This is a genomic window from Arthrobacter sp. H35-D1 (genome assembly GCF_030063185.1).
Taxonomy (GTDB): domain Bacteria; phylum Actinomycetota; class Actinomycetes; order Actinomycetales; family Micrococcaceae; genus Specibacter.
Map to the genome: position 1 here is coordinate 1 of NZ_JASISP010000015.1, position 91,908 is coordinate 91,908.

Annotated in this window: 58 protein-coding genes and 1 pseudogene; 37 read left to right on the forward strand and 22 right to left on the reverse strand. The window is 64.0% G+C overall.

Going from position 1 to position 91,908, the window contains the following annotated elements; all coding sequences use genetic code 11:
• Positions 1–580 precede the first annotated feature (580 nt).
• Positions 581–877 (reverse strand): helicase associated domain-containing protein, encoded by a 297-nt coding sequence (locus tag QMG25_RS20590; protein ID WP_502866413.1) that lies wholly within the window; start codon positions 875–877, stop codon positions 581–583.
• Between the two features lie 554 nt (positions 878–1,431).
• On the opposite strand from QMG25_RS20590, the gene QMG25_RS14100 reads away from it, so the two are divergent.
• Positions 1,432–2,373, forward strand: a complete 942-nt coding sequence (locus QMG25_RS14100; RefSeq protein ID WP_283461276.1) for a phosphodiesterase — start codon at positions 1,432–1,434, stop codon at positions 2,371–2,373.
• A gap of 36 nt (positions 2,374–2,409) precedes the next feature.
• On the opposite strand, the gene QMG25_RS14105 is transcribed toward QMG25_RS14100, so the two are convergent.
• Complete coding sequence (locus QMG25_RS14105; protein WP_502866416.1) at positions 2,410–3,936, reverse strand: stealth family protein; 1,527 nt, start codon at positions 3,934–3,936, stop codon at positions 2,410–2,412.
• A gap of 546 nt (positions 3,937–4,482) precedes the next feature.
• Entirely contained in the window at positions 4,483–4,854 is a 372-nt protein-coding gene (locus QMG25_RS14110) for a Helicase associated domain protein (protein ID WP_283461277.1), read from the reverse strand.
• 662 nt (positions 4,855–5,516) lie between these two features.
• Here QMG25_RS14110 and QMG25_RS14115 point away from each other — a divergent pair.
• From QMG25_RS14115 to QMG25_RS14125, 3 genes are read left to right on the forward strand one after another with little or no spacing between them, the layout of a single operon-like run.
• The gene (locus QMG25_RS14115; RefSeq protein ID WP_283461278.1) at positions 5,517–6,503 is read left to right on the forward strand and encodes a biotin--[acetyl-CoA-carboxylase] ligase; all 987 of its coding nucleotides are present in this window, start codon (positions 5,517–5,519) and stop codon (positions 6,501–6,503) included.
• Positions 6,496–7,095 carry a PH domain-containing protein gene (locus QMG25_RS14120; protein WP_283461279.1) on the forward strand — a complete coding sequence of 200 codons (600 nt, stop codon included), beginning with the start codon at positions 6,496–6,498 and terminating at the stop codon, positions 7,093–7,095. Before QMG25_RS14115 ends, QMG25_RS14120 begins: the two co-directional genes overlap by 8 nt.
• A gap of 13 nt (positions 7,096–7,108) precedes the next feature.
• Positions 7,109–8,158, forward strand: a complete 1,050-nt coding sequence (locus QMG25_RS14125; protein ID WP_283461363.1) for an adenylate/guanylate cyclase domain-containing protein — start codon at positions 7,109–7,111, stop codon at positions 8,156–8,158.
• 85 nt (positions 8,159–8,243) lie between these two features.
• Here the strand turns inward: QMG25_RS14125 and QMG25_RS14130 are convergent, their stop codons facing one another.
• Together QMG25_RS14130 and QMG25_RS14135 are read right to left on the reverse strand one after the other, a co-directional pair.
• Entirely contained in the window at positions 8,244–9,488 is a 1,245-nt protein-coding gene (locus tag QMG25_RS14130; RefSeq protein ID WP_283461280.1) for a response regulator transcription factor, read from the reverse strand.
• Positions 9,443–11,095, reverse strand: coding sequence for an ATP-binding protein (locus QMG25_RS14135; protein WP_283461281.1), 1,653 nt, complete (start codon positions 11,093–11,095; stop codon positions 9,443–9,445). The genes QMG25_RS14130 and QMG25_RS14135 overlap by 46 nt, the downstream gene beginning before the upstream one ends.
• Positions 11,096–11,616: 521 nt before the next feature.
• Between QMG25_RS14135 and QMG25_RS14140 the strand changes: the two genes are divergently transcribed.
• The 14 genes from QMG25_RS14140 to QMG25_RS14205 all read left to right on the forward strand — a co-directional run bounded on the left by QMG25_RS14140 (position 11,617) and on the right by QMG25_RS14205 (position 45,503).
• Positions 11,617–17,814: an Ig-like domain-containing protein gene (locus QMG25_RS14140; protein WP_283461282.1), complete on the forward strand. Its 6,198-nt coding sequence runs from the start codon at positions 11,617–11,619 to the stop codon at positions 17,812–17,814.
• A 212-nt stretch (positions 17,815–18,026) separates the two neighbouring features.
• Positions 18,027–24,146, forward strand: coding sequence for an Ig-like domain-containing protein (locus QMG25_RS14145; RefSeq protein WP_283461283.1), 6,120 nt, complete (start codon positions 18,027–18,029; stop codon positions 24,144–24,146).
• A gap of 241 nt (positions 24,147–24,387) precedes the next feature.
• A complete protein-coding gene (locus QMG25_RS14150) occupies positions 24,388–25,359 on the forward strand; it encodes an AAA family ATPase (RefSeq protein ID WP_283461284.1) in 972 nt (323 codons plus the stop codon).
• A 108-nt stretch (positions 25,360–25,467) separates the two neighbouring features.
• Positions 25,468–26,799, forward strand: coding sequence for a DUF58 domain-containing protein (locus QMG25_RS14155; protein ID WP_283461285.1), 1,332 nt, complete (start codon positions 25,468–25,470; stop codon positions 26,797–26,799).
• Entirely contained in the window at positions 26,796–29,324 is a 2,529-nt protein-coding gene (locus QMG25_RS14160) for a transglutaminaseTgpA domain-containing protein (RefSeq protein ID WP_283461286.1), read from the forward strand. The genes QMG25_RS14155 and QMG25_RS14160 overlap by 4 nt, the downstream gene beginning before the upstream one ends.
• 253 nt (positions 29,325–29,577) lie before the next feature.
• Positions 29,578–31,236: an RDD family protein gene (locus tag QMG25_RS14165; protein ID WP_283461287.1), complete on the forward strand. Its 1,659-nt coding sequence runs from the start codon at positions 29,578–29,580 to the stop codon at positions 31,234–31,236.
• Positions 31,233–32,333: a PP2C family protein-serine/threonine phosphatase gene (locus QMG25_RS14170; RefSeq protein ID WP_502866414.1), complete on the forward strand. Its 1,101-nt coding sequence runs from the start codon at positions 31,233–31,235 to the stop codon at positions 32,331–32,333. Before QMG25_RS14165 ends, QMG25_RS14170 begins: the two co-directional genes overlap by 4 nt.
• Positions 32,326–34,554, forward strand: a complete 2,229-nt coding sequence (locus QMG25_RS14175; protein ID WP_283461288.1) for an FHA domain-containing protein — start codon at positions 32,326–32,328, stop codon at positions 34,552–34,554. The genes QMG25_RS14170 and QMG25_RS14175 overlap by 8 nt, the downstream gene beginning before the upstream one ends.
• Positions 34,551–36,452, forward strand: a complete 1,902-nt coding sequence (locus QMG25_RS14180; RefSeq protein WP_283461289.1) for a serine/threonine protein kinase — start codon at positions 34,551–34,553, stop codon at positions 36,450–36,452. The genes QMG25_RS14175 and QMG25_RS14180 overlap by 4 nt, the downstream gene beginning before the upstream one ends.
• 49 nt (positions 36,453–36,501) lie before the next feature.
• Entirely contained in the window at positions 36,502–37,206 is a 705-nt protein-coding gene (locus tag QMG25_RS14185) for an FHA domain-containing protein (protein WP_283461290.1), read from the forward strand.
• Complete coding sequence (locus QMG25_RS14190; protein WP_283461291.1) at positions 37,203–41,639, forward strand: type VII secretion EssC family protein; 4,437 nt, start codon at positions 37,203–37,205, stop codon at positions 41,637–41,639. The genes QMG25_RS14185 and QMG25_RS14190 overlap by 4 nt, the downstream gene beginning before the upstream one ends.
• 201 nt (positions 41,640–41,840) lie before the next feature.
• Positions 41,841–42,107: a hypothetical protein gene (locus tag QMG25_RS14195; RefSeq protein WP_283457075.1), complete on the forward strand. Its 267-nt coding sequence runs from the start codon at positions 41,841–41,843 to the stop codon at positions 42,105–42,107.
• A gap of 115 nt (positions 42,108–42,222) precedes the next feature.
• Complete coding sequence (ligA, locus tag QMG25_RS14200; RefSeq protein WP_502866415.1) at positions 42,223–44,640, forward strand: NAD-dependent DNA ligase LigA; 2,418 nt, start codon at positions 42,223–42,225, stop codon at positions 44,638–44,640.
• Between the two features lie 20 nt (positions 44,641–44,660).
• Positions 44,661–45,503: an inositol monophosphatase family protein gene (locus QMG25_RS14205; RefSeq protein WP_283461292.1), complete on the forward strand. Its 843-nt coding sequence runs from the start codon at positions 44,661–44,663 to the stop codon at positions 45,501–45,503.
• 414 nt (positions 45,504–45,917) lie between these two features.
• Here QMG25_RS14205 and QMG25_RS14210 read toward each other — a convergent pair whose 3' ends face one another.
• Positions 45,918–46,736 carry a putative endonuclease domain-containing protein gene (locus tag QMG25_RS14210; protein WP_283461293.1) on the reverse strand — a complete coding sequence of 273 codons (819 nt, stop codon included), beginning with the start codon at positions 46,734–46,736 and terminating at the stop codon, positions 45,918–45,920.
• A 990-nt stretch (positions 46,737–47,726) separates the two neighbouring features.
• Between QMG25_RS14210 and QMG25_RS14215 the strand changes: the two genes are divergently transcribed.
• Positions 47,727–47,981, forward strand: a complete 255-nt coding sequence (locus QMG25_RS14215; protein WP_283461294.1) for a hypothetical protein — start codon at positions 47,727–47,729, stop codon at positions 47,979–47,981.
• Between the two features lie 141 nt (positions 47,982–48,122).
• Here the strand turns inward: QMG25_RS14215 and QMG25_RS14220 are convergent, their stop codons facing one another.
• From QMG25_RS14220 to QMG25_RS14250, 7 genes are all read right to left on the reverse strand, one after another.
• On the reverse strand, positions 48,123–48,851 hold the full coding sequence (locus QMG25_RS14220) for a 4'-phosphopantetheinyl transferase family protein (RefSeq protein ID WP_283461295.1): 729 nt from the start codon (positions 48,849–48,851) through the stop codon (positions 48,123–48,125).
• A 23-nt stretch (positions 48,852–48,874) separates the two neighbouring features.
• Positions 48,875–49,675 (reverse strand): ABC transporter permease, encoded by an 801-nt coding sequence (locus QMG25_RS14225; RefSeq protein ID WP_283461297.1) that lies wholly within the window; start codon positions 49,673–49,675, stop codon positions 48,875–48,877.
• Positions 49,672–50,676 carry an ATP-binding cassette domain-containing protein gene (locus QMG25_RS14230; protein WP_283461299.1) on the reverse strand — a complete coding sequence of 335 codons (1,005 nt, stop codon included), beginning with the start codon at positions 50,674–50,676 and terminating at the stop codon, positions 49,672–49,674. The genes QMG25_RS14225 and QMG25_RS14230 overlap by 4 nt, the downstream gene beginning before the upstream one ends.
• The gene (locus QMG25_RS14235; protein WP_283461301.1) at positions 50,676–50,885 is read right to left on the reverse strand and encodes an MbtH family protein; all 210 of its coding nucleotides are present in this window, start codon (positions 50,883–50,885) and stop codon (positions 50,676–50,678) included. Before QMG25_RS14235 ends, QMG25_RS14230 begins: the two co-directional genes overlap by 1 nt.
• Before the next feature lie 94 nt (positions 50,886–50,979).
• Positions 50,980–61,554, reverse strand: coding sequence for a non-ribosomal peptide synthetase (locus tag QMG25_RS14240; protein ID WP_283461304.1), 10,575 nt, complete (start codon positions 61,552–61,554; stop codon positions 50,980–50,982).
• A gap of 168 nt (positions 61,555–61,722) precedes the next feature.
• Positions 61,723–61,992 carry a hypothetical protein gene (locus tag QMG25_RS14245; protein ID WP_283461306.1) on the reverse strand — a complete coding sequence of 90 codons (270 nt, stop codon included), beginning with the start codon at positions 61,990–61,992 and terminating at the stop codon, positions 61,723–61,725.
• 218 nt (positions 61,993–62,210) lie between these two features.
• The gene (locus tag QMG25_RS14250) at positions 62,211–62,462 is read right to left on the reverse strand and encodes a VOC family protein (protein ID WP_283461308.1); all 252 of its coding nucleotides are present in this window, start codon (positions 62,460–62,462) and stop codon (positions 62,211–62,213) included.
• Between the two features lie 1,076 nt (positions 62,463–63,538).
• Here QMG25_RS14250 and QMG25_RS14255 point away from each other — a divergent pair.
• The 6 genes from QMG25_RS14255 (at position 63,539) to gatB (ending at position 70,585) form a co-directional block, all read left to right on the forward strand.
• Positions 63,539–64,924, forward strand: coding sequence for a CoA transferase (locus QMG25_RS14255; protein WP_283461309.1), 1,386 nt, complete (start codon positions 63,539–63,541; stop codon positions 64,922–64,924).
• Between the two features lie 187 nt (positions 64,925–65,111).
• Positions 65,112–65,609 (forward strand): GNAT family N-acetyltransferase, encoded by a 498-nt coding sequence (locus QMG25_RS14260; protein WP_283461312.1) that lies wholly within the window; start codon positions 65,112–65,114, stop codon positions 65,607–65,609.
• 149 nt (positions 65,610–65,758) lie between these two features.
• Positions 65,759–67,174, forward strand: coding sequence for an LssY C-terminal domain-containing protein (locus tag QMG25_RS14265; protein ID WP_283461314.1), 1,416 nt, complete (start codon positions 65,759–65,761; stop codon positions 67,172–67,174).
• Between the two features lie 43 nt (positions 67,175–67,217).
• Positions 67,218–67,514, forward strand: a complete 297-nt coding sequence (gatC, locus tag QMG25_RS14270; protein ID WP_283461316.1) for an Asp-tRNA(Asn)/Glu-tRNA(Gln) amidotransferase subunit GatC — start codon at positions 67,218–67,220, stop codon at positions 67,512–67,514.
• Positions 67,515–67,517: 3 nt separating this feature from the next.
• Entirely contained in the window at positions 67,518–69,077 is a 1,560-nt protein-coding gene (gatA, locus tag QMG25_RS14275) for an Asp-tRNA(Asn)/Glu-tRNA(Gln) amidotransferase subunit GatA (RefSeq protein WP_283461318.1), read from the forward strand.
• Positions 69,077–70,585 carry an Asp-tRNA(Asn)/Glu-tRNA(Gln) amidotransferase subunit GatB gene (gene gatB / locus QMG25_RS14280; RefSeq protein WP_283461320.1) on the forward strand — a complete coding sequence of 503 codons (1,509 nt, stop codon included), beginning with the start codon at positions 69,077–69,079 and terminating at the stop codon, positions 70,583–70,585. The genes gatA and gatB overlap by 1 nt, the downstream gene beginning before the upstream one ends.
• Positions 70,586–70,898: 313 nt before the next feature.
• Here the strand turns inward: gatB and QMG25_RS14285 are convergent, their stop codons facing one another.
• The gene (locus tag QMG25_RS14285; RefSeq protein WP_283461322.1) at positions 70,899–71,357 is read right to left on the reverse strand and encodes a DUF2975 domain-containing protein; all 459 of its coding nucleotides are present in this window, start codon (positions 71,355–71,357) and stop codon (positions 70,899–70,901) included.
• A gap of 99 nt (positions 71,358–71,456) precedes the next feature.
• Between QMG25_RS14285 and QMG25_RS14290 the strand changes: the two genes are divergently transcribed.
• Positions 71,457–71,846, forward strand: a complete 390-nt coding sequence (locus QMG25_RS14290; protein ID WP_283461324.1) for a VOC family protein — start codon at positions 71,457–71,459, stop codon at positions 71,844–71,846.
• Positions 71,847–71,899: 53 nt separating this feature from the next.
• Here the strand turns inward: QMG25_RS14290 and QMG25_RS14295 are convergent, their stop codons facing one another.
• Complete coding sequence (locus QMG25_RS14295; protein WP_349307144.1) at positions 71,900–72,355, reverse strand: GNAT family N-acetyltransferase; 456 nt, start codon at positions 72,353–72,355, stop codon at positions 71,900–71,902.
• A gap of 545 nt (positions 72,356–72,900) precedes the next feature.
• On the opposite strand from QMG25_RS14295, the gene QMG25_RS14300 reads away from it, so the two are divergent.
• The 5 genes from QMG25_RS14300 (at position 72,901) to QMG25_RS14320 (ending at position 79,044) form a co-directional block, all read left to right on the forward strand.
• The gene (locus tag QMG25_RS14300; protein ID WP_283461326.1) at positions 72,901–73,959 is read left to right on the forward strand and encodes an ABC transporter permease; all 1,059 of its coding nucleotides are present in this window, start codon (positions 72,901–72,903) and stop codon (positions 73,957–73,959) included.
• A 42-nt stretch (positions 73,960–74,001) separates the two neighbouring features.
• Positions 74,002–74,940: a carbohydrate ABC transporter permease gene (locus QMG25_RS14305; protein ID WP_283461328.1), complete on the forward strand. Its 939-nt coding sequence runs from the start codon at positions 74,002–74,004 to the stop codon at positions 74,938–74,940.
• Positions 74,941–75,007: 67 nt separating this feature from the next.
• On the forward strand, positions 75,008–76,690 hold the full coding sequence (locus QMG25_RS14310) for a type 2 periplasmic-binding domain-containing protein (RefSeq protein ID WP_283461330.1): 1,683 nt from the start codon (positions 75,008–75,010) through the stop codon (positions 76,688–76,690).
• A 96-nt stretch (positions 76,691–76,786) separates the two neighbouring features.
• Positions 76,787–77,791 carry a LacI family DNA-binding transcriptional regulator gene (locus QMG25_RS14315; protein WP_283461332.1) on the forward strand — a complete coding sequence of 335 codons (1,005 nt, stop codon included), beginning with the start codon at positions 76,787–76,789 and terminating at the stop codon, positions 77,789–77,791.
• Between the two features lie 35 nt (positions 77,792–77,826).
• Entirely contained in the window at positions 77,827–79,044 is a 1,218-nt protein-coding gene (locus tag QMG25_RS14320; RefSeq protein WP_283461334.1) for a Gfo/Idh/MocA family protein, read from the forward strand.
• Positions 79,045–79,142: 98 nt separating this feature from the next.
• Here QMG25_RS14320 and QMG25_RS14325 read toward each other — a convergent pair whose 3' ends face one another.
• Positions 79,143–80,150, reverse strand: a complete 1,008-nt coding sequence (locus QMG25_RS14325; protein ID WP_283461336.1) for a LysR family transcriptional regulator — start codon at positions 80,148–80,150, stop codon at positions 79,143–79,145.
• 117 nt (positions 80,151–80,267) lie between these two features.
• Between QMG25_RS14325 and tdh the strand changes: the two genes are divergently transcribed.
• The 4 genes from tdh to QMG25_RS14345 all read left to right on the forward strand — a co-directional run bounded on the left by tdh (position 80,268) and on the right by QMG25_RS14345 (position 84,495).
• Positions 80,268–81,317, forward strand: a complete 1,050-nt coding sequence (gene tdh / locus QMG25_RS14330; protein ID WP_283461338.1) for an L-threonine 3-dehydrogenase — start codon at positions 80,268–80,270, stop codon at positions 81,315–81,317.
• A 66-nt stretch (positions 81,318–81,383) separates the two neighbouring features.
• A complete protein-coding gene (locus QMG25_RS14335; protein WP_283461340.1) occupies positions 81,384–82,586 on the forward strand; it encodes a glycine C-acetyltransferase in 1,203 nt (400 codons plus the stop codon).
• A gap of 185 nt (positions 82,587–82,771) precedes the next feature.
• Entirely contained in the window at positions 82,772–83,578 is an 807-nt protein-coding gene (locus QMG25_RS14340; protein ID WP_283461343.1) for a hypothetical protein, read from the forward strand.
• Positions 83,575–84,495 carry a phosphotransferase family protein gene (locus QMG25_RS14345; protein WP_283461345.1) on the forward strand — a complete coding sequence of 307 codons (921 nt, stop codon included), beginning with the start codon at positions 83,575–83,577 and terminating at the stop codon, positions 84,493–84,495. Before QMG25_RS14340 ends, QMG25_RS14345 begins: the two co-directional genes overlap by 4 nt.
• Here QMG25_RS14345 and QMG25_RS14350 read toward each other — a convergent pair.
• Complete coding sequence (locus tag QMG25_RS14350; protein ID WP_283461347.1) at positions 84,464–85,501, reverse strand: formylglycine-generating enzyme family protein; 1,038 nt, start codon at positions 85,499–85,501, stop codon at positions 84,464–84,466. The genes QMG25_RS14345 and QMG25_RS14350 overlap by 32 nt on opposite strands.
• A gap of 125 nt (positions 85,502–85,626) precedes the next feature.
• On the opposite strand from QMG25_RS14350, the gene QMG25_RS14355 reads away from it, so the two are divergent.
• Positions 85,627–86,721 (forward strand): NAD(P)/FAD-dependent oxidoreductase, encoded by a 1,095-nt coding sequence (locus QMG25_RS14355; protein WP_283461350.1) that lies wholly within the window; start codon positions 85,627–85,629, stop codon positions 86,719–86,721.
• A 337-nt stretch (positions 86,722–87,058) separates the two neighbouring features.
• On the opposite strand, the gene QMG25_RS14360 is transcribed toward QMG25_RS14355, so the two are convergent.
• From QMG25_RS14360 to QMG25_RS14375, 4 genes are all read right to left on the reverse strand, one after another.
• Complete coding sequence (locus QMG25_RS14360) at positions 87,059–87,277, reverse strand: hypothetical protein (protein WP_283461352.1); 219 nt, start codon at positions 87,275–87,277, stop codon at positions 87,059–87,061.
• A gap of 907 nt (positions 87,278–88,184) precedes the next feature.
• Positions 88,185–88,580 (reverse strand): ACT domain-containing protein, encoded by a 396-nt coding sequence (locus tag QMG25_RS14365; RefSeq protein ID WP_283461354.1) that lies wholly within the window; start codon positions 88,578–88,580, stop codon positions 88,185–88,187.
• A gap of 36 nt (positions 88,581–88,616) precedes the next feature.
• Positions 88,617–89,240, reverse strand: coding sequence for a maleylpyruvate isomerase N-terminal domain-containing protein (locus QMG25_RS14370; RefSeq protein ID WP_283461355.1), 624 nt, complete (start codon positions 89,238–89,240; stop codon positions 88,617–88,619).
• A gap of 80 nt (positions 89,241–89,320) precedes the next feature.
• Positions 89,321–89,974 carry a LysE family translocator gene (locus tag QMG25_RS14375; RefSeq protein ID WP_283461357.1) on the reverse strand — a complete coding sequence of 218 codons (654 nt, stop codon included), beginning with the start codon at positions 89,972–89,974 and terminating at the stop codon, positions 89,321–89,323.
• A gap of 125 nt (positions 89,975–90,099) precedes the next feature.
• Here QMG25_RS14375 and hutI point away from each other — a divergent pair, with 125 nt between their 5' ends.
• Positions 90,100–91,323 carry an imidazolonepropionase gene (hutI, locus tag QMG25_RS14380; RefSeq protein ID WP_283461359.1) on the forward strand — a complete coding sequence of 408 codons (1,224 nt, stop codon included), beginning with the start codon at positions 90,100–90,102 and terminating at the stop codon, positions 91,321–91,323.
• A gap of 55 nt (positions 91,324–91,378) precedes the next feature.
• Here hutI and QMG25_RS20595 read toward each other — a convergent pair.
• A pseudogene (locus tag QMG25_RS20595) lies at positions 91,379–91,546 on the reverse strand (IS982 family transposase); the annotation flags it as partial.
• Between the last annotated feature and the right edge of the window lie 362 nt (positions 91,547–91,908).

Consider the following 91,908-nt stretch of genomic DNA (forward strand, 5'->3'; position numbering starts at 1 on the left):
CATAGTGGCTCCCGTTGGAGTAGATCAGTCTTGGTGGACCGAACTACTCAAACAGGAGCCACACCTCATTCCGCACTAGACACGCCGACTTGACATCAAACACCACGGCCTAACCGAACGGCATTGCTGTTAGGGGGCGGTCACGGCTCCGCAAGCTCCGCCGCGCCCACCCCTGTTTTCTACGCTGCGCATTTTTTGGTTGCTGTCCTTCGGATTTTACGTGTCCGCTCCACCCTGTCTAGCCCCTCCTTCGTCGGGGCCTGCACCAGGAAAAGCATGTTCCGGCGCTCGTTCCTCGCTTATTTCCACCACACGCTTTTTCCTGTCTTGCCGTAAAGGCCCAGTGCTCCTGTAACTGCCGTGGGGGCAATGAAGTGAGAACTTCCCCTGGTTTTAGGGGATTTCTCTGGCCTGGCGTTGTGTCAAGTTGGGTTCTTAGGCTCATGGGCTTCGGTGTCCAGAAAACGAGATATGGAGTCTAATCTGACAGATTCTGGTCCCATATTGGACGTCTGACTCGGCTACACCCCAACCAGACGCGCGATTGCCCCTGACGACGCGCTCAGGAGTACTGGGCCTTTTACGTGCGGCTGTGCCAGTCGGGAAAGGCTGCATCTAGAGCTTGGAGTCTCCATGGTAGGAGTGTGTTCTCGGCTCTTTTTTGGTGTTGGACGTGGAGCCAGACACAGAGAGTGTGTTCGTGCTCGGTTTCGTAATTTTTGTATCTGGGTAGCTGACCATGGGCTGCCAGGTAGTCCTTGAATTGGGTGAGCCGGATGAGCCATTGGTGGTCGAGTTCCGGCTGCCGGTTGGAGGTGTCCCAGCCGGGGAGGCCGCCTAGGAGCACGATTTTGGGTGTTGACAGAGTGAGACACATTTTTGAGACTTTCCAGAGTTGACCCAAGTTGCGTAGATTCGGCGATTTAGGTCGTGAGCTGTAGGTATGGGGGAAGGGTGGGTGGTTGTCTTATCAATGGAACCATTATTGAGGTTGAGCTGTCTCGCACTCGTCATCGGTGGTTGCCGGCGCGGCGTCTTGAGACGCATGCGATGGAAGACAACTCGGAGCGCTGAACTCCACAGATCGTGTTATCAAGCGATGACAGAATGTCACTGTGCACTGCCAGACTCTGTGATTGTGGGATCGTCTGCTGTTATTTTCTGCCATGGTCCGTTTCTATAGGGCCACTGCTGCGTCTTGCGTCGGTGCGAGGGATTCATAGTACCCATTCGGTGGCGGTGGCGGTGCCGGTGCCGGTGGCGGCTCGGGTGCGGTGGGTCGGCTAGATGCAGGGCCTGGTGGGGAAGCGCAAACGTTATTTCAAATTGTGGGCGGTGTTGGGTTGTAGTTCACTGAGGCGGTGGTTGGATGGGGGTAGATGAGAGGGATGGGGCAGCCGCCGCATCCTGCACCCGACTATTAAGGCAGTTATGGATTTTTTCGAGGCGGAGCATCCCCGGCCGCGCCACTTCCTGCTTCATCTGAGCGACACCCACCTGCTGGGTGGGCTGGGTCCCCTTTATGGGGCTGTGGACAGTGAGGAGCGGTTGCGTCAAGTCTTTGCTGAGATCGCGATGTCGGGCGCCCGGCCGGAGGCGGTGATCTTTACCGGCGATCTCACCGACAAGGGCGAGCCCGAGGCGTACGCGAAGTTGCGCCGGATCGTGGAGCCGGTCTGCAAGGACATGGGTGCCGAGGTGATCTGGGCCATGGGGAACCATGACCATCGCGGGAACTTTCGTGCTGGTCTGCTGGGGGAGCCAGCGAACAATGCGCCGGTAGACCATAGCCATTTCCTGAACGGGCTGCGGGTTATCACCTTGGACACTTCGGTGCCGGGTTTCCACCACGGTGAGCTCGGTGCGGACCAGCTGGAGTGGCTGGCTGGTGAACTCGCCACACCTGCCCCTGACGGCACCATCTTGGCACTCCACCATCCACCGGTGCCCAGCGTGCTGGATCTGTCCGTGCTCGTCGAGTTGCGCCAGCAGTCCGAGCTGGCTGCTGTGGTGCGCGGCTCCGACGTACGCACCATCCTGGCCGGGCACTTGCATTACTCGAGCACCGCCATGTTTGCCGGGATACCGGTGTCTGTCGCCTCCGCCACGTGTTACACCCAGGATCTGAACGTGCCGGTGGGCGGGACCCGCGGCCGCGACGGCGGGCAGGCCTTCAACTTGGTCCATGTGTACGAGCACACCATTGTCCACTCAACCGTTCCGCTGGGCACTGGCCTGTCCGTTGGGGAGCAGGTCAGTGCCGAGCAGACGCAGGATCGTCTGGCTGCTGCTGGGGTGCGCATCCCGGATCACGCGCTGCGCACCACGGGCCTTCCTAGCCAGGCGCGACGGCGCGAGCTGCCTCCGCGCTAAAGGTCGGGACCTTTGTGGGTCGGCGGAGTGGGCGGGCTACTGTTCCCAAGGGGCCGTGATCGGGAAATACTTTTGCAGGAATCCGGTCACCAATTCGGCACGTTCAGCGGCGGGGACCTCCGGGAAGCTGCCGTCGTTAAGGCAGAAGAAGTCCATGTTGCGCTTGGTTAGCAGTTTCGGCAGGTACTTCAAACCCGCTCGTGCCGTTGTGTCGACATACCCTACCTTGGCGTCAGTCTGGACTGCGGCCTTGCCTGTGAGCAGCCCGTAGTAGTGATACAGCGAGTTGGTGACGGAAATATTCTCCGCCGATCGAAAGGTGCTGGCCGCGGTGGCCTTGAATTCCGCTGGGAATTCCCGCTCCATTTCCGCCATGACACTGCGGCGCAGGGGAACGGGGGCATGTTCGAGATGTCGGGTGGTGATGCGTCCGAACCGGTCCCACAGTAGCTTCCGGTTCACCCGGGCCGCGTTCTCAAAGCCGCTGCGCTCGATGTCGCTTTCACCCAGACCTATCCTGGTCTCCGCTTCGATGAACTTCGTGATTCCCCCGGGTGTGAAGAACATGTCCGGGCTCACGGGACGGCCGAAGAACATGTCGTCATTGGAGTACAGAAAATGTTCTGACAAGTCGTCAATGTGGTGCAGTTGGCACTCCACGGCCTGTGAATTGTGAGTGGGCAGCACCGATGGGTCGGCGAAGAATTCCTCACTGCGCACCACCGTCACCGATGGGTGATCGGCGAGCCAGGACGGAGCGGGGGAGTCTGTGGCGATAAAGATACGTCGAATCCATGGCGCAAACGTGTAGACGGAGCGCAGCGCATACTTGAGCTCGTCGATCTGCCGGAACCGAGCCTCATGATCGTCACCCTCGCCCACTACGACACCCTTCATCCGGGCGCGCCTGGCGGCAATATATTCCGGTGAGCTGCCGTCAACCCAGGAAAAGACCAGGTCAATGTCGAAGCCGATGTCGGAGGCGTGGTCGGCGAACATGTTCTCAATGGTCGGCCAGATGTGCCCATACCTTTCCACCGTTCCACGCACGGCGTCCTGTGCCAACAGTGTGCGCCGGGTCAGTGAATTCTCGACGGGCAGCACCAGCTGCTCGCCCTCAAAGCTCCACAGCTCAATCTGCACCCCCAACGACGCCCCGTAGCTCAGCCCGCCGCCGGGCTCCCACCGTGGACGGTACAGGCGCAGAATCCGGGACCTGCTGTTCCTGGTCAGTGCACCGTCGGCTACCAGCAACGCAGACTTCGTGCGGGTATCCACCGTCAAGGCATAAAACGGTTCGTTGGCACATGCTTCAACAAGTGCCTTGCACAGCATCGCCCGGTTCTTCCAGTCGACAGAGATCACCGGCCGTTCGTCGTTGCCACGCACCAGTAGGTACTCCAGCCGGGCCGCTTCCAAGGCACCGCGGATGAACAACAGGTCATCGACCATGGCCTCATTCGGTGTGCGGTCCCGGTTGACCAAGACGTACCTGCCGCCGTGACGGACGACGTCCGGCCTGTCCTTGAAGCGGATGGCAGCGGACGGCGGGGTCAGCTCAATAAGCTCAAGGTCCTCGTCGGTTGCAGGATTGCCATAGTAGACATCATGCGCGGCGGTTACATCTGTAATGGGGGCTCCAATGCTGTGTCAAATAATGCTGGAGGGGAGAGAGTAGGTTGTCTTTCTTGAATAATAGTCCGTAGACGGTATACCGCGGACCAAAACAGCAGGATAATACCGGGCAGGCCACTCAGGTCGTAGAAACACACCCAAAAACGGGCATTTTGTGGTTAAACCACCGCTCACACAAGAACTTTCATCGATGAACGAGGTAAACACGCAGCAACTATTTTCCTTCAGACGTACAAGATGAGCCAAACAGCGATCTGTGTAGGGGATTGGCCGGGAATCATCTTGTCAATGGTTCCATTATTGAGACTGAACGGTCTGGCACGGGCGCTGGTTTTCTGGCCGTGTTGAATGTCCGACACTGTCCGCAGACTCTGCCTAATCGACCGTCGTTGGAAGGCCCGAGCACCACGAGGTTACAAGCCCCGATAGAATCTTGCCGACAGTATCGAGCAGTGCGATGTTGACGCATCATTTTTATGTTCGGCTGTGCCAGCCGGGATGGGTGGAGTTCAGTGCTTCCAGCCTCCATGGGTGGAGTGTTTTTTCTGCCCTTTTTTGGTGTTGGACGTGGAGCCAAACACCCAGAGTGTGCTCGTGCTCCGTTTCATAGTTCTTGTAACTGGGTAGGTGGTTGGTGGCTGCGATGTAGTCCTTGAACTGGCTGAGCCGGGTGAGCCATTGTTCATCGAGTTCGAATTGCCGGCTGGATGTTTCCCAGCCGGGAAGGCTGCCCAAGAGGACGATTTTCGGTCTTGAGAGTGTTCCTCGGTTTTGGGCGCGTCGTTGGGCAATGATCCAGGTGTGGAGGGGTGCCTCGACCGGCAGGTCAGAAAATGAGCGAGTCACACCCGGCCGGAGTAGCACCAGTCTGCCAGCCAGCCCCGGGCCAGCCAATATCCATTAGAGAAAATGACAGCGACCCGTGCCATTGTCAGGAAATCCATTGCCATGCAAGCGATCGCACCACACCCCAAAAGGGGCCTTTGTGCTAACTGCTGTTCAGTTCCTACTCCACCCCCAGGAGGACAACACCATGAACCACCTGAGTGGTTACCCTCAGTGTTGCCGCTAGCGAGGAGCTCACGCGCTTCCTCGGGGGTGGGCTTGGTCCAAGATTCTCCTGTTTCCATGTAGGCAACACCAGCACGTGTTGCCTACGTGGAAACATCCCTCTTCCAGTACGTTGAGAACGAATTCCCGGAAATTGCGGCAAGTGTCCCGCATACCGGTCCATCACTAGCGCAAGCGACCCCCAATATCCGCAAGACCACTCTCATCGCGTTTCCACCACCGGCCGATTCCCTTATGCCCCGCCCGCAAAGAAGCCCTGGGCGCTATGCGGGACAAGGCATGGAGCAGCCCAGACGTGATCGAGTCGCGTTCCCATGGTCCAGGTGTAGTGAGATGGGTCCACTTTGGATGAGACAGGACGGCCGTTCCAGCCGCGTGGCGGATAGCCCGGCTGCGGACGACGGGAACGCGGTGCCACGGCCGATAAGCTTGTGTCCATGACCGTTGTCCCGCCTTCGCCCGAGCCGCCCGCACTGAAGACTTCCCTCCTGCGGACTGCCTTGATGCAACCCCAAGGCTGCTTTGGGCGGGTGGAGGTGGTGGGCGCAACCGGCTCAACCAATGCGGATTTGGCCGCCAACGCCGCCGCACCGGGGGAGCACTGGCCCGACTTGAGCGTGCTGATTGCAGATGCCCAGGAAGCCGGGCAGGGCAGGATGGGCCGGTCCTGGGAGGTCCCTGCAGGGGCTGCCATGATTTCCAGCGTGTTCCTGCGCCCCGGGGAACAGTCCCTGCAGTCCGGCGGGAGCCCGGACTTTGCTGCACCGGCCACTGCTGCACCGGCCATTGCCGCACCAGCCTTTGCCGCTACTGGCTATGGATGGCTGTCCGTGCTGGCAGGGTTGGCACTGTGCGGTGCCGTACGCACCTGCACAGGTGTTCCGGCCGAACTGAAATGGCCCAACGACGTGGTGGTGCGCGGGCGCAAGCTCGCAGGGATACTCGCCCAGGTGGTCCCGGCCCGCAGCGTGCAGGGAGGCTCCAGCGCTGCGCCGGGGCCCGGCGTCGTGGTGGGGGTGGGCGTCAATGTCTCTGCCCGAGCCCATGAGCTCCCCGGAGACAAGGCGACGTCGTTGCTGTTGGAAGACGCAGCGGAATTGGACAGGAATGTGCTGCTGCCGGCGTATCTGTTGAAGTTTGCGGACCTTTACCGGGAGTTCGTCGCGGTGGGCGGGGATGCCATCCGGCCGCTCACCGGCGGGTCCAGTGTGCTGGAACTGGCGCAGGCGTCGATGGGCACCTTGGGCCAGAAGGTGCGGGCCGAACTGCCCGGCGGGGCCATGCTGTACGGCACGGCCACGGCCCTGGCCAACGACGGGTCGCTGTTGCTGCGCGATGCCGCTGGAGCGGTTCATGCTGTCAATGCCGGGGATGTGATCCATTTGCGCAGGACAGGAACCGACGGTTCGGTGAACTATGCGTAGCTGGCTGCAAGAGGGGGAACAGGTTGAAATTCGTTGCCGGCAACATGCGCGCATCCTGATCTGGCCTGTCACGGTGGCCTTGGTGCTGGTCTTTGCCGCTGCCGCAGGGCTGGCCAAGCTGCAGCCGGTGCCCTTTTCCCAATGGGCGTACGGCGCCGGGGAGTGGCGGGAGCCGGCCGTGGTGGTGCTGTTCGCCGTCGGCGTTTTCCTGCTGCTGGCCTATCCTGTCCGGCGCGTGCTGCGCTGGGTCAATACCCGCTACGTGTTGACGAACCAGCGGCTGCTGGTGCGGCGCGGGCTGTTTGGCCGGATCACCGAGGTCCATGTGCTGGAACAGGTTCGCCAAGTGCTCCCCCACCAGAAGTGGCGGCAGAAAATGGCCGGCTCCGGGGACATCCAGCTGCACATGCTGGCCGGATACGTGCGCACGGTGGTCGAGGTGCCCGAGCTGAAACGCTTCAATGAAGAAATTCAAAAAGCATGGACCGCGGCTTTCCGTGCGGCCATTCAGCAAACACCCCCTGAAGGGGACTACGCTAGTGAAGTTGGAATGAACGAGAAGGAGCTGCGCAAGCTTGGAAGAGACCAATGATCCACCCGAGCCGATGCTGCCTCCTGCAACACGAAATCAAACACGGGACTTGGAAACGCAACTTTTAGGCGGCGAGCGGACGCTCAAACGCCGCGACGTGGCCGCCGGGGCCGGTGTCTCGCTGCTTTCCGCACGCAAAATTTGGCGCGCCATGGGCTTCCCCAACTTGGGCGACGACGACGTAGCCTTCACCGAACGCGACCAGGACGCACTGAAAACCGTTGTCACCATGGTCAGGGAAGGGCTCCTGACGGAGGAAACAGCAATCTCCGTGACCCGATCCATCGGCCAAATGACCGACAGGATGGCTGTCTGGCAGATCGAGGCCCTGGTGGAGGACCTCGTGGCGGAGCACGGAATCAGCGACGCCGAAGCGCGCCGTGCCGTGGTGTCCGAGCTGCCCAACTTGATTGCCCCGCTGGAAGAACTCTTGGTCTATTCCTACCGGCGCCAGCTCAATGCCGGAATCCAGCGTCTTGCCGTGCGGGCCGAGGAAGGCCTGGCCTCCAGTGAACTGGGACGCGGCGGCGACGAGGACGACGCACCTCTGCCCCTCGCCCGGGCCGTGGGCTTTGCCGACCTTGTCAGCTACACCTCCCTGTCCCGGCGCATGAATGAAAAAACGCTGGCCCGCCTGGTGCAGCGCTTTGAAAATGTTTGTTCGGACATCATCAGTGTTGGCGGCGGTCGGCTGGTGAAGACCATTGGCGATGAAGTCCTCTTCAACTGTGAAACGCCCGTGGCGGGAGCCCAGATTTCGCTGGCCCTGGCGGAAGCGATGGCGGCGGACGACTTCCTGCCCGAAGCCCGGGTGGCCATGGTGTGGGGCCGGGTCCTCTCGCGCTTGGGCGACATTTACGGCCCCACGGTGAACCTCGCTGCCCGGCTGACCTCGCTGGCGCAACCGGGCACCGTGCTGGTTGACTCCGTGACGGCCTCGGCGTTAACCAACGACGACAGGTTCGTGCTGACACAGCTGCCGGTTGAAAACGTGCGCGGATTTGGCGAGATTGCCCCCGTGCTGCTGGGACGCGGCACGGGCAAGGGCATCGTCGTCGACTGACCCCTTTGGGTACTGCGCCAGGTCAACGTTGGGGCCGGGTCGCGTGCCGGGAAAGATCTAGGCGGTTGGCGGCACCGCTCTTGCGCTAAAGGTGTGAGATGTGAGTGCTGACTGTTTTCTCGCTGATCACCAACGACGCGGCGATTTCAGCGTAAGTGCGTCCTGCAACAACAAATTCGAGAATTTCCCGCTCACGGGGAGTGAGCCCGGTCAGCTCCACTTGGTTCGGTTCCGGACTGGGGGCTGCTGGCTTGTCAACGGTGATTCGGGCACCCATGGAGAGTTTGCGCAAACATTCCTGGAGGGGACCGGCGTGGAGTTCTTCGGCGAGAGCGACTCCCCGACGCAGCACGGTGGATGCCAACGCCCGCTGCGAGTGGCCATGCAGCAGCAGTGATTCCGCGGCCCGCCAACAGGAGTAAGCCTCCTCCCAGGGCAAGGTCGCCGCCTGACAGGCATCGGCTGCCTGAATCCACTGGTGTGCGTTCCCTGCACTCTGGAAGGCCCGGCCCACCTCGGCACCGTAGAGCCTGGTGAACGCTTCAACGTGCCGGTCATAGTGTTCGGTGTGAGTACCAGGTTCGCGCAGCACGGAGGGAAAGTTGGCTACCAACGACTCGGTACGCGCGAGCAGATCTGTGCTGGGACACTTCTGATCCCGCGAGATCTGGAGCAGGTCTGCCAAGGCGCGTGCGGCCAGCGGGGCCAGCCATTCGCACATGGTGGGTGGCTGCCCGTCGGCGCTGAGCCCGGTCATGGCAGCACCATAGGCGGCTTCCGCATTGCCAGCGGCCAGCTTCACTTCGGCGCGGACGGCGTCGAAATCGAGGTTGTGGAAATCTGAGGCCTTGGTGAAAAGTTCCTCGGCGCGGGCGAGGTGAGCCTCCGCCTCCGACTGCCTGCCCTGCCACGACGCCAACCTGGCTGCCGTCAGTCTTGCCGCCACGTCGCCAATAGCTCCGGGGTCGGATCCCAGTGCCACGCGAAGCGCCTGCTGGCACTGTTGCCAGCGGCCCACGGCCAAATAGCCACTGGCTTCGTCGGCAGCCGCCTTGGCAAGGTAGGTATGCGGGGATCCAAGCCTGGCCAACCGTTCCCTTCCGACACGCTTCAGATCGGCGAAGGCTAAACTACTCCACGTCTCCGTCGCGTTGGCCTGCCAACTGGTTGCGTGCAGTAGCGCCCAAGGATCCCGGGCCTGTTCAGCCGCGCTTGCCGCGTGGCTCGCCAAGACCCTGGCTTGGGCAGGCTGTCCAGCAAAGAGTGCCGCCATGGAGTTGGCCGTCAGGGCATAGGAGAGAGCCTTGGGGTTGCCTGCTTTCCTTGCCACTGCGAGGGCCTGCGCAGCCCGACCCGGAGACTTGGGGTCGTTTTCCCATAGCCCGATGTGGCCAAGTTGGCCAACGAGTAGGCGTACTGCCAGCTGTGCGGGACTGCACTGGCGAGCTGGACTGCGCGCCGCAACTGACTAGGGGAGAAGAACTCCCGGCCCGTGACAAAACGCAGCATGGTGCGGCGCACCAGCAGCTCGGCAACGTCCAGCGGCCGTTCCCTGCTGTCCGTCCCCGCCAGCAACGCTTCGACCGCTTCCAACTCACCTTCCTGGGCGCCCGTCTGCTCTGCAGCGCTCCGCAGCTTGGACCACAACTCGTTCAGGCTCTCCTCCGCGTGGGGAAGCCCGCTGTGCAACGCCAATGCGCGCCGCAGCAAGCGGAGTATCTCGGCCGCACCGCCTGCACGACCGGCAGCAGCTGCTGCACGCAAGGCCCAGCGATAGGCCTCGGCCGTGTGACCGGCATGAAAATGGTGGTCCGCCAGTGACACCAGGGAACCAAAATCGGGGTCGTCCTGGACTCCCAACAGCTCTTCCCCATGGGCTGCAAAGCGGGCGTGCAAATACTTCCGCTCATCAGCATCCAACCTCTGTTGCAGGACCTCGGCGATCAGTGGATGGCGGAACCACCAGCGGGTTCCGTCCGTACTGCGCTCGAGAATGCCAGCATCGGCAGCTTCATGCAGCAGCACCAAGATGCTGTCGGTGCTGCTGGGGCCGTGGTCCAGCCGTGCCACGGCGTCCAGATTAACGGGTTGCAGGGGCTGGCCGCCCACAGCCATGAGCGTGGCCAGCCGCCGTGCCTCGTCGGACAGACCGCGCCATGAACGCAGCACCGTCCCCTTCAAATCGGCTGGCAGCTCATCCGGCAGATGCCGCGACTGCGGATCCAACCCTGCAACGACCAACCGGTTGAGATAGGCATTTCCAGCGGTTTGGGCAAAGACTTCCTGCAGTAGCGACTGGTGCGGGGGAGCGCCCAACAACTGCGTCAATTGAGCATCCGTGGCCAGTCGGTCCAGGGGCCCAAGTTCCATCCAGTCGATCCGCGGCATGCGGCGGATATCGGCCAGCCAGCGCTGCAGTGGATGGTCCTCGCTAACTTCACCATTGCGCAGCGTGGCAATGATGGCCAGCCGCCTGTCGGCCGGGCCGGCAATCAAGTACATCAACACATCCAAGGTGCTTTGATCCGCCCACTGCAGGTCGTCAATGACCAGGACCACCGGCCGGCGCTTGCAGAGCTGGTCAAGCCAGGCATCAATCGCCAACGGCACATCGTAGGCCAGTGCCCCCGCCGCCGGCAGTGTGGGGCGCGCATCGCCGTCGAACGTGGGAGCGGCACGGAATGCTGAACGCAGCGCCAGGAACGGGATCGTGGTGGTTGTCATCGGCAGGGCGGCGCCGCTGAAGATCCAGCCGGTGAATTCCGCAGTTGCGCAGGAATGCTGAACCAACGCAGTTTTCCCCACCCCCGCGTCGCCGGCGACCACCAGCGTGCCGGACATGCCCGCAGTGGCACCGGCCAAGAACGCGCCTAGGAACTGCAGTTCCGTTGCCCGTCCCACGATGTCGGCGCCATGGACGCCCGCATGCTCGACCACCCTTCAAGTTTCCCACCACGACGGCCAGAAGGGCAGCGTGAAAAATATCAGGGTCTTGCCCGACTTTCTCAGGTGCCGCTCCCGATGTTTGGCACGGCGCCAGGGAGGAGCGTGGAGGTTCAGAAGCGCAGTCGAAGAAAGGCAAGAAAGTGTTGACATCACGTTTTACATCACGGAGAGCATCACGGTGGACGTGCTCGGCAGCAGCCGTACTGTTTTTGGCTGTTTTCATCCCGTCACCGGCCGTCGCGTACCAGGATCCCGGCACGTTGGAGGGAATGGTGGACAGCCCCGCCAGCCAACACTGTCCGCTGAGAAGAATCGGCGCGCAATTTGTTCGCTGCGACGCACTCACAGGAGCCGGGGCAGCTGCACCATGCTGGGTGCTGGAGGACTGAGGGGAGTGCGGATTAATCCATTCGACGTATAATGGCGTGGGGCGCCATGCATATTGGCCGCGCCACAACAGGGGGAGCAACAGGAATACTTCCCCTGCGGAGACAGGTATTGGGAGTTAGTACATGGCATTGCAGGCGCTCACAGGAAGATCCTTGCGCAAAAAAGACATTTTCGGGATCTCCGGAACGTTTCTTGTTGCAGCTTCGCTGGTGACCGGCGCCGTGGTGTATCCCGGCTTTGCCACGGCAGACGTGGACCTCAACGACGGCAGCGTCTGGGTGACAAACCGCGCCGACGGCCTGGTGGGCCACCTGAACGACCAATCAAAAGTGCTTGACGGCGGATTCAGCGCCACCACCACCGGCTTTGACGTGGTGCAAAACGGCGGCGACGTGTTCATGAGCGGAGACGGCGGCAATCTCCTGAACCCCGTCAACGTCCCCATGATGTCCATGGCCTCGGAAACGGATCTTGGCGGCGGCAAGGCCACGTCCCAGGGCAGCAACTTTGTGGCACTGACGGATGCAGGCATGGGCAAGGTGTGGGCCATGCCGAGCGCCGAGGTGCCCGGATTCAACGACAAAACCTCCGTCCCGATCCTCAGCGGCCTCGACAACCCCGTCTCCGCCACGGCCCCCGACGACACCATTTTCACGGTGGCAACCAAATCCTCCGAACTCATCACCACGCTCATGAACGACGCCGGCAAGGTCGCCTCCCAGGAGCGGACCAAGGTTGAGGGGCTGGCCGGGTTGAACGACGTCCAGCTCACAGTGGCCGGCGGCAAGCCCGTCGCGTTTTCACCCGAGGCGGGAAAGCTGTTCCTGCCGGACGGGAAGAGCGTCACTGTCCCCGATGCCCAAGGCGCGCTTTTGGCCCAGCCCACCGCCGAAGGCAACTTCGTGGCAGTGGAGACGGCCACGGCGCTCGTCACCCAACCCCTCGACGGATCCGCGGCGAAGGTCCTGCAATTGGGCAGCACCGGCAAGGCTGTGGCCCCGGTGGTGCAAAACGGCTGCGTCCACGCGGCCTGGTCCGGCGCCAACAAGTACGCCCTTTCCTGCGAGGGTGGCGGCGAACTCGTGGACATCCCCAAGGCCGGGGGCAACTCGGAGTTTGTGTTCCGCAAGAACCGAGAGGTGGTGGTGCTCAACGACATCAACTCCGGCAACGTGTGGCTTGTCAACCAAAACATGCTGCTCGTGAACAACTGGGACGACCTCAAAACTGATTTGAAAAAAGCCGACAACGCCGACAAGGATTCCGCGGACCCCAATGTGGTCAGCACCCTGCCGGACAGGACAAAGCCCAACCGCCAGCCGGAAGCCCTTCCGGACGAATTCGGCGTCCGGGCAGGGAAAACAACCATCCTGCCGGTGCTGTTCAACGACTCCGATCCGGACGGCGACGTGCTCACGGTGGAGCCTCCCGCCGTCGAACCTGCCCTGGGTGCGGTGCAATCCATCTACGGTGGCACCGGGTTGCAGATCAACGTCCCCGAAGGCACCAAGGGTGCCGCGCAATTTGGCTACGTCGCCAATGACGGCCGTAGCGGCACGGACGGTGCCACAGTGGATGTGCGGGTGGTGCCGGAAAGCGAAAACTCCCCTCCGCGGGCACTGCGCGACGCCACCCTGGTGGTGGAGCAGGGCCAAACCATGGTGCAAAACATGCTGGCGGACTGGATCGACCCCGAGGGCGACGACATCTTTTTGACGGATGCCGTCTCCGATGATGAAACCGCCGTCATTAAAACCAGCCCCGACGGCGAATTGAAGTACACCGACGACGGTGAAGAAGCCGGCATGAAGTCCATGACCATCACCGTTTCCGACGGCGTGGACAGCACCGAACGCAAGATCAAGGTCAACGTCAAGCCCGGCGGCACCGTGCCTCCCGTGGCCAATGCCGACTTCTTCCGGGCCGTGGTGGGCCAGCCGATAGCGCTGTCGCCGCTGAAAAATGATCAGGATCCCTCCGGCGGAAAACTGCGCCTGGCCAGCGTCTCCAAGCCGCCCAATGCCACAGTCTCCAAAATTGCGGACAACGGCACCGTCACGTTTACCGCCAGCAGCCCCGGCCCCGTGTACCTGGAATACCAGGTGACCAACGGACCCATGAGCGCCACCGGCCTGATCCGCGTGGACGTGGTGGCCGCGGACACCAAGGGGCTGCCGGTCGCCGTGAAGGACCTGGCCATGCTGCCCTCCGGCGGCTCCGTCCTGGTGGACGTGCTGGGCAATGACATGGACCCGGCCGGCGGCGTGCTCGTGATCCAGTCGGTGGACGTGCCCGGCGGCTCGCCCGTCACCGCCACCATCCTTGAACGCAACGTGCTCAAGCTCACCGACGTGCGCGGCCTCACCGGCAACATGAGCATCAAATACACCATTTCCAACGGCGAAGGCAGCGCCGTGGGCGAGATTTCCATCATCCGGATTCCGGCCCCCGACAAGCTGCTGCCACCGCGCGTTGAGCCCGACACTGCCGTGGTTCGAGTGGGAGATATTGTCACCATTCCGGTCCTGGCGAACGACGTCGACCCCAACGGGGAGGTGCTGAAGGCACCTGTGGTGGTGGAGACGGGGGACCCGGAGGCAGGCAAGCTCTTTGCCGACCAAAACCAGCTGCGCTACATCGCCGGCCAGACAGCGAAGAAGGTCACGGGCGTCTACAAGGTGGCCAACAGTTCGGGGCAGTTCGCCTCGGCCAAGGTGGACATCACCATCATTGCCGCCGACCCCGAACACAACCTGCCGCCGGCGCCCAAGAACCTGACCGGACGCGTCATTGCCGGGGATCAGCTGAGGATCCCCGTGCCGCTGAACGGCATCGATCCCGAGGGCGACTCCGTGGAGCTCGTGGGCATTGACAAGGCACCTTCGCTGGGTACAGCCGAAACCGGCAACGGCTATATTTTCTACACCGCCGGCGGCAGCTCCGCAGGCACCGATACCTTCAGTTACCGGGTGCGGGACCGCCTCGGCGCCGAGGCCATTGCCCGCGTGGACGTGGGCGTTGCCCCTCCGCTGAACATGAACCACCCGCCTGTCACCGAGGACGACTTCATCACCATCCGGCCGGACCGCAAGGTGGCGCTGGATGTGTTGCTCAATGACTCTGATCCCGACGGTGGCCAGCTGGGCCTCGTCAAGGACGGCTTCAAGGGTCCCGAGACCATGGCACCCTCGGTCACCGACAAGGGGAAAGTGGTGGTGACCTCGCCGCTGGAGCCGGGCATCGCCACCATGTTGTACACGGTGGTGGACAAGTTCGGCGCCCGCGCCACCGGCAATATCCGCATGACTGTCACCCCGGACGCACCGCTGAAGGCACCCATCGCCCGCGACGACCGTGTCACCGTGAAGCAAATGCTGGGCAAGAACACCGTCGACGTTCCGGTGCTGGAAAATGACGCCGATCCCGACGGCGTGACGGAAGCCTTGAAGGTGGCCGTCCAGTCGGCGCCGGGCAAGCCGGCAACAAGCGCCTCGGTGCTTTCCTCCGGCGCCGTGCGCGTGGTGCTCGAAGCCGGGGAGCAGATGGTTCCCTACACCATTAGGGACCAGGACGGATTGAGCGCAACGGCCGTGATTTGGGTCCCGGGCCTGGACAAGCAATACCCCGTGCTCAAAAGCAACAAGGTGATCCGGTTGACGGCGGGGGAGTCGGCCACCATGAACCTTGCCGACTATGTGCAGGTGCGCGAAGGGCGCAAACCTCGCCTGACCGAGGCGGCCAAGATTTCCCTGTTGGGCGCCTCCAACGAGGACGTCATTGTCGGAGACGGTGCTGGGATCAAGTACAACGCGGACATCAAGTTCTACGGCCCCGGCTCCATCACTTTTGAAGTCACCGACGGTTCCGGCCCCGATGATCCGGACGGCTTGAAGTCGACCCTGACAGTCATGACACTCGTGGACCCGGCCCCCGTCGAGGAAAAGGCGAAGGACCCGGAAAAGAAGGAAAAGAAGAAGGAAGAAAAGAAGAACACCCCTCCCACGTTCACCGGTTCCACCCTTGATGTCCCACAGCAGGAAACCGTCACCTTGGATGTTGGCCCGCTGGCCTTTGACATCGATCCGGGCGACAAAGAGAAGTTCACGTTCTCCCTGGCCGGTGGCGCACCGGACGGTTTCACCGTTGATTTCAAGGGCACTGTGCTGACCGTTTCGCTCAAGGACGGCGCCACAGTGGGCACCGCAGGCACCCTCCAGGTGCAGGTCGACGACGGCAGCAACGATCCCGTGGTGGCCAGCGTCGCCCTAAAGGCCATCTCCTCCTCGGAGCCGCTGGCCGTGGCGAACGAGGACATTGTCAAGGATGGCCATGCCGGACGTGCGGAGGTGGTCAAGGTGCTGGGCAATGACGTGAACCCGTTCCCGGACACCCCCTTGAAGGTGGTGGACACCGACGTCGAAACCGGCAACGAGGGCATCATTGTCACGCATGTGAACGACGCCGTCACCGTCAACACCGATCCCGACTACAAGGGCACCGTGGTGGTCCGCTACACCGTGGAGGACAAGACCAAGGACAAGGACAGGTACGCCAACGGCCGTATCCGCATCACTGTCAAGGGCAAGCCGGAGGCCCCGGCCAAACCGCAGATCGACGAGGAAAAAGACAAGGCGGTCCTGCTCACCTGGGCTCCGCCGGCTGACAACGGTTCTCCCATCAAGAAGTACACGGTGGAGTGGGCGGGCGGCTCGCAGGATTGTGGCACCAACACCTGCACCATCACCGGGTTGAAGAATGCCAAACCGTACAAGTTCAAGGTCACTGCCACGAACGACGTCGGCACTTCCGCTGCGTCGTCGTCGTCTGTCACTGCCACGCCGGACCGCGTCCCGGACGCACCGGCCGCCCCGAAGGTCACCTTTGGCGACAAGAAGGTGGAGCTGAAATGGGTCACCCCGGTGGGCGAATTCTCCGCCGTCAAAAAATTCAACGTGGAGATTTCCCCGGCTCCGCCAGGACAAAATGGCCAAAAACCCAATATCACCGGGAACACCCTGAGCTGGCCGGGGCTGGTCAACGGCACCGATTACCAGTTCCGGGTTCAGGCCGTCAACAACGCGCCCAACCCGTCCGATTGGGGCGCCTATTCCGAGACGGTGACCCCGGCTGGCCCGCCGTCGGCTCCCGCCGCACCCACCGTGAGCACGGCGCCGGCTGTGGGCTCCAACAGCCAGGTCAATGTCAGCTGGGCAGTGCCGTTCATCAACGGCGCGCCCGTCACGAAGTATGAGGTGGAGCGCAGCGGCGGCGGCAAGGCAGCCATCTCCCAAGTGAAGAGTGGGACCAGCGCCACGTTCTCGGTGGGGACTTCCACCGTGGGCTACCAGTACCGGGTCAAGGCCACCAACAAGGCCGGGACAAGCGCCTACGGACCCAAGTCCGCACCACAGCGTGCCGTGGGCAAGGTGGCGCCGATGGCGGCACCTGTCATCAAGCTGGTGGGCACCACTGGTGCCGGCGGGGCGGTCAAGGTGACGTACACGCCGCTGAGCGCCGCACAGCGCAACGGCTATTCCGCCGGTGAAGTGCAGTACTGCGTCAAGCTGTCCACTGCCGCGGAAAAGTGCGGCGTGGCCTCCGGCGCCCAATACAGCTCGCCGAACGGGAGCAACGTGTTTGCCACCGTGCGGGCCAGGGCCGCTACCGGATCCTCGTCCTCCGTGGGGGACGCCTCCGGCGCCTCGGCTACTGTGAGGCCCTATGGCACGCCCGGCAAGCCATCGATCAGCGGCACCAACGGCGCACAAGACTCAACCCGCATTTCCTATAGCTGGAGCGTCCCCGGCGGTGCAGTGGATGTGGCCAAAATGCAAATCAAGCTGCCCGGAGGCTCCTGGTCCACGCGAGCCGCCAGCGGCACGGCCACCTACAACACAGGCGGCTACAGCAAGTCAGTCACCATTAAAGCCAGGACGCTGAACTCGGTGGGCGCCCCCGGAGATGTCGCTGAAGTCACCAAAAGCAGTGGTGCCAAGACCCCGCCGCCTCCGCCGCCGAAGGTTACTGAAGTCATTGTTGAATCCGGCACCTGGCACTCGTGCACGCAGGGGCCAGGGGAGGGAGACAACTTCACCAGCTCGCCTGCAACCTGCGATGGCAACGTTTCACCCGGCGGAGATGTGAACCTGGGTGGAAAGTGGCTTGACCGGGCCGATGGCTGGGTCAAGGTTTCCAAATGTGGTGCCGGCTATTACAGCGATTGGTACGTCATATCCAGTGGACAGCAGGCCGGCCGTTGGGTCCGTGGCGACACAGTGGACGTGCGGGACCGCGACGGCGGCAATATCCGCTGCAGGTAATGGGCGCCATTTGATCCGGACCGACGCCGCCGCAATGGGGAGTTGTCCCGCAGGGCACAACTCCCCATTGCGGTGTTTGGCGGCATCGGGAAAACTGGCAGTGGCCCGAGGGTCGAATGCTGCGCCGCCGGCACCACAACTTAGACAGCACAACAGTTTTACAAGTTTCATCCAGCCGCTTCCAACCAACCGGCTGAGCTAAGGGTTTTTTCATGGCTTTAAACGTTTTCGCCCACCAGAACACGCGCAAACGGCTCTTTTCCGTTTCCGCCGCGGCGTTGATGGGCGCAGCCGTCGTCGCCGGCGCGCTGGTTTACCCTGGCTTCAGCACCGCCGATGTGGACCTGAACGACGGCAGCGTGTGGGTGACGAACCGCAACATCAACATGGTGGGCCACCTCAACGTCCCCTCCAAGGTCCTCGACGGCGGGTTCACCGCTACCACCGGCGGCTTCGACGTGCTCCAGGACGCCGGCACGGTGTTCATGGACAACGACTCCGGCACCCTGCTGAACCAGGTGGACGTGCCGGCCATGACGCTGACCCAGGACACAGCCTTGGGCGGGGCAAAGGCACTCTCCCTCGGCAGCGCCATCACCGTGGTCACCGACCCGGCCGCCGGCAAGGTCTGGGCCGTTCCCACCTCCGAGGCCGGCTCGTTCGATGAGAAAACCAGCAAACCCATCCTGGCGAAAATCAGCAACGCACGGGCCGCCGTCGCACTTTCAACGCACGACGGCGCCAGTCAAGTCTTCGTGCTCAACCCCCGCACCGCCGTGCTCACGCAGTCGACGGTGGGCGGCGACGGCAAGGTGGTCGAGGCCAAGGAAGACGCGGTGGACGGCTTGCCCGATTCCGGCAAGCTCGCCATGACGGTGGTGGGGGAGGAAGCCGTGGTGCTGGATCCCGACACCGGCACGCTGTTCCTGCCCGGCAACAAGCGCGTTGAAATCCCGGCCGCCAAGGGAGCGAAGCTGCAGCAACGCAGCGAAAAGAGCGACTTCGTGGCGCTGGAAACCGGCAACGCACTGGTGCTGCAGCCACTGGACGGCGGGCAGGCAACCACCCTGGACATCGGTTCGCTGGGCCAGCCCATTGCCCCGGTGCAGCAGGACGGCTGCGTCCACGGCGCCTGGAACGGCTCCAACCAATACCTCTTCCACTGCCCGGGCGGCGACTCCAAGCCCGTCGGCATTCCCAAGGCCACGGCGGCGTCGGAGCTTGTGTTCCGCAAGAACCGCGACGTGGTGGTGCTCAACGACATGGCCGGCGGCGACGTGTGGCTGGTCAACCAAAACTTGATGCTGGTGAACAATTGGGATGATCTCACAGTTGATGAGAAGAACGCCGACAACGCCGACAAGGACTCCTCCGACCCCAACGTGGTGAACACGCTGCCGGACCGGACCAAGCCCAACCGGCCGCCGCTGGCCGAACCGGACCGGTTTGGGGTCCGGGCCGGCAGCACCACCTTGCTGCCGGTGCTCTACAACGACTCCGACCCTGACGGCGACGTGCTGACAGTGCGGGACAGCGCCAGCGAGATCAAGGCCGGCGCCCTGCAAACCGTGTACGGCGGGACGGGACTGCAACTGGTGGTGCCCGCCGACGCTGCTGCCGGCACGGAAACGTTCAGCTACACCAACGACGACGGCCGCGGCGGCACCGCCACAGGCAACGTCAGCGTGCGCGTGGTGCCTGAGGCGGAAAACTCGGAGCCCGTTTCCATGCGCGCCACCACCATGGTGGTGGCGCAGGGTCAAACCATCAGCCAAAACGTGTTGGCCGACATGATCGACCCCGACGGCGACAGCATCTTCCTGGTCGGTGCCAGCACGGCGGAAGAAACCGGACAGGTGAAATTCACCCCCGACGGCGAGCTGAGCTACACCGACGACGGCTCCTCCAACGGCCTGCGCACCGTGACCATCAAGGTCTCGGACACCCGCTCCATCGTGGAAAAGAAGATCAAGATCAACGTCTTGCCTGCCGGCGGAGTGCCGCCGGTGGCCAACGCCGACTATGTGCGCGTGGTGGTGGGCCAAAGCGCCATCGTGGAGCCGCTGAAGAACGACCAGGATCCGCTCGGCGGGGAACTGCGCTTGGCCAGCGTGGACAAGCCGGACACCGGAACAGCATCCCCCATTGCCGACAACGGCACGTTCACCTTCACCTCGGACACGCTCGGCGCCAGCTACCTGAGCTACCAGGTCACCAACGGGCCGCAAAGCGCCACCGGCCTCATCCGCGTCGACGTGGTCCCGTCACAGGAAGACCTTGCCCCCATCGCCGTGAAAGACATGGCGCTGCTGCCGGTGGGTGGCACCGTCGTGGTGGATGTGCTGGGCAACGACACCGACCCAGCCGGCGGCGTGCTCGTGGCGCGTGGAGTGGACGTTCCTGAAAATGCCGGTGTCTCGGTGACGGTGCTTGAACACAACGTGGTGAAGATTACCGACATCCGCGACCCCGGCCTGCCTGTCACCGTCGGCTACACAGTCTCCAACGGCCAAGGTACCTCCACCGGTGCCATCTCCGTGGTTCGCATTCCCTCCGCGTCCACCCTGCAACCGCCCGTGGCGCGCCCCGACGTGGTCGATGTCCGTGCCGGGGACGTGGTGCGCATCCCCGTGCTTGACAACGATTTCGACCCCAACGGTGAAAAGCTCAAACGCCCCGAGATAGTTGATGCGCCCACTGCCGAGACCGGCAAGCTGTGGGTGGACCAGAACTCGCTGCGCTTTCTGGCCGGCGACACCGCCGGATCGGCAACGGCCATTTACCAGGTCACCAATGACTCGGGACAATCCGATTCGGCCTCCGTGACCATTAACATCGTTGCCGCAGACCCCGAGCGGAATCTGCCGCCGGCCCCGAAGAACGTTGAAGGCCGGGCGATCGCGGGCGGCCGGGCCAAGATCCAGATCCCGTTGGACGGCATTGACCCAGACGGCGATTCGGTCCAGCTTGCCGGGATCGACATTGCCCCCACACTCGGCACGGCCGTGGCAGGCAAGGGCTTTATTGTGTACACGGCGGCGGGGAACTCCGCCGGCACCGACAAATTCACCTACAAGGTCAGGGACCGCTTGGGCGCCGAAGCCATTGGCACGGTGGAGGTGGGCATTGCCCCGGAAGACTCCAGCAACCGCCCGCCCGCGGCCGACGACGACTTTATTTCCATGCGCCCCGGCCGCCAGGTGGCCCTTGACGTGGTGCTCAATGACTCCGATCCCGACGGCGACGCGCTGTTCGTGGTCAAGGACGGCTTCACCGGGCCCGAGGAGATGGCGCCTTCAGTAACGGAGCTGGGCCGGGTGCTGCTGACAAGTCCTGCCGCTCCCGGGATTGCCACCATGGGCTACACCGCGGGCGATCCAACGGGAGCCACTGCCACGGCGAACATCCGCATGACGGTCACCCCCGACGCGCCGCTGCGTGCTCCCATCGCCCGCGACGACGAAGTGACCATCTCGGAAGCGTTGGGGAAGAACACCGTGGACGTGCCGGTGTTGAAGAACGACGAGGACCCCGACGGCGTTGCCGAACAGCTCAAGGTGACGCTGGGGCTGCCCAACCCGAACGCGTCGGTGAATTCCGACGGGACGCTGCGCATCGCGCTGACGGCGGAATCCCAGATGGTGCCGTACACGGTCACCGACCAAGACGATCTCGCCTCCACCGCCATCGTCTGGGTGCCCGGTTTGGACGCCCAATACCCGGTGTTGGCCAGCAACGAGGTCATCAAGGTCCAGGCGGGGGAATCCGCCGTCGCCAAACTTTCCAAGTACGTCAAGGTGCGTGCCGGCCGGACGCCGCGGATCACCCAGGCGGACAAGGTGAAAATGATTGGTGCCGACGCCGCCAAGGCCGTCACGGCCGACGGCGCCGGGCTGAAATATGCTGCCAAGCTCGACTTTTATGGCCCCGGATCCATCACCTTCGAGGTCACCGACGGCACCGGCCCGGACGATCCCGACGGGCTCAAGTCCACGCTGACCATCATGACCGAGGTTGCTCCTGCCCCGGCGAAGAACCTGCCGCCGAAGCTGCAGGGCACTTCCCTTGCCGTGGCGCAGCTGGAATCCGGCACCGTGAACCTTGGGCTGCTGGCCAGCGACCCCGAGAAGGACGCGCTGAAATTTGCCCTGACCGGCGCCACGCCTGCGGGCCTTTCCGCCAAGCTCGACGGCGAAACCCTCACCGTGGAAGCGGGCAAGGATGCGGCGTTCGGCTCGGTGTCCACCGTGGGGATTTCGGTGGAGGACGGGCACAACCCGCCCGTGGAGGCGGCGGTGGGCGTGAACGTCACGTCGTCCACCAAGCCCAAGGCCGTGGCGAATGACGACTCGGTCCCGGACGCCCACGCCGGTCGGCTGGAAACAGTGCCGGTGCTGGTCAATGACGTCAACCCCTTCCCGGACACGCCCTTGAAGATTGTCAATGCCAAACTGACCACAGGCGCGCCCGGCACCCAAGTGGCCGTCGTGGGGGACCAAGTCAGCGTCCAAGCGCCGGAGGACTTTACCGGCAACGTGGTGGTGGGTTACACCGTGGAGGACAAGACGGGGGACCACGACCGCTGGGTTGAGGGCCGGGTCACCATGAAGGTGAAGGGCAAGCCGGCGGTTCCTTCGGTGGCGCTGGTGCAGGAGGTCAAGAATAAATCAGTGCTGTTGAAGTGGAACACGCCCGTTGACAACGGCTCGCCGCTGACCGGCTACACGGTCAAGCGCAGCGACGGAGTCACCCAGGAATGTGCCACCAACACCTGCCTGATTACCGGCTTGAAGAACGCCAAGCCGTACACCTTCAGCGTGAATGCGAAGAATGCGGTGGGGGAGTCCGCCTTCTCCAAGCCGTCCGCTTCGGCCACCCCGGACCAGCAGCCGGACAAGCCAGCGGCGCCCACCATTGCGCGCGGCGACACGCAGCTTGATGTCAGCTGGAGCACTCCCGTCGGGGAATACTCCCCGGTGAAGAAATTCAACGTTCAGATCTCCCCGGTGCCCGCCGGGCAGAACCCGCAGCGGACGGTTGGCCAGGTCAGCAAGCTCACCTGGAAGGGACTGACAAACGGCACCGAATACACCTTCCGTGTGCAGGCGGTGAACAACGCGCCCAAACCGTCGGCATGGAGCGAATACGCAGCCAGGCCCGGCAAGCCCGCCGGGAAGCCCTTTGCTCCGGCAGCACCCACCACCACCTTGCTTGACACAGTGGGAAACCAGAACCAGGTGCGGGTTAACTGGACCCAACCCAAGCTCAACGGCGGAGAGTTGAAGAAGTACACGTTGACCACCTACCTGGACGGTGCGGCGCAAAAGTCCACTACAACCACCACACGCAGCGCCACGGTCAGTTTGCCCAACGGCACCGGAAGCTACAGTTTCCGTGTGGCTGTTGCCACTGAAGTGGCGGCCTCGGACCGCAGCGCCCCGTCGGCCGGGCGGCGGTCGGTGAGCAAACCGGGAACGGTGGGCAGGGCGACCATCGCGCCGGCCAACACGGGAGCGGCCGGTGGCAGAATCACCGTCAACTTCACCCGGCTCAGCGGGCCCGGCTTGGGCGGATCCACGGCGGGGGAGATGAGCTATTACGCCAATGTGACCCCGGGCGGGAACAACATTCCCATTACGCCAGGGGGAAGCGTGTCTGCCAGCAACGGCAAGAACACCACGGTGACCGTCTACGCGAAGTCATCGGCTTTTGCTTCGGCAGGGAATGCCTCCACGCCCTCCAATGCAGTGAAGCCCTACGGGACGGCCGGTGCGGCGGGGCTCAGCGGAACGGACGGAAAAAAGGACAGCAAGAACGTCAGCTACGCATGGAGCATTCCCGGCGGCGCCGTGGACTCGGTGCGGGTCGAGGTTCGCATCAACCGCGGTGCCTGGTCCGCCAAGACCAGCAACGGCAGCGCCACCTTCAACACTGGAGGGTACGGCAAGACGGCCACGATTGAGGCACGGTCGGTGAACTCCATTGGCAAGTTCGGCCCCGTGAAAACGGTGAAGCCAAAGAGCGGAGCCAAAACTCCGCCACCGCCACCGAAGCCCACGTCCTGGACAGTGGAGGCGACGCCAAACCGAAGCTGCTTGGAGAAGGCATCCGGCAGCGGAGACCATTACACACCCGGCAGCCCCGCCAACTGCTCATCGCAGTGGCTGGAGGCCAAAACGCCGGTGCAGGTGAATTGCTACAAATATTGGGGCAGTGCAACCCAAGATCACAAGTGGTACCACATCACCACACCCGGTTACAGCGACTGGGGGTTTGTGAAGGCCCTGTCCACCAACCTGACAGCCGTGCCAGGCATGCCGGAGTGCAAGTGATGCCGGAGAGCCGCGGCCCGCAACTTTGGTCGCCGAGAACGGTGTGTTGTGACGCCGTTCTCGGCGGACGCAAGGCCTCGACAACGGGTTGTTCGTGCAGCGGGCGGATGAGATGGCCTGTGGCATCGTCGGCTGGCAGCGTTCGCGCCCCCTAATGGCAAGTAACACCAACTACTGGATAAACTAATGCAGGTTTGCCGTGTGCGGTGCACACGGCAACACGACTGAAAGAGGATGAACTATGTCCATGACGCCGGAACAGGCCACGTGGTTTGCAGGAACGTTTGAAAAACTGGTGGCCAACGTGGGCCAGGCGATCTTGGGCAAATCCCACGTCATCAGCCTGACGCTGTCCGCCATGCTTGCCGAAGGCCATGTCCTGTTTGAGGATGCTCCCGGCACGGGCAAGACCATGCTGGCCAGGGCGATTTCGGCGACGGTCAAGGGCACCAACTCGCGCATCCAGTTCACCCCCGACCTGTTGCCCTCCGACGTCACCGGCGTCATGATCTACGACCAGAAATCCCAGGAATTCGAATTCCACAAGGGACCCATCTTCGCAACCATCGTGTTGGCGGATGAGATCAACCGGGCCTCGCCCAAGACCCAGTCCGCACTGCTGGAAGTCATGGAAGAATCCCGGGTGACCATGGACGGCACCACGTATGAGACGGGCCGCCCGTTCATGGTGCTGGCCACCCAGAACCCCATTGAACAGGCCGGCACCTACCGCCTCCCGGAAGCCCAGCTGGACCGCTTCCTTGTCAAGACCTCCATTGGCTACCCGGACCACGCCTCCACCGTGCAGCTGCTCTCCGGTGCCAGCCAGCGTGACAGGACCTCGACGCTGCAGGCGATCATCACACCCCAGGCAGTCTCCGAGATGGCCGACCTTGCCGCCACCACGCACACCGATGCGGCCGTGCTGGAGTACATTTCCCGCCTGTGCGAAGAAACCCGCAGCGCTTCGGAAACCCGCTTGGGCGTTTCCGTCCGCGGTGCCATCGCCATGGTGCGCCTCGCCAAGGTCTGGGCCGCATCGAAGGGACGCAACTACGTCCTGCCCGACGACGTGAAAGAGCTCGCGCCCTACGTGTGGACGCACCGTTTCGTCATGGATCCGGAAGCTGAATTCGCCGGCGCCACCCCCGAGGTGGTCCTGGCACGCGTCTTGGCCGAAGTGGCAGCACCCCAGCAGCGGGCCTCTGTTTAGGCGTCACTGCAAGGTCTAGGCGTCACCGCACGGTGGTTTAGGCACGGCAGCACGGCAGCACGGCAAAAACGCCAGTTCGGCAACAGCACATTCAGGCAAAGGTTTAGCATGAGCATCAAATCCAGCGCGGAAAAGGTCGGGAACGTCCTCTCCCGGCCCTTCCACCGCGAAGGAACACCCACACGCCTGCACCCCGCGTCCTTGTGGCGTGAAGCGGGTGCGGTCGCCAAAATTTATGTGGGGCCCGTGTGGTCCAAAGTCACGGCTTGGTGCCGCCGCTACATTGCGCCCGGCCTGGCAACCATCAGCACCCTGGGCTTCGTGGTCCTTGGCGCGGCGCTGGTGCTGTGGATCCTGGGTGTCGCCTTTGGCTGGCAGGAAGCCAAGGTGGCAGGCCTGCTGGCCGTGGTGCTGTTGCTGATTGCCATCGCCTTCATCCTGGGCAAGTCCATGTATGCGGTGAAGCTGGATCTTGCCCGCACCCGCGTCGCCGTGGGCGACAACGCCGTGGGCAGCATCGCCGTCGCCAACACCTCCGCACGCACCGTGCTGCCGGCCGCCGTCGAACTTCCCGTGGGCCAGGCCACTGCGCTGTTTCACCTGCCGCGCATGAAGACCGGCGAAATTCACGAGGATCTTTTCACCATCCCCACCACCCGCCGCGCCGTCATCACCGTGGGCCCCGTGCGTTCCGTGCGCGCGGACCCCCTGCACTTGCTGCGCCGCCAGCTGTTGTGGACCGATCCCACCGATCTTTATGTGCACCCCCGCACCACCTCCCTTGACGGGCCCGCCGCAGGATTCCTGAAGGACCTCGAGGGCCTGACCACCCGTGACCTGTCCAGCTCGGACATCGCCTTCCATGCCTTGCGCGACTATGTTCCGGGCGACGACCGCCGCCACATCCACTGGAAAACCACCGCACGCACCGGCAAGCTCATGGTGCGCCAATTCGACGAGACGCGCCGCTCCCACATGGCTGTCGCCCTGTCGATCAACACCGATGAATACGAGCACGACGACGATTTCGAGTTGGCGATTTCGGCCGCGGCCTCGCTGGGCCGCCAGGCCATCAAGGAAAACCGCGAGCTGAGCGTCCTGACCCAGCGCGGGCCCATGCACTGTGAAACAGGCAAGAACCTCCTCGACGACATGACCCGAGTGCAGGGCTTCAACCGCCGCGGCACCACCGTTGACTTGGCCCGCACCCTCTCCGACGCCGTCCCCAACGCCTCGGTGGTGTTCCTTGTGGTCGGTTCGAAGGTGACACCGGCCCAGCTGCGCAGTGCGGCCGCCGCGGTGCCGCCTGGCGTCCGCGCCTTTGCCGTGCGTTGCTACACGGGGGCGCACGCGGGACGTGCCAACATTGCCGATCTGACCGTCCTGACGCTGGGCGACCTTGATGATCTGGCCCTCGTACTGAGAAAGGCTGTCGCATGAGCGCCCGCAGGAGCGCGGCAGCACAGCCGCAGGAAAAGTCCGCCGCAGCACCGCGCGGCCCTTCCGCCTTCAGCGGCGGACGCCTCTGGTGGCACTTCTTGATTGACGCCGGTGTGCTGGCCGTCCTGCTCGGCATCGGCGTCCTGGGGTTTGGCCCCACTTTCGGCCACGACCCCCTCTACCTGGTGGCCGGCTTTGGCGGCATTGTGCTGGGCCTTGGCGTGGCGGCCTTGGGTGCGCACTGGCGGCTGGGCCTCATCACCATGGTGGGGCTGGCCTTCATGGTGTACATGCTCTTTGGCAGCGCCTTGGCCGCAAGCCACGAGGCCATCCTTGGGTTTATCCCCGGCCTGTCCTCCCTGCGCGGCTTGCTGCTGGGCATCATGCTGTCCTGGAAGCAGATATTGACCCTTGCCGCACCGGTGGGGACAAGTGTTGATGTCCTTGTGGTTCCGTATCTTGCCGCCTTCCTGGCGGCCGTGGGTGCCGGTACCTTGGCATGGCGGCTGCGCAGCGCGTATTGGGCAGTGCTTCCGGTGGTGGCCTTCTTCGCCACGGCCATCCTTTTTGGCACGGCCGAGCTCTTCCTGCCCGTCCTGCGCGGATCGCTGCTGGCAATTGTCGCCATCGCGTGGCTGGCCTACCGGCATGAACTGCTGCGCCGGGAAATGGCAGGCGCCATTTCCGCCAATCAGCAGGTTCAGGACAAGGACAGTGCACGGACAGCTTTTCTGCGCCGGATCGGGATGGCCGCCGGGGTCATTCTGGTGGCCGGCGCCGTCACCATGGCGGCCGCGCCCGTCTTGACCTCAAGTGCGAGTCGCGAGGTGCTGCGCGACACCGTGATTCCGCCCCCGGATTTGCATGAACTCCCGTCGCCGCTGACCAAGTTCCGGGATTACGTCAAGAATGAAAAGGACACCGTCCTCTTCGACGTTTCGGGCCTGCCCAAGAACGGCCGCGTGCGCGTGGCGGCCATGGACAACTACGACGGCGTCGTGTTCAACGTGGACCCCAACAGCTCGGCCTCCTTCGCACCGATCGGCGATCCCAAGTCGCTGAACCAGGGCGGGGAGGGCGCCGGGTCCGACGTCGGGCTGGTCATCGACGGCTACACGGGCGTCTGGATTCCCAGCCTCTCCGTGGCGCACAGCCTTAGCTATGAAAGCGCCCAGGGGGAGACCCCGACGCTGTACCTGAACACGGAATCCGGCACGGCGCTGAATCTTGAAAGCGTGGCCAAGGGCGATTCGTACTCCATGGACGTGCAGTTCCCCACCGTTGAGGCAAACAAGTTGGCCGGCTCCGACTTTGGCTCCGTGCGCCTGCCCAAGCTGGATAATGTGCCGCAGGTTGTTGCCACCAAGGCCAACGAGATTGTGGGCGAGGCGGACACCCCGCTGAAGAAGGTCCAGGCGTTGGAGGGGGCACTGCAGCGCGAAGGCAAGTTCAGCAACGGTCTTGACGGGCAGACGCCCTCCAACTCGGGCCACAGTGCCGCGCGCATCACCAAGCTGCTCAGCGGCAAGGAGATGGTGGGCGACGACGAGCAGTACGCCACCGCCATGGTGCTGATGGCCCGCCACCTGGGTATTCCCGCACGCGTGGTCATGGGCTTCTACCTTGATGAGAAGGACCCTGCCAATGGTGCGCAGGACGTGAAAATCAAGGGAGCGGACGTCCATGCCTGGGTTGAAGTGAACTTCGCCGGACAGGGTTGGGTTCCGTTCTTCCCGACGCCGGACAAGGACCATGTGCCGAACCCGCCTGAGCCGCAAAATGCGTCAAAGCCGAAACCGCAGGTCCTCCAGCCTCCGCCCCCGCCGCAGGAACCGGCCGAACTGCCCCCGGACAGTGCACCCGACGCCCTCGACACTGACGGCAAAAAGGACGAGCAGGCCGGCATCTTTGGCACCATCTTGATGATCGTGGGAGTGGCAGCCATTCCGATCCTTATTATCGCCCTGCCGTTGATCCTCGTGGTGGTGCTGAAAACACGTCGGCGGAAGAGGCGCCTTACCACGGGTATGCCCAGCGACCGGGTGGGCGGCGGTTGGTCCGAGGTGCTTAGCCTGGCCACGGACCTCGGCGCCGGCGTCGACGGCAAGGGGACCCGGAGGGAGAGTGCCGTTTCGCTCACCAGCGCCTTCCCCGCCAGCCAAAGCACGACGGTGTTGCTCGCCGAGCGCGCCGACGCCGCCATCTTCGGCCCCGGCCAACCCAGCGAAGAGGACGTTGCCAGTTATTGGGAAAACGTGGACCAATCCGTCAAGGGCATGGGCGATTCGGTAGGATTCTGGAAGCGGCAGCGGGCAAAGTTCTCCCCGAGGTCGCTGCTGGCAGACATGAAGGCGCGGGCCCGGACCAAGGCTCGCGACCGCAATTTGCGGGCCGGCGACCAAGCGAACAGCAGTGCAGGAAATACCGGTGCAGGAAATACTGGTGCAGGCAACGCCGGTGCCGGCAATGAACCGGGCGGAATGGCGATACGCGCCAAACTGACCCGGATGATGAAGAAGTCCTAAGAAGGGTACTAAGCAAATGGCGCAAAAAGTGGCGGATCCCTGCCGGAACTGCGGGGCGGCACTGGCACAGGGTGCTGCCTTCTGCACTTTGTGCGGGACCACGGTGACAAACCGCGCGGCGTCCCCGGCGGCTGCTTCGGTGCCTTTGGGAAACTCTGCACCTTCGGGGAGCCATGCGGTTTCCGGGAGCTCCGCGGGCACTTCTTCCGGTCGCCCGGGTGGAGGCCACGGATCCCTTCCAGGCATCGTTTCCGTGGGCACCTCGTCTACCCAACCATTGGTGGCGCCGCGCCAAATGGGTGTTGACCCGAGGATCGCCGCCGCAACGGCCTTGGCCCCTGGAGGGGCCGGTCGCCGGCTTGCCGCCAAGATCATCGACGGCGTTCTGCCCGCTATTTTGTATGGTGTGGCCGCTGGAATCGGTGCGAGCCTCATCAGGGTCACCCAGGTGGGGGAGTTTGCCCAAGTGGACTTTTCCTGGCTGCTGATCCTGTTGGGCATTGCCAGCGTCTTGTCCCTCGGTTACGCCATTTGGCTGTGGCTGTGGGAGGCAAAGTCGGGGAAAACTCCCGGCAATCTCATGGTTGGGCTGCGCACCACCAACATGGAGGGGCATCCGGCCGGTGTGGTGGCCATCTTCCTGCGTCAGTTGATTATTGTTGTCAGCTCCATTGTTCCCATCATCGGCCCCGTGCTGGTGACCATTTCCAACACCTGGGATGCGAATGAGAAGAAGCAGGGCTGGCACGACAAAGTCGCCAACACGCTCGTCTTTAACATAAAAGCCGGCCGCAATCCCTTGGAAACCGGCGGCATCGCCGAGCGGGCCGACTTCGTTCCGGCAGCGGTGCCCACCATTTCAGAGGTGCGCTCGCCACTCGCCCGTCCAGCACAGGGAAGTCAAACTCAGGGCGGTCAGTGGCAGGGGGGTCAAACTCAGGGCGGTCAGTGGCAGGGGGGTCAAACTCAGGGCGGTCAGTGGCAGGGAGGTCAAACACAGGGCGGTCAAAATCCGGGAGAAGCAGCCCCGGCAGCCCCGCCTGCTCGCGGCGGACGACGGAAGCGAAAGGCTGCCGCGGATCCCTTTGCGCCAGCGGTGGTGCAGTTCCACGGCCAGCAGGGACAGCCCGGCCAGCCGACGCCCTGCCAGCAGGAGCAAACCGGCCGGACAGCTCCCGCCCAAACGTTCCCGACCCAACCGATGCCCGACGAGCAAGGCCAGCAAGGCCAGCATGGCCGGCCGGGCCCTGCCCAGCCGATGCAACAGGGCAATCCTTTCGCGCCGCCGTCGTCGCCCCAGGCAGGGAACCCCCAGGCAGGGAACCCACAGCCGCTGAGCCCGGTGGATCAGGGCCCCATTACCGCGGTGCCGGGCTTTTCCCGCGCTGCCCAGCCTGCTCCTGCCCAACCCGCTCATCCCCAGCCTCAGCCCCACAGCCAGCAGTTCCGGCAGGACCAGCCGCCTGCCGGACAGCCGCCTGCCGGACAGACTTACAGTCAGCAACAGGCACCGCCGATACCCCAAGCAGCCCATGACGACGACGCCGCAGGGGAGACCCGGATACGTCCTGTGGGCGTGCAGTCGGTCCTGCGCCTGAACTTTGACGACGGCCACTTCGAGGACGTCGGCACGGTGGCACTGATCGGACGCAACCCTGCCGGATACGATGGTGAGATGATTTCCCGTCTTATCTCCGTTCAGGACTCCAGCCGATCCGTGTCCAAGACACATTTGCATGTGCGCATCGGCGCTGAAGGCTTGTGGGTGACTGACCGGAATTCCACCAACGGCAGTTCCCTCAGCGATGCCAATGGCATGGAAACTGCGCTGGTTGGCGGTACGCCCGCCCTCGCCGAAATCGGCTCCCGCGTCCACTTCGGGGACCGCTCGTTTGTGGTGGGCCACCCGTGACCCCGGTAGAAAGCGGCCCGGTAGAAAGCGGACCGGGTGAAAGCGGGCCGGGTGAAAACGGCCCGGTAGAAAACGGCCCGGGTGAAACTGCTTCCGGCGAACGGCACTCGGGTGTCACGCTCAGTATCGGCTTTGGCACCGACCGGGGCCTGCGCCGGGAACTCAACGAGGATTCCTTCATTGCCGCCGACCCGCTCTTCAGCGTCGCCGACGGCATGGGCGGCCACGAGGCAGGCGAGGTTGCCAGCCGCGAGTGCATCAGTGTCTTGAGCACCCAGAGCTTTCTGAGCGCAGGCTCCCGGGAGGCAACGGCGTCGGACTTGCAACAGGCCCTGCGCCAAGCCGATGCCCGAATCCGTGAAATCTCCAACGCCCGCGCCGGCACCACAGTCACCGGAGTGGTCTTGGTGGAGGAACGCGGCGTGCCGTACTGGCTCGTTTTCAACGTGGGCGACTCGCGCACCTACCGGCTGAGCCAAGGCAAGCTTTCCCAGGTCAGCGTGGACCATTCCGAAGTGCAGGAGATGGTGGACAACGGTCTCATCAGCGCCGAGGAAGCGTTGACCCATCCGCGGCGCCATGTGGTGACGCGCGCACTGGGTGCAGGCTCGGACACGGAACCGGACTTTTGGCTGGTACCGGTGGAAGAGGGCGACAGGATGCTTGTGTGCTCCGACGGTCTCTCCGGCGAGCTGGGCGACAGCGCGATCCACCGGGTATTGGGCACCCTGCGGCACCCCCAGGATGCGGTGGATGCGCTCATTCAGGCGGCCTTGCGCTCCGGCGGGCGGGACAACATCACGGTGTTGGTGGTCGATGCCAACAATGTCAGCGGCGGGGTGGGGGAGGATACCCTCAGCAACGAAGAGTCGGCCCCGTCCGCCGAAGAGAACACGCTGCCGCGCATGCTGGCGGCGGAGGAAACCCCCAGCCGGCAGCCGCTGGAACCGGCCCGGGAAGATGTTCTTGAAGGCATCCCCGAAGCTGTCCGGAACCCTGCAACCAGCAGCCCCGAAGCATCCACGCCCCCGTCCGCTCCATCTGCTGCCGAGCACCACACACCCGCAGACCCCTTGCACCAGGAGAATCATGGTTAGCACCACGTACAGAACAGGTTCCTGGCTGGGAATCGTACGCAACGGATCCGTCATTGTCCTGGAAGGGCAGACCGACCCGGCCATTGTCCACCACCTGTGGGATTTCCTTGGCCGGCAGCCCACCATCCACGGCGTCCTGAACGAGGTCACGGAGAAATTCGGCACCGGGCTCACCGGCCTGCCCGACTTTGCCATTGTGGTCCAAAGCGACCGCCTGCACGCGATTTTGCGCGGCGACATCACACTGCTGGCCCGCACTGGGGACGCTGAGGACATGGTCTCCGGACGCGATGTCACCACCTGGAGCGAGCGCTCGCTGTCGCTGCCCGAGACGTTCGTGCTGACCCTGGCCGAGCCCGAGGCCGGCGAGTCCCTCCTGCTGCCAGTCGGCGAGGCGGTAGTGCCGTTGCAGTTGTTGAGCATGGACATCGAGGTTCCTGCCGGACCTTCCACGCACGACGGCGGGCAGCTTGCGTCCGCTACCATCGCGCCGGCCGCCGCGCCAACAGCAGGCAACGGCGATTTTGCCCACGACGGCATTTCCCTGCACCAGGGCGAGGGGCGGGAGACTGCCATCTTCGCGCCGGCCGACAGCCGGCTTGACGGGGATCAAACTGCAGGGGTTCAGGTCGGCGCGGACCGGGCCGATGCGAAAGAGCCTGCCGGCCAGGATTTGACTGGGCAGGATTTTGCCGAGCAAGATTTGGCTGGGCAGGATTTGGCCGAGCAAGATTTGGCCGAGCAAGATTTGGCCGATGCGAAAGAGCCTGCCGGCCAGAATTTGGCTGGGCAGGATTTTGCGGGGCAGCAGCCTGGCGAGGAGGCGGACGATGAAGAGTACGCCGGTTTCGCCATGGCTGCGGCGGCTGCCGATGCCGAATGGAACGCCCAGCTGGCCCCCGTGGGTGTTTCCGCCGGAGCTGAAACCGACCTGAACCTGACCATCCGCCCCGAGAACGCAGACGACGAACAGGCAGACGACGAGGAACAGCCCGTCGCAGCGGACCCCGTGGATCTGGATCCTGACAACCCGGAATCAGCAGAGGCGGCCCCTGAAGGCCTGGCTGTTGATGGCGTGGCTGCTGAAGACTTGGAACGGGACGAAGCGGAACTGCACGCGCGGGAACAGGACGAGCAGGGACAGGCAGAACAGCCAGCCCATCCGGCCCCGCATGTGTCCGAAGCAGCGCTGGAAACTGCCGAAGAAGGGTTCACCACCAACTACGACTATCTTTTCGGTGCCACCATCGCCAAGAGTGTTGAAGACGCGGCCGTGCGCCTTGACGAAGACGGCCAGCCCGTCCAGCCGAGTGCCGACCCCGTCATGCCACCGCTGCCGCCCCTGCCGCCGGTTGCCGGCAACAGCGCAGGGCATCCCCAGGATTCCGGTGCACCTGCCGCACAGGATACGGCGCAGCACCCGGAACAACCCGTCGGGGAGCAAGCAGTCGCAGCCCATGGGGATGGCTGGGAGCCTGCGGGCCTGCTGATCGACTCCGTCCCGTGGGGGAAAACCGCAGCAGCCGCAGTGCCGGCCCCGGCGTCTGCCGACGCGTTGGAATCACCGGCCAGCGTGTCCGCGCCGCCGGCCAATGGGTCCTTCGCACCAACGAATGAGCGTTCATCGGAGTCCAACGACCCCGACCATTTCGAGCCGGCCCATTTCGATCCCGACCATGACGGCAACACGCTCATGCGCAGCGATGTCACTGACCCGCAGTCCCAAGCTGCCGAGGAGCCATTGGAATCGCGTCCTCCCACCGGTCCCATGGTTTTGGCACGCATGTGCCCCCACGGACATGCCAACCCGCCCAGCCGTTCGCAATGCTCGGACTGCGGTGCCTCCATCAACTCCGAACCGCGTGAAGTGGGCCGCCCGCGGCTGGGCAGCATGCATATTTCAAGCGGTGAAGTGGTTGAACTCGACCACTCGCTCGTCATTGGCCGCCAGCCTTCCGTGTCCCGCGTCATGGGTGGTGCCATGCCCCGGCTGGTCCAGGTCAAGAGCGGAAACGACGATATTTCACGCTCGCACGTGGAAGTTCGCCTCGACGGCTGGGATGTGCTGTTGGTGGATCTCAAGGCCACCAACGGCACAGTGCTGGTCCGCGAGGGCCAGGCACCGCGACGCTTGAGCCAGGGAGAGGAAGCGATTTTGCTCAACGGGGACATTGCCGAACTGGGCGACGGTGTGTCGCTGCTCTTCGACGGTCTGCTGTGAGTGCCAGGCGTGCGCCGGCAGCACCCCCTCCGCTGCCGGGCTACAGGTTTGTCTCAGTGCTGGGTTCGGGCGGTTTTTCCGATGTCTACCTGTACGAACAGGACAGGCCGCGGCGCAAGGTAGCGGTCAAGGTGCTCACGGCAGACCTCAAGACCGAGGGCGCACGGGCCAGCTTCGAGTCCGAGGCCAACCTCATGGCACAGTTGTCGGCCCACCCCTACATCGTCACCATTTTCGAAGCCGAAATCACCGACTCGGGGCACTCCTACCTGGCCATGGAATACTGCTCCCGGCCAAGCCTTGACATGCAGTACCGGCAGGGCAGGTTCAGTGCCGACAAAGCCTTGGAGATTGGTATTCAGGTGGCCTCCGCCGTGGAAACGGCGCATCGGGCCGGCATTGCACACCGGGACATCAAGCCTGCCAACGTGCTTGTCACCGACTACAACCGTCCGGCCCTGACCGACTTTGGCATCTCCGGCACCGTGGACTCCGCACAAAACGACGGCGGTGGAATGTCCATTCCGTGGTCGCCGCCGGAATCATTTGCAGCTGGTGCCACCGACGGCGTCAAGGTCGATATTTGGGCCTTGGGCGCCACCATCTACACCCTGCTGGCCGGACATTCGCCGTTTGTCATTCCCGGTGCCGACAACTCGCAGCGCCAGTTGACGGACAGGATCGGCTCTGCGGCGCTGCCGCGGTTGGGCCGGGCCGATGTTCCGGAGGCGCTGGAACTTGTTTTGGCCACGGCCATGGCCAAATCGCCCAATTCCCGCTATCGCACGGCCAAGGACTTTGCCCGTGCGTTGATGCGCGTGCAGGCCGACTTGAACTTGTCCGTCACGCCCTTTGAGGTGCAGGAAGAAGTGGTTGCCCACGCACCGCGGACCGGAGACACCAGCACCGAAGACACCAGTGAAGCCACCCGGGTGCGCAGCATTGTCTCCATTGATCCCGAAGCCGGCAACTCAAACGCGAGCTTTCCGACCCACTCCGGAACCGGGAAAACAAGCTCGGGACAGCCAAGTCCAAGAAAGCCCGGTACGGGGGCGCCCGCTGCCGGCAGTGCAAACACTGGGACCGGCAACGGGGGTGCACCCTTCTCCGGCCCGCCGCAGGTCAACACGGTTCCCGGCGTTGCAGGGTCCACCACGAGTCTTACCCGGAACGGTCAAACGGTGCCGTCTGCATCGCCCGGCACACCGAATCCGGCCGCTGGCAATGGCCCCGGCTCCTCCGCCAACGGCTTCACGGAGAACGATTCCACCGGCAACGGTTCCACCGATACGGCGGGCGGGCCCACCGTTGGCAAAAGCCATTCACAGGTAGCTTCGCCCACCGAATGGAACGACTCCGCTGCCCGCCGACCGGAGACCCGTTCCCACGACTTTGTGTTGGACTCCACTGTCCAACGCGGGGAACTGCTTCAGCCGGTGCCGGCCGGACGGGAATCGGCAGGGCCCGATCAAGGTGCGCCTGCGGGGAAGAAACGCTTGTGGCTGGGACTGGGCTCGGGGCTGGTGCTCGCGGCCGCCGTCGTGGTTGGCCTTGTGGTGTTCATCAATGTCGGTGCCCCGGACAAGGCGGAAACCGTGGCGGAACAGACAGCAACGCCACCGCCGGCGCTTGTCATCGGCGCGGAGGTGCCGCCGGTCACCGAGCTGACGGCGGCGCCGAAGAACGGCGGTTCCGAATGGTCCTGGACCAACCCGGACCCGGAAGCCGGCGACAAATACCTCTGGGCCTCCGTCAGCGCCGTTGATTCGGGCGTGCCGAAACCGACCACCGACACCAGGGTTTTTGTTGTCAACGGGCCCAACGAACAGTCCTGCATCTCAGTGAAACTAGTGCGCAAGAACGGCCAGACTTCGCCGGAGCTGAAGAAGTGCTCGTAAGGACCACCGAAACCACCGGAAACAGCATGCAAACAAGGGGGCTGCCGCCATGGCTGAACTGACCATTGATTTTTGTGGCGAATGGTACGAACCGTCGCCGGAGGCCATCTTTAGCATTGGCCGCGAAGGCGACATAGAGGTTGACGACAACCCCTATCTGCACAGGAAATTCCTTGAAGTGAGCAAGTACGACGGTATTTGGTGGTTGACGAATGCCGGCACCATGCTCTCTGCCACCATCGCCGACGCTGCCGGGGGCATGCAGGCGTGGATGGCGCCCGGTGCCCGCATTCCGTTGGTGTTCAGCCAGACAAACGTGATTTTCACGGCCGGTCCCACCACGTACGAATTCTCGGTCCACGTGGCCGCGCCGTCGTTCATGTCCCAAAGCAGGGAAGACGACTCCGCCGGCTCAACCACCATTGGGCCAGTGGTTTTCACCCCGTCGCAGAAGGCGCTCATTGTGGCCCTGTCGGAGCCCATGCTGCGCCGCGGCGGGACTGGATTTAGTTCCATTCCGTCCTCTGCGCAGGCAGCCAAGCGCCTTGGCTGGGCGCTCACGCGTTTCAACCGCAAGCTCGACAACGTGTGCGACAAACTCGACCGGGTGGGCGTGGTTGGCCTGCGCGGCGGCGGTGGCAAGCTCGCCACGAACCGGCGTGCCCGCCTCGTGGAGCACTCCGTCACCTCCCACCTTGTCACCCCCGACGACCTGCCCCTGCTGGACTCGCAACGCGGAACGGACCATGAATGAGGATCAGGCTGACGCTCAGGCGTGAACCGCAGGAGGACAAGGACCTGGCCGTCACAGTGGACGGACTGGCCTCGGTGGGGGACATCGCCACGGAGCTGTACCTTGCCGATCCCTCCCGCAAGGGGGCCCAAGCACCCGCGAACCTCTCGCTGCTGGTGGAGGAATCCATGGTGGGTGGCGTGCGCGGACGCACCCTCCCGCCGGAGGGCAACCTGCTGGAATCGGGGCTGCGTCCCGGGGCCACCGTCTCGTTGACCCAGGTCAGCGACTCCTTCGCCGTGCCGCACCAGGACCGCGGGCCGGCTGCCGCGACAGTGCGCGTCGTTGCCGGCCCGGACACGGGCCAGGAATTCGCGCTGCCACAGGGCACCAGCTATGTGGGCCGCGACTTTGACGTGGACGTGCGCCTCAGCGACCCCATGACCTCCAAGCGCCATGCCCGCATCACCGTCGGGGACACCATCGAAATCGCGGACACTGGTTCCGCCAACGGCCTCATGATGGAGGGCACCCAAATCTCCCGCGCCGTCCTGGGCTCCTACGACGAGGTGACCCTGGGCGAAACCACGCTTTCCATTGTGAGCCTGGGCCGCGGGGCGCAGTCCGGACCCAGCAGCCCGCTGGTGGAATTCAACCGTTCCCCACGTGTGGTGCCGCATTTCAAGGTGGAGGAACAAACCCTTCCCTCCGGCCCGCAGCGACCGCGGCGCGAACGCTTCCCGTTGCTGATGCTGGTTGCCCCGATCCTCATGGGCGCCGTCATGTTCGCCGTCACCAAGAGTCTTTTCAGCGTCGTCTTCATGGCCATGATGCCGTTGATGATGATCGGCAGCTACATGGACCAAAAAGCCAATATCAAGCGCGACACCAGGGACGCCATTGTCCAGTTCCGCGGTGCGATGGTGGAATTCCGTCGCCAAATGACGGCCCGCCAGCAGGTGGAACGGGCCGTGCGGCTGGCCGAGAGCCCGTCCACGGCCGAAACAGTGGACGCCATCTACAAGCTCGGCCCGCTGATGTGGACGCACCGGCCCGAACACAAGTCATTTTTGTCCCTGCGGCTGGGCGTGGGCCGCCAACCCTCGCGCACCCCCGTCAAGGCGCCCAATGACAACAACACGCTGCCCGAGTACATGGCCGAGATCCAGGACATCAAGGCCGAATTCGCCGACATTGACGCCGTGCCCGTTGTGGCGCAGTTCCGCACCAGCGGTGCCCTCGGCGTGGCCGGTCCGCGCGGGGTGGTCGACGACGTGGCACGCGCCCTGGTGCTGCAGGCGGCGGGGCTGCATTCCCCTGCCGAGTTGGCCGTCGCCGCCATCACCTCCGCCGAGTCCAAGGAACGCTGGGAGTGGCTGCAATGGCTTCCGCACGTGGGCTCGGTGCACTCCCCGCTGCCCGGTGACCATCTGGCTTCCGGCCACGGGGCAGGAGGCGTGCTGCTGGCGGCGTTGGAGGAATTGCTGCTGTCCCGCGGCGCCACCATGGTGGCCCATGGAGCAGCCCATCGCGGCGCACTCGACCCGGACAAGCACGACATCCCGCAACCGGCCACGCCCGCCCTGCTCGTCATCATTGAAGACGACGTCAAAGTTGACCGGGCCAGGCTGACCCGGCTGGTTGAACACGGGGCCGACGTGGGCGTGCACATCCTGTGGGTGGCCGGCTCCATTGAGGCACTGCCGGCCCCTTGCCGCGACTTTGTCCACGTGGCTGAAACCGCCACCACCGGCCAGGTCCGGCTGGGCCAGCTGACCTACCCCGTCAGCTGCGAGAGCGTCAGCGCCGAACTGGCCGCCCAACTTGCCCGCATGCTGGCCCCCGTGGTGGACGCCGGCAAGCCGGTGGACGACGACTCCGACCTTCCTCGCAGCGTCTCCTATGTGGCCCTGGCCGGGCACGACCTGGTGGAGAGCACCACCGGCATCGCGGACCGCTGGCTTGAAAACAACTCCGTCTCCTCCCGCGCCGTGAAGAATCGCAAGCACCAAGGATCCCTGCGCGCCCTTGTCGGTTCCAAGGGCGTAGAGCCCATGTACCTCGACTTGAAAACCGAAGGCCCGCACGCCCTGGTCGGTGGCACCACCGGTGCCGGCAAGTCCGAGTTCCTGCAAGCCTGGGTGCTGGGCATGGCCGCCGCCTACAGCCCGGACAGGCTCTCCTTCCTGTTCGTGGACTACAAGGGCGGCGCCGCCTTTGCCGACTGCGTCCAGCTCCCGCACACCGTGGGACTGGTGACGGACCTGTCCCCGCATCTCGTGCGCCGGGCACTGACGTCGCTGCGTGCGGAACTGCACCACCGCGAGCACCTGCTCAACCGCAAAAAAGCCAAGGACCTGCTCGCCATGGAGCGGGAAGCGGATCCCGAGGCCCCGCCGTCGTTGATCATTGTGGTGGACGAGTTTGCCGCCCTCGCCAAGGAAGTGCCGGAGTTTGTGGACGGCGTGGTGGACATTGCCGCCCGCGGCCGCTCCCTGGGACTGCATTTGATCCTTGCCACCCAGCGTCCCTCGGGCGTCATCAAGGACAGCCTGCGCGCCAACACCAACATGCGCATCGCCTTGCGCATGGCCGACGTCGACGACTCCCGGGACATTCTCGGCGAAGACACCGCGGCGTACTTCAGCCCCTCCATTCCCGGACGCGGGGCGGCCAAAACCGGCCCAGGGCGCATCCAGGGCTTCCAGACCGGCTACGCCGGCGGCTGGACCAGCCGCACGCCGCAGCGCCCCCGCATCGACATCGTGGAAATGGACTTTGGCTCCGGGACACCGTGGGAGCAGGAACTGACGGCGGCACCGGTGGAGGATTCGGCCGGCCCCAACGACATCTCCCGGGTGGTGGGCAACATTTCCCTGGCTGCCGTGGAACTGGGCGTCAAACCGCCCCGCAAGCCGTGGCTGAGCGAGCTGTCCGAGATCTACGATTTCTCCAAGCTGCCCGGACAACGCACGGACGAGCAACTGCTGCTGGGCGTCATGGACGACCCCGAGCACCAGGCCCAGCCCACCGTGTTCTTCGAGCCGGACAAGGACGGCAACATGGCCATCCTGGGCGCCAGCGGTTCGGGCAAGTCCGCGGCGCTGCGCACCATCGCCATCGCCGCGGCCATCACCCCGCGCGGCGGGCCCGTGCAGGTGTACGGCATCGACGCTGCCTCCAACGGGCTACAGATGCTCGAGGCGCTGCCGCACGTTGGCGGCATCATCAACGCCGAAGACAGCGAACGCGTGGGCCGGCTGCTGCGCTACGTCCGCGGGATCATTGAAGAACGGGCCGAGAGTTTTGCCCAGGTCAAGGCCGGCACCATTGCCGAATATCGTCGCCTGGCCGACAAGCCCTACGAGCCGCGCATCATCGTCATGGTGGACGGGCTGGCCACATTCCGCGAACTGTACGAATTCCGCACCGGCATGAACCAGTTCGAAACACTGCAGCAGATCGCCACCGACGGCCGTCCCATGGGCGTGCACATTGTCATTGCCGGCGACAGCCCGAAGTCGCTTCCGGCGTCGTTGGCGTCCTCGGTGCAGCGCCTGCTCGTGTTCCGGCTGGCCACCTCCGACGACTACTCCAACCTGGGACTGCCCCGCGACGTGCTGACCCCGGCATCCCCGCCCGGCCGCGGCATGATCGACGGCGGCGAAGTCCAGATCGCCGTTTTTGGCGGCACCTCGAACCTGGCGTTGCAGGCCCGGCAGGTGGAAAGCCTGGCCGAGTCGCTGCGGCGCCAAGGCATCAAGGCGGCCCCGCAGATTGAATCGCTGCCTGAAAACCTGGACCTGAACGTGCTGCCCGCGGCCTCCAGCGGCAACGTGGTCATCGGCGTGGACGACTTCAACCTGGAACCGGCAGGGCTGAACGCCACGGGCGCGCTCATGCTCACCGGGCCGCCGTCGTCCGGACGCACCACCGCCCTGGTCACGCTGGCCGAAGCACTGAAACGCTCGACGCCGGGCACCCGGCGCGTATACTTCGGCTCGCGCCGCTCGGCCATCGCGAACCTGAACGTGTGGGATGAATCCATTGTGACGGCCGGAGCGCTGGAGCCTGAACTGCAGCGCTTCATCGAGCTGGTGGAGAGCGAGAGCCAGCCCGTTGCCTTCTTCATCGAGGGAGTCACCGAGTTCGCCGACTCGGAGGCGGAAATGGATCTGGTTGAGCTGATCAAGGCGGCCGTCAAGGCCAACTTGTTCGTGGTGGGCGAGGGCGAAACCTCCACCTGGTCCGGGGCATGGAGCATCGCCGGGCTGTTCAAGGCAGGCCGCCGCGGCCTGCTCATGAACCCGGGCGACATTGAGGGCGACACCTTGATGAACACGTCGCTGGGCCGGGTGAGCAACAACAAGTTCATCCCGGGCAGGGGCTACGTGGTGGGTCGGGGCAAGGCGTTCAAGCTGCAAGTGGCAAGCACCATGGACCACGAACGGTAGGCGAGCCGGCTCTACGGAGTCGACGCACCAAATCGACCGCGTCACAATTCGATGGGGGAGTTGTCCCCATCGACGGTGGTGGCGGGGTCGGGATAGATTCATATCAATCGCTTGGCCGGAACCCTCCGGACACGGTGAAACAAAAAAGCGGGATGGCCCGCAAATTTTGAACAAGCAAATTTCTAGCAAAGGATGTGCATCATGGCCGGTATGCTCGGTAACGATCCCCAGGACATGGCCGATTTGGCCTCCAAGCTTGGCAACGCGATTGACCAGATCACCCAGGTCATGGGGACCTTGGACGGCAAGGCCCAGTCGGTTCGCTGGGAAGGCCCCGACGCGACCCGCTTCAAGGGTACGCAGTGGCCCACCTCCAAGAAGTCGCTGTCCCGCGTCATCGCCGACCTGGGCGATGTGAAGACCATTGTGAACAAGCAGAAGCAGCAGCAGATGGACGCTTCCAAGTAGTTCACCACCAAATGCCGGTTTCCGCCCGAGGGCGGAAACCGGCATTTTTTGTTTGTGGCCCGAAGCAGTCCACGGCATTCATCGGACAAGGGCATTCATGGGGCAAGATAGAAGCGTGAGCAGCGAGCCAGCAGAAACCCAGCCAGCAACCCCCGAGACGATTTCCGCCGGGGGTGTTCCCGACGACGCAGTATCTGTCGAAGCGACACGGAATGACTCAGTTCCCGCAAATGCAGTACAGGGCGACGCTGTGCAGAGTGGCACAGTGCCCGCCGACGCCGTGCGGGAGCGCTACGGAGTCTTGGTGGACCTGATCCAAAAGTACCGGGCGGCGTACTACAAGGATGATGATCCCCTTGTCTCCGATGCCGAGTTCGACGTGCTCTACAGCGAGCTGGAAACACTCGAAGCGCTGCAACCGGAACTTATCAGCGGCGATTCCCCCACCCAGCAGGTCGGAGGGGAAGTCTCCGCGGCGTTTGCCGCCGTCGAACATCTTGCCCGGATGTATTCGCTGGAGGACGTTTTCTCCCTCGAAGAGCTGGAAGCCTGGCTGCGCAAGGCCGCAGCATCGGTGGAAAATCGGGGCGGAAAGGCGCCGCAATGGTTGACGGAACTTAAGATCGACGGCCTGGCCGTGAACCTGCTGTACCGCGACGGGGTGCTGGTGCGGGCCGCCACGCGCGGGGACGGCACCACGGGCGAGGACATCACGCACAATGTGGCCACCATCAAGGACATTCCGCAGCGCCTGCACGGGAGCAACTTTCCCGCCGAAGTGGAGATCCGCGGCGAAGTGTTCATCGCCTCGAAGGACTTCGCGGTCCTGAACGAGGAAATGGTCGCCGCCGGCAAGGCACCCTTTGCCAACCCGCGGAACTCTGCAGCCGGATCCCTGCGACAAAAAGATCCTGCCGTGACGGCCAAGCGGCCGCTGAGCATGGTTGTGCACGGCATTGGTGCGCGCGAGGGGCTTTCCACGGGGACGCAGTCCGAAAGCTACGAGCTGCTGAAGTCCTGGGGCATGCCCATCAGCCCTTACTACAAGGTGCTTGACACCCTGCCCGAGGTCTTGGAATTCATTGCCTACTTCGGCGAACATCGCCATGACGTGGTCCATGAAATTGACGGCATTGTGGTCAAGGTGGATGACTTGGCCACCCAGCGCGAACTAGGCCACACCTCGCGAGTGCCGCGCTGGTCGGTGGCGTACAAGTATCCGCCCGAGGAAGTGAACACCAAGCTTCTGGACATTCAAGTACAGGTGGGCCGCACAGGTCGCGTGACGCCCTTTGGCATCATGGAACCGGTCAAGGTGGCAGGTTCCACGGTGGAACGGGCCACGTTGCACAACCAAGATGTGGTCAAGGCCAAGGGTGTGATGATTGGCGACATTGTGGTGCTGCGCAAGGCGGGGGATGTGATCCCTGAAATCGTGGGTCCGGTCATGGCCTTGCGGGAGAAGCAGATCCCCAAAGTGCGTGAGTTCATCATGCCGACGCACTGCCCGTCCTGCGGCACCGAACTGGCGCCGGCGAAGGACGGCGACATCGACATCCGCTGCCCCAACACGAAATCGTGCCCCATCCAGCTCACCGAACGGGTGGCGCACTTGGCCGGCCGCGGCGGCTTTGACATTGAATCGCTCGGCTACGAGGCCGCCATGGCGTTGACGTCCGGTCCCGGCCCCGACCCTGCCGGGAACGGCGGCATCAGTGCTCCTGCCGGTCCCGGGCCTTTGACGAGTGAAGCGGAAGTCTTCAACATCGCCCAACTGGACCTGTCCGGCGTCGTAGTTTGGCGGGAGAAGCGGGCCAAGAATAAGGAAACCGGCAAGTTTGAGGGGACAGGCGAGTTTGAGCTGGCGCCCTACTTCTACAGCAAACCCACCGCCAAGAAGCCCTCGACGCCCAAGAAGACGACCACAGATCTGTACGACGAGCTGGAAAAGGCGAAGTCGGCGCCGCTGTGGCGGGTGCTCGTGGCGCTGTCGATCAGGCATGTTGGGCCCACGGCTTCGCGTGCCCTGGCCACGCGGTACTCCAACATGGCCGCCATTCAGGAAGCACTGAAGGCGCCCGACGCCCGCGAACGGCTCGCCGACGTGGACGGCGTCGGGACGATCATTGCCGAGGCGCTGATTGAATGGTTTGGCGTCGAGTGGCACCAGGACATCGTGGCTGCTTGGGCGAAATCCAGGGTGCTCATGGCCGACGCCGTGGATGAATCCGCCCCGCGCACCCTTGAGGGGCTGACCATTGTGGTGACGGGAACGCTGCCCACCCTCAGCCGAGACGAAGCCAAGGAAGCCATCATCACCCGCGGCGGCAAGGCAGCAGGCTCAGTCTCCAAAAACACGTCCTACGTGGTGGCCGGAGAGGCTGCCGGAACGAAACTGGACAAGGCCGAAGCGTTGGGCATTCCCGTGCTGGACGAAGAAGCCTTCCAGCTGTTGCTCGCCTCCGGGCCCGCCGCCTTCGCGGCACCGGAAACCGATCTGCCCGAATCCGACGTGTCGGAAATCGACGCGTAATCCCCAAGCAAAGGAACACTATGACCCCCGCTGTTGCCACCGTCAATGAACTGCTCGAAGTCGCCCTGCGGGCTGCTGCCGCAGGGGCCGCCGTGCTGGCTTCCCGGGACCCGGGCCAGTTTGGTGCCACGGAGAAATCCTCGGACGCCGATTGGGTCACGGAGTTTGACGTGGCTGCCGAGAACGCCGTCCGTGCCGTGATTGGCGAGGCCCGCCCCCACGATGTGATCACGGGGGAGGAGCTTGCCCCTGCGCTGCCCGCGGAGCCTTCGGGGTACCGGTGGAGCATCGACCCGCTCGACGGCACCATGAACTTCATCCGCAACATCGCCTACTACGGCACGTCGGTTGCCGTGTGCGGACCTGACGGCCAATGGCTGGCCGGTGTGGTCAACGCACCGGCGCTGCGGAGAGTCTACTTCGCCTCCCACGGTGCCGGCGCCTGGTTGGATGAAATCCGTGCCGACGGAGTCCAATCCATGCGCGCACTGCACGGGCCCACCGAAGCCCGGGGCGGGACGCTGCTGTCCACGGCGTTGACGTACGACGCACCGGTCCGGCGTCGTCTGGTGTCCGAACTGAACGGACGCATGGACAACTTTGGCGACTTCCGGCGCCTGGGGTCGGCTGCGCTAGAACTGTGCGCCGTGGCCGAAGGCTCCGTGGATGCGTACCTGGAATACGGTTTGTTCGAGCACGACTTTGCCGCCGGCGGGTTGATTGCCGCGGAAGCCGGTGCCTGGGTGCACAGGCCCGAACTCAGCCCGGCCGTGAACGGACTGCCGACTCGGGAAGAGGTACTTTCAGTCTGGACGGCCGCCTGCGTTCCCGGGCTGGAAGGCAGCTTCGCTCCGGCTGAATAGGGCCGGGTTCGCAGCCGCGTAGGCCCGGATTCGCAGCCGGCGGATTGGCGGCGGGCTCGGCAGGGGCCCGGCGACTGTGCGGTTCCGTGCGAATGTAGGGTTCGGTGCTGTGCGACTGCTCGGTTCGGTGCGGGGTGACCGCTCGGTTCGGTGCGACTGTGGGGTTTGGTGCTGTGCGACTGTGGGGTTTGGTGCTGTGCGACCGTTTAGTTCTCTGCCAGGCTGCTCATCCCACAGCTCCTGTGGGTTGTCCGCCGCACCGGACCTTCATACTGCAGCTCCGGCGGGTGTTTGGCGCCCTGACCCGCAGGAGCTGCTGTATGAATGCGGCGGCGACACCCTGACCCGCAGGAGCTGCTGTATGAATGGTGCTGCTGTGCCGTGAACCCGCAGGAGCTGCTGATCATTTGCCGGTCAATTGTCCAGTTCTTGCTTCGGCCGCCATCCTTGTTGCCGAAGGGCCGTCTCAAACATGGCCACGATGTGGGTGTGCCCGCGTTTCATGTCGGCGTGGTAGACCTTGACCCGCACCCAACCACGGGTGCGGGTTCGCTCGTCCCGAGTGCGGTCGTGGAGCTGTTTCTCGGTGTTTTGGTGGATTTCACCTTCGTATTCGCTGCACACCTTGTATTCCTTGCAGGCCAGGTCGGGGCCGACGTCGAATTCCCCCGGCCCTCCGGAGATCTTGCAGTTCGGCACAAACTCCGGCAGTCCTGCACGCTGGAGAATCAATCGGAGCCGCGTTTCAGGAGGTGAGTCCACCCCAACCCGCATGAGGTCCAGCGCCTTTTTGGCCTTTGCCAGTCCGGGCACATGGTGGAAGCCGGCAATGTAGGCCCGCAGCTGCTCCTCGTGAATGATGGCACGTTTGGGAGGCTCAAAGTGCCGGTCATGCTCGCAAATCAAGTAGTCCGCCACTGCGACCAAGTCGTCGAGGCTCAGCACGCTCGCCAAATCCAGGAATGTTCGTGCCGGTGTTGTCACGGGCACTCCCTGGATCCTCAAGATGTCGGTGCTTGTCAGATTGATGCAATGGCCCGCCACACCGCGGCGCCGGGGTTGGGCACTGCCGGGCGTGCGGGACAAGTGGAGGATCCTGATGTCCTCGTCAAACCACGGCAGCGGCATTCCATGGATTTGCGCGGCAGTCACATGGGAGACGCAATTCTCCACGCCAAGGCTGGTATACGGCCGCACCCGCTCAAGCAGGGGTTGGTGGTTTCTCTGGGGCACCCGTATCTCCCTGCTTGGAGCCGTCAGGTCGCTTGCCCGCATTCGGCTCACCGAGGCGCCCGCCAAGAGCCCCTCACGATAGGTGAAGGATAGCTGTGATAGTTTCCCCGGAAGCCTTGATCGAGCCGTCATGAAAGAAGTCTGGTGCAGAAATCAGAATCCTGCCTGGAGATATCCACAGCAAGGAGTTGTCCACAGGTTTGTGCTGCTTCATACTGCAGCTCCTGCGGGTTCCGTGCCCGCCGGGAACGTTCATACTGCAGCTGATGCGGGTCTGCTGCCAAGCAAATATTTCATTCTGCAGCTCCTGTGGGTGTTGTCGCGCAACACTCACAGGAGCTGCAGTATGAGCAGGCAGCAGCCGCGGACACCCGCAGGAGCTGCAGTATGAGCAGGCAGCAGCTGGGAACACCCGCAGGAGCGGCAGTATGAGCGGGCAGCAGCTGGGAACACCCGCAGGAGCTGCAGAATGAGCGGGCAGCAGCCGCGGGCACCCGCAGGAGCTGCAGCATGGACCGCAGAGAGTACCGAGGGGCCGGAAATCTCCATGGATGCAAGAAGTTTGGCGGCGAATAACCATTCCCGCTTCTTGTCCGGGCCCTTGACCAGTCCACCGGCTATCCGTGTGCGGCGGCGGCCGCCGTCGATGCGTGGCGGGAACGCCTTGGCGGCACGGTCCGCAACGCCCGGTTTTCGTTGCCGCGGACGGCTTCGAAATTGATGAAAAGGCTACCCCGGATTCCGTGGCGTCGAAGCCGCTGGCCACTTCCGTCCACTGGCTGGCGGAAGAGACGGCGTGGGGGGCCGGGCGGAGGCTGTCGTCCGCCGTCGAGGTTGGTGGCTTTGACCCAGCCACCGGCACCGGGCCAGTGGGTTCGGCTCGGCACCGGCGCGTTGGCAATGAGTGCCGAGGCAGTGCGGGTCCCCACGTGCGGCGCCACCGATGCTGAATGAGCGCCTTTTGAGCATGTCCGCTACATCGGCATCACTGTGCCGCAGGTCCGCCCTGCACACGTTGACCTGCAGCCAGCCGCGCGCAGCCGTCCGCTCACGGCGAGTGCGGTCCCGGGGCTGCTGGTGATCGATGCCGAAGCGTTTGGCCATGGGATGCAAGGACTTGCGCTGCCCCTCCAGCATCAACCCCTGCGGGTGCAAATTCGATTTGTCCCGCCGCTCCCGGCTCGCCGGCACGGCGAAGATCTCGTCGACGCAGCCGTCAATCCCACCTCGCAAGGCGTGCTCTGATCTTCCTTCAGCACACAAAATTAACAGAGCCCGCACAAGACTAAAAGATCCACCATCAAACCCCAACAAAGTAACAACTTCGGCTCTGCGCCCATTCAATCTCTTGCCGCCGCTGCCCGCCGACCGTTTTCCTCCAACGCTTCAACTGCCTTGGAATACTTCCCGGATGTCCATTTCCCTGATGGCAGGTTGGCCTGACGTCGCAAGTGCTGCGGCGTGGTTGTCACCCGCCGGCACCCAGGCGATCTCCATTCCGTGGGTTTCCCCAAGAAGCGGTGAGTCGACGACGGCGGCCCAGCAGCTCGCTGTTGTTCCGTGAGGTGCGGGGGGCGGCAGCCCACCAAGGCACAGCGCGTCCGGCTCGACAGCCAAGCCGTGTCCTGTCGCCTTGAGCGCGGCCTCCTTGGCCACCCATAGCCGTATGCGGGACTCGACATCGGTGTGTGACAGTGCCTCCCGTTCCACGGGGGACAGCGCGAAAGCGTCGAAACCGGAATGCAGCTGTCGCGGAAAGGCTTCCAGATCTGCCCCGAGGGGCTGGCCGGTGGCGGCGGAGGCAACCAGCACCATGTCCCTGACACGGGACAGGCTCAGGTTGGAGCCTTCGATCACGGGCTTGCCGTGTGGTCCTCCGCAGCTGCGGCACAGCCTGTGGGCGGCCAAGCCGCGTACATTCCGCAGGTTGCCGCCCAACGCCCGTGCGGCCATGACGCGGAAAACGATGTGGGCTGCGGCGTACCCCAGGCCGTCCGCCGGGTTTCTGAAACGTTCCGAAGCGGCCATTTCCGGCTGGCTCAGCAGTTCCCGTGGCCCTCCAAAGCGGGCTGCCTGGGCGAGAACCTTCTGCGCACTTGTGATGACGTATTCCACTGGACCCGCCGTGTTGGCCGGGATCACCGCTTGCTGATCCGCACGTACTGTGAAATAGCCAGCGGGGCAAAAACCGCTATGATGGCCGCGCAGCACAGTGCCGCGTAGAGCAGGGCATTGTCTGCCGGCCAGCCGCTGGGAGCTGCAAAGCCTTGGGGTGCTGCGTTGCCGAACAGCTCTCGCACAGCCGTGGCGACAGCTGTCACGGGGTTCCACTCGGCGAAAGCCCGCAGCGGACCGGGCATGGACTGCACCGAGACGAAGGCACCGGAAATGAAAGTTACCGGGAAAAGCCAGATCAAGCCCAGGCTTTGGGCCACTTCAACGCTGCGCGCCGTCAAGGCGATCACGGCGCCCACCCAGGACACTGCAAACGTGAACAGCAGCAGCAGTCCCAAGGCCAGCAAGGCCGGACCCAAGCCGTTGTTGATTCGCCAGCCGATGGCAAGGCCGCACATGAGGGTGACGGCAATGGACAGCAGACTGGTGACCAAATCCGCCGTTGATCGGCCCAAGATGACTGCCCCGCGGGACATGGGCAGGGACCGGAACCTGTCAATGAGCCCCAGTTGCAGGTCCTTGGCGAGGTAGACGGCAGTAAAGGAGGCATTAAACGTCAGGGTCTGGGCCAGGATGCCGCCAATGAGGAACGTGCGGTACTGGTCCCCGCCCAGGGTGCCGCCAAAGACGAAGGCGAGCAACAGGACGAACATGACGGGCTGAGCCACGCTGGTCACCATGGCGCCGGGGGTGCGGATGACATTGCGCAAGTTGCGCTCGGCAATCACCGAGCTGTCACGGATGGCGGCGTTGAGACTGCTCATGCTTTTAGTACCTCGTGGTCCTGGCTTGTTCCGGTTGCTGTTGCATTGCTGGGGGCGGGCGCGGCCTGCTCCTGCGCCCGTTGTCCTGTCAGCTGCAGGAAGACATCGTCCAAGGTGGGGCGGCGCAGAGTCGCCTCGACCACTTGGACGCCTTCGTGTTCGAGCTCGCCCAGGGCCCGCACCAGCATGTGATGCCCGTCGGGGGCGGCGACACTGACTTTGCGTGCCGACCGGTCAATCTCGGGTGCGCCGGAGGCGATCCGGGCCAAGATCGCCGCGGCACGGTCCACGCCTTCCGACTGGGCTGCGACGACGTCTATCCGTTCGGAGCCGACCCGGGACTTGAGCTCATCGGCGGTGCCCTCCGCTATGACGCGTCCGGAGTCGATCACCGCGATGTTGTCTGCCAGCTGGTCCGCCTCCTCGAGGTATTGGGTGGTCAGCAGCACGGTGGTTCCGGCGCCGACCAGTGAGGAGATCACGGCCCAAGTGTCCAGCCGTCCCCGCGGATCCAGCCCCGTAGTAGGTTCATCGAGCACCACCACCTCAGGCCGCGCGACGATGGCACCGGCAAGGTCCAGCCGGCGCCGCATCCCGCCCGAATAGGCCCCTGCGCGTTTGCCCGCAACGTCGGAGAGCCGGAATTCGTCCAAGAGCTCAACAGCACGAGCCGCCGATGACTTCCGGTTCATCCCGTAAAGCCGACCCACCATGACCAGATTCTCGTAGCCCGTCAGCTTTTCGTCAACGGCCGCGTACTGCCCGGACAAGCCAATGGAGAGGCGCACGCTTTCTGGATCCGTGCGGACACTGTGGCCGGCCACGGTGACCTCGCCGGCGTCCGGTGCCAGCAGCGTGGTGAGCACCCTTACGGTAGTGGTCTTTCCGGCGCCATTGGGGCCCAGAAGCCCCAACACTTGCCCGGGCTCCACATCCAGATTCAAGTCGTCAAGTGCGCGGAAACCGCCGAAATTCTTGCACAGTCCCCGTACCCGGATCATTAGGAAGCCGCTAGTGCGGCCACGGTGCGCGGCGTCATGTCCGTCCAGCTCCGGGATACGAAGTCCAGGCATTCCTGCCGACCCCCTGGGCCGTACATCACCATCCAGCCGTTGGGAACATCGGCAAAGGTGGGCCACAGTGAGTGTTGCTGCAGATCGTTCACCAATACTCGGAAGGTTGCGTTCGTGTCATCAAATGGGTTCGTCACGTAATTTTCCTCAGTTTCCTCGGTGGATTCTTCTGACAAGCGAAAGGCCGGAAACGGTGCCGAAACAACCGTGCAGCGACACCGCCGTCGTCAGCTATTCGGTGCCCTGGCCCAGCTGGATTGCCAGCATCGGCAGGATGTGATCGAGGGCACTTTCACTGAGCATCGCCGAGTGCCGTGCCGGAACGGTTGTCTCGGAAATGGGGCCGTTCACGAACGGCTCCCAGGAGGACGACGTCGGCGCGCCGGCTGGGACGTCCTCGGTGGCACGGAAGACGTGCATCCCGCCGTCGAACACGCCGACAGCGTTCTCGCGGATCATGCCGGCCAGCACCGAGAAGTTCGCCACCATGGCGTTCAGGGACTCGAGCGGGATACTGCCCAATGGATTGTGGTTTTCCTGCAGGACCTCCAGCACGCGTGCGCCGTCCAGGCTTGCCGCCTCGTGGGCCGGAACGGGAAAGCCGGCCGCATGAAGGTAGTTCGCCCACAGGGCAGGGCCCGTGCCGATGTCGGCATTGGAGTCCTGCCTCGTGGGGAACGCATCCAAGATCCCCAGGAAGGCCACTTGGTGCCCCAATTCCTGGAGCCGGGTGGCCAGCCGGTGTGCAAGGTTGCCGCCGAAGGACCAGCCAAGCAGGTGGTAGGGGCCCTCGGGCTGCACCTCTTGGAGCTGGCCAATGTAGTCGTCGGCCAGCTCAGTCAGTGTTTGTGCCCGGAGCCCTTGATCGCGACCTGGAAGCATGCCTGGCATCTGCAGCCCGATCAGCGGCCGTGCCTTGTCCAGCCGGCGCAGCATCGCCGCGTAGCCCCAGCTCACGCCGGTGGCCGGGTGCACGGCAAAGAGGGGCGCCTTGCTTCCGGTGGTGCGCAACGGCAGCAGCTGCCGCAGGCTGTCCGCAACGTTCTCCTGCTTGCCCTTGGAAGCCTCGGCCAGCAGCTGTTCCACACTGGGGGAGCGGAACAGGGCCTGCACGGGAAGGTCGGTGCCCAGGGCGTCATTGACTTTGGAGATGAGCGGTTGCGCCAGAAAGGAATGCCCGCCCAGTTCAAAGAACGACTCGTCGATCCCAACCCTCGGGAGGGAAAGAACGTCCTCGAAGATCTGCGCCACGGCCTTCTCCCTGGGGGTCCGGGGGGCCAGCCCGGCACTGCGGTCCTGGCCGGCAGGATCGGGCAGCGCCGCGGCGTCCACCTTTCCATTGAGCGTTAGTGGTATGCGTTCAACAACCACCACGGCGGCGGGAACCATGTAGCCCGGCAGCATCGAACGCAGCTGCGAACGGGCCTGCCCTGCAAGTTCCTGGACCGCCAGTGGGGCCGCATCTGCGGAGTCCGCCCGGTGGCCCGGTTCCGGCACCACATAGGCCACCAGCCTTGCAGTGTCCGGAAGGCCGGTTCCCCCGCCGGCGTCGCCGCCCCGCACCAAGGCCGCGGCGGCGGCGACCCCTGGCACGGCACGCAGCGCCTGCTCCACTTCGCCAAGCTCCACCCTGAAGCCGCGGATCTTGACCTGGTGGTCGTTGCGTCCCTGAAAGACGAGCTCGCCACCGGCACTTCTGGTCACCAGGTCGCCGGTGCGATACATCCGGTCCCCGGCTGCAGCGAAGGGGTCCGCGACAAACCGTTCGGAAGTGAGGTCCGGCCTGCCCCTGTAACCGCGGGCCAGTTGCGGCCCGGACAAGTAAAGTTCGCCGCCAACGCCTGCGGGCACGTGCTGCAAATAGCCATCCAAGATGTAGGCGCGGGAATTCCGGGTGGGGATGCCGAGCACGGGTTGTCCGGTGCTCGGAGCTGTTCGGGAATCTGCGGCACGCGGCACGCTGGCGACCAGCGAGTCAACTGTCGACTCGGTGGGTCCGTAGAGGTTCCAGGCGCGCAACGAACTGCGGGAGGCAAGCTCGTCCCACAGGGCGGTGTCAAAAGCTTCCCCGCCCAAGGCCAGCCGAAGCGGGGGACGGCCGTTGGCGGCGCGTTCGTCCAACATCGTGGAAAAGGCCGGTTCTGCGAGCAGTTGGCGAACATAGCCCGGGGTGGTTTCCCACGCCCCGATGCCGTGCTCGGCAAAGTATCCGGCGAGCCGTTGGGGATCCAGCCGCACCTCGTCGGTGACCAGGTGCAGTTCATGCCCGTCTACCATCCACAACATCGGATCCCAGGAGGCGTCAAAACCGACACCGGTGGTGTGTGCCACCCGCACCGGACCTTGGACAGTGCGTTCCACGGCAGGGGGGAACAGTGTTCCTCGGTGTGATGCCAGCAAGTTGGCGAGGGCGCCGAGACTGATCTCCACGCCCTTGGGCCGGCCCGTGGAACCCGAAGTGAACATGACATAGGCCAGCTCGTCCGCCCCCCGGAGTGCCTGTTCACCCTGCTGGGCGGGGTGCTGGTCTGCCGGACTTGGGGCCGGAAGGTCCTCCATTTGAAGCACGGTGGTGCCCACCATGCCGGCGGTTGCGAGCCCGGAGTTGAGGGCCGGCTCCAGGGCTTCGGTGCTGATGACAGCGACCGCGCCTGCATCTTCCAGGATCGCCGCCACCCGGTCGGCGGGGTAGTCGGCGTCGATGGGATTGTAGACCGCTCCGGCCCGCAGCACGCCCAGGGCCGCCACCACCGTGTGCAGCGACCGTGGCAAGTACACCGAGACCAGCTCCCCGGCCTGTATTCCCGAGCCAAGTAGCGCGCCCGCCACTTGTGATGTGGCCGCATCCAAGGCCGCAAACGAGAGCGACTGGCTGCCGCAAACCACGGCCGTGTCATCCGGTTGACGGGCGACTGTCTCGGCGAGGACCTCCAAAAGCGGCGGGGCCGGGGTGAGGACGACAGGGCCGGTCGTGGCAGCGACCAGTGCGTCGATTTCGTCCGCCGAGAGGATGTCGAGAGTGGAAATGGCGTGGTCCGGTTCCTGCACAGCCAGGGCCGCAAATGCCTCGAACCGTTCGATCAAGGCCCCGACGGCGTGGCTGCTGAACATGGCAGCGTTGTAGTCAAGCGTGGCGGCCAGGCCCTGCTCAGGGCCCAGCTCCCGGAAGGTGAATGACAGATCGAACTTTGCTTCTCCCGTAGCCGATTCAGGCTCGGCCACTGCGTGCACGCCGGGAAGTTCGACGGTGGCACGGGCGCTGGTTTCCACCGCCAGCATGGTCTGGAAGAGCGGATGCCGGCCCAGCTCACGGTGCGGGTTGAGCGCCTCAACCAGGCGCTCAAAGGGGACGTCGTCATGGTCGAAGGCGTCGAGCACGCTGCGCCGGGCGGTGCCAAGCAGTTCACGGAAGCTGGGATTCCCTGCCACATCCAACCGGATCGGTACGGTGTTGACGAAGAAGCCGATGAGTTCCGTCAGGGCCGGATCGCTCCGTCCCGCAGTCGGGGAGCCGATCACCAGGTCACTGCCGGCACCAACGCGCGAGAGAAATCCGCCGAGTGTGGCGTGCAACGCCATGAAGAGGCTGGCACGCTCCGAGGAAGCAAGCCGGACCAATGCGGCCGTTGTCTCCTTGCCGAGCGTAAAGGATTGTTGGCCGCCCGGCTGGCGTGCCCCCGGATCACGTGTCCCGTCCGTGGGCAGCGCCAACTCCGGGGGAGCCCCTGCCAGGGTTTCCTTCCAGCTGGTGAGCTTGGCGTGCAAGGCTGGTTCGACCGTGGGGTCGCCGGCGGACCCGTTCTCGGCGGACCCGTTCTCCGCGGACCCGCCTGCTGCGGAACCGGACTGCGGCATGCCTTCCAGCACTTGACGCTGCCACAGCGCGAAGTCCGCGTACTGCAGTCCCAAGGCCCGTTGCAGGGGGCGGGCACCGCTGCAGCGGGCCGAATAGGCGGTGGAGATATCCCGGGCCAAGGGGGCCAGGGAGGCTCCGTCGCTGGCAATGTGGTGGACCACGAGCTGGAGCACCCATTCGTCGTCGTCGATCCCGAAGAGGGTGGCGCGCAGGGGAAGCTCCAGGGCGACATCGAAACCGCGGGCGGCCTGGTCGGAGAGCAGACGTGCCAACTGTTCCTGGGACGTGACGTCCTGGAAGGACAGCAGCCCGGTGACGCCGGATGCCGGGTGGATCAGCTGTTCCGGTGTGCCACCCTGTGCGGGGTAGGTGGTGCGCAGGACCTCATGGCGCGCCACAAGGTCATCGAGGGCGTGCGCCAGGGCTTCCGGGTTGAGTTCCCCGGTGAGCCGGACGGCCAAGGCGATGTTGTAATCGGAGGAGCCCGGGTCAAGCTGGTTGAGGAACCACAGCCGTGATTGCGCGTAGGAGAGTGGAATCCGGTCGGGACGGTGGTTCTTGTTCACCTTGGCCCAAGCATCGACGGAGGTGCCAGGCGCCTGGCCCGCAAGGTCTGTGGCCCCGGCTGTGGCCCCGGCGTCGGCTGTGGCGGACAGAAGCTCCAACAGGGCTGCCGGGGTGGGGGACTCAAAAACGGCCCGCAGCGGCAGTTCCGTGCCGAAGCTTTCGCGCAGCTTGGCGATCAGTGCCACCGCCAGCAGTGAATGGCCGCCGAGTTCAAAGAAGTCATCATCCACATGCACCTCGTCAACACCCAGGACGGTGCCGAAGGCCGCGCAGACCTTCACTTCCTGCTCGGTCCGCGGTTCCCTCGATCCCGAGCCGGAGATGGCAGGGGCGGGGAGTGCGCGTTTGTCCAGTTTGCCATGTGATGTCAACGGAATCTCCGCCAGGGCCACGAGGGCCTTTGGCATCATGTAGTCGGGCAGGCGGCGGCTGGCGAAGCGCATCAGTTCATCCGAAGAGGCATCTCCGACGTAGTAGCAGATGATGCGTCCGGTCGCACCGGATTCCACCACCACTGCGGCGCGTCGAACCTGTTCGTGGGCTGCGATCACGCTTTCAATCTCCCCGGGCTCCACCCGGAAGCCGCGGATCTTCAGCTGCTCATCGGCACGGGCCACGAATTGCAGCTCCCCGCCGGGGAGCTGGCGCACCAAGTCGCCTGTGCGGTACATCCTGGCACCGTCCAGGTGGGGGTTGGCGACGAAGTGGCTGGCGGTCTCGGCAGTTCGGTTGACGTACCCGGCGGCCATTCCGGCACCTGCCAGGTACAGCTCGCCGGCAATGCCCTGGGGCACGGCCACGAGGTAGTCGTCAAGGACATGGCTTTCCACATTCCGCACAGCCCGGCCGATGTTCGCCACGGGGCCGGTGATGCGTGTCAGCACAGAGTCAACAGTGAATTCGGTGGGCCCATAGAAGTTATAGGCTGCAACGCCTTCGTTTCCGGCCAGATCATCCCACAGCTCGGCTGGAACGCTCTCGCCGCCCAAGACCAAAACCAGCGGCGCGGACCTCGGGGTGTCCAGCAGCCCTGACAGCAGCAGCGCGCGCACGTGGGATGGGGTGCTTTCGAGCACGGTGACGGCCTGGGTGGCGCAGAACTCCACCAGTGCCTCCGCATCGGTGCGGATGTCGTCGTCGACCATGTGCAAGGTGGCGCCGGCAACCAGCCACAGCATCGGATCCCAGGCCGCATCAAAACCGAGTCCGGCAACGTGGGCCACTGCAGGGCCACCGCCGTCGTCGGTGTCAAGGGACGCGTTCCCGAAGGTGTCGGCGTAAATGGTGTTTCGGTGCTGGAAATACAGGTTGGCCAGGGCCGCATGGCCGACGGCGACCCCTTTGGGGGTGCCGGTGGAACCGGAGGTGTAGACCACGTAGGCTTGGTCGGTGGTTTTGACCGTCAGCTCAGCCAGTGCCGCGGTGGCGGATGCCTGCCGTCCTGCGGCTCGGAGAACTTCCAGGTTGCTTGCCGTGATGGTCAGAGCCGGCGCGCTGTCGTCGAGGATCAGGGCTTTCCGTTCGGCGGGATAGGTCAGGTCCACGGGAACATGGACCGCACCGGCACGCAACACGGCCAGAGTCGCGCAGACCACGTTGTTCGTGCGAGGCAGTGCGACAGCGACCCGCTCGCCCGGTTGAACTCCGGAGGCGATCAGGCCTGCTGCGAGCAGTTCGACGGCGTCGAGCAGTTCAGCAAAGGTCAGGGTGGCAGTGCCGTCGCTGACGGCCATCCGCGCGGGGTGACGGGCCGCGGTGTCCGCAAATTCATCGAGCACCGTGGACTGGCCGTTCGCTACCACAGGACCTTGGCCCAGGGCTTCGGCGTGAGCGCTTTCTTCCTCCGTGGCAACCGAAAGCTTGGACAAGGGTCTGTGGGGATTGCCCACAAACTGTTCCACCATGTGCAGGAAACGTTGGGCGATCAGGGCAGCGGATTCCGGGGCAAAGAGGGCAGGATCGAAACTCAGCGATCCACGCAGGCCCGAGCCTGCGCCCTCCTCGGCGAGGTCCAGCAGCAGGTCGAATTTTGCACCTCCCGGTTCTGCGGTCCTGTCAGCCGTGGTGACCAGACCGGGCATCGAGAGCTGTTCAGGTGCCGAGTTGGCGAGTGTGAGCATGACCTGGAACAAGGGGTGCCGGTCCCGCGAACGGGCTGGCTTGAGTTCTTCAACAACCCGTTGGAACGGCGCGTCCTGGTTGGCATAGGCACGCAAGTTGGCGTATCTGACGGTGTCAATGAGTTCACCGGCTGTGGGGTTGTTTGAGGTGTCGGTGCGCAGCACCAGGGTGTTGACAAAAAAGCCGACGAGGTCATCCAGGGCCGTGTCCGGGCGGCCTGCAACCGGAGTGCCTATCGGGATGTCCGTGCCGGCACCGAGCTTGGTCAACAATGCGGCGAAAGCGGCCTGCAGCACCATGAAGAGGCTGGCATTGTGCTCCCTGGCCAGGTCCGAGAGCCGTTCGTGAGTTTCGGCACCGATCGACACGGGCACAGCAGCCGAATCCCACGGTGCTGTCCGTGTCCCCCTGGCATGGTCGAAGGGCAGGGCCAGCTCCTCGGGTGCGCCGTCGAGTTCGGCTTTCCAGAACGCCAGCTGCCGCGAGAGGGGGCTTTCGGAATCGTCTTCGCTGCCCAGCTCTGCACGCTGCCACAGCGCGTAGTCGGCGTACTGGACAGGCAGCGGTGTGAAGTCCGGACACGTGTTGCCGAGACGAGCGGAGTAGGCCGTGGACAAGTCCCGTGCCAGCGGTCCAAGCGACCAGCCGTCGGCGGCAATGTGGTGAAGGGTCAACAGCAGGACGTGCTCGCGGGCACTGAGCTGAAACAGCGCAGCGCGCAGCGGAAGCTCGGTGGTGACGTCGAAGCCGCGGGCCGACTCGGCACGGACCACGCGGTCCAGGTGCTCCGCCGTGGTTTGCACGGCGGAGAGAGGAACCCGGGCTTCGCCGACCGGGATGATGTGCTGTTCCGGCTCGCCTCCCGTGAACGCGAACACGGTGTGCAGGCTTTCATGGCGGGCCACAACATCGTTGACGGCATCTTCCAAGGCAGCGACATCCAGCTGTCCGGAAAGCCTGAGCACGATCGGAATATTATAGGCCCCGGACGTGGGGTCGAAGCGGTTGAGGAACCACAGACGGCGTTGGGCAGGGGAGAGCGGCAGCGGACTGGGGCGCTTTTGTCGGACCAGCGGACGCGGCTCCGCCACGGGTGCGTCAAGGGTCGCGGCGATGCCGGCGACCGTGGGAAATTCAAAGACCGTGCGCAGTGCCGGTGCAGAACCGAGCTTTGCACGCAACACTGCCACCAGCCTGGTGGCCAGCAGAGAATGGCCGCCCAGTTCGAAGAAATCGTCGTCGCGCCCCACCCCGTCCAGCCCCAGCACCTCCGAGAAGGCAGCCGCAACAGTACGTTCGGCGTCGTTGTGCGGTGCAACGGAAATGCTGCTGGTGGTGGGTTCCGGCAGCGCCTTGGTGTCAAGCTTTCCGTTGGCAGTCAGCGGGATCTGCGGGATGCGCACAATGGCCGACGGGACCATGTAGTCCGGCAGGCTCTGGCGGATGGCGCCGCGGATGGCTGCGACGTCCACCTCGTCCCCACTGGTGATGTAGCCCAGCAGCTGATCGTAGCCAGCTCGGTTTTTAGACACGACGACGGCGGCACGGTCCACTCCGGGGGTGCCACGGAGTACCTGCTCAATTTCAGAAAGCTCTATCCTGAATCCTCGGATCTTGACCTGTTGGTCAATACGGCCCAGGAACTCAACCCCGGTGTTGTCCAACCTCCTGACCACGTCGCCGGTGCGGTACATGCGCGAGCCGTCGGACGCAAAGGGGTCCGCGATGAAGCGTTCGGAACTGAGTTCGGGCTGGTCAAGGTAGCCTCGTGCCACGTTGTGCCCGGCGACGTAGAGCTCGCCGATGGCGTTTCCCGGTACGGGGTTCAATCCGGAGTCCAGGATGTAGTGGCGGCTGTTGGCCACCGAGGAACCCAAATGCGGGGCCGTGCCAGGCTCCATGATGGCTGTCATGCTGTCCACGGTGGTTTCGGTGGGGCCGTAAAAATTGTAGGCCGTGACGCCTGGGATTTGGGCCAGCGCGCCCCAAAGCTCGGGATCCACCGCTTCCCCGCCCAAGGCCACCACCGAGGGGTGGGCGCCGCCGTCGAACAGTTTTTCCGCCAACAGCGCCTTGGCGAAGGACGGTGTGGTTTCAATGCTGTCGATCTGCTGCTCGGCCAAGTATCCGGCCAGGGCCTGCGGGTCCCGTCGGGTAAGGTCGTCGACCAGGTGGAGTTCGTGACCGGCCATGAGCCACAGGATCGGGTCCCACGAGGCATCGAAGGAGAGTCCTGCCGTGTGTGCAACCCGCAGGGTGCGGCCCAGCCTGGCCTCGGCGGGGCGGAATATGTCTTCACAGTGCGAGGAATAGAGGTTCAGCAGTGCGCGGTGTTCCACACCGACGGCCTTGGGCCGGCCGGTTGAGCCTGAGGTGAAGATGACGTAGGCGAGGTCGTGCTGGCTGGCCACGGCGGTCTCCGGCCGGTGCGATGGCAATTCGGCAAGGGTTGCTGCCATGGTGGCGGAATCCAGGGCCACTTCCCGCACATGGCCGGATATGTGGTGTGTCAACTGCGAGTCGGCATCGTCCGTGGAGGTCAGAAGGAGCAGCGGTGCGGCGTCTTCCAACATGCCCTGGACGCGTCTTTCCGGATAATCGGGGTCGATGGGAACGTAGGCAGCGCCGGACTTGAGTATCGCCAGAATAGCAACGCCCAGGCCTGTGGTCCGTCCCAGGCGCACGGCCACTGATTCGCCGGGACGGGCGCCCCGACGGCGCAGGTAATGTGCCAGCTGGTTGGACTTTTGGTCGAGTTCGGCAAAGCTTAGTTCTCCATCCGCTGCCACCAAAGCCCTGGCCGTGGGGTTTGCCGCTGCATGGGCTTCGAATTCCTCGGCGACTGTGTGGGCTGGCAGATCCGTGGACTCCGCACCCCCTTGAGCCAACAGTTCCTGCTCTTCCTCCGGCGTTGTGAGGGTGAGGGCGGCAACTGTGGTGCCGGGGGCGGAGGTAATCTTTCCGAGCAGACGCGTAAAGCGGTGCAGGTGGTTCATGACGGCTTCGCGGCTGTACAGCTGGGAGTTTGCCTCGAACTGGATGGTGACAACACCGGCGTCGTCCGCGGTCTCAACGGCGTTCCGCCGACCCGGCTGCAATCCATGGATCACCATCGAGAGGTCGTCGATCGGACCGGTGGACAGGATGTTCATGCAACCGGTGGACGGGCCAAAATTGATGCCGTCAACGATCGGGAGGATGTTGATCGACGGACCAATATAGCCTGGGCGCGTCGCGAGGCCCTCAGAGCGGAACCGCTGGTGGATCATGGCATTGCGCACGGCGCGGCCCGCGTTGACGATGGTGTCGCGCACCGTATCCTCGGGCGAGACTTCGAGCCGGACCGGAACAATGTTGGAGAGCATCGACGGAACGGACTTTGCGAGTGCGCCGCGGCGGGCCGTGACGGGCAGGGCCACGGAAACGTGCCTCTCCGCCGTCATCTTGTGCAGGTAGATGGCCATGGCGGCGACAATGAGCGCTGGTGCACTTGCTGTGCCGGCGTCAAGCGCGGCCACAATATCCCGGGGCAGCGGTGCTGACAGCCGAACCAGTGCTGTGGCAATGCCGGTGGGGCGCTCGGCCAGCCCGGACGCCGGCTCCGCATCTGCCAAAGCGTTCTGCCAGAATTCCTTGTCGGATTCGGCATTTCGGGAATCCTCGTAGCCGGCCTCGTCCAACAACAGCGCGTCCAACGACGGGAACGCCATCTTTGCTCGCTCCGTCGTGTTGGCGTCGTCGGGCACCCCTGAATCGTTAGCGAGCAGTTCGTTGTAGATCGCTGCGATCCGCTTGAGCACAAGCACGGCGGAGTAGCCGTCCAGCATCAAGTGGTGCACGCGCTGGTAGAAGTAGTACCTGTGGTCCTCGACCTGAAACAGTTCCACTCGGAGCAGCGGGTCCGTGGCTACATTGCGCGCCGTGGCGAGATCGTCATCCATCAGTGCCCGTGCTTGCGCCCCTGCCGTGCAGGTATTCTGCTCCAGAGTGCGCAGGTCCGTCACTTCCAGTTGCACCCTCGAGGGCGAGATCAGTTGGTGCGGGCCGTCGTCGTCCTCGGCAAAGCGCACGTTCAACGCATCCGTCTCAGCGACGGCGGTCTCCACCGCCCGGCGCATCAGCCCGGCATCAAGGTCGCCCTGGACATCCACAAACTGGGCAATCTGGTACATCGGGTTCTCCGGGTCCAGGTTTTGGGCGTACCAAACACCCCGCTGCGCCGTAGTCAGACTGCGGCGGGCGCCAGTGTGGAACGAAGACATGGAATAAGCGTGCTGGGACATGGGCCTTCTCAAGATCGCGGTTGCCCGGGGAGGTACCCGGGTGGCTTGTTCGTGGGAGTGATGAATGGCACCACCGCTCCGTCCCGGGGCAGGCCCAGATCGGTCCTGCCTCGCGCGGAGCGGGGGTGCCATTGGAGGAAGCGCTGGTTACTGGAACTGGCCCAGTTGCAGCGGGCCAATGGGGAGGGACACCAGCGGCCCGTTGATCAGGGGGGCTCCCACAATCGGGCCCTGGACAAGAGCGCCGTTTAGGAAGGATCCGCCCAGAATGGAGGTGGATGTCGCAGGGGCAGATTGGCTGGCAGCCGCAGGGGTTGTGGTCGCGGCGGTCGCCGGACCTGTCATAGCGGCTAGTCCGCCGAAGGCAATGGCTGCTGCGGCGGTGATCGTTCCAATGGTCTTTGCTGACTTTTTCACTGTTTGTCTCCTGCTGTTGTCGGTGTGTTTGCACTGTTGCGGGGCATGACCTGCCGGGCAACCTCATGGGACATTCGGAACAAAGCCGGCTGTGGATGGGTAATGCCTGCCACCTCATGAATTGAGGCTGCGTCGTGGGGGCAATGGCCGTGGGTAACACGGATAGCGCCATGCCGTCCCGTGCGGTTCGGTTCGGGAGACCACAAACGGGTCAACATTTAAAGAAATGCTTGTCTTTGGTCGAGCAATGAAACCCGGATGAGGTCCCCGTCGGGATCGGCGATGACGAAGGTCCGGCCGAAGACGTTGCCATGCGGCTCTTGAACCACGGTGACTGCCTTGGAGGTCCATTCGCTGCAGCAGTCTTCGACGGCAGCATGAGATCCCGCCAGCATGAGCCTTACCTCGCTGGCGCGCGGAGTCGTGGCTTCCGCGTTGTCAGGGCTGCCGGGCAGGAGGGCGAAGAGCACACCGGGGCAACCTCGAACGGGATGTAGTGAGGGCCGACTGTGACGGGTTCCATGTTGAACAGGTCGCTGTGGAGGCGAGCGGAGCGCTCGACGGCAGTGACGTGGATTCCGGGACGTGGATAAGGAACAGGTTCGGTGCGGCCATTGAGGGGTCTCCCACGTTGGGATTGTCTGATTGCGCCAGCATGGCATCCATACATGACAGCTCTTGACTGATAATGACTGACAAGGGGGCAATGAAAACTCAGCGTCTGCTCTCGATGCTGTTGCTGCTCCAGACGAGGCGCCGGATGACCGCACCGGAGCGGGCGGACGAGTTGGGTGTCCCGGTGCGGACGGTGCTACCAGACGTGACAGCGCGGTCGGATGCCGATGTGCCGACTATTGTCGAACGTGGACGCTACGGCCGTGTTGTGCTCCTGCCGGGATCGCAGCTGGACGTATCCCGACTAAACTCCGACGGAGATCGAAGCGTTGAAACTACAGGGTCTGGACCCCGGTCAGGCTCAGCAGATCGGGCCTGAGGCGCCGACACGCACCGCCGTGCACGAAGTTTCTTGGCGGACGGTGGTCCCGTGCGGTCTTCTCGCGAAAGCGGGCCAGCGTTACTTGGCCTCCGATTCAAACGGGGTACCTCGGCTCCGCGCGTTGCCGAGGCTGCAGTCGTGGGAAGTCTGGTGCAGAAATCAAAATCCTGCCTGGAGATATCCACAGCAAGGAGTTGTCCACAGGTTTGTGCTGCTTCATACGGCAGCTCCTGCGGGTTCCGTGCCCGCCGGGAACGTTCATACTGCAGCTCCTGCGGGTTCCACCTTGGCGGGTGCGTTCATACTGCAGCTCCTGCGGGTCTGCTGCTAAGCAACAACTTCATTCTGCAGCTCCTGTGAGTGTTCCGCGACAACACCCGCAGGAGCTGCTGAATGAGCGGGCACCAACCGGGAGCACCCGCAGGAGCTGCTGAATGAGCGGGCACCAACCGGGAGCACCCGCAGGAGCTGCTGAATGAATCCCGGTGCGAACCAAAAGGGTGAGAAACCGCCATGGCTGCAAGGAGTCCGGGAGCGTAGCCTGAGCCCATGACGATGGAAATAGCGCAGGGCGCTTTCACGGAGCCCCAGGGAGTGGCGGTGCAAGGCTACGGGACCCTGCCCTCCGCTTTTGACGTCTCGGGATTCGCGGTGTCAGCCATGGCCGAGGCTGCAGGTGCGGTGGCCCGGCTTGCCCGCCACCGGGGCGCCGGTCCCGACGGAGAGCGCGGGACCACAGAATCCACCGGGGGCATTTCCATCGACAGGGACCTTGCTTCGCTGTGGTTCGGCCTCTCGTTCACGCCCGTCGGCTGGGAGCTCCCGCCTGTCTGGGACGCCGTCGCCGGGGACTACCGCTGCGCCGACGGCTGGATCAGGCTGCACACCAACGCCTCGCACCACCGAGCGGCGGCCCTGGCAGTCCTGGGGCTGGGAGCCGGGGCCGACCGCACCGCGGTGGGGCACGCCGTCGAACGTTGGAACGGGGACGAGCTGGAGGCTGCGGTGGTCGCCGCCAACGGCTGTGCGGCCCTCATGCGTTCGCACGAGCAGTGGCTGGCACACCCACAGGGAGCGGCGGTGGCGGAGGAGCCACTGGTTGCCTGGGGCGCTCCGCGCATGACGGCCGACGGCGGTACGGCCGGACATTCCCGGCCAGCCGCTGCGGGAGGGCCGTTGGCCGGGGTGCGGGTGTTGGACCTCACGCGGGTCATTGCAGGGCCGGTGGCCACTCGATTTCTAGCGTCGTATGGTGCACAAGTGCTGCGGATAGACCCTCCCGGCTGGGTGGAAGCGGGGCTGGAGGCGGAAATGACAGTGGGCAAGCATTGCGCGCGGCTGGATTTGTTGCAGCCTGCGGACCTCGCCGTGCTGGAGGAATTGCTGGCCGGGGCGGACATCTTCATCCACGGCTACCGCCCTGACGCGCTGGACAAGCTGGGCCTCTCGGACGCAGCGCTGGCCGCACGCCACCCGACGCTGGTCGCCGTGGCGCTGGATGCCTACGGGTGGAGCGGGCCGTGGGCCAACCGGCGCGGCTTTGACTCGCTGGTGCAAATGAGTGCCGGGATCGCCCACGCCGGGATGGTGCACTTGGACTCGGACTGCCCGCACCCGCTGCCCGTCCAAGCGCTGGACCACGCCACGGGGTACTTGTGCGCGGCCGCCGCCGTCGATGCTTGGCGCGGGAGGCTGGACGGGACAGTTCGCAGTGCGCGGCTGTCGCTGGCCCGGACGGCGGTGGAACTGATGAAAACGGGGCCGTCGGACCCGGACGCGCCGTTGCCCGCTCGGGACCTCGGCGCGATGCTGCCGGAGAACACCGCCTGGGGACCCGGGCAGCGGCTGCCCCCGGCCGTGAATATCACCGGGCTGGCTCCGGAAGCGACGGTTCCCGCGATGGGCTTCGGCAGCGCCTCGGCCCGTTGGCAATAGTCGCCGCTGGCTTGGGTGCGGATAGTCCCCGCTGCCGCTGGCCCAAGTGGCAGTGATGCGCTCGCAGGTGGTGGAAACTGTGGTTGGCCTTGCCCTGCACAGGCAACGCGGACGGTGCACAGGCATAATAGTCAGTGGCTAATCACTTGATTCCCATTCTTTTTCGATCCCGAGGTTCCCCACGCGCATGAGCATTGCAGTTCGGCCCATCACCACAGAAGATTACGACGCCGTTGCCCGAATCACGGCCGACGCCTACCTGGGTGCGGGGTACTTTGACAGTGTCGAGTACCCGTACATGCAGAAAATCATGCGCGTGGGGGAGCGGGCGGCAGCGGCCCGCATCATCGTCGCCGAGCGCGACGGAGTGGTCATCGGTTCGGCCACACTGGCCGTCTTCGGCGACGAGTGGGCCGACATTGCGTTGGCCGATGAACTCGAATTCCGCCTTCTGGTGGTGGATCCCAGTGTGCAGCGTACCGGTGCCGGGCGAGCCATGGTGGCCTGGATTCTGGACCGGGCCCGCGGCGCGGAAGGTATTCGGGCCGTCAGCCTCACCACCGGCGACGATTGGCACTCGGCGCACGCCCTGTACAAGAACCTTGGCTTCTCCCGGGTGCCGGCACGCGACTGGCCCATCCCGGAAAATGGCAAGATGCTGCGCGTCTATCGCTTGGAGTTGTGACACCGGGCCGGGGGCGCACCAAGATCCGCGGCTCCGCACTATGATGGCCAGATGTGGACCACCTCACATTCCGGCATCAAGGCCCGGCGGCAATGAAGAAGCCGTCGAGGAGTCATGGGAGTGCCCGGCGGAAATCCGTCAATGCGCTGGTGGACAACTTTGTCTTCGCCTTCAGCGGTCTCGCGGCGGTGTGGCTGGCGTGGCTGGTGCTTTCGGCGGGATTCGACTGGGGCTGGTTCCTGGTCGTGTTCTTCGTACTGTTTTGGCTGGTCCTGGCCTATTTGGTGTTGCCTAGACTCCACCGGATCCTGACATCCATCTACGTTCCCGACTATTTCATTGGCCGGGCCCGGACCAGCGACGGACTGCTGGGTGATCCCATCAACTTGGCCATTGTTGGAACCGAAGCCCAGGTCCATGAAGCCATGACACGCGCCGGCTGGATTCGGGCGGATCCCGTCACGTTTTCTTCCAGCCGCCGCATCATCACCTCGACGCTCTTCAGGCGAAGCTATGACGAGGCTCCGGTGAGTCCACTCCTGCTGTTTGGCCGGCAGCAGGACCTGGCCTACCAGCAGGAAGTGGCAGGCAACCCGGCCAAACGGCACCATGTGCGGTTTTGGAGATGCCCGGATGGCTGGCTGCTGCCGGGCGGTCATCAGGCTGACTGGATGGCTGCGGGCACTTTTGACAGGGCCGTGGGCTTCTCACTTTTTACCTTGCAAATCACGCACAAGATCGACGCCGACACGGACACCGAGCGGGATCACATCGTGGAGTCGCTGCAGGCGGGCGGCCCCGGGGTCGGGGTGCGGGTGATCGAGGATTTTGCCACGGGCTACCATTCACGCAACGGTGGCGGGGACTCCATTGAGACCGACGGCGACCTGCCCGTGGTCGACGTCGGAGAAGTCGCCATTCCCGCCAATGGAAACCCGCTCGGCCCGGACCTGAACGCCCGGCGGACTGCCATGGAGCAGCGCCGACCGGTCTCCACGGCATTGGGGGTTGTCCTGATGGTCGTGCGCGTTTTGGCGGGAATGGTGACGGTGGCCGCGATAGTGACCGAATGGCCGTCCATGTTCAAAGAACCGGGTATGCCATTGACCGAACAGGACATCCAATTGCTGGCGATCCTGCGCCCCATTGTCATTGGAATCGGAGCCGTTGGAGTTGCCGCCTATCTTCTGCTGGCCATTGGCGTCTTCCGGGGAAGCAACTGGGCCAGGAATGCTTCGATGGCGTACAGCGGAATGCTGGTGGCCGTCTCCGCGATTGCGTTTTTTTCCGGGGAATCCGTCACACTAACCACCAACCTGTTTGGACTCCCGCTGGACATCCTGGTCCTCTTGGCCCTCTCTGCCCGCAGCTCGCGCGTCTGGGCGCGAAGGCCTGCCGCGGGCCCAGCTGTGGGATCCGGCGCCGAGGCGCACTCCGGTACGGGGCCCGGTCAAGGCTCAACACTGGTCAACAATGCCGACAATGTCTTCGCTTCTGGCGGAAGCATTGGTGAGAAGAACCGCAGCCAAGCTCGGGCGGGTTTTCCCCCCGCCGAGGGCGACTAAGCTAGAAGCGACACAAATATTCTTTTTCTTTTAGGGGAGATCCATGGCTGCGATCAACCGTGACGAGGTGGCGCATCTGGCGCAACTGGCTCACATCGAGATGAGCGACGACGAACTGGGCCGCATGGCCTCCGAACTGGCGGTGATCGTGAATTCGATCAAGAGCGTCAGCGAGGCTGCAGGGGACGACGTTCCCGCCACCTCGCATCCGATTCCGCTGACAAACGTCATGCGCGACGACGTGGTGGGCCACGTGCTCACAGTCGAGGAAGCGCTCTCCGGCGCCCCTGATGCCTCCGACGGCCGATTCAAGGTGCCCGCAATTTTGGAGGAAAGCTAAACCATGCCTGCCAACGAACTGATCCGTTCCAGCGCGTCCGCCATGGCCGCCAAACTCGCTGCCAAGGAGGTGTCCGCCGTCGAACTGACGCAGGCACACCTTGACCGCATCACCGAGGTGGACGGCGGAGCACGCGGCGTCCATGCGTTCCTGCACGTCAATACCGAAGAAGCGCTGGCCGTCGCTGCCGACGTCGACGCCCGCCGCGCAGCCGGCGAAAAGCTGCATGAACTGGCCGGCGTGCCGATCGCCGTCAAGGACCTGATCGTCACGAAGGGCCAGCCCACCACGGCCGCCTCCAAGATCCTCGAGGGCTGGATGAGCCCCTACGACGCCACCGTGGTGAAGAAGCTGCGCGCCGCCGGGATGCCGTTGCTGGGCAAGACGAACCTCGACGAATTCGCCATGGGGTCCTCCACGGAGCACTCCGCCTACGGCCCCACGCGCAACCCCTGGGACCTTGACCGGATACCCGGCGGTTCAGGTGGCGGCTCCGCTGCCGCAGTGGCAGCGTTTGAAGCGCCGCTGGCGCTGGGCACCGACACCGGCGGTTCCATCCGCCAGCCCGGCGCCGTCACCGGCACCGTGGGCGTAAAGCCCACCTACGGCGCCGTTTCGCGCTACGGCGCCATCGCCATGGCATCCTCGCTGGACCAGATCGGCCCGGTGTCACGCACCGTTTTGGACTCCGCCCTGCTGCAGGAAGTCATCGGCGGCCACGACCCCCTCGACTCGACCTCCCTCACGGACCCCTCCACCGGCCTCGTGGCCGCTGCCCGCTTGGGCAATGTGAAGGGCATGAAGATTGGCGTCATCAAGGAGCTCCACGGCGAGGGTTTCCAGACGGGCGTTGAAAATCGCTTCAACGACTCCCTGGAGTTGCTGCGCAGCGCAGGCGCCGAGATCGTCGAGGTCTCCTGCCCGAACTTTGGCTACGCGTTGGGCGCCTACTACCTGATTATGCCGTCGGAGGCTTCCTCCAACCTGGCCAAGTTCGACGGCGTCCGCTTCGGCTTGCGCACCCTGCCCACCGAAGGGCCGCTCACCATTGAGCGCGTCATGGGCGCCACCCGTGCCGCCGGGTTCGGTGACGAGGTCAAGCGCCGTATCATTCTGGGCACCTACGCCCTGAGCGCGGGCTACTACGACGCCTACTACGGCTCGGCCCAGAAGGTGCGCACCTTGATCCAGCGCGACTTCGCCGCCGCGTTTGCCCAGGTGGATGTGTTGATTTCCCCGACCTCGCCCGTGACGGCGTTCAAGTTGGGCGAGAAGATCGACGACCCGCTGTCGATGTACTTGAACGACATCGCCACGATCCCGGCCAACCTGGCCGGTGTGCCCGGACTGACCCTGCCCGGCGGCTTGGCCGATGAAGACGGCCTGCCCGTCGGCATCCAGCTGCTGGCCCCCGCCCGCGAAGACTCCCGCCTGTACCGGGTTGGCGCCGTGCTGGAATCCCTGCTGGAAGCACAGTGGGGCGGGCCCATCCTGGACCAGGCGCCGTCGTTGTCCCAATCAGTGCTCGAGACTGTCGGCACCGCAGCCAAGGAGGCCAACTAATGAACACCGAAACCATTTTGAGCTTCGAAGAAGCCATGGAAAAGTACGATCCCGTCCTGGGCTTTGAGGTTCACGTTGAACTGAACACCAAGACCAAGATGTTCTCCTCGGCTCCCAACGTTTTTGGCGACGCGCCCAACTCCAACGTCAACGAAGTGTGCCTGGGCCTGCCCGGCGTGCTGCCGGTGGTGAACAGAAAGGCCGTGGAGTCCTCGATCCTGATCGGGCTGGCGCTGAACTGCAAGATTGCCGAGCACTGCACCTTTGCCCGCAAGCAGTACTTCTACCCGGACACCCCGAAGAACTTCCAGACCTCCCAGTACGAGGACCCCATCTGCTACGACGGATGGCTGGACGTGGAGCTTGCGGACGGCACGGTGTTCCGTGTTGAAATTGAGCGCGCCCACATGGAGGAAGACGCCGGAAAGCTCACCCACATGGGAGGGGCCACCGGCCGCATCCAGGGCGCGGACTTCTCCCTGGTGGACTACAACCGCTCCGGCGTGCCGCTGGTGGAAATTGTCACCAAGCCCATCGAAGGCGCCGGTTCACGCGCCCCCGAGCTGGCGAAAGCCTACGTCGCCGCCGTGCGGGAGATCGTGAAGAACCTCGGTGTCTCAGACGCCAAGATGGAGCGCGGCAACGTCCGCTGCGACGCCAACGTCTCCCTGCGCCCCTACGGCCAGGAAAAGTTCGGCACCCGTACCGAGACAAAGAACGTGAACTCGCTGCGCGCCGTCGAAAATGCCGTGAAGTTTGAGATCCAGCGCCATGGAGCCGTCCTCGACTCCGGGGTGAAGATCATCCAGGAAACCCGCCACTGGCACGAAGATACGAAGTCCACCACGTCCGGCCGCCCCAAGTCCGACGCCGACGACTACCGCTACTTCCCCGAGCCGGACCTGTTGCCCATTGTGACCACGGCCGAATGGGTGGAGGAACTCCGCGCCACCTTGCCAGAGCCGCCCGCCGAGCGCCGCAAGCGCCTGCAGGCCGACTGGGGCTACACGGATCTGGAATTTCGCGACGTGGTCAATGCAGGCCTCATGGGCGAAATCGAGGAGACCATTGCCGCCGGAGCTTCGGCCGCAGCAGCACGCAAGTGGTGGATGGGTGAGATTGCCCGCCGCGCCAAGCTGGCCGACGTCGACCCCGCCGCCCTGGGCGTCACACCAGCCGTCGTGGTGGAGATTGAAAAGCTCATCGCCGCCGGAAGCATCAACGACAAGCTGGCCCGCAAGGTCCTTGACGGCGTCCTTGAAGGCGAAGGCACGCCGGCGGAGGTCGTTCAAAAGCGCGGCCTGGCCGTGGTTTCGGACGACGGCGCCCTGCAAAAGGCCATCGACGAGGCCTTGGCAGCCCAGCCGGAGGTGGCGGAGAAGATCCGCGGCGGCAAGGTCCAGGCCGTGGGCGCCATTGTGGGTGGCGTCATGAAGGTCACCCGCGGACAGGCCGACGCCGGTCGCGTGCGTGAGCTGATCCTGGCCACCCTCGGCGTCGAAGGCTAGGAAAGAGCACAACAAACAAGAGCCTCCGTTCGTGCTTTTGGCGCCCCCACCGGGCGCCGAAAGCGCAGACGGGGGCCTTCTTGTTTTCAGCCTCCATGCACCCGCGGACGGCACGAATCTCAGAAGACACTCCGCTGCCGGGGCAGGGCGTGATGTTCGAATTTTCCCCGTGTTTTGGGGTGGCTTGCTGAGGAAGCAAAATATCCGACGCTACGAAAGTATGGGGCAGAGGAACATTGATCCAGGGGACGTCATCCATATTCGCGCCAAGGGGGCAGCTTCCATGTTCGAGGCGATGCCCGGGCGGACCGGGTCAGGCGTGTGAACAGTTCCCTCTGAAGGGCCTGCTGCCGAGGAAGAGTGCGAGAGAACTTGCCCCGATCAGGGCTAGGAGGCCTCCGCCTATCAGACCGAGCAGTACGCCAGGGGTCCCGTAACCCAGCACATTCAACGCGACGAAGGCAGTCACAATGAGCACAATGAAGACGAGCAGGCAGCCGACGATTGCGCGCAACATCCCGTAAGCCGACGGGCCGAATTTTTGGTCCCGAGCGAGTGCGAGAATCCGCAATCCCCTGAGGGCAGCGACCTGCCAGCAGGCGATGGCCATGACGCCCCAGATGACGGAAGGAAGCATGATTGGGGTGACCTCGGGGAACACCGCAGCCACATGCGCGACCTCCAAGGGCAGCGCTCGAACCTGGATAAATACGGACAGGAGCAACAAGGCGAGAAGCCCCATCATTGCCGCTGGTGAGGTTCCGCGACGCATCTTTCTCTCCTACAGCAGCTTGGTTGAGGGACAGGGGCCGTTGTGCACCCTGAAACGCAATCTTGTACTCCGGCTTGGCAAGCACTTAGGCTAAAAATCATGACTTCGCTGATCTCACACACGTCCTTCGACAGCCTCGATGCCTTCGCCGCGTCGGTCTTCTGGAGCGCAGTGCTTGGCTTCGTTGAAGATCCCAACGACCCGAACAACCCCGGCGACGAGGAGTGCATGATTTTCTCCACTGACGGAGTTCAGCGACTGTTGTTCATCGAGGTCCCCGATTCCAAGCAGCTCAAGAATCGCGTGCACCTGGACCTCAAGCCCGCTGCAGGCACCAGGGATCTGGAACTCAAGCGCCTGTTGGAGCTGGGAGCCAGCGTGGTCGCTGATCGACGTCGTACAGATGGGTCGGGATGGGTCGTGCTCGCTGATCCGGAGGGCAACGAATTCTGCATTCTGCGCAGTGAAGCAGAGCGCGCGTCGGAGTGATCGATCAAGGTTTACTCGACGCTGCCGATTCCGGAGCAGACTGAATTGGCACGTTACAAACGGCGGCTCCAAGCCACTTCGCGTCGCAATTGACCGGTTTCGGAAAATAATTGCACCTGGTGGGTGGACGCAAGAACAAGTGCAAGGTCATGCGTGTCTGCAGCGGTGAATCCGATTTTTTGCCAGAAGGGGCCTGATCTGCGGCTGAACAGCCATGCCCGTTCGGCGCCATCATCAGCAGCACGATCCATGGCGAATTGTGCGAGTTCCTGACCAATCCCCGCACCTCGGAGAGAAGGACCAACGGCGACACTTCGGATCAGCGCGTGGGTACCGTTGTTACTGGCTTCATATCCGGTAGTTGCGAAAATCTCGCCTGACTTCTTGTCGCGTGCAATCCACAATTGCACGGACGGCGAATCGAGACCGCTCAAAGTCAGGTCCGCAATGTGCAGGAACGCCGAAATGTCATCCATATCGGCGGCCGCCGCTCGATTCAGTTTGATCACGCCTCAACGATATCCTCCAGAATGCGAGTTCCTCGAAGTCACAAGGATCGGGGCAGACTCTCGCTGGATGGGCAGGTGATGCGTTCCGCAGGGGGCGTCCCGTAGGGGCGCCATTGAAGCGTCCCACAAGCCGGGGGCCTCCACCCAACAGGTCCGGCCTTGACCTGCCGCGTTGGAACTAGTGGCTGCCGAATGTTCCACGTGATCCGTCCGGTGGTCCATCCGGTGGCTGCCCGCCCCACATACGGCAGGCTGCTGTGGTATCCGGTATCCGGTAGCCGGTAAACGATAGCCGCTGGCCGGTGGCGTCGCCAAAGTCCAAGGCCAAACGAGCTGCCGTATGGCGCTACCTTGAGATATTCAACTTTTCACAAGCCACCCCGGCATTGCCCGTTTGGCTCAATTTGAAACAATACCAACCAGTAGCTTGCAGAAGTGATCTGCGACACTTTATCTTTGTTAAACGGTTAACCAATCTGCAGTCCCGAAGTGCGAGCCAAGGCAAGCATGTTGGGAAGCGCCGTTGAAACGAATCAGGAGTATCGATGAGCCAGACCCAGCAGGAGTCGGTGAAGCAACTGGAGGCAGCCGTTGAGCTGCCCATCCCACCGGCCGGCACCAACAGGGCCCCGAGCCGTAAAAAGCGCTCGAAAAAGCCTGTCGACCACGATGGCGTGCCAGTACGGGCGGTTTCCTGGAAGCTGCGCCTGCGCCGCGACAAGCAGATGCTGCTGATGATGATTCCGGGCGTCATATTCCTGGCCCTGTTCTTCTACACCCCCATCCTGGGCAATGTCATTGCCTTTCAGGATTACCAGCCGTTCCTGGGCATTGGCAACAGCGACTGGGTTGGCGTGCAAAACTTCATCGATCTCTACTTCAACCCGGATTTCTGGGTTGCCTTGCGCAACACGGTGGTGCTTGCCGTCTGGCAGCTGGTGCTGTTCTTCCCCGTTCCGCTGGGACTGGCCCTGATCGTGGACTCCTTGATCAGCACCAAGACCCGCCGCTGGTTCCAGTCGTTGGTTTACCTCCCGCACTTCCTGTCCTGGGTTTTGGTCATCGCCTTGTTCCAGCAAGTACTCGGCGGTGCCGGGCTGGTCAACAACACATTGCGCGACATGGGTTTTGACAGCATCCCTTTCATGACCAACCCGGACACATTTCCCCTGCTTGCCACCGTGCAGCTGGTCTGGAAGGACGCAGGGTGGGCCATGATCATTTTCCTGGCCTCCCTCGCGGCCATCGACGGCTCGCTCTACGAAGCAGCCGCAGCCGACGGCGCCGGACGCTGGCGCCGCATGTGGCACATCACGCTCCCTGGCCTGCGCTCCATCATTGTGCTGCTGCTCATCCTGCGTATCGGCGACATCCTCAGCGTCGGCTTCGAACAGTTCCTCCTCCAGCACGACGCCGTCGGGCCGGGAGCCGCCGAGGTGCTGGACACCTTCACCTACTTCGCAGGTGTGGTCGGCGGTGGCTGGAGCATGGGAGCTGCGGCAGGGCTGGCCAAGGGCGTGGTGGGAGCACTGCTGATCTTTGCCGCCAACAAGGTGGCGCACAAATTCGGCGAACCCGGAATCTTTCAGAAGAAGGTCGGCTAGTTTCCGGCCCCGGCCGGGACAATGCCGCAATAGGAGACAATCATGGCGACAACAATTCATGAACGGCGAACAGCCAAACGCCAGGCCAAGGGCCTGACCTTCAACCCATCCCGGCCCGTCTGGAAGGAACCGGCTTCACCGTTCTACAATGCCATCAAGGCAGTGATCATCGGCGGGATCACGCTCTCCATCGTGCTCCCGATCCTTCTGGTGGTCTCCACCTCCATTGCCGACGACGAACAACTCACCGCGGCCGGTGGATTCGGCCTGTGGCCCACCCACCCAACCCATGCCGCCTACCAGGCGATCTTCAGCGGCGAGTTCATGTTCCGGGCATTGGGCGTCAGTGCCTTCATCACGGCGGTGGGCACCTTCCTGGCGCTCTTCATTACCATCACCATGGCCTACGCCACCAGCCGGCCTGTCATGTTTGGCCGCCCCGTGCTGCTGCTGGTCCTCTTTACGTTGCTCTTTGCCCCGGGACTGATCCCCATGTTCCTGATGGTCAAGGAGTTGGGACTGCTCAACACAGTGTGGTCGCTGATCCTGCCAGGCACTTTTGCCGCGTTCAACTTTGTGGTGATGCGCTCCTTCTTCATGAACATCCCCGTGGAACTCATTGAAGCGGCGAGGATCGACGGCGCCAGCGACTTCATGATCCTGCGCAAGATAGTCCTCCCGCTCTCCAAGGCAGTCATCGCCGTGGTGGGACTGTTCTATGCGGTGAGCTTCTGGAACGCATTCTTCAACGCCATGCTGTACATCAACGACCAGACCCTCTACCCGGTCCAATTGGTGCTGCGCAACTACGTGGTGCAGGGCGGTTCGATGGCTGAAGCCATCGGCGTCACGTCCGCACCGCCGCCGCAGTCGATGCAAATGGCCATTGTGGTGATCGCGCTGCTGCCGATCCTCATTGTTTATCCCTTCCTGCAAAAGCACTTCAACAAGGGCGTCATCACCGGCGCCATCAAGGGCTGACCGGCACCAAGCCGGGCAGCAACAGCACCGTAAAACCATCCCCACCAACTACAGAAATGGGTTCACCATGAAACGCTCCAGCAACGGCGTTGCCGTTTCCCGCCGCAACTTCCTCGGACTCGCCGGGATCTCCGTCGCCGCAGTGGCGCTCACCGGCACGTTGTCAGCTTGCGGAAACGAAGGCTCCAAGGGTGGCGGGGCCGTGGCGTCCACGAAGGTAACTCTTCCCACCTACAAGGAGTTCACGGCCGTCACCGCGGAACTGCCGGGCGGTTCGGACGGTTTGGAAGCAGGGTTCCTCACCATGCCCAAGCCGGTTGCCTCAACTACGGCCAAACGGCTAACCGGCCCTGTCAGCGTCCTGTCCGAGACGTTTGAGGTCATGGCACCGGCCATGCAGGACAACGAATTCTGGCAGCGCCTAAACACCGCACTGGGCGGAGAATTCAACATGCAGATCGTGGAAGACATCGGCGATGGCTACCCCGCCAAGTTTGCCACGATCCTGGCCAGCGACACCCTGCAGGATCTCATGTGGATCCCGCCGAACCAGGGAATCCCGAACGTGGGCCCAATGCTGGAGGCCAAGTTCGAGGACCTGACACCGTACCTCTCCGGAGATGCGGTACTGAAGTACCCCAACCTCGCTGCGCTCAAGCCCGACTCCTGGCGGACGGCGGTGGTCAACGGGAAGATCTGGGGAGCTCCCATCCCCAGCACGCCATTTGGCCAGGTCATGATTGGCAACAAAGACACTTGGTCCAAGGTTGGCGGGCTCAACGCCAAGGACGCCGATGAGTTCTTTGACAAGGTCAAGGAGCTCAGCAATCCGGCCAAGCAGCAGTATGCCCTGGAACCGGCCTACATCAACATGCTCCACATGATCACCCAATGGCTCGGCGCCCCGAATAGCTGGGCTGTCAACTCGGACCGCACACTGACCCACCTGTACGAGACGGATGCCTATGTGGCAGGGCTGGAATACGCGGCCAAACTGTTTGCCGCCGGCGCGTTCTACCCCGATGTCAACGTCACCAACACCAAGGCCCGGATCATCAACGGTTCCCTTGGAGCAGTGGTGACCTCCGGCCCGCGCGACCTCGGCAGCTACAAGGCCCTGGACGCGAAGACCGACATTGAAATTCTGGTTCCCTTCAGCTTTGACGGCACCATCAAGCCCACCTACGACATGGGCTATGGAACTGTCGGATTCACCGCGTTCAAGAAAGCCGACGCGAAGCGCATCGAGGAACAGTTGGAACTTGTCAATTGGCTCACGGCGCCCTTTGGCACCGAGGAATACCTGATGAAGAACTTCGGAGCGGAAGGCAAGGACTTCGACTTTGACGCCGACGGCAACCCGATCCTGAGCGAAGACGGGTTGAAAAATTTGCCCGGAGTGGTCAGTGCGCTGAACATCATGACAGCACCGGAGCGCGTCAACTTCAACCCCGGCTTCCCCGACGTGACAAAGTACGTTTACGAGACGGAGAAGCAACTGCTCGAATTTGCTTGGCGCAACCCCACGAACGGTTCCTACTCCGACACCAACGCCAAGGTTGGCCCGAAGATCACCAAGATCATCCGAGACAAGACCATCGACATCATCACCGGCCGTGCGAAGGTCTCCGAGCACGCCGACGTCCTTAAGCGGTGGAAGTCCGAAGGTGGTGACAAGATCCGGGAAGAATACGCCGCCGACCTGAACCCCGAGGCCCCCGATTTCACCTTGCAGCCCGTCCAAAAGTAGCGATCCGCCCGTCCCGCGGGTTTCCGGCACACCGACATAGTGCGCCGGAAAGCCGCGGCACGCAATACCATCAAACGAAAGAAGGAGGCGTTCGGCATGAGTTTGCCCACCATCAAAACAGTGGCAGCAGAGGCGGGAGTCTCCACGGCAACGGTCTCCTACGTATTGGCCGGACGGACCAAGAGCAAAGGCTCGGGCATTTCCGAAACCACCGCCGAACGAGTCCGTGCAGCCGCTGGCCGGTTGGGCTACCGCCCCAATCAGGCCGCACGAACCATCCGGACCGGCAGATCGAATTTGATGATGCTCTCCCTGACCATGCTCTCGGATCCGTGGTCGTTGTCGGTGAGCAAGGCGGTGGGGGCCGCTGTTGCCACAGCCGGAATAACGCCGATGATCCTCGCCGACACGGATTGGCGCACGGCGATCAAGCGCCAAGGGGCCGACGCCATCTTTATCGACGCCGCGGAGCAGGACGGCGACGCGGAACTATTGACCAGATTGGCCAAGAGCAACAAGTTGGTTGTGTTCAGTGAAACGTTGGAACCCGACGGCTTTGATGTCATCCGTTCCATTGCCGGAAGCAGCATGGATCAGGCCATGGACCATCTGACCGCCGGCAGCGGCAAAGTTGCATGCCTGACGCCCGCGCAGAGTCTGCGCGCCGTTGCGCCGGCCAGATACGGTGCCTACCTCGCGGGGCTCGAACGTGCCGGCCTCGCCTTCCGCAAGGACTATGTTGCGCCTTTCGAGGGCGAGGAAATGGGCGCCTATCAGGCCGCCTTGGCATTGTTGCAACAACCGGACCCGCCCACCGCCATCTTTGCCACCTCCGACTTCGCTGCCATTGCCGCGATCCAAGCGGCGCTGCGGCTGCGGCTGACGGTTCCGCAGGACCTTGCGGTTCTGGGCGTGGGCAACACCACGCAGGGGGAGGCCATGGTGCCGTCGTTGAGCACGGTGGGCCCCGTCGGCTTCTTTTCCGGCCTTGCCGAATTCCTGGTGCATCGTGCGCAGCAACCGGACACGCCTGCCACTGTCCTGGAATTTCCGTGGCAGCTGCTGGTCCGTGATTCCTCGGCAGAGCTGCAAGACAAGTGAAATTTGTGAATGATTTGAAAGAGAGAAGACTTCTTGTGACTGATTTGCTGGCAGATGTGCCTGATCGCGTACGGAAAAATCCTGACCTGCGAGTTGGAATCGTTGGATTCGGCCTGCGGGCTTCGCTGTGGCGGCATGTGCACAAGCCCGGCGCCGGCTCCCAAGTGGTCATGGTGTGCGACACCTCGCAACGGGGCCTGAAGGATGCACAGCAGAAAATTCCGACGGCGGCGCTCACCTCGAATCTTGACGAGCTGTTGGGCGCCGGTTTGGATGCGGTGCTGGTTCTGACTCCGGACAACCTCCATGCCGAAGTGGCTGTACAGACCCTGAAGGCCGGGATTCCCACCTTCTGCGAAAAGCCCCTTGATGTCACGCTGGAGGCGGCCGATGCCGTCCTCACCACGGCGTATGAGTCGGGCACTCGCCTGTACGTGGGCCACAACATGCGCCACATGCCGGTGGTGGTGCAGATGCGCGAGCTCATCCAGGCCGGCACGATCGGGGAGGTCAAGGCCGTATGGTGCCGGCACTTTGTTGGCAATGGCGGGGACTACTACTTCAAGGATTGGCACGCCGAACGGGCCAACACCACCAGCTTGCTGCTGCAAAAAGGTGCCCACGACATCGACGTGATCCATTGGCTGTCCGGCGGCTACTCCAAACGCGTTTCGGCGATCGGCGATCTGGCCGTCTACGGGGACGTGCAGAACCGCAGGGACAACAGCGACAGGCGCATGGGCGACTGGTTCTCGCTGGACAACTGGCCTCCCACCGAGCAGACGGAGTTGAACCCCGTCATCGACGTCGAAGACATCTCCATGATGCAGATGGTGTTGGACAACGGTGTGCTGGCTTCCTATCAGCAATGCCATTTCACACCCGATTACTGGCGCAACTACACGGTCATCGGCACCAAGGGACGGATCGAGAACTTTGGCGACGGCCCGGGGGACTTCATCCACGCCTGGACCACACGGAGTCAGGACGGGTTTGTCGAGCCCGATCTAAAAGTGGAGATCAAGGACGGCGACGGCGGACATGGCGGCGCGGATCCGCTGCTGATTGCCGAGTTCCTCCGCTTCGCCCGCGACGGGGGAGCCACAGCCACCTCGCCGATCGCGGCGCGGGCCTCCGTGGCTGCCGGTGTTTTGGCCGCGGAATCGTTGCGCAGCGGTGGCGGCGCCCGTGAAGTCCCGCAGCTGCCTGCTGAGCTCATCAGCTACTTCAATGCCGGCCAGCCGGCCCGGTAGATGGCCGCACTTGCGGCGACGGCGTGCCATGCTGGCGGCGGCTCATGAATTTCATGCTCCCTCTCCAGCACGGCACGCCGCCCGTGTATCGAAGGAGTTCAGTCGCGCGTCAGCTCGGCCATGACCTCCTGCAAGGCACGGGCCACCAGCATGACCGAGGTTCGTTTCAGCGTTTCCGGACGGGCCAGCAAGTCTATCCGGCGCCGGGTGCTGATCCCGGTGAGCGGGCGAAGCACCACGCCAGGATTCAACGCAGGACTTGAGGTGTACCGGGGCAGCAGGCCGATGACCTCGCCCGTGGACACCAGTGCGGCAGCCGCCCAGTAGTCGTTGATGCGGTGCACCACGTTGACGGGCTGGCTGGCAACTGCCCCAATGGCGTTGAGCATGTCCGCCGGAGAGTAGCCGCCACGGCTGGCCACCCACGGGTAGGCCACCACGTCCTGCGGCGACAGTGCGGACTTGGTGGCCAGGGGATGGTCCGCCGCCACGGCGATGTCCAAGGGTTCATGGGCCAAGGGGATGGCACGCACTCGCGACTGCGGCCATTCCGGGCTGTGGTCCATGCGGTGCGCCAGCACCAGGTCGTATTTGGCGGTCAGTGCCGGAAAGTCTTGTTGGGCCACGTCCTCGTCCGAAAGTTTGAGCAGCGGCACAGCTGCGTGGACGGCCGCGACAGGCTGGCCCTTGTTGAGCTGCCCGGCGTCGAGCAGTTCTGTGTCGAGCAGTGCCGGGGAATCGGCCATCGCCGCATCCCGCATGCCTGCCAGACGGCGGACCAGCGGCGCGAAAAGGGCTTGTCCTGCGCTGTGGAAGCCGCAGATCGTGACAGTCCCGCCGGCGTCGTGCTGGTAGGCGCCGATGGCGGACTTGGCCGAGGCCATGGCATCGACCACTTGGGCCCCGGCGTCGGCCAGCACCCGGCCAGCATCCGTCAGGATCAGATTTCGGCCATCCTTGCGCGTCAGCGGTATGTCCACGTGGCGCTGCAGCAGGGAGATTTGCTGGGAGACGGCCGACGGCGTGACAGACAGTGTTTCCGCGACCGCCTTGACGCTGCCCAGTTCCCCAAGCTCACGCAGCATTTGCAGTTGATGAAGTTCCACCCGGCCACAATATCAGTTAGCAAACGCTTAATCGATGATGGAGAAAATATCGATTGTGCTAAATGGTTTTGCGGGTTGTAATGGAAAGCACACCACCAAGGCAAGGAAGCTGCACCCATGAAAGCACTTTACAAATCCGGTGCACATGCCGGGTTCGAACTCGTCGACCGGCCGGAACCTGAAACCGGCCCCTCCGACGTGAAAATCAAGGTCAGCACCACCGGCCTGTGCGGCACGGACCTGCACATCCAGGCGTGGGATGCATGGGCTGCCGCCACCATTAAGGCCCCGCTGATTCCCGGCCACGAATTTTATGGCGTGGTGGTGGAGGTTGGCGACGACGTCAGCAACGTCAAGCTCGGAGACAGGGTCTCCGGCGAAGGCCACGTGGTCTGCGGCATGTGCCGCAACTGCCGGGCCGGGCGCCGCCACATGTGCATCAACACGGTTTCGGTCGGTGTGCAGCGCGACGGCGCGTTTGCAGAATTCGTGGTGATCCCCGAATCGAACGTCTGGGTCCACCACGACCCCGCCATCACCGATGAACTGGGCGCACTCTTTGACCCGCTGGGCAATGCCGTGCACACCGCACTGAGCTTTGGCTTGGTGGGGGAGGACGTGCTGATCACCGGTGCCGGGCCCATCGGACTCATGGCCGCTGCCGTGGCACGGCACGCCGGTGCCCGCAAAATCGCCATCACCGATGTCTCGGAAGCTCGGCTGGCCATGGCCGCCTCGATGGGCGCAGACCTGGCCGTCAACGTCGCCACCACACGGCTGAGGGACGCGCAGCGCGAGCTGGGCTTGCGCGAGGGATTCGACGTCGGCATGGAAATGTCCGGGCACAATACCGCTCTGCCGGAGATGATCGAGAACATGAACCACGGCGGCCGGATCGCCATGTTGGGCCTGCCCAGTGAGCGCATTGACATCAACTGGTCCAAAATGGTGACGCACATGCTCACGCTCAAGGGAATCTATGGCCGCGAAATGTATGAGACGTGGTACACCATGAGCGCCATGCTCTGCTCCAACCCCGTGCTGCGTGCGGCGGTCTCCTCCGTGGTGACCGACCGCCTGCCCGCCACCGAATGGGAAAAGGCCTTTGCCATTGCCAAGTCCGGCCAAGGTGGCAAAGTGCTCCTTGACTGGTCCGTTTTTTCCTAAGCTCGCCCACCCAACCGCGCCCCCTCCACTGCGTCCCAGCAATTCCCGCCCCATCAAAGGATCTCCATGTACACCGCAATGAAAGACCAGCTCGCCGTCGAGCTGGATGAAATCCGTGCCGCCGGCCTGTTCAAGACCGAACGGCGCATCACCTCGCCGCAGTCCAGCCACGTGTCCGCTGGCCCGCTGGACGGCGCCACCTCAACGGTGCTGAACTTTTGCGCCAACAACTACCTGGGCCTGGCCGACCACCCGGACATCATCGCCGCTGCCAAGGCCGCCATGGACAGCCACGGCTTTGGCATGGCCAGCGTCCGCTTCATCTGCGGCACCCAGGACCTGCACCTTCAGCTGGAAGCGGCCGTCTCGGACTTCCTGGGTACCGAGGAGACTATTCTGTTCTCCTCCTGCTTTGACGCCAACGGCGGCGTTTTCGAGTCCTTGTTCGGCGCCGGGGACGCGATCATTTCCGACGCGCTGAACCATGCCTCCATCATCGACGGCATCCGCCTGTCCAAGGCCGCGCGCTTCCGCTACGCCAACCAAGACATGGCCGACCTGGAAACACAGCTGCAGGCCGCGGCTGCCATGAACGACGGCGCCGGGGCCCGCCGCACCATCATCGTCACCGACGGCGTGTTCTCCATGGATGGTTTCCTGGCCCCCTTGGAAGCCATCTGCGACCTCGCCGAAAAATATGATGCACTCGTCATGGTGGACGACTCCCACGCCGTCGGCTTCATGGGCGCCACCGGTGCCGGCACCCCGGAGCATGCAGGCGTCGGCAACCGCATCGACATCTACACCGGTACTTTCGGCAAGGCACTGGGCGGAGCGTCCGGCGGCTACGTCTCCGGCCGGAGTGAGATCGTGGCCATGCTGCGCCAAAAGGCCCGCCCCTACCTGTTCTCCAATTCGCTGGCCCCCGCGATCGTGGCCGCCACCCTCAAGGCCTTGGAACTGGTGGCCGGTTCCGCCGATCTGCGCACGCGCCTGTTCGAAAACGCCGAGTTGTTCCGCCGCCGCATGGCCGAGGAAGGCTTTGAACTGCTCCCGGGGGAGCACGCCATTGTTCCCGTCATGTTCGGCGACGCCGCGGAAGCCGCCCGCGTGGCCGACGAAATGCTGGATCACGGCGTGTTTGTCACGGCGTTCAGCTTCCCCGTGGTTCCCCGCGGGGCGGCGAGAATCCGGGTGCAGCTCTCGGCCAGCCACAGCCCGGACGACGTCGAAGCGGCCGTCCAGGCCTTCATCGCAGCCCGTGGCTGAGCTGACGCACAGCTGGCTGTGGCCGCACTGTTCCGCGGTATGAAGCCGCGTACGGTTAGAGGGCGAATGGTGCGCGGTTCCTGTTGTGGCGCACCATTGGCAGCAAACCGTGCGCGGCTCCCGTTCAACGGCGTGCGGACCCACTGCGCGAAGCACTGTCGGTGCGTGCATGGCAGGATGAAAGCATGACTTTTGCTTGGGAAACGCGCGCCCGCGTCCAATTCGAGGGCGACGCCCACGTTCAGGAAGACAGCTGCGGCTTCAACGGTCCCAACGCCTGGATCATCGATGGCGCCACGACGCTGCTCGAACCGCTTGACCTGCCGGCGGCGTCGAACCCGCAGTGGCTGGCGCAGCACCTGAACATGGCGCTGGCCGAAGGCACGTCCAGCACAGTCGGTGTGCGTGCACTTTTGGCAGCGGTGCTCTCCGACATCGACGCCCGGGCCACGGCGCTCGTGGGTTCGGAACGGGTTCGTTTCCCCAGTGCGGCGCTGTCCCTGGCCCAACTCAATGAGCAGGGCGTGGTGATCGCCAGCCTGGCTGACTGCTCGGTGGTGGTGCGCACGCACGACGGCGCCACCCACCTCGTGCGCGCAGAGCTCGCCGACGCACGGGTTGAGCTGGAGGCGGCCCGCCGAACGGTGGATGCACAGGAACGGGCGCGCCTGCTGCGCCTGGACCGCGAACGCCGCAACACTGCCGGGAACCTGTGGGTGGCCCGCCGTGAGGCCGAAGCTGCCGACCACGCCCATGTGGTGCAGCTTGGACCGCCCGAGCTGATGGTGATGGCCAGCGACGGGGCTTGGCGCGCCGTCGACCTCGGAATTGTCGCCGGGCCCGAAGAGTTCCTGGCCCGCAGCAGCACCACACTCGGTGCGCTGGCCCTGCTGCACGAACTGCGCGTCCACCAAGCACGAATCGGCGAAACGGCCGACGACGCCACCGTCCTGACGCTGGCCCCGCGCCCCACGCAGGCTCCGCAGCCATGAACGAGCGCATCGGCTGGTGGCAGCTGCCGCCGTCGGTGCGCGCGGGGGTGGAGCGCATCCTGGGCGAAACGGTCCTCTCGGCACAGTCGCAGTCCGGCGGCTTTTCCCCGGGATCGGCTGACAGGGTGGTGCTGGCCTCGGGGCGCCGGGCGTTCGTGAAGGCGGTCGGCACCGAAACCAACGCCACCTCGCCCGTTCTGCACCGCCGCGAGGCCGCAGTCGCCCGGGTTCTGCCGCCGGGTGTTCCGGTCCCTGAGTTTTTGGGGATGCACGACGACGGCAGCTGGGTGGCGCTGGTCCTGGCCGATGTCCAGGGCCGGCACCCGCAGGAACCCTGGCAGGAAGCAGAACTCGCCCAGGTGCTTGACACCTTGGCGGATATTGCCGGCTTGGAGTTGGACGCCGATGCGCCGCTGCCGCGCTATGAGGACTCGCTCAAGCGCGCCTTCCTGGGGTGGGAAAAGTTGCAATCACGTCCACTGGTGGGGATTCCGGCGTGGGAGGGTGGGCACTTGGAGTTGTTGGCGGGACTCGCCCGGGACGGTGTTGCCGCGCTGGCCGGCAACTCGCTGGTCCATGGAGACCTGCGCACCGACAACATCCTGCTGACCGATGCCGGACCGGTGCTGCTCGACTGGCCATGGGCCGCTGTGGGTGCGCCATGGGCCGACGCACTCAGCGTGCTGGTCAATGCCAGGACGCTGGACCCGGCGTCCGGTTGCGTACATTTCCTGGCCGAGCACCGCGTCTTTGCCGACGCCGGGGAACAGGAAATCACCGGCGTCCTGGCAGGCTGGGCGGGCTACTTCCTTGACATGTCTCGCCGGCCGGCCCCGTCGGGCATACCGACGTTGCGTGCGTTCCAGGCGAGGCAGGCGGAGTCGATCAGCGGCTGGCTGCGCCGGCGATTGTCCTGAAGCCCAAGTTGCCACTGGCCGATTCAGGGGTGTTGGAACTGCGCGCGGCGAGCCTGTAGCGGTTGCAATAGGAGTCGTGGCACAGGTAGGAGCCTCCGCGCATGACCCTGCCGCGGCCAATCGTGGGCCCGGTCGGATCCTCCACGGTGCCCTTGGCCAGGCAGCTCCTGTAGTACTTTGGCAGGAACCAGTCCGAGCACCATTCCCAGACGTTGCCGCTGGTCTGATAGAGCCCATATGCGTTGGCTGCAAAACTTTTCACGGGCGCGGTGGTGAGGAAACCGTCGTCGCACGTGTTGACGGTGGGGAAGGTGCCCTGCCAAATGTTGCAGTGGTGGACGGTCCCGCCGTCGTCATCGGTGCCGTGGAGTTCGCTGCCCCACGGATAGCGCGACTGCACCAGGCCGCCGCGGGCGGCAAACTCCCACTGCGCCTCGGTGGGCAGGGACCGGCCGGACCACGAACAATAGGCCAGGGCGTCGGAGTGTGAAACCTGAGTGACGGGGTGGTCGGGTATTTCCTGCCACGAGGAGAGTGGTCCGGCCGGATGCGCCCAGTCGGCTCCGCGAACATTCAGCCACCACGGGGTGCCGGAGGCGGTGCCCAGAATATCGGCCTTGTCCGCCTGCACGGCCAAGTGGAAGACGGCCGAGGTCCCATAGGCTTCCGACTCGGTGCGGTAGCCGGTGGCCTGCACAAATGCGGCAAAGGCCGCATTGCTTACGGCCGTTGCGTCGATGCTGAACGCGGACAGCGACACGTGGTGGACAGGCGTTTCGCCGTCGGACGGGTAGCCCTCGTCGAAGGGGTCTCCCATGGCAAAAGTGCCGGCCGGAATCAGCACTTCGCTGTGCAAGGCGGCCTTGTGCGGGGCGGCCTTGTGCGGGGTTGCGGCGTCGGGCCGGGCTGCCTCGGTGTTCAGGGGAGCAGTTGGTGAAAACGGCTGCAGGGCTGCGGGGGAGGGAGCTTCGTGGTCTGAACGGCCGGGACTGCAACAACTGGACATGGGCTCACTTTAACAACAGGGGGGATTGGTGTGCTCTCCCCAGTCTATGCAATGTGGCTCCATGCAGTGGCTCCATGCAGTGCAGCCCCCGTGCGGTGGGGCCGTTGGTGTGCCAGCATGACATCATGGACTATGACGGGCTGATCATTGGCGGTGGCATTGCCGGGTTGTCGCTGGCCTGGCGGCTTGGCCCACAACTCTCGGTGGTGGTCGTGGAAACGGAACCTTCGCTGGCCTTCCACTCATCGAGCCGCTCGGCTCGACAGATGCAGCCCAGCTACGGTCCCGCGCCCATCCAGGAACTGACCATGCGCAGCCGCTTGATGGTGGAGCAGATCTCGGCGGAACTGGCCGCCCCGATCCTGGTTCCGCGGCCGCTGCTGACCCTCGGCACACGAACGGAAGTGGCGGCACTGGTGGACGCCAACGACCACCTGGAGGCGCTCAGCCATGCTGAAACCTTGGAACGGAGTCCCGACTTGCGCGCCGGGGTATTTGAGGCTGCAGCTTTGGACAGCACGGCCCTGGAAGTCGACGTGCCGGCCCTCATTGAGTTTTACCGCAGCCAGGCGGTGGCAGCAGGAACGCTGGTGCGGACGGATTCGCCCGTTGTCTCAACCGTCCAAAACACCAACGGCACGGGTTTCGCCGTCACTGCCGGGGACCACAGCTTCACGGCTGGTGTGGTGGTCAACGCGGCGGGTGCGTGGGCCGACACCGTGGCACAGCTGTGCGGTGCTCGTCCTTGCGGCCTGGTCCCGCACCGGCGCAGCGTGGCCATCGTTTCCACCGAACACCCCGTCAACGCTGCCGGACCCATGGTGGAGCCGGCCGATGAATCCTACTACTACCGCCCGGAGGGCGCACACTTGCTCATTTCTCCCTGCGAGTCGGTCCCGGCGGAGCCAGGGCACGCACAAGTGGTCGATGCCGACATCCGCGAACTCATCTCCCGCATTGACGCCGTGACCACGTTGGGGATCACCGGCGTCGAACGCGCTTGGACGGGGCTGCGCACGCACCCGGCCGACGGCCTGCCCGTGGTGGGACACGACGCGGACGTGCCGAATTTCTTTTGGTTGGCCGGGCAGGGCGGCTACGGCATTCAAACCTCCGCCGCCATGGCAACGCTGGCTGCCGCGCTCATCACCGGCACACTCGAGGACGACGACGACGAGCTGGCTGCCGCGCTCAGCCCCCGGCGCGCGGGGCTGGGTTGATTCAAGACGCCGATTGGCTCGCGGAACAGTTCCTCGAGGTCACGGATGGTCGCGGCCTTCGGGAAGCCGCAGCAAACGCACTCGTTTTATATGGCGGGGCCGGATCTGCCGGACTCGGCAGCCCATGACATCCAGCAGGTGTGCCTTCATCGTCGGAATGCTTTGGCAGCCGCCGAGCCGACCCGGGCCCTGCCTCGGTGATGACGACCCGATCGAGCTCGCCAGGCGAAGCTGCCCGGCAAGGGAACACTTGCTGGGCTGAAGAATCGGTGGATCAACTTGGGGCAAGCAGAGCCGGATGCGTATCCGGCCCGGTGAGGTGGAATTGTCTCGGGCTTCAGGCGACGGTCCTGATTGGACCAGCCACGGTTTTTCGTGAGGTGCAGTCACTGACGTGGGCTGTGCCGGCGATCTCCCGCAGGGCAAACACGCCTTCCAGTGCTGCTTTTCGTGTGTCGAAACGAATGGATACGGCGAGTGTGTTCTTGAGATCGTCGACCATTTTTACGTGGTACAGCCCGTCGATCTCCTGATGCAGTTCAATGCGTCCAGTCATTGGTATCTCCTCTTTGATTCATGGTTGTTCAGTCGGTCAATGCCCGGTGTCGGCGCTTGCCAAAACTTCCGTTTCCACTGTCCGCTATCCGATCCGTACCCAGGCGGAAGTCTTAACGTGGCGGCCGCTGTTGGCGTCCCCAGTGGTTGTGGCACCGGCGTTGAGAAGTGTGGCTACCTGCTGGACGGTGGCGCAATGGCCGTGGATGGCGCCGCAGGCAGAACATGTGTACTCGATGGAGACACGACCCGAAGCTGCAGGAATGCTGGTTCCGATGGCCTCGATGATCAAGGCCTTGGCGCTACCGCATGTAGTGCAGAGTAGATCCGTCGGCCCAAGGGCGCCGGACCCGCCGGGAAGATTCGCAGTTGACGAATTGGTGATGAAGATTCCCCCCAAATAGCGTCCAAAAGAGCAGGACTTGAATTCTTGGGTGGTGGTCGGATGTGATCCAGCCATTACCTACCCCAAAAGAGTGTGCACGCTCCCCAGCGACTCATTCACATAATCATTAGTATCCCATAGCCTAATGAAAATGTGTATGACCTATGTCACTATTTCACGGTACTGAACCTGTATCACAGTCAGACCAGTACCCTGCCGGTGGTCCCGAGCAAACGGGACGGAGCGCAAGGAGAGGGGCCCATAGCAGGCCACTGTTGCTCGGCGGGCAGCCGTGGAACGCTGTCGCACAGGCAACGTTGAGCCGTCCGATTCACTGGCACGCCATCACTGGGCCTTGTCCAAAGGACCCCGTGGACGCGAACGTGGGCGGCCGGAATTGCCATCACTCAACTAGGGCATCAGCATCCCGTGGCCCATCATGATCAAGTACTTTTAGCTTGGCTCGTCGACAGCCAGAAAGAAGGCTACAGCGTACAGCGACTGCCTGCCGGGTTCGCGAATCTCAGGAAGATTCCCGCAAACCGTGCAGGACGTCCATGGCGCGTTCCCGGTCGGGTGCGGCGACCAGAATGTGGTCGTGGTAATAGCCCGCCAGAACGTTGCAGCTGATGCCGGCCTGAGCGAGTGCATGGGAGAACGCGGCCGTGAGGCCCACGGCATCCAAGGACGAGTGAACAGACAAAGTGAGCCATGCTGCCACGTATTCGTAGACAATATTGTGGGAGTCGGCATCGGTCCTGCGCAGAACGGCCGTCAACCCTTCCGCTTCAGTGATGGTCGCCTTGGCCAAGTGAACGGCAGGATGATCGGAGGGCATCGTCGCGTACACATATTCTTCCGGGCGGCACACCACTTCCAGGGTCCGCAGCATCGCCGCCAGGTCGGTTGATCCGTTCATGTCCAACGCCCCATCCTTTCGATTCTTTTCACGAATTCACCATGGAGCCAGCGTGGCCCCTGCATCTATCGGCCCACGGCCGGCCAGCCACGCCATGAACAGCTGCCGTTCACTGGATGAACCAATCCGTTCAGGAGCCGTGGCAAGCAGCACCGGAAGATCCCAAGCCACGTATTCTTCCGGCCAGTCCAAAGGAGTGTAGCCAAGCCCGAGGTCCACATGGTGCATCTCCACTTCGCGCAGCCGGTGTGCCGGGCAGCCGGCCGCGCCGTAGTCGCCTCCGCCGCGGAAGTGGCCATTGGGCCAGCCGGCCCCTGCGCACAAGGAGAAGACTTCCTCGAGATGCGATTGGCTGGAGCCGAGGTCGCCGATGATCTCACCGGCCGAGCGTCCAGCCCCGTCCTCAATTTCGTCCCGACGCTGTTGCTGGCCATTTGCGTACTTCGGCACATTTTCTCCGCGAAGTGCACCGGCCAAACGGCGTGCGTGGGCATCCGCGTTGCGGGCCAGATGGGTCAGGACGTGTCCAACGGTCCAGCCGGGCAGCAAGCTGGGAGCTTGGACGTCCTTGTCCGCCAACGTCGCCACGCTGTGCATCAAGCGTGCCTGTGCTTCGCCGCACAGTTGCGACGCTCGCTCGGGGTTGTTCTCAAGATTCACGAATATCCCTGCTCTCCTCTTCGCCAGGCCCTCGCAGACCCGGTTTCCGCCGGATCAAGTCAGCCCATCCGCACTGCAGTTCAGTTGGCAGCCGCGGAGGCCACAACCCCTGCGCCCAGAACAGCGAGAATGGAGCTGCTGATGCGTTCGATGATGGCGTTGACCTTGGGTTTCTTCAACCATTTCATCGTCTTGTACGCCACCATCGCAATGACCACAAGGTACAGGAAACCAATGATGGCAAGCGTCAGGCCCAGGATCATGGCCATGCCCAGGGTGTTGCCGCCCGGCGGGATGAACTGGGGCACAACGGCCAGGTAAAACAAGCCGACCTTGGGGTTGAGCAGCGTGGACAGCGCACCGGCGCCAAAGGCGCCACGGTGGCTGAACGTGAGGGGGGCCTGGCCCGTGGATCCCTCGACTGTGCCGGCCTTGCGGGCCTTGCGGGCTTTGCGGGCCTTGAGCAGGGCTGAAACACCCAAGTACATCAGGTACAGGCCCCCGGCAATCTTCACGACCCTGAACACTTCGGCGGACTGCTCCAACAGGGCTGCCAAGCCCAAGCCAACCAGCACGCCCCACATCACGGCGCCCAATCCGCATCCCGCCGCAGCGGCAATGCCGGCGCTGGCGCGGTTCAGTGATATCCGCAAGATCAAGAAGGTGTCGGGCCCGGGAATCAATGCCAGCATGAGGCACAACCCGGCGAAGCCCAGGAGGGAAACAAGAGTCATAAGAACTATTGTCCGCCCTCCCGACGTGCGCCAAAAACAAGACCTGCACGGCAGCGTCTGCCATGCCGGACGCCGGACCCAACGCCGCGCACCCGCCGAGCCGGACGCCGTCGTACGCTTGGGGCATGAGCGAACTGATCGAGAACATTGGTGAATTGATGAGCCAGGACGCGGAGATTGGCACGCTGGCCAATGCTGCGCTGGTGCTGGAGGGTGAGCGGATCGCCTGGATCGGTCCCAGCGCCCAGGCCCCGGCCGCCGACACCCGCACCGACGCGCAGGGGCGTGCCGTGCTGCCCGGATGGGTGGATTCGCACACGCACCTGATCTTCGCGGGGGACAGGACCGCCGAATTCGAGGCGCGGATGGCGGGGGAGGACTACAGCGCCGGCGGCATCGCCGTGTCTGTGGACGCCACCCGGGACGCCAGCGACTACGACCTCACCCGGCTGGGGATGGGCCGCGTGGCCGAAGCCGTATCGCAGGGGACCACGTTCCTGGAGACGAAAACCGGCTATGGACTGGATGTGGAGCATGAGCGGCGCAGCGCCCGGATCGCCTCGACCGTCGCCGACACTGTCACGTTCTTGGGTGCGCACCTTGTCCCCGCCGGCATCGACGCGGAGGACTACACCGACCTTGTCTGCACGGACATGCTCGCCGCCGTGCTGCCGTACGTGCAGTGGGCGGACGTCTTTTGCGAGCGTGGCGCCTTCACCGCCGAGCAGTCCCGCCGAGTGCTGGAGGCCTGCCGGGCGGCCGGGCTGGGACTGCGCGTGCACGGCAACCAGTTGGGGCACGGCGAAGGGGTGGCGTTGGCCGTGGAGTTTGGCGCGGCCAGCGTTGACCATGTGAACTATTTGACGGACGACGACGTGTCCCTCCTTGTGCAGTCATGGTCGGCTTGGGACGCGCGCGCCAATGGGGGCCGGGGCGACGGAGTCCGCGGGACGGTTGCCGCGGTGCTGCCTGCCTGCGACCTGTCCACCCGGGCACCCTTGGCGCCGGCCAGGCAATTGCTCGATGCCGGGGTGCCTGTGGCCATTGCCTCCAATTGCAATCCGGGAACGTCCTACACATCCTCCATGGCCTTTTGCGTCACGACGGCCGTGCTGCAAATGGGGCTCAGCGTGCACGAGGCCGTGCGGGCCGCCACCTTCGGCGGCGCGCTGGCACTGGGACGTGGAGCGGGGGTTGATGCCGATGGCCGGCGTGCCGTCGGTTCGCTGGCGGTGGGACACCGGGCGGACCTGCACATGCTCAAGGCGCCTTCGGCCACGCATTTGGCCTACCGTCCCGGGATTCCGCTGACGGCCGGGGTGTGGCGTGCCGGGGAACGCAAGGTGTAGCCGGCGCCAGTGGACCATGTCCGCGACCCAAGGTTGCGGATGAATAATTCCAGGGGGTCATGGCCAGGAGGCGTTGGATGACGCGGGCGATGACACCTGCCGGGGTTCTTCCGCTGTGTAGTTCCAGATCGAGTTGGCCCTTGAGCGTGTCGTTGATGGACTCGATGATTTGCCGCCACGGCTTGAAGAACCGGGCCCCTGGCTGGGTTCTCTCGCCCTTGCGGGTGCCGCAGTCTGGCCTCTGTCCCGCAGCGCGAAACGGTGATGGGGCCGATGACGCACTGGAACATCCATGAACCCGAGTGCCAGCTTGCATGTGCTGACTGATCCAGCATGTGGAGGATTTCTTGGTCCTAGCATGGGCCACGTGGTGGCGGATCCACAGGCCTCAGTCGAGCCGCTTGTCAACGACTAGTCGCAGTTCTGACACGAAAATTAGGTGAGTGGGCGTGGTGGGTTGGTTGCGAGGTGCGTTTCGGTGTGGCCTGTTGGGGCTGCTTCAGTGATGGAGACGTGGTAGCCGAGGGCTTCGAGTTGGCCGATGGCGCGGGCCCGGGCCTTGGCCGGGTCGCGCCGGGTGAAGTA

Coding starts and splice junctions, on each gene's coding strand:
- QMG25_RS20590 (WP_502866413.1), bottom strand. CDS start 877: ATGTGTCTCACTCTGTCAACACCCAAAATCGTGCTCCTAGGCGGCCTC.
- QMG25_RS14100 (WP_283461276.1), top strand. CDS start 1,432: ATGGATTTTTTCGAGGCGGAGCATCCCCGGCCGCGCCACTTCCTGCTT.
- QMG25_RS14115 (WP_283461278.1), top strand. CDS start 5,517: ATGACCGTTGTCCCGCCTTCGCCCGAGCCGCCCGCACTGAAGACTTCC.
- QMG25_RS14120 (WP_283461279.1), top strand. CDS start 6,496: ATGCGTAGCTGGCTGCAAGAGGGGGAACAGGTTGAAATTCGTTGCCGG.
- QMG25_RS14125 (WP_283461363.1), top strand. CDS start 7,109: ATGCTGCCTCCTGCAACACGAAATCAAACACGGGACTTGGAAACGCAA.
- QMG25_RS14140 (WP_283461282.1), top strand. CDS start 11,617: ATGGCATTGCAGGCGCTCACAGGAAGATCCTTGCGCAAAAAAGACATT.
- QMG25_RS14145 (WP_283461283.1), top strand. CDS start 18,027: ATGGCTTTAAACGTTTTCGCCCACCAGAACACGCGCAAACGGCTCTTT.
- QMG25_RS14150 (WP_283461284.1), top strand. CDS start 24,388: ATGTCCATGACGCCGGAACAGGCCACGTGGTTTGCAGGAACGTTTGAA.
- QMG25_RS14155 (WP_283461285.1), top strand. CDS start 25,468: ATGAGCATCAAATCCAGCGCGGAAAAGGTCGGGAACGTCCTCTCCCGG.
- QMG25_RS14160 (WP_283461286.1), top strand. CDS start 26,796: ATGAGCGCCCGCAGGAGCGCGGCAGCACAGCCGCAGGAAAAGTCCGCC.
- QMG25_RS14175 (WP_283461288.1), top strand. CDS start 32,326: ATGGTTAGCACCACGTACAGAACAGGTTCCTGGCTGGGAATCGTACGC.
- QMG25_RS14185 (WP_283461290.1), top strand. CDS start 36,502: ATGGCTGAACTGACCATTGATTTTTGTGGCGAATGGTACGAACCGTCG.
- QMG25_RS14190 (WP_283461291.1), top strand. CDS start 37,203: ATGAGGATCAGGCTGACGCTCAGGCGTGAACCGCAGGAGGACAAGGAC.
- QMG25_RS14195 (WP_283457075.1), top strand. CDS start 41,841: ATGGCCGGTATGCTCGGTAACGATCCCCAGGACATGGCCGATTTGGCC.
- QMG25_RS14205 (WP_283461292.1), top strand. CDS start 44,661: ATGACCCCCGCTGTTGCCACCGTCAATGAACTGCTCGAAGTCGCCCTG.
- QMG25_RS14225 (WP_283461297.1), bottom strand. CDS start 49,675: ATGAGCAGTCTCAACGCCGCCATCCGTGACAGCTCGGTGATTGCCGAG.
- QMG25_RS14230 (WP_283461299.1), bottom strand. CDS start 50,676: ATGATCCGGGTACGGGGACTGTGCAAGAATTTCGGCGGTTTCCGCGCA.
- QMG25_RS14240 (WP_283461304.1), bottom strand. CDS start 61,554: ATGTCTTCGTTCCACACTGGCGCCCGCCGCAGTCTGACTACGGCGCAG.
- QMG25_RS14255 (WP_283461309.1), top strand. CDS start 63,539: ATGACGATGGAAATAGCGCAGGGCGCTTTCACGGAGCCCCAGGGAGTG.
- QMG25_RS14260 (WP_283461312.1), top strand. CDS start 65,112: ATGAGCATTGCAGTTCGGCCCATCACCACAGAAGATTACGACGCCGTT.
- gatC (WP_283461316.1), top strand. CDS start 67,218: ATGGCTGCGATCAACCGTGACGAGGTGGCGCATCTGGCGCAACTGGCT.
- gatA (WP_283461318.1), top strand. CDS start 67,518: ATGCCTGCCAACGAACTGATCCGTTCCAGCGCGTCCGCCATGGCCGCC.
- gatB (WP_283461320.1), top strand. CDS start 69,077: ATGAACACCGAAACCATTTTGAGCTTCGAAGAAGCCATGGAAAAGTAC.
- QMG25_RS14285 (WP_283461322.1), bottom strand. CDS start 71,357: ATGCGTCGCGGAACCTCACCAGCGGCAATGATGGGGCTTCTCGCCTTG.
- QMG25_RS14290 (WP_283461324.1), top strand. CDS start 71,457: ATGACTTCGCTGATCTCACACACGTCCTTCGACAGCCTCGATGCCTTC.
- QMG25_RS14300 (WP_283461326.1), top strand. CDS start 72,901: ATGAGCCAGACCCAGCAGGAGTCGGTGAAGCAACTGGAGGCAGCCGTT.
- QMG25_RS14305 (WP_283461328.1), top strand. CDS start 74,002: ATGGCGACAACAATTCATGAACGGCGAACAGCCAAACGCCAGGCCAAG.
- QMG25_RS14310 (WP_283461330.1), top strand. CDS start 75,008: ATGAAACGCTCCAGCAACGGCGTTGCCGTTTCCCGCCGCAACTTCCTC.
- QMG25_RS14315 (WP_283461332.1), top strand. CDS start 76,787: ATGAGTTTGCCCACCATCAAAACAGTGGCAGCAGAGGCGGGAGTCTCC.
- tdh (WP_283461338.1), top strand. CDS start 80,268: ATGAAAGCACTTTACAAATCCGGTGCACATGCCGGGTTCGAACTCGTC.
- QMG25_RS14335 (WP_283461340.1), top strand. CDS start 81,384: ATGTACACCGCAATGAAAGACCAGCTCGCCGTCGAGCTGGATGAAATC.
- QMG25_RS14340 (WP_283461343.1), top strand. CDS start 82,772: ATGACTTTTGCTTGGGAAACGCGCGCCCGCGTCCAATTCGAGGGCGAC.
- QMG25_RS14345 (WP_283461345.1), top strand. CDS start 83,575: ATGAACGAGCGCATCGGCTGGTGGCAGCTGCCGCCGTCGGTGCGCGCG.
- QMG25_RS14350 (WP_283461347.1), bottom strand. CDS start 85,501: ATGTCCAGTTGTTGCAGTCCCGGCCGTTCAGACCACGAAGCTCCCTCC.
- QMG25_RS14355 (WP_283461350.1), top strand. CDS start 85,627: ATGGACTATGACGGGCTGATCATTGGCGGTGGCATTGCCGGGTTGTCG.
- QMG25_RS14360 (WP_283461352.1), bottom strand. CDS start 87,277: ATGACTGGACGCATTGAACTGCATCAGGAGATCGACGGGCTGTACCAC.
- QMG25_RS14365 (WP_283461354.1), bottom strand. CDS start 88,580: ATGAACGGATCAACCGACCTGGCGGCGATGCTGCGGACCCTGGAAGTG.
- QMG25_RS14375 (WP_283461357.1), bottom strand. CDS start 89,974: ATGACTCTTGTTTCCCTCCTGGGCTTCGCCGGGTTGTGCCTCATGCTG.
- hutI (WP_283461359.1), top strand. CDS start 90,100: ATGAGCGAACTGATCGAGAACATTGGTGAATTGATGAGCCAGGACGCG.